This window comes from Streptomyces sp. NPDC013455 (assembly GCF_040632975.1).
Taxonomy (GTDB): domain Bacteria; phylum Actinomycetota; class Actinomycetes; order Streptomycetales; family Streptomycetaceae; genus Streptomyces.
Genome location: NZ_JBEYCX010000018.1, coordinates 1 through 113,492, shown reverse-complemented (window position 1 = coordinate 113,492; position 113,492 = coordinate 1). Strand labels below are relative to the sequence as shown.

At 72.2% G+C, this 113,492-nt stretch carries 102 protein-coding genes, 3 tRNA genes and 1 pseudogene (1 of these 106 running past the window's edge); 54 read left to right on the top strand and 52 right to left on the bottom strand.

Translation table 11 applies throughout. From position 1 onward, the window contains the following. Both ABZ576_RS26120 and ABZ576_RS26115 read left to right on the top strand, forming a co-directional pair. Positions 1 to 1,211 carry the 3' portion of a M18 family aminopeptidase gene (locus ABZ576_RS26120; protein ID WP_360745497.1) on the top strand. 139 nt of this gene lie to the left of the window's left edge, so 1,211 of the gene's 1,350 nt are visible here — the last part of the coding sequence; its start codon lies off the left edge, out of view; the stop codon is at positions 1,209 to 1,211. Between the two features lie 66 nt (positions 1,212 to 1,277). Then, positions 1,278 to 1,529, top strand: a complete 252-nt coding sequence (locus ABZ576_RS26115; protein ID WP_360745495.1) for a DUF6458 family protein — start codon at positions 1,278 to 1,280, stop codon at positions 1,527 to 1,529. On the opposite strand, the gene ABZ576_RS26110 is transcribed toward ABZ576_RS26115, so the two are convergent. From ABZ576_RS26110 to ABZ576_RS26100, 3 genes are all read right to left on the bottom strand, one after another. After that, complete coding sequence (locus ABZ576_RS26110; RefSeq protein WP_360745492.1) at positions 1,517 to 3,376, bottom strand: NHL domain-containing thioredoxin family protein; 1,860 nt, start codon at positions 3,374 to 3,376, stop codon at positions 1,517 to 1,519. The two genes, ABZ576_RS26115 and ABZ576_RS26110, sit on opposite strands and share 13 nt — an antisense overlap. A gap of 56 nt (positions 3,377 to 3,432) precedes the next feature. Continuing rightward, positions 3,433 to 4,284, bottom strand: a complete 852-nt coding sequence (locus ABZ576_RS26105) for a calcium-binding protein (protein ID WP_360745489.1) — start codon at positions 4,282 to 4,284, stop codon at positions 3,433 to 3,435. A 148-nt stretch (positions 4,285 to 4,432) separates the two neighbouring features. Continuing rightward, positions 4,433 to 4,846, bottom strand: coding sequence for a cupin domain-containing protein (locus ABZ576_RS26100; protein WP_360745486.1), 414 nt, complete (start codon positions 4,844 to 4,846; stop codon positions 4,433 to 4,435). A gap of 51 nt (positions 4,847 to 4,897) precedes the next feature. Here ABZ576_RS26100 and ABZ576_RS26095 point away from each other — a divergent pair, with 51 nt between their 5' ends. Further along, entirely contained in the window at positions 4,898 to 5,905 is a 1,008-nt protein-coding gene (locus tag ABZ576_RS26095) for a helix-turn-helix domain-containing protein (protein ID WP_360745483.1), read from the top strand. 31 nt (positions 5,906 to 5,936) lie between these two features. Then, the gene (locus ABZ576_RS26090; RefSeq protein WP_360745480.1) at positions 5,937 to 6,431 is read left to right on the top strand and encodes an LURP-one-related family protein; all 495 of its coding nucleotides are present in this window, start codon (positions 5,937 to 5,939) and stop codon (positions 6,429 to 6,431) included. Between the two features lie 22 nt (positions 6,432 to 6,453). On the opposite strand, the gene ABZ576_RS26085 is transcribed toward ABZ576_RS26090, so the two are convergent. Beyond that, a complete protein-coding gene (locus ABZ576_RS26085; RefSeq protein WP_360745478.1) occupies positions 6,454 to 7,419 on the bottom strand; it encodes a LuxR C-terminal-related transcriptional regulator in 966 nt (321 codons plus the stop codon). Positions 7,420 to 7,640: 221 nt separating this feature from the next. On the opposite strand from ABZ576_RS26085, the gene ABZ576_RS26080 reads away from it, so the two are divergent. The 13 genes from ABZ576_RS26080 (at position 7,641) to ABZ576_RS26020 (ending at position 19,656) form a co-directional block, all read left to right on the top strand. Beyond that, positions 7,641 to 7,814: a hypothetical protein gene (locus ABZ576_RS26080; protein ID WP_360745475.1), complete on the top strand. Its 174-nt coding sequence runs from the start codon at positions 7,641 to 7,643 to the stop codon at positions 7,812 to 7,814. Positions 7,815 to 7,997: 183 nt separating this feature from the next. Further along, positions 7,998 to 8,954, top strand: a complete 957-nt coding sequence (locus ABZ576_RS26075) for a 2-dehydropantoate 2-reductase (protein WP_360745472.1) — start codon at positions 7,998 to 8,000, stop codon at positions 8,952 to 8,954. 98 nt (positions 8,955 to 9,052) lie between these two features. After that, positions 9,053 to 10,081 (top strand): NAD(P)/FAD-dependent oxidoreductase, encoded by a 1,029-nt coding sequence (locus ABZ576_RS26070; protein WP_360745664.1) that lies wholly within the window; start codon positions 9,053 to 9,055, stop codon positions 10,079 to 10,081. Between the two features lie 4 nt (positions 10,082 to 10,085). After that, on the top strand, positions 10,086 to 10,382 hold the full coding sequence (locus tag ABZ576_RS26065; protein ID WP_360745469.1) for a 2Fe-2S iron-sulfur cluster-binding protein: 297 nt from the start codon (positions 10,086 to 10,088) through the stop codon (positions 10,380 to 10,382). A gap of 54 nt (positions 10,383 to 10,436) precedes the next feature. After that, complete coding sequence (locus ABZ576_RS26060) at positions 10,437 to 11,207, top strand: hypothetical protein (RefSeq protein ID WP_360745466.1); 771 nt, start codon at positions 10,437 to 10,439, stop codon at positions 11,205 to 11,207. A 119-nt stretch (positions 11,208 to 11,326) separates the two neighbouring features. Further along, a complete protein-coding gene (locus ABZ576_RS26055) occupies positions 11,327 to 12,682 on the top strand; it encodes an ATP-grasp domain-containing protein (protein ID WP_360745463.1) in 1,356 nt (451 codons plus the stop codon). Positions 12,683 to 12,739: 57 nt separating this feature from the next. After that, the gene (locus ABZ576_RS26050) at positions 12,740 to 14,080 is read left to right on the top strand and encodes a biotin carboxylase (protein ID WP_360745460.1); all 1,341 of its coding nucleotides are present in this window, start codon (positions 12,740 to 12,742) and stop codon (positions 14,078 to 14,080) included. Further along, a complete protein-coding gene (locus tag ABZ576_RS26045; RefSeq protein WP_360745457.1) occupies positions 14,080 to 15,369 on the top strand; it encodes an ATP-grasp domain-containing protein in 1,290 nt (429 codons plus the stop codon). Before ABZ576_RS26050 ends, ABZ576_RS26045 begins: the two co-directional genes overlap by 1 nt. Then, on the top strand, positions 15,366 to 16,457 hold the full coding sequence (locus tag ABZ576_RS26040; protein ID WP_360745454.1) for an LLM class flavin-dependent oxidoreductase: 1,092 nt from the start codon (positions 15,366 to 15,368) through the stop codon (positions 16,455 to 16,457). The genes ABZ576_RS26045 and ABZ576_RS26040 overlap by 4 nt, the downstream gene beginning before the upstream one ends. Further along, on the top strand, positions 16,454 to 18,064 hold the full coding sequence (locus tag ABZ576_RS26035) for an MFS transporter (protein ID WP_360745451.1): 1,611 nt from the start codon (positions 16,454 to 16,456) through the stop codon (positions 18,062 to 18,064). The genes ABZ576_RS26040 and ABZ576_RS26035 overlap by 4 nt, the downstream gene beginning before the upstream one ends. After that, a complete protein-coding gene (locus ABZ576_RS26030; protein WP_360745448.1) occupies positions 18,042 to 18,731 on the top strand; it encodes a flavin reductase family protein in 690 nt (229 codons plus the stop codon). The genes ABZ576_RS26035 and ABZ576_RS26030 overlap by 23 nt, the downstream gene beginning before the upstream one ends. Next, complete coding sequence (locus tag ABZ576_RS26025) at positions 18,728 to 19,024, top strand: hypothetical protein (protein WP_360745445.1); 297 nt, start codon at positions 18,728 to 18,730, stop codon at positions 19,022 to 19,024. Before ABZ576_RS26030 ends, ABZ576_RS26025 begins: the two co-directional genes overlap by 4 nt. Continuing rightward, positions 19,021 to 19,656, top strand: coding sequence for a hypothetical protein (locus tag ABZ576_RS26020; RefSeq protein WP_360745442.1), 636 nt, complete (start codon positions 19,021 to 19,023; stop codon positions 19,654 to 19,656). Before ABZ576_RS26025 ends, ABZ576_RS26020 begins: the two co-directional genes overlap by 4 nt. 225 nt (positions 19,657 to 19,881) lie before the next feature. On the opposite strand, the gene ABZ576_RS26015 is transcribed toward ABZ576_RS26020, so the two are convergent. After that, positions 19,882 to 20,700 carry a carbon-nitrogen family hydrolase gene (locus tag ABZ576_RS26015; protein ID WP_360745439.1) on the bottom strand — a complete coding sequence of 273 codons (819 nt, stop codon included), beginning with the start codon at positions 20,698 to 20,700 and terminating at the stop codon, positions 19,882 to 19,884. A 182-nt stretch (positions 20,701 to 20,882) separates the two neighbouring features. Here ABZ576_RS26015 and ABZ576_RS26010 point away from each other — a divergent pair, with 182 nt between their 5' ends. Together ABZ576_RS26010 and ABZ576_RS26005 are read left to right on the top strand one after the other, a co-directional pair. Next, positions 20,883 to 21,707, top strand: a complete 825-nt coding sequence (locus tag ABZ576_RS26010) for a maleylpyruvate isomerase family mycothiol-dependent enzyme (RefSeq protein ID WP_360745436.1) — start codon at positions 20,883 to 20,885, stop codon at positions 21,705 to 21,707. 120 nt (positions 21,708 to 21,827) lie between these two features. Further along, the gene (locus ABZ576_RS26005) at positions 21,828 to 22,598 is read left to right on the top strand and encodes a class I SAM-dependent methyltransferase (protein ID WP_360745661.1); all 771 of its coding nucleotides are present in this window, start codon (positions 21,828 to 21,830) and stop codon (positions 22,596 to 22,598) included. Positions 22,599 to 22,683: 85 nt separating this feature from the next. On the opposite strand, the gene ABZ576_RS26000 is transcribed toward ABZ576_RS26005, so the two are convergent. Both ABZ576_RS26000 and ABZ576_RS25995 read right to left on the bottom strand, forming a co-directional pair. After that, positions 22,684 to 23,928 (bottom strand): MFS transporter, encoded by a 1,245-nt coding sequence (locus tag ABZ576_RS26000; protein WP_360745658.1) that lies wholly within the window; start codon positions 23,926 to 23,928, stop codon positions 22,684 to 22,686. Positions 23,929 to 24,017: 89 nt separating this feature from the next. Further along, positions 24,018 to 24,692: a GntR family transcriptional regulator gene (locus tag ABZ576_RS25995; protein WP_360745434.1), complete on the bottom strand. Its 675-nt coding sequence runs from the start codon at positions 24,690 to 24,692 to the stop codon at positions 24,018 to 24,020. Positions 24,693 to 24,882: 190 nt separating this feature from the next. Between ABZ576_RS25995 and ABZ576_RS25990 the strand changes: the two genes are divergently transcribed. Then, a complete protein-coding gene (locus ABZ576_RS25990) occupies positions 24,883 to 25,788 on the top strand; it encodes a D-alanyl-D-alanine carboxypeptidase (RefSeq protein WP_360745431.1) in 906 nt (301 codons plus the stop codon). 177 nt (positions 25,789 to 25,965) lie between these two features. Then, positions 25,966 to 26,985 carry a Bro-N domain-containing protein gene (locus tag ABZ576_RS25985; RefSeq protein WP_360745428.1) on the top strand — a complete coding sequence of 340 codons (1,020 nt, stop codon included), beginning with the start codon at positions 25,966 to 25,968 and terminating at the stop codon, positions 26,983 to 26,985. 91 nt (positions 26,986 to 27,076) lie between these two features. Here the strand turns inward: ABZ576_RS25985 and ABZ576_RS25980 are convergent, their stop codons facing one another. From ABZ576_RS25980 to pdhA (ABZ576_RS25970), 3 genes are read right to left on the bottom strand one after another with little or no spacing between them, the layout of a single operon-like run. After that, positions 27,077 to 28,477, bottom strand: a complete 1,401-nt coding sequence (locus tag ABZ576_RS25980; protein WP_360745425.1) for a dihydrolipoamide acetyltransferase family protein — start codon at positions 28,475 to 28,477, stop codon at positions 27,077 to 27,079. 10 nt (positions 28,478 to 28,487) lie between these two features. Then, a complete protein-coding gene (locus ABZ576_RS25975; RefSeq protein WP_360745422.1) occupies positions 28,488 to 29,465 on the bottom strand; it encodes an alpha-ketoacid dehydrogenase subunit beta in 978 nt (325 codons plus the stop codon). Between the two features lies 1 nt (position 29,466). Then, positions 29,467 to 30,699, bottom strand: coding sequence for a pyruvate dehydrogenase (acetyl-transferring) E1 component subunit alpha (gene pdhA, locus ABZ576_RS25970; RefSeq protein WP_360745419.1), 1,233 nt, complete (start codon positions 30,697 to 30,699; stop codon positions 29,467 to 29,469). Positions 30,700 to 31,389: 690 nt separating this feature from the next. On the opposite strand from pdhA (ABZ576_RS25970), the gene ABZ576_RS25965 reads away from it, so the two are divergent. Next, a complete protein-coding gene (locus ABZ576_RS25965) occupies positions 31,390 to 32,406 on the top strand; it encodes a phosphotransferase (RefSeq protein ID WP_360745416.1) in 1,017 nt (338 codons plus the stop codon). A 129-nt stretch (positions 32,407 to 32,535) separates the two neighbouring features. On the opposite strand, the gene ABZ576_RS25960 is transcribed toward ABZ576_RS25965, so the two are convergent. Beyond that, the gene (locus ABZ576_RS25960; protein WP_360745413.1) at positions 32,536 to 34,170 is read right to left on the bottom strand and encodes a protein kinase; all 1,635 of its coding nucleotides are present in this window, start codon (positions 34,168 to 34,170) and stop codon (positions 32,536 to 32,538) included. A 341-nt stretch (positions 34,171 to 34,511) separates the two neighbouring features. On the opposite strand from ABZ576_RS25960, the gene ABZ576_RS25955 reads away from it, so the two are divergent. Continuing rightward, on the top strand, positions 34,512 to 36,167 hold the full coding sequence (locus ABZ576_RS25955) for a protein kinase (protein WP_360745410.1): 1,656 nt from the start codon (positions 34,512 to 34,514) through the stop codon (positions 36,165 to 36,167). 68 nt (positions 36,168 to 36,235) lie between these two features. On the opposite strand, the gene ABZ576_RS25950 is transcribed toward ABZ576_RS25955, so the two are convergent. Continuing rightward, complete coding sequence (locus ABZ576_RS25950; protein ID WP_360745655.1) at positions 36,236 to 36,781, bottom strand: bacterial proteasome activator family protein; 546 nt, start codon at positions 36,779 to 36,781, stop codon at positions 36,236 to 36,238. Between the two features lie 174 nt (positions 36,782 to 36,955). Between ABZ576_RS25950 and ABZ576_RS25945 the strand changes: the two genes are divergently transcribed. After that, positions 36,956 to 37,720, top strand: coding sequence for a hypothetical protein (locus ABZ576_RS25945; RefSeq protein ID WP_360745407.1), 765 nt, complete (start codon positions 36,956 to 36,958; stop codon positions 37,718 to 37,720). Between the two features lie 16 nt (positions 37,721 to 37,736). Here the strand turns inward: ABZ576_RS25945 and ABZ576_RS25940 are convergent, their stop codons facing one another. The 6 genes from ABZ576_RS25940 to pdhA (ABZ576_RS25915) form a co-directional block, all read right to left on the bottom strand. Further along, a complete protein-coding gene (locus ABZ576_RS25940) occupies positions 37,737 to 38,717 on the bottom strand; it encodes an NAD(P)H-quinone oxidoreductase (protein ID WP_360745404.1) in 981 nt (326 codons plus the stop codon). A gap of 241 nt (positions 38,718 to 38,958) precedes the next feature. Then, positions 38,959 to 40,362 carry a molybdopterin molybdotransferase MoeA gene (locus tag ABZ576_RS25935; protein ID WP_360745401.1) on the bottom strand — a complete coding sequence of 468 codons (1,404 nt, stop codon included), beginning with the start codon at positions 40,360 to 40,362 and terminating at the stop codon, positions 38,959 to 38,961. Continuing rightward, entirely contained in the window at positions 40,359 to 41,264 is a 906-nt protein-coding gene (locus tag ABZ576_RS25930) for an NTP transferase domain-containing protein (RefSeq protein WP_360745398.1), read from the bottom strand. The genes ABZ576_RS25935 and ABZ576_RS25930 overlap by 4 nt, the downstream gene beginning before the upstream one ends. Positions 41,265 to 41,412: 148 nt before the next feature. Continuing rightward, positions 41,413 to 42,846, bottom strand: a complete 1,434-nt coding sequence (locus ABZ576_RS25925; protein WP_360745395.1) for a dihydrolipoamide acetyltransferase family protein — start codon at positions 42,844 to 42,846, stop codon at positions 41,413 to 41,415. Then, positions 42,846 to 43,850, bottom strand: coding sequence for an alpha-ketoacid dehydrogenase subunit beta (locus ABZ576_RS25920; RefSeq protein ID WP_360745393.1), 1,005 nt, complete (start codon positions 43,848 to 43,850; stop codon positions 42,846 to 42,848). The genes ABZ576_RS25925 and ABZ576_RS25920 overlap by 1 nt, the downstream gene beginning before the upstream one ends. Then, entirely contained in the window at positions 43,847 to 45,019 is a 1,173-nt protein-coding gene (gene pdhA, locus ABZ576_RS25915; protein ID WP_360745390.1) for a pyruvate dehydrogenase (acetyl-transferring) E1 component subunit alpha, read from the bottom strand. Before pdhA (ABZ576_RS25915) ends, ABZ576_RS25920 begins: the two co-directional genes overlap by 4 nt. Before the next feature lie 190 nt (positions 45,020 to 45,209). On the opposite strand from pdhA (ABZ576_RS25915), the gene ABZ576_RS25910 reads away from it, so the two are divergent. Then, the gene (locus ABZ576_RS25910; protein ID WP_360745652.1) at positions 45,210 to 45,692 is read left to right on the top strand and encodes an Lrp/AsnC family transcriptional regulator; all 483 of its coding nucleotides are present in this window, start codon (positions 45,210 to 45,212) and stop codon (positions 45,690 to 45,692) included. Positions 45,693 to 45,694: 2 nt separating this feature from the next. Here ABZ576_RS25910 and ABZ576_RS25905 read toward each other — a convergent pair whose 3' ends face one another. Continuing rightward, a complete protein-coding gene (locus tag ABZ576_RS25905) occupies positions 45,695 to 46,282 on the bottom strand; it encodes a TetR/AcrR family transcriptional regulator (protein WP_360745387.1) in 588 nt (195 codons plus the stop codon). Continuing rightward, positions 46,279 to 47,793: a 3-hydroxyacyl-CoA dehydrogenase gene (locus ABZ576_RS25900; protein WP_360745384.1), complete on the bottom strand. Its 1,515-nt coding sequence runs from the start codon at positions 47,791 to 47,793 to the stop codon at positions 46,279 to 46,281. The genes ABZ576_RS25905 and ABZ576_RS25900 overlap by 4 nt, the downstream gene beginning before the upstream one ends. Before the next feature lie 160 nt (positions 47,794 to 47,953). Here ABZ576_RS25900 and paaN point away from each other — a divergent pair, with 160 nt between their 5' ends. Next, positions 47,954 to 49,645: a phenylacetic acid degradation protein PaaN gene (gene paaN / locus ABZ576_RS25895; RefSeq protein ID WP_360745382.1), complete on the top strand. Its 1,692-nt coding sequence runs from the start codon at positions 47,954 to 47,956 to the stop codon at positions 49,643 to 49,645. Between the two features lie 183 nt (positions 49,646 to 49,828). On the opposite strand, the gene ABZ576_RS25890 is transcribed toward paaN, so the two are convergent. From ABZ576_RS25890 to ABZ576_RS25880, 3 genes are read right to left on the bottom strand one after another with little or no spacing between them, the layout of a single operon-like run. Then, positions 49,829 to 50,587: a TrmH family RNA methyltransferase gene (locus tag ABZ576_RS25890; RefSeq protein ID WP_360745379.1), complete on the bottom strand. Its 759-nt coding sequence runs from the start codon at positions 50,585 to 50,587 to the stop codon at positions 49,829 to 49,831. Further along, positions 50,584 to 51,795 carry an HTTM domain-containing protein gene (locus ABZ576_RS25885; protein ID WP_360745376.1) on the bottom strand — a complete coding sequence of 404 codons (1,212 nt, stop codon included), beginning with the start codon at positions 51,793 to 51,795 and terminating at the stop codon, positions 50,584 to 50,586. Before ABZ576_RS25885 ends, ABZ576_RS25890 begins: the two co-directional genes overlap by 4 nt. Beyond that, entirely contained in the window at positions 51,792 to 52,544 is a 753-nt protein-coding gene (locus ABZ576_RS25880) for a DUF5819 family protein (protein ID WP_360745373.1), read from the bottom strand. The genes ABZ576_RS25885 and ABZ576_RS25880 overlap by 4 nt, the downstream gene beginning before the upstream one ends. 534 nt (positions 52,545 to 53,078) lie before the next feature. Between ABZ576_RS25880 and paaA the strand changes: the two genes are divergently transcribed. From paaA to ABZ576_RS25855, 5 genes are read left to right on the top strand one after another with little or no spacing between them, the layout of a single operon-like run. Continuing rightward, a complete protein-coding gene (gene paaA / locus ABZ576_RS25875; protein WP_360745370.1) occupies positions 53,079 to 54,095 on the top strand; it encodes a 1,2-phenylacetyl-CoA epoxidase subunit PaaA in 1,017 nt (338 codons plus the stop codon). Next, entirely contained in the window at positions 54,092 to 54,379 is a 288-nt protein-coding gene (gene paaB, locus ABZ576_RS25870; protein WP_184967739.1) for a 1,2-phenylacetyl-CoA epoxidase subunit PaaB, read from the top strand. The genes paaA and paaB overlap by 4 nt, the downstream gene beginning before the upstream one ends. Beyond that, the gene (gene paaC / locus ABZ576_RS25865) at positions 54,376 to 55,107 is read left to right on the top strand and encodes a 1,2-phenylacetyl-CoA epoxidase subunit PaaC (RefSeq protein ID WP_360745367.1); all 732 of its coding nucleotides are present in this window, start codon (positions 54,376 to 54,378) and stop codon (positions 55,105 to 55,107) included. The genes paaB and paaC overlap by 4 nt, the downstream gene beginning before the upstream one ends. Next, positions 55,101 to 55,628 (top strand): 1,2-phenylacetyl-CoA epoxidase subunit PaaD, encoded by a 528-nt coding sequence (paaD, locus tag ABZ576_RS25860; protein ID WP_360745364.1) that lies wholly within the window; start codon positions 55,101 to 55,103, stop codon positions 55,626 to 55,628. The genes paaC and paaD overlap by 7 nt, the downstream gene beginning before the upstream one ends. Beyond that, on the top strand, positions 55,628 to 56,692 hold the full coding sequence (locus ABZ576_RS25855) for a 2Fe-2S iron-sulfur cluster-binding protein (protein WP_360745361.1): 1,065 nt from the start codon (positions 55,628 to 55,630) through the stop codon (positions 56,690 to 56,692). The genes paaD and ABZ576_RS25855 overlap by 1 nt, the downstream gene beginning before the upstream one ends. Before the next feature lie 34 nt (positions 56,693 to 56,726). Here the strand turns inward: ABZ576_RS25855 and ABZ576_RS25850 are convergent, their stop codons facing one another. From ABZ576_RS25850 to ABZ576_RS25835, 4 genes are all read right to left on the bottom strand, one after another. Then, positions 56,727 to 57,056 carry a rhodanese-like domain-containing protein gene (locus tag ABZ576_RS25850; protein WP_360745649.1) on the bottom strand — a complete coding sequence of 110 codons (330 nt, stop codon included), beginning with the start codon at positions 57,054 to 57,056 and terminating at the stop codon, positions 56,727 to 56,729. A gap of 58 nt (positions 57,057 to 57,114) precedes the next feature. Further along, positions 57,115 to 57,924 carry a hypothetical protein gene (locus ABZ576_RS25845; protein ID WP_360745358.1) on the bottom strand — a complete coding sequence of 270 codons (810 nt, stop codon included), beginning with the start codon at positions 57,922 to 57,924 and terminating at the stop codon, positions 57,115 to 57,117. A gap of 213 nt (positions 57,925 to 58,137) precedes the next feature. Continuing rightward, positions 58,138 to 59,565: a DUF2252 domain-containing protein gene (locus tag ABZ576_RS25840; RefSeq protein ID WP_360745355.1), complete on the bottom strand. Its 1,428-nt coding sequence runs from the start codon at positions 59,563 to 59,565 to the stop codon at positions 58,138 to 58,140. A gap of 268 nt (positions 59,566 to 59,833) precedes the next feature. Then, a tRNA-Leu gene (locus ABZ576_RS25835) sits at positions 59,834 to 59,917 on the bottom strand. 441 nt (positions 59,918 to 60,358) lie between these two features. Here ABZ576_RS25835 and ABZ576_RS25830 point away from each other — a divergent pair. The 6 genes from ABZ576_RS25830 to pknB all read left to right on the top strand — a co-directional run bounded on the left by ABZ576_RS25830 (position 60,359) and on the right by pknB (position 68,657). Then, the gene (locus ABZ576_RS25830) at positions 60,359 to 61,213 is read left to right on the top strand and encodes a DUF3662 and FHA domain-containing protein (protein WP_360745352.1); all 855 of its coding nucleotides are present in this window, start codon (positions 60,359 to 60,361) and stop codon (positions 61,211 to 61,213) included. Between the two features lie 10 nt (positions 61,214 to 61,223). Beyond that, positions 61,224 to 61,751 (top strand): FHA domain-containing protein, encoded by a 528-nt coding sequence (locus ABZ576_RS25825; RefSeq protein WP_360745349.1) that lies wholly within the window; start codon positions 61,224 to 61,226, stop codon positions 61,749 to 61,751. Between the two features lie 140 nt (positions 61,752 to 61,891). Further along, on the top strand, positions 61,892 to 63,481 hold the full coding sequence (locus tag ABZ576_RS25820; RefSeq protein ID WP_360745647.1) for a Stp1/IreP family PP2C-type Ser/Thr phosphatase: 1,590 nt from the start codon (positions 61,892 to 61,894) through the stop codon (positions 63,479 to 63,481). 27 nt (positions 63,482 to 63,508) lie between these two features. Beyond that, a complete protein-coding gene (locus ABZ576_RS25815) occupies positions 63,509 to 64,960 on the top strand; it encodes an FtsW/RodA/SpoVE family cell cycle protein (protein ID WP_360745346.1) in 1,452 nt (483 codons plus the stop codon). Beyond that, entirely contained in the window at positions 64,957 to 66,441 is a 1,485-nt protein-coding gene (locus ABZ576_RS25810) for a penicillin-binding protein 2 (RefSeq protein ID WP_360745343.1), read from the top strand. The genes ABZ576_RS25815 and ABZ576_RS25810 overlap by 4 nt, the downstream gene beginning before the upstream one ends. 194 nt (positions 66,442 to 66,635) lie before the next feature. After that, entirely contained in the window at positions 66,636 to 68,657 is a 2,022-nt protein-coding gene (gene pknB / locus ABZ576_RS25805; protein ID WP_360745340.1) for a Stk1 family PASTA domain-containing Ser/Thr kinase, read from the top strand. 111 nt (positions 68,658 to 68,768) lie between these two features. On the opposite strand, the gene ABZ576_RS25800 is transcribed toward pknB, so the two are convergent. The 5 genes from ABZ576_RS25800 to ABZ576_RS25780 all read right to left on the bottom strand — a co-directional run bounded on the left by ABZ576_RS25800 (position 68,769) and on the right by ABZ576_RS25780 (position 72,434). Further along, positions 68,769 to 69,518 carry a class E sortase gene (locus ABZ576_RS25800; protein WP_360745337.1) on the bottom strand — a complete coding sequence of 250 codons (750 nt, stop codon included), beginning with the start codon at positions 69,516 to 69,518 and terminating at the stop codon, positions 68,769 to 68,771. Positions 69,519 to 69,545: 27 nt separating this feature from the next. Next, positions 69,546 to 70,664 (bottom strand): class E sortase, encoded by a 1,119-nt coding sequence (locus tag ABZ576_RS25795; RefSeq protein ID WP_360745334.1) that lies wholly within the window; start codon positions 70,662 to 70,664, stop codon positions 69,546 to 69,548. Beyond that, positions 70,661 to 71,299, bottom strand: coding sequence for an aminodeoxychorismate/anthranilate synthase component II (locus ABZ576_RS25790; RefSeq protein ID WP_360745331.1), 639 nt, complete (start codon positions 71,297 to 71,299; stop codon positions 70,661 to 70,663). Before ABZ576_RS25790 ends, ABZ576_RS25795 begins: the two co-directional genes overlap by 4 nt. Next, positions 71,296 to 71,457, bottom strand: a complete 162-nt coding sequence (locus tag ABZ576_RS25785; protein WP_360745328.1) for a hypothetical protein — start codon at positions 71,455 to 71,457, stop codon at positions 71,296 to 71,298. The genes ABZ576_RS25790 and ABZ576_RS25785 overlap by 4 nt, the downstream gene beginning before the upstream one ends. 185 nt (positions 71,458 to 71,642) lie before the next feature. After that, positions 71,643 to 72,434, bottom strand: coding sequence for a DUF881 domain-containing protein (locus ABZ576_RS25780; RefSeq protein ID WP_360745325.1), 792 nt, complete (start codon positions 72,432 to 72,434; stop codon positions 71,643 to 71,645). Between the two features lie 152 nt (positions 72,435 to 72,586). On the opposite strand from ABZ576_RS25780, the gene crgA reads away from it, so the two are divergent. Next, positions 72,587 to 72,841 carry a cell division protein CrgA gene (gene crgA / locus ABZ576_RS25775; RefSeq protein ID WP_360745322.1) on the top strand — a complete coding sequence of 85 codons (255 nt, stop codon included), beginning with the start codon at positions 72,587 to 72,589 and terminating at the stop codon, positions 72,839 to 72,841. A 258-nt stretch (positions 72,842 to 73,099) separates the two neighbouring features. On the opposite strand, the gene ABZ576_RS25770 is transcribed toward crgA, so the two are convergent. Then, positions 73,100 to 73,984, bottom strand: coding sequence for a rhomboid family intramembrane serine protease (locus tag ABZ576_RS25770; RefSeq protein WP_360745319.1), 885 nt, complete (start codon positions 73,982 to 73,984; stop codon positions 73,100 to 73,102). A gap of 167 nt (positions 73,985 to 74,151) precedes the next feature. After that, positions 74,152 to 74,682, bottom strand: a complete 531-nt coding sequence (locus ABZ576_RS25765) for a peptidylprolyl isomerase (RefSeq protein WP_360745316.1) — start codon at positions 74,680 to 74,682, stop codon at positions 74,152 to 74,154. 278 nt (positions 74,683 to 74,960) lie between these two features. Between ABZ576_RS25765 and ABZ576_RS25760 the strand changes: the two genes are divergently transcribed. Then, positions 74,961 to 75,662 carry a DUF5324 family protein gene (locus ABZ576_RS25760; protein WP_360745313.1) on the top strand — a complete coding sequence of 234 codons (702 nt, stop codon included), beginning with the start codon at positions 74,961 to 74,963 and terminating at the stop codon, positions 75,660 to 75,662. 297 nt (positions 75,663 to 75,959) lie between these two features. Here ABZ576_RS25760 and ABZ576_RS25755 read toward each other — a convergent pair whose 3' ends face one another. The 5 genes from ABZ576_RS25755 to ABZ576_RS25735 all read right to left on the bottom strand — a co-directional run bounded on the left by ABZ576_RS25755 (position 75,960) and on the right by ABZ576_RS25735 (position 79,849). Further along, the gene (locus tag ABZ576_RS25755) at positions 75,960 to 76,712 is read right to left on the bottom strand and encodes an ABC transporter permease (protein ID WP_360745644.1); all 753 of its coding nucleotides are present in this window, start codon (positions 76,710 to 76,712) and stop codon (positions 75,960 to 75,962) included. 95 nt (positions 76,713 to 76,807) lie between these two features. Then, positions 76,808 to 77,809 carry an ATP-binding cassette domain-containing protein gene (locus tag ABZ576_RS25750; protein WP_360745310.1) on the bottom strand — a complete coding sequence of 334 codons (1,002 nt, stop codon included), beginning with the start codon at positions 77,807 to 77,809 and terminating at the stop codon, positions 76,808 to 76,810. 123 nt (positions 77,810 to 77,932) lie between these two features. Beyond that, positions 77,933 to 78,781, bottom strand: coding sequence for a DUF4097 family beta strand repeat-containing protein (locus tag ABZ576_RS25745; RefSeq protein ID WP_360745307.1), 849 nt, complete (start codon positions 78,779 to 78,781; stop codon positions 77,933 to 77,935). A 168-nt stretch (positions 78,782 to 78,949) separates the two neighbouring features. After that, positions 78,950 to 79,465 carry a hypothetical protein gene (locus tag ABZ576_RS25740; protein ID WP_360745304.1) on the bottom strand — a complete coding sequence of 172 codons (516 nt, stop codon included), beginning with the start codon at positions 79,463 to 79,465 and terminating at the stop codon, positions 78,950 to 78,952. Positions 79,466 to 79,776: 311 nt separating this feature from the next. After that, positions 79,777 to 79,849: transfer RNA gene (locus tag ABZ576_RS25735), tRNA-Ala, on the bottom strand. Between the two features lie 182 nt (positions 79,850 to 80,031). Between ABZ576_RS25735 and ABZ576_RS25730 the strand changes: the two genes are divergently transcribed. Continuing rightward, positions 80,032 to 80,580 carry a DNA-binding protein gene (locus ABZ576_RS25730; protein ID WP_360745301.1) on the top strand — a complete coding sequence of 183 codons (549 nt, stop codon included), beginning with the start codon at positions 80,032 to 80,034 and terminating at the stop codon, positions 80,578 to 80,580. A 291-nt stretch (positions 80,581 to 80,871) separates the two neighbouring features. Continuing rightward, complete coding sequence (locus ABZ576_RS25725; RefSeq protein WP_360745298.1) at positions 80,872 to 82,473, top strand: serine/threonine-protein kinase; 1,602 nt, start codon at positions 80,872 to 80,874, stop codon at positions 82,471 to 82,473. Here the strand turns inward: ABZ576_RS25725 and ABZ576_RS25720 are convergent. Together ABZ576_RS25720 and ABZ576_RS25715 are read right to left on the bottom strand one after the other, a co-directional pair. After that, positions 82,437 to 83,837, bottom strand: a complete 1,401-nt coding sequence (locus ABZ576_RS25720) for a hypothetical protein (protein WP_360745294.1) — start codon at positions 83,835 to 83,837, stop codon at positions 82,437 to 82,439. The genes ABZ576_RS25725 and ABZ576_RS25720 overlap by 37 nt on opposite strands. A 446-nt stretch (positions 83,838 to 84,283) precedes the next feature. Next, positions 84,284 to 84,412, bottom strand: a complete 129-nt coding sequence (locus ABZ576_RS25715; protein ID WP_003999697.1) for a DLW-39 family protein — start codon at positions 84,410 to 84,412, stop codon at positions 84,284 to 84,286. 348 nt (positions 84,413 to 84,760) lie between these two features. On the opposite strand from ABZ576_RS25715, the gene ABZ576_RS25710 reads away from it, so the two are divergent. Beyond that, entirely contained in the window at positions 84,761 to 85,096 is a 336-nt protein-coding gene (locus tag ABZ576_RS25710; RefSeq protein WP_360745291.1) for a DUF6344 domain-containing protein, read from the top strand. A gap of 178 nt (positions 85,097 to 85,274) precedes the next feature. Further along, complete coding sequence (locus tag ABZ576_RS25705) at positions 85,275 to 86,075, top strand: glycosyltransferase (protein ID WP_360745288.1); 801 nt, start codon at positions 85,275 to 85,277, stop codon at positions 86,073 to 86,075. Here ABZ576_RS25705 and ABZ576_RS25700 read toward each other — a convergent pair. Further along, positions 86,065 to 86,265 (bottom strand): ferredoxin, encoded by a 201-nt coding sequence (locus ABZ576_RS25700; protein ID WP_360745285.1) that lies wholly within the window; start codon positions 86,263 to 86,265, stop codon positions 86,065 to 86,067. The genes ABZ576_RS25705 and ABZ576_RS25700 overlap by 11 nt on opposite strands. 448 nt (positions 86,266 to 86,713) lie before the next feature. On the opposite strand from ABZ576_RS25700, the gene ABZ576_RS25695 reads away from it, so the two are divergent. The 3 genes from ABZ576_RS25695 to ABZ576_RS25685 all read left to right on the top strand — a co-directional run bounded on the left by ABZ576_RS25695 (position 86,714) and on the right by ABZ576_RS25685 (position 93,374). After that, on the top strand, positions 86,714 to 91,021 hold the full coding sequence (locus ABZ576_RS25695) for a hypothetical protein (RefSeq protein WP_360745282.1): 4,308 nt from the start codon (positions 86,714 to 86,716) through the stop codon (positions 91,019 to 91,021). Positions 91,022 to 91,567: 546 nt separating this feature from the next. Beyond that, entirely contained in the window at positions 91,568 to 92,026 is a 459-nt protein-coding gene (locus ABZ576_RS25690) for a PPOX class F420-dependent oxidoreductase (protein ID WP_030786425.1), read from the top strand. A 622-nt stretch (positions 92,027 to 92,648) separates the two neighbouring features. Beyond that, entirely contained in the window at positions 92,649 to 93,374 is a 726-nt protein-coding gene (locus ABZ576_RS25685) for a hypothetical protein (protein ID WP_360745279.1), read from the top strand. 221 nt (positions 93,375 to 93,595) lie between these two features. Here ABZ576_RS25685 and ABZ576_RS25680 read toward each other — a convergent pair. The 9 genes from ABZ576_RS25680 to dnaA form a co-directional block, all read right to left on the bottom strand. Next, positions 93,596 to 93,672: transfer RNA gene (locus ABZ576_RS25680), tRNA-Ile, on the bottom strand. A 112-nt stretch (positions 93,673 to 93,784) separates the two neighbouring features. Next, the gene (locus ABZ576_RS25675; protein ID WP_360745277.1) at positions 93,785 to 94,519 is read right to left on the bottom strand and encodes a DUF3566 domain-containing protein; all 735 of its coding nucleotides are present in this window, start codon (positions 94,517 to 94,519) and stop codon (positions 93,785 to 93,787) included. An 18-nt stretch (positions 94,520 to 94,537) separates the two neighbouring features. Next, positions 94,538 to 97,132: a DNA gyrase subunit A gene (gyrA, locus tag ABZ576_RS25670; protein ID WP_360745274.1), complete on the bottom strand. Its 2,595-nt coding sequence runs from the start codon at positions 97,130 to 97,132 to the stop codon at positions 94,538 to 94,540. Between the two features lie 42 nt (positions 97,133 to 97,174). Then, a complete protein-coding gene (gyrB, locus tag ABZ576_RS25665) occupies positions 97,175 to 99,256 on the bottom strand; it encodes a DNA topoisomerase (ATP-hydrolyzing) subunit B (RefSeq protein ID WP_360745271.1) in 2,082 nt (693 codons plus the stop codon). Between the two features lie 589 nt (positions 99,257 to 99,845). Then, positions 99,846 to 100,523, bottom strand: coding sequence for a DciA family protein (locus ABZ576_RS25660; RefSeq protein WP_360745268.1), 678 nt, complete (start codon positions 100,521 to 100,523; stop codon positions 99,846 to 99,848). Next, complete coding sequence (gene recF, locus ABZ576_RS25655) at positions 100,520 to 101,641, bottom strand: DNA replication/repair protein RecF (protein WP_360745265.1); 1,122 nt, start codon at positions 101,639 to 101,641, stop codon at positions 100,520 to 100,522. The genes ABZ576_RS25660 and recF overlap by 4 nt, the downstream gene beginning before the upstream one ends. A 47-nt stretch (positions 101,642 to 101,688) precedes the next feature. Beyond that, on the bottom strand, positions 101,689 to 102,564 hold the full coding sequence (gene gnd / locus ABZ576_RS25650; protein ID WP_360745262.1) for a phosphogluconate dehydrogenase (NAD(+)-dependent, decarboxylating): 876 nt from the start codon (positions 102,562 to 102,564) through the stop codon (positions 101,689 to 101,691). Positions 102,565 to 102,755: 191 nt separating this feature from the next. Further along, entirely contained in the window at positions 102,756 to 103,886 is a 1,131-nt protein-coding gene (dnaN, locus tag ABZ576_RS25645; RefSeq protein WP_103779723.1) for a DNA polymerase III subunit beta, read from the bottom strand. 1,154 nt (positions 103,887 to 105,040) lie between these two features. Then, positions 105,041 to 106,945: a chromosomal replication initiator protein DnaA gene (gene dnaA, locus ABZ576_RS25640; protein WP_360745259.1), complete on the bottom strand. Its 1,905-nt coding sequence runs from the start codon at positions 106,943 to 106,945 to the stop codon at positions 105,041 to 105,043. Positions 106,946 to 107,318: 373 nt separating this feature from the next. On the opposite strand from dnaA, the gene rpmH reads away from it, so the two are divergent. From rpmH to ABZ576_RS25600, 8 genes are all read left to right on the top strand, one after another. Next, positions 107,319 to 107,456, top strand: coding sequence for a 50S ribosomal protein L34 (gene rpmH / locus ABZ576_RS25635; RefSeq protein WP_003956500.1), 138 nt, complete (start codon positions 107,319 to 107,321; stop codon positions 107,454 to 107,456). Positions 107,457 to 107,477: 21 nt separating this feature from the next. Then, entirely contained in the window at positions 107,478 to 107,849 is a 372-nt protein-coding gene (gene rnpA / locus ABZ576_RS25630; protein WP_360745256.1) for a ribonuclease P protein component, read from the top strand. Beyond that, on the top strand, positions 107,846 to 108,211 hold the full coding sequence (gene yidD / locus ABZ576_RS25625; protein WP_360745253.1) for a membrane protein insertion efficiency factor YidD: 366 nt from the start codon (positions 107,846 to 107,848) through the stop codon (positions 108,209 to 108,211). Before rnpA ends, yidD begins: the two co-directional genes overlap by 4 nt. 3 nt (positions 108,212 to 108,214) lie before the next feature. Next, positions 108,215 to 109,489 (top strand): membrane protein insertase YidC, encoded by a 1,275-nt coding sequence (yidC, locus tag ABZ576_RS25620; RefSeq protein WP_360745250.1) that lies wholly within the window; start codon positions 108,215 to 108,217, stop codon positions 109,487 to 109,489. A gap of 15 nt (positions 109,490 to 109,504) precedes the next feature. Further along, complete coding sequence (locus ABZ576_RS25615) at positions 109,505 to 110,017, top strand: R3H domain-containing nucleic acid-binding protein (RefSeq protein ID WP_360745247.1); 513 nt, start codon at positions 109,505 to 109,507, stop codon at positions 110,015 to 110,017. A gap of 117 nt (positions 110,018 to 110,134) precedes the next feature. After that, a complete protein-coding gene (gene rsmG, locus ABZ576_RS25610; protein ID WP_360745244.1) occupies positions 110,135 to 110,851 on the top strand; it encodes a 16S rRNA (guanine(527)-N(7))-methyltransferase RsmG in 717 nt (238 codons plus the stop codon). Positions 110,852 to 111,174: 323 nt separating this feature from the next. Continuing rightward, positions 111,175 to 112,248, top strand: a complete 1,074-nt coding sequence (locus ABZ576_RS25605; RefSeq protein ID WP_360745641.1) for a ParA family protein — start codon at positions 111,175 to 111,177, stop codon at positions 112,246 to 112,248. Then, complete coding sequence (locus ABZ576_RS25600) at positions 112,245 to 113,345, top strand: ParB/RepB/Spo0J family partition protein (RefSeq protein WP_360745241.1); 1,101 nt, start codon at positions 112,245 to 112,247, stop codon at positions 113,343 to 113,345. The genes ABZ576_RS25605 and ABZ576_RS25600 overlap by 4 nt, the downstream gene beginning before the upstream one ends. Before the next feature lie 62 nt (positions 113,346 to 113,407). Here ABZ576_RS25600 and ABZ576_RS25595 read toward each other — a convergent pair. After that, positions 113,408 to 113,492, bottom strand: a pseudogene (locus ABZ576_RS25595) (glycosyltransferase family A protein); the annotation flags it as partial.

The window sequence follows — 113,492 nt, the reverse complement described above, 5'->3', positions numbered from 1 at the left end:
CGAACGCCGCCGAACGGCTGGAGAAGGCGGGCTTCCGGCAGGTCGCCGAGACGGACGCCTGGGACGGCACCAGCGGCGGCCGGTACGTCCTGCGCGGCGGCGCGATCGTGGCCTGGTACGTCCCCGAGGGCGCCGAACCGCACACCCCCTTCCACATCATCGGCGCCCACACCGACTCCCCCAACCTGCGGGTCAAGCCGCGCCCGGACACCGGGGCGCACGGCTGGCGCCAGGTCGCCGTGGAGATCTACGGCGGCCCGCTGCTGAACTCCTGGCTCGACCGCGACCTGGGCCTGGCCGGCCGGCTGACCCTGCGCGACGGCTCATCGGTCCTGGTCGACGTGGACCGGCCGCTGCTGCGGGTGCCGCAGCTCGCCATCCACCTGGACCGCACGGTCTCCAGCGACGGACTCAAGCTCGACAAGCAGCGGCACCTCCAGCCGGTGTGGGGCCTCGACGACGCGGTGCGCGAGGGCGACCTCATCTCCTTCCTGGAGGAGGAGGCCGGGCTCACCGCCGGCTCGGTGGCCGGCTGGGACCTGATGACCCACCCCGTGGAGCCGCCGGCCTACCTGGGCCGGGACCGGGAACTGGTCGCCGGCCCGCGCATGGACAACCTGCTGTCGGTGCACGCCGGTGTGGCCGCGCTCGCCGCCGTCGCCGGCTCCGGTGCCGGCCTCACCCGCATTCCCGTACTGGCCGCCTTCGACCACGAGGAGAACGGCTCCCAGTCCGACACCGGCGCGGACGGCCCGCTGCTCGGATCCGTCCTGGAGCGCTCGGTGTTCGCGCGCGGCGGCTCCTTCGAGGACCGGGCCCGCGCCTTCGCCGGCACGGTCTGCCTGTCCTCCGACACGGGCCACGCCGTGCACCCCAACTACGCGGAGCGGCACGACCCCACCCACCACCCGCGGGTCAACGGCGGGCCGATCCTCAAGGTCAACGTCAACAACCGCTACGCCACCGACGGTTCGGGCCGCGCGGTGTTCGCGGCGGCCTGTGAGCGGGCGAACGTCCCCTTCCAGACCTTCGTCTCCAACAACTCCATGCCGTGCGGCACCACCATCGGTCCGATCACCGCGGCCCGGCACGGCATCCGCACGGTGGACATCGGCGTCGCGATCCTCTCCATGCACAGCGTCCGCGAACTGTGCGGCGCCGACGACCCGTTCCTGCTCGCGAACGCCCTGACGGCCTTCCTGGAGGGCTAGTCGGGACCTCGCCGGGTACCCGGACGACACCGGAGATTCCGGAACCGGAAGGGAAGGCGAGGTCTCATGGGGCTCGGCGGATGCATCATCCTCATCGCCGTAGGGGCCATCCTGACGTTCGCGACCGACTGGAACATGGAGGGCGTCAACCTCACCGTCGTCGGGCTGATCCTGATGGCCGTGGGCCTGATCGGCGTCGCCACGTTCAGCGGGATCGCCCGCCGCCGCCGGGTGGTGGTACCCCCGACGCCGGTCGTCGAGGAGGAACCGCATCACCACCACCACCGCGGCGAGTACACCGACGGCTACGGCGTCTGAGCAGGCCCCTCCCGCTCGTCCGTCCCGGTCAGGACGAGCGGCAGGCGGCCCGCCCCGCCCCGGCCCAGGCGGACCGGCACGCTCCACTCCCGCCGGTGCACATGGCAGGCGGGGTGCGTCCGGCCGTTCGCGGCCGACCGGCCGTCGGACGCGGTGGCGTCACAGCTCACGGCCACGGCGGAGACGTACAGGACGCCTTCCGGGACCGCCGGGTTCAACTCCAGCTCCCGGGTGAGGCCCGCGTCCGCTCCCGCGCCCCGGAGCAGCAGCCCGGCCGGCGTGGAGGAGACCGACAGACGGCTGGCCGGTCCCGCCCCCGTGTCCGGCTCCTGCCCCGCGGGGACCTGGAAGAGCACCTCCAGCCGGACCCGGCCGGGTGCCACCTCGGTGACGGCACCCCGCGTGCCGTGGCCGGTCACCGCCCGCACCTCCTGCGGCAGCCGCAGCCGGGTGAGCCGGTGCCGCGCCGACTCCACCACCACGATGTCCTCGCCGGCGAGAACGGCGGCGCCGGGCTCGCGCAGACCGGTGGCGAGCGTGCCGACCTCGTCGGTGACCGGGTCGTAGCGGCGCAGGGCGTGGTTGTAGGTGTCGGCGACCGCCACCGAGCCGTCCGGCAGGGCGGTGACGCCCAGGGGATGCTGCAGCAGGGCCTGCCCGGCGGCTCCGTCCCGGTGCCCGAAGTCGAACAGACCCGTGCCCACGGCCGTGCGCACCTGCCCGTCGAGGTCCACCCAGCGCAGGGCGGAGGTCTCGGCATCGGCGACCCACAGCCGGCCGGCGGTGGCCGCGAGCCCCGAGGGCTGGGCGAACAGCGCCTCGGCGGCGGGTCCGTCCACCAGGCCCTCTTCGGTCGTACCGGCCGCCACGGCGACGGTCCGCGCGGCGGGGTCGTACGTCCACAGCTGGTGGACGCCCGCCATGGCGATCCACACCGCGCCGCCGAAGACCGCCACGTCCCACGGGGAGGAGAGGTCCACCTCGCGGGCCGGGCCGCGGGTGGCCGATCCGCGCCGCCACTGCCTCCCGGTACCGGCCAGGGTGGTCACCTCGCCGGTGGCGGGGTCCAGGCGGCGCAGGGCGTGGTTGACGGTGTCGGCGACCACCACCGCGCCGTCGTCGAGGAGCGCGAGCCCCCGCGGCTCGCGGAAGGACGCCTTGCCCGGGGCGCCGTCGGCGAACCCGGGCGCACCGGAGCCGAACCGCCGCAGGACCGTCTCGGCGTCCTCGGCCAGCTCCACCAGCTGGTGCCGCGTGGTGTCGCTGACCAGGAAGTGTCCCGACGGCAGCAGCGCCGCCCCGCCCGGGAAGCGGAGGGTCGTCGGCTCGGGCTCCGGCGGCACATGGGGGCCGTCGCCGCGCCGCAGGGTGCCCTTCGCCCGGTGCTCGGCCTCCAGCTCCGTCACCAGCCGCTCGATGGCCGGCACGTGCCCCTCGCCCGAGTGCTGGGCGACGACGTACCCCTCGGGGTCGACGACGACGAGCGTGGGCCACGCGCGCACCGCGTACTGCTTCCAGGTGGACAGCCCGGGGTCGTCCAGGACCGGATGCCGTACGCCGTGGCGCTCCACGGCGTCCACGACCGCCCGGTGCTCGGCCTCGTGCGTGAACTTCGGCGAGTGCACTCCGATCACCACGAGCGTGTCCCGGTGCCCCTCCTCCAGCTGACGCAGCTCGTCCAGGACGTGCAGGCAGTTGATGCAGCAGGAGGTCCAGAAGTCGAGGAGCACGAAGCGCCCGCGGAGGTCGGCGAGCCTCAGCTCCCGGCCGCCGGTGTTGATCCACCCGCCCTCGCCGGTCAGCTCGGGGGCGCGGACGCGGGCGCGCCGGCGTGCGGAGTCGGTCATGGCTCCCAGGGTGCCACCGGACGCCGGCGGCGGGCCCGGGAGTGTGGACCGGGCCCTCAGTCCTGGTGGAGCCTGTCCCGGCCGGGCCCGCCGGAGAGGGTGTCGCGGCCCGGACCGCCGTACAGCCTGTCGGCGCCGCTGTTGCCGTAGAGCCGGTCGGCGCCGCCACCGCCGTACAGGGTGTCGGCGCCCTTGCCGCCGTACAGGGTGTCGGCGCCGGTGCCGCCGTGGATCGTGTCGTCGCCGTCGTCACCGGCGAGGTCCTGGCCGGACGCGCCGCCGCGCAGCACGTCGTTCCCCTTGCCGCCGCTGGCGATGACCAGGTCGCCGTCGGCGTGGATCGTGTCGTCGCCGTCGCCGCCGAAGGCCAGCCCGGCCTCGCCGACCGTGAGGGTGTCCCTGCCCGCGCCGCCCGAGACGTCGCTGCCGTCGAGACGGCCGGTGTCGGTGAGCCTGTCGTCGCCGCTGCCGAGGGATATCCGGGCGAAGTAGTACACCTGGTCGGTGTGGTTGGCGTAGGACACGGTGTCGGCGCGGTCGCCGAGGTCCATCGTCAGGGCGGCGTACGGGTCCTGGCTCTCCTCGGCGGTGACCGTGCAGGAGACCTTGGTGCGGTCGGTGCCGTCCGGGTGGCCGCAGCCGCGGCCCGCGGTGATCGTCACGGTGTCGTCGATCACGTAGGTGATGCCGGTCCGGTCGGCGGTGAGGGACGCGGTGACCCTCGCCTTGTTGGTCTGGCCGGGGGCGGCCGTGTAGGCGAGCTGCCAGCCGTACCGGTTGACCTCGGCGGTGGCCGCGGGACCGGCCGCTTCGGCGCTGCCGGCCAGGGCGGTCGGCACGGCCAGGGCGGTCGCGCCGAGGGCCAGGGCGAGTGCGCGTACGGACCGGCGGCGGGGGCGAGCGGACATGGTGGACCTCCGGGTGAACGGGCGGGCGGGTGCGCGGGTGCGCGCTCCGTTCGACTCGGGGGCGGGCCGGTTGGTTGGCCGGTCCGGGCGCGGCCGCGCCGAGTTCACCCGCCGGACACCGGGGGTGCGGGTGGTGTCCCGCGGCCGGTCACGCGAGCGGGTGGCCGGTCGTCGCGTCCACGTGGGCGGGGACGGTCTCGTGCCGGTCGCCGACGGTCGGCGTGCCGGTGGGCTCGAAGAGCAGGATCTCGGTCGGCACGGGCGCGTACGGCTTGTGCTCGGTGCCGCGCGGGACGGTGAACACCGAGCCCCGGGGCAGCACCACCGTGCGCTCACCGGCCGGTTCGCGCAGGCCGATGTGGAGTTCGCCCTCGAGGACGAGGAAGAACTCGTCGGTGTGGTCGTGCGTGTGCCACAGGTGCTCGCCCTCCACCTTGGCCACGCGTACGTCGTAGTCGTTCACGGTGGTGACGATGCGGGGGCTCCACCGCGCGGTGAAGGAGGCGAGGGCCCGGTCGAGGGAGACGGGCTGGGTGCGTGCCGTGTACCGGAGGCTTTCCATGCGTTCATCGTGCGGTGGCCCGTCCGGGCGCACGAGTGCTAGAAATCGCGTATGCCGCAAGGATCCTCTCACCGCGTGGTGCTGGTGGTGGACGACAACTCCAACCCCTTCGAGATGAGCTGCGCCATCGAGATCTTCGGGCTCGCGCGGCCGGAGCTGGGGCGGGAACTGTACGACTTCCGGCTGTGCGCGGCCGAGCCGGAGACCCGGATGCGGGACGGCTTCTTCACGCTCACCGGGGTCGCCGGGCTCGCGGCGGCCGAGTCGGCCGACACGCTGATCGTGCCGAACCGGCCCGACACCGAGGTGCCCCGCTCGGAGCGGGTCCTCCAGGCGATCCGCCGGGCGCACGCGCGCGGCGCCCGGCTCGTGGGGTTCTGCTCGGGCGCGTTCACCCTCGCGGAGGCCGGGCTGCTGGACGGGCGCCGGGCGGCCTGCCACTGGATGTGGGCGGACGACTTCCGGGCCCGCTTCCCGCGGGTGCGCCTGGAGCGGGACGTGCTCTTCGTGGACGACGGCGACATCCTGACCGCCTCCGGCAGCGCCTCCGCGCTCGACCTGGGCCTGCACCTCGTACGCCGGGACCACGGCGTGGAGGTCGCCAACCACGTCTCCCGGCGGCTGGTCTTCGCCGCGCACCGGGACGGCGGGCAACGGCAGTTCGTCAGGCGGCCGGTGCCCGAGGTGCCCGACGCGTCGCTCGGGCCGCTGCTGGCCTGGGCCCTGGAGCGGCTGGGCGAGCCGCTGTCCGTCGCGGACCTCGCCGCCCGCGCGGCCGTGTCCCCGGCCACCCTGCACCGCCGCTTCCGCGACCAGCTGGGCACGACACCGCTGGCCTGGCTCACCGGGGAGCGGGTGGCGCTGGCGTGCCGGCTGATCGAGCGGGGCGAGGAGCGGCTGGACGTCGTGGCGGCGCGCAGCGGCCTGGGCACGGCGGCCAATCTGCGGGCCCGGCTGCGGCGCGAGACGGGGCTGAGCCCGTCGGCGTACCGCAAGCGCTTCGGCGGGGGGCCCGCGTCCCTCACCCGTCCTGCCCCGCCCTCCGGGGCGGCGCCGTGACGATCGGCCGGGGCCGGGGAAGCGTGACCGTATGAGATTCCTCGTACGCGACCGGATCCTCGGCATCGGTGACGACTGGTGGATCGAGGACGAGCATGGCCGGAAAGTGTTCCTCGTCGACGGCAAGGCGATGCGGCTGCGGGACACCTTCGAGCTGAAGGACGCCCAGGGGCGGGTCCTGGTCGACATCCACCAGAAGATGCTCGCCCTGCGGGACACCATGGTGATCGAACGGGACGGCGAGGCCCTGGCCAGGATCAAGCGCAAGCGGCTGTCGCTGCTGCGCAACCACTACCGGGTCTCACTGGTGGACGGCACCGAACTCGACGTCAGCGGCAAGATCCTGGACCGGGAGTTCGCGGTCGAGTACGACGGCGAGCTCCTCGCGGTGGTGTCCCGCCGCTGGCTGACCCTCCGTGACACCTACGGGGTGGACGTCGTACGGGAGGACGCCGACCCGGCGCTGCTGATCGCGGTGGCGGTCTGTGTCATCCACCTGGCCGAGAAGGAGGGGGAGGAGGACTGACCTCCCCCTCCGGTGCCACGGGTCAGTCGTCCAGCCAGCCGACCCGGCGGGCGTAGCTGCCCGCCTGGAAGCGGCTGTGCGCACCCAGTTCGGTGAGCAGTTCGGAGACGTGCCGCCGGTAGGTGGTCGTCGACATGGACAGCTTGCGGGCCGCCATCTCGTCCTTCATGCCGGCCTCCAGCATGCGCAGCACGGCCTGGCGCACCTCGTCCCGCGGTGCCGCGGGAGGTTCGGCGTCGGCGGCGGAGAACGGCCGGGCCCCGACCCACATGCTCTCCCAGGAGCGGTAGAGGTACCGGACCAGCGAGGGGTCGCGGACCACGAGCGCGCCCTGGCCGTCGGTCTGTTCGGGGTCGGCGATGACGGCCGTGCCGGCGTCGAAGAAGATGATCCGGTCCGGTATGTGGTCCACCGTGCGGAAGGCGACACCGGTGTCGCTCATCTCGGCGAGGTGCTGGCGCATGTAGGGGTGGGACAGCACCGAATGCGGGTAGAGCGTACGGAGCAGGATGCCCCGGCCTGCCGCCTCGGCGGTGCGCCGGCGGCCCTCCTCTATGACGGTCTGTGAGGGGAGCAGCGGATGCGCGGCGGCGATCTCCACACGGGCGGTGGAGGAGAGACGTTCCAGCACGGTGCGGATGGCGTCCAGGCCGGTCAGCCGCTCGACCGTGGCGCGCAGGAAGTGGCTCTGCCAGGCGTCCTCGAAGACCGGGCGCATGGTCATCACGTGGCTGCTGATCCGGTCGGCTCTGCGCTGGAGGCGCCGGATGCGGGCCTCCAGCGGCCCGTTGAGGTGGGTGACGGCGACATCGGGGCTGTTGGCGGTGTAGGCCGGGTGCCCGGCCGTGTCCTCGTCCCTGGCCGGCTGCCGGTCGTGCAGCAGGTGGAGGTCGAGCAGATCGCGCACGGCCGATTCGATGTCGCGGTAGGGCAGGTCAAGCTCCATCGCGGCGAGAACCGGGTTCAGTACGCCGTTCTCCAGTGCCATGCGGTAGAGGCACTCATGCAGCTTTTGTAGCGTCGGAATTCGTGGTTCCTCGTCCATTTTGCCCCCGTTTCGCAAACTTTGACCTATCTTGCCGCTGAGAAGAACTCGTCTGGCACTTCTCACCAGGGGATTGCGCTGGTGTTCACCGAGGCCGAACCGGCAGGATCCTGCACAGGGAACGGGGAAATCCCCCGAACCCGCACTGCAGGGGGGACACACTCATGAGCGACAAGCGCATTTTCGGCACATTTTTCGTCACGTTGGCCTTCTTCGGAATTCTCGGTGGCACCGCTGCCGCGGCCGCGTCCGGTCAACCCGCGCCGACCGGCCACAACCGTGCCGACGAGCCCGCCCCGACGTGGTCCGCCAGCACGGACGACATCATCTGGCACTGACCCCGGACAAACAGCCGAATTATAGCCCACGCGCTGTCGAACTGTTGTTTACATAATGTCGCAATGTTGCTGCAATAAAGGGCTCCTCCGAGTGAACCGGAGCCGAGCGGACCGCATCGCGAAAACAACGCCGACGTGCGCTGAACCCCTCGAAAACTTGCGGCCTGGGGCAGGAAAAGAATCGTGAAAGCAGCGGTAGTAGGCGCGGGCGGACTGGGCGGGTACTTCGGGAGCCGGCTCGTCGCCGCGGGGCACGACGTACGTTTCGTCGCACGCGGCGCCCATCTGGAGGCGCTCCGGAAGGACGGGCTCACGGTCCGGGATCCCGACGGCACCGTTTCGGTCACCCCGGTCGACGCCACCGGCGACACCCGGGAGGCAGGCCCCTGTGACCTGGTCCTGCTGGCGGTGAAGACCTGGCAGCTCGGACCGGCGATCGAGGCCCTGCCGCCTCTCCTGGGACCGGACACCGCGGTCGTCACCCTCCAGAACGGCGTCGAGGCCCCCGAGCAGGTGGCCGGGGCCGTCGGCCGGGCGGCCGTACTGCCCGGCGTCGCCAAGGTCATCGCCCAGCTCGACGGGCCCGGCCGGATCCGGCACGTCGGCGGCGCCGGCTCGCTCGTCGTCGGCGAGTGGGACGGCACCGGGACCGAGCGGGTGCGGCGGCTGCGCGCGGCCCTGGAGGACGCGGCCGTGCCCAGCCCGGCCGTCACCGACATCTGGGCCGAACTCTGGGCGAAGTTCCTGTTCGTGGTGCCCTTCGGCAGCCTCGGCGCCGCCGCGGACGGCGGCTTCGGCGAGCTGCGCTCCCGGGCCGGGACCCGCCGGCTGCTGGCCGACGCCATGCGCGAGGTCGAGCGGCTGGCGCACGCCGCCGGCGTGGCCCTGCCCGCCGACATCGTCGACACGACGCTGGACTTCGTCGACCGGCAGCCCGCCGCCGGCACCTCCTCGCTCCAGCGGGACCTGCTCGCGGGCACGCCCTCCGAACTCGACGCCTGGACCGGCTCGGTGGTCCGCCTCGGCGCCCGGCACGGCGTGCCCACGCCGATCCACTCACTGCTGTACGAGGTCCTCGGCGTGCGCGAGGACCGGGCGGCCGCGGGCGCCGCCCGCCCGGCCACCGGGACGGGCCGGTGACCGGGCCCGCCGGCCCGGACGCCGCGGGCACCGCCGGCGCGCACGGCGCGGGAGAGGACGTGAAGACCCCTGTGGACACCTTCGGGAACACCGCCGCGGTGACCGGCACGAACGCCGGCGACCCCGACGGCTACGTCGACATCGCCGTCGTCGGCGCCGGCCCCTCCGGGCTGTACGCCGCCTACTACGCCGGCTTCCGCGGACTGAGCTGTGCCGTCGTGGACGCCCTGGACGAGCCCGGGGGCCAGGTGGCCGCCCTCTACCCCGAGAAGCCGATCCACGACGTCGCCGGGCTCCCCGGCGTCAAGGGCCGCGAGCTGGTGGCCGCCCTGGTCGCGCAGGCCGAACCCTTCGGCCCGCGCTATCTGCTCGGCCACACCGCAACCACCCTGACCCCCCGCGGCACCGGCTGGACCATCGGCACCGACCGGGGGCGGCAGGTGCACGCCGGGGCCGTGGTGATTGCCGCCGGACTCGGCCGGTTCGTCCCGCGCCGGCTGCCCTGCGCGGTGCCCTACGAGGGCCGGGGCGTGGCGTACCACGTGCCCGACCCCGCCGCGCACCGCGACAAGGACGTGGTCGTCGTCGGCGGCGGCGACAGCGCCGTCGACTGGGCGCTGACGCTCGCCCCGCTGGCCCGCACCACCACCCTGGTGCACCGGCGCGGCACCTTCCGGGCGCACGCGCACAGCGTCAAGCAGCTGCTCGACTCACCGGTGCGGGTCCTCACCGACGCCCGGGTGACCGCCTGTCACGGCACCACCCGGCTGGCGGAAGTGGAGATCACCCAGGAGGCGGGCACCCTGCGCCTGCCGGCCCAGGAACTCGTCGCGGCGCTCGGCTTCAGCGCGGCCCTGGGCCCGCTCGCCGACTGGGGGGCGGCGCTGGAGGACGGCCTGTTCCGCGCCGACCCGGCCACCCGGGAGACCAGCCTGCCCGGCGTCTACGCGGTGGGGGACGGCTCCACCCACCCCGGCCGGGTCCCGCTGATCTCGGTCGGCTTCGGCGAGGCGGCCACCGCCGTCAACCACGCCGCCGTCGCCCTGCGCCCCGGCAGCCGGCTCGCCCCGGCGCACTCGACCGACCCCGACGCGGCCGGAGGGGGAACCGCCCGAACCTGGAGTTGACACCGTGGAGTTGAAGAAGCTCACCCTGCTGCCGCAGGGGGTGGAGATCCTGCTGCCCGCGGGTTCCCCGCTCACCGACATCGAATACGAGACGCCCCGCCGCCACATCCCGTTCGGGTGCCGCTCCGGCGCCTGCGGCGCCTGCGTCGTCGAAGTGGTCGAAGGCGCCGCCGGCCTCGGCGAGCCCGACCCCGAGGAACTGGACTTCCTCGAAGACCTCGGCAAGGCCGGGGGCACGTACCGGCTGGCCTGCCAGTGCCGCCTCAAGGACTCCGCGACCATCCGCGTCGCGGCCGACTGAACCACTCGAAGACCTCACCCCACCCGTGACGACCGACCGAAGAGGACTTTTCGCATGTCCAACCGTGTAGTGAACGTCGGCTACCAGAACCGCACCCCGTTCCTGAACGCCGCCGCCTCCGCGCAGCTGCGGGCCGAGATCGACCAGCAGATCGACCAGCAGATCGAGGAGTGGTACGCGACCGTTCCGGCCGCCGCCCACCTGGAGGGCAAGAACGTCGACTCCGCCTACTACAAGCGGAACCTGATCGAGACCGCCTGGCGCATCCGCCTGCTGCGCGTCGCCGAGTCCAAGGCGCTCACCGAGATCGCCAAGCGCAGCCCCGAGGCCGCGCAGGTGTGGGCCAACTACGAGCAGGAGGAGATGCTCCACGACGAGCTCTTCATCGACGACCTCGCCAAGGTCGGCGTCTCCCGCGAGGAGTTCCTCTCGGTGGAGCCGTACCTGTCGACGAAGCTGCTCACCGGCTACTTCTCCTACCTGCTCGACCACGAGGGCCCGCTCGGCGTCGTCGCGTACTCCTACCTCGTGGAGTACGTCAACGTGAAGCTGGAGCCGCGCAAGCTCGTCGCCCTCAAGGACTCCGTCGGCGAGTCCAACATCGGCGGCCAGATCAGCCACTCGCACACCGACATCAACGACGACCACCCGGGCGAGGTCTGGGCGGCGCTGCGCTTCCTGATCCGCGGCGACGACGACATCGCGGCCCTGAAGAAGTACCTCCAGGAGCACCAGCGCCTGCTCGCCCAGTACTTCGAGGAGCTGTACCAGGACACCCTCGCCGGCGGTGAGCACGCCGAGCAGAAGGAAGCCGTCGCGGTCTGACCCCGCCCGGCACGCCCGGTCCCGGAGACCCCGCGCTCCGGGACCGGGCTCCCTTCCTTCCCGGCACTCGGCACCCCCCACGCCTCCCCACGCACCTCCCACGAAAGGACAGCAAGGTGATGCACACGGCCGGCACCGGGCGGACCGGTGACCGCGGTGTCCTGCTCCTCAGCCACGTCGGGTTCTCGTTCATGGAGGACCTGATCGCCGCCCTCGGCGAACGCGGCCTGCGGGCGCACATCCTGACGTCGCTGCCCGAACCCGCCCACCAGCCCGGCCGGCTCCGGGACCTGGCGGACCGGGCGGCCTCGGTGCGCGCCACCGAGAGCCACGAGCTCACCGTCGCGGACGTCGACGCGGCACTGGACGCCCTGCGCGCGGCCGGCACCGAGATCCTGGCCTGCCTCACCGTGTGGGAGGGCTACCGGCACCTCATGGCGCACGCCAACGCCCGGCTCGGCGTGCCCGACCTCGGCGCCGAGCAGGTGCTGGGCCTGCGGGACAAGCTGGCGGTGCGCGAGCGGCTCGCCGGCACCGGGCTGAGCCGCGTCCGCGCGGTGCCGCTCACCGAGGCGACGCTCGCCGAACACCAGGCGCGCCCGGGGCGGTACTTCGTCAAACCGGTACGCGGCATCGCCTCCTACGGCACCTTCCCGCTGACCGCGGACACCACCTGGGAGGAGATCCGGCGGATCACCGAGGAGGCGGGCGGCGACACCGTCTACGCGTCCGCGTTCGGCGCCGGGCCGAGCTTCCTGATCGAGGACTACCTGCCGGGGCGCGAGTTCAGCTTCGAGGTGCTCGTCGCCGACGGGGAGCCGTTCGTCGTCGCCGTACACGAGAAGTGCGAGGTGACCGAGACCTCCGGGGCGGTGCTGGAGAACGCCTGCACCAGCCCGCCGGTGTCGGTCGGGCCCGGGGCGACCGCGGCCGGTCTCGCCTGGGTGTCCGCGCTGCTGGCCGAACTGGGCCTCAACTGGGGCTGCTTCCACATCGAGGCACGGCACGACGGGGACCGCTGGGACCTCATCGAGATCAACCCCCGGGTCGGCGGCAGCCTCATCTCGCCCAGCGTCCGCGAGCTGACCGGGGAGACCGACCTGCTCGGCCTCTGGCTCGACCTGCTGCTGTCCGCCACCGGCACGGCACCGGACCAGCGCGACCGGCTGCGCCGCCTGTCCTACCGGGCCGACGGCACCACGCCCGCCCCCAACGCCACCTTCTTCCGGGTCTTCTTCGCCGAGCCCGGCCTCATCACGGGCATCGGCGTGGCGGACGGGCTGCCCCTGGCGCCGGCCGTCACCCAGATCCTCCTCAAGGAGGGCGAACTGATCGAGGCCCGCGCGCGCGAGGTGTTCCTGGGCCAGCTGCTGTGGGCCTTCCCGGCCGCCGACCGGGACCGGCTGCTCCCGGCGCTGACCGAGGCGTCGGCGACCGCGGTGACGGTGACCTACGCCCAGCACCAGCTCACGTAGCCGACCCGCCGCGCAGCTCAGCGCACCGCTTCCGCGACCGCCAGGAGACCTCCCACCATGCCCACCGCCGCCCCACCCCGCAGGTTCCTGATCATCGACTACAACCTCTCCCGCGTGGACGACGTACGGCACATGGCCGCCTACGCCCGCACCCGGCACGGCGCCCGGACCACCCTCGTCCGCCCCCAGCCGACCGAGACCGACGCGCGCATCTGCGACGAGGTGATCGATCTCGACCCGCTGGACCCGGACTTCGCGGCCGCCGGCGAGAAACTCCTCGGCGCCCGCCGCGCGGAGTTCGCCGCGGGCATCGTCTTCTCCGACAACGCGGTCCACAGCGGGGCGGAACTGCTGCGCCGCCTCGGCCTGCCCGTCGACGCCCCCGACCCGGCGTCCGCCGCGTTCTGCAAGCTGACCTACCGCGGCGCCGAGGCCCGTCACGCGGGCCTGCTCGCCGCCCAGCGGATCATGGTGCCGGACTTCGCCGAGGTCACCTCCGCGCACACGCTGAGGGAGTTCGCGGCCGGCCATCCGGACGGCTTCGTCGTCAAACCCGCCAAGGAGGGCAACAACCGGGGCGTCGTCCTGGTCCGCCCCGGTGACGACCCGGAGGCGGCGTTCGCCGAGGTGCGGCCGTACCTGTCCGGTGGCGCGCTGTGCGAGCAGCTGATCCCCTACGAGCGGGAGTTCTCCCACGACGGCCTCGGCGAGCTCACCTTCCTCACCGAGAAGATGACCGCCCCGGGCCGCTACCCGGTCGAGGTCGCCCAGGTGCTGCCCGCCCGGGTCAGCCCGGCCGGCCGGGCCACCCTGCTGCGCGCCGGCCGGATCGCGAACTGGCTCGTCGGCCAGTGCGACGGCCCCTTCCACAACGAGATCAAGCTGAGCCGGGACGACCGGCACGCCGCCGTGGTCGAGCCCAACCGCCGCCCGGCCGGCATGAAGATCTGGTCCCTGGCCCGCTGGGTGTACGGCGTCGACCTGTACGAGCGCTGGGTGGACACGGCGTTCGGCGCCCCCGCCCCGGCCGCGCTGCCGGAACCGGCCAGGTCCGCGGCCACCGTGATGCTGGGTGTCGCCACCGACCAGGACTTCGCCCCCGGTGACGTGCGTCCGGACGCCGACCCCTTCGCGGACGCGCTGGCCGCCACCCGCGCCCGGCACGGCCTCGCGGACGGCGAGCTGACCGCCGCCGAGTTCGGCTGGGTGTCCGCCGAGCGCCGCACCCTGCACGCCGTCGCCCGGGACAACGCCGACTTCGCCGCCCAGGGGTGCGTCGTCCTGCACACCGACCGCACCGACGTCCGGGACGTCGTCCGCACCCTGCGCGAGCTGTGGCCCGCCGCGCTCGCCGCCGCCGTGCACACCCCCGAAGCCGCACTGCTGGAGGCCTGCTGATGCGCATCCTGATCCTGCACCGAGTGCCGTACCCCAAGATCGAGTACCACCGGGGCATCGACCACGACCGGCACGACGTCACCTACTTCGGCACGGCCGGCGCCCTCGCCACCCTGCCGGACGGACTGCGCTGCGCACGCGTCGAGCGCCCCGGCACCGCCGCCCCGTACGACGAGGCCGTGGCCTGGCTGGACGGGCTCGCCGAGCCGCCGCGCTTCGACCGGATCATCTCCATGTCGGAGTACGAGCTGCTGGACGCGGCCCGGCTGCGCGAGCGGCTCGGGGTCCCGGGCGCCCCGGTCGAGCGGGTCCTGCTCTCCCGCGACAAGGTGCTGATGAAGCAGGCGGTGGAGAAGGCGGGGCTGCGCGTCCCGCGGTTCCTGCCGCTGACGGAGTTCCTGGCCGCGGACGGCAAGGCGGGGTGGACCGGGCCGACGGTGCTGAAGCCGCACCGGGGCGCCTCCAGCGTCGACGTCGTCGTCTTCGGCAGCGCCGAGGAGGCGTACACGTCCGTGTCCGGCCGCCGCTCCGGCGTCGCCGAGCTGGACGGCGAGGCGCAGGCCGAGGCGGCCGGGGACTTCGAGGTCGAGGAGTTCGTCTCCGGCCCGGTGCTGCACTTCGACGGCCTGGTGGAGAACGGCAGGGTGCTCGCCCTGACCGCCAGCGAGTACCTCGGCACCTGCCTGGCGTACGCCCAGGGCCTCCCCATGGGCTCCTTCCAGATCGACCTCGCCGACGGGATCGCCGCCTGGGTGGACGAGGTGCTGCGCGCCGTCCGGATCGAGGAGGGCAGCTTCCACCTGGAGGGGATCCGGGACGACGGCGGCACCGGCGAGCTGGTGTTCCTGGAGGTCGGCAACCGGGTCGGCGGCGCCGACGTGGCCGCCACCTTCGAGCTGCGCACCGGCGTCCACCTGCCCTCCTGGGAGCTGCGCGTGCTGCTCGGCGAGGAGGTCGCCGGACGGCTGCCCGCCGCACCGCCGGACGCCGGGTACTACGGCTGGTTCGTGCACCCCGGTCACCACCTCGCCCCCGGCACCTTCGAGGGCTTCGACGGAGCCGAGCCCTTCCGCACCGACCCGCGGGCCCTGACCTGGCAGGAACTGGCGCCCGGCGCCCCGCTGCCCGGCCATGTCACCTACGGCGCCTACGAGACGCCGCTGGCCGGGATCGCCGCCACCGCCTCGCCCGAGGAGACCCGGGACTTCATGGCCGGCCTCTTCCAGGCCCTGCGGCTGCGCACGTCCGCCCCCCGGGACACGCAGGAAACACAGGGAGTACAGGCATGACCGGGCTGCGCTTCCACTGGGGATCGGCCCTGGACAGCGGTCAGAAGAAGTCCACGGAGAAGTACCGCTCCGACGTCCTCGACCTGGACGGCGCGCTGGACTTCGCCCGGGAGGCGGACGAGCTGGGCGTGGAGTCCCTGCTCATGGCGCAGAGCTGGAGCCTGCCCGACCCGCTGCCGCTGATCGGCGCGATGGTGCGCGAGACCAGCCGCGTCCGGTTCATCCTGGCCTACCGGCCGGGCCTGCTCTCGCCCACCCTCTTCACCCAGATCGTGAACACGGTCTCCTGGATGTCCGAGGGCCGCATCGCCCTCAACCTGGTCGCCGGCATCTCCCCCGTGGAGCAGGCCTACTACGGCGACTTCCTCGCCCACGACGAGCGCTACGCGCGCGCGGGGGAGTTCCTCGACGTCCTGCACCGGCTCTGGGGCGGCAAGGCCCCGCTGACGTACGAGGGCGCCCACTATCGCCTGGAGGACGCCCAGCTGGGCCTCGGCTTCCACGGCGGCGGCCGCCCCGAGATCTACATCAGCGGCGCCTCCGAGGTGGCCCGGCGGACCGCCCTCGACTACGGCGACTGCTGGTTCCGGTACGCCGACACGCCCGCCGCGATCGCCGAGCTGACCGGGCCGTTCCGGGAGGCGGGCCGCGAGGTCGGCCTGCGCATGCAGGTGCTGGCCCGCCCCACCCGCGAAGAGGCCCTGGCCGACCTCGCCGAGGTGATGCGCGACACCGACGATGACCACCGGGCGTTCGTCGCCGAGTTCGTGGCCGCCGCCGACTCGCAGGCGGTGCGCACCTCCTTCCGCCTCGCCGAACAGTCCGCGCACGGCTGGCTGTCCCCCATGATCTACACGGGCGCGGTCGCCTACCGCGGCGGTCCGGCGCTGTGCCTGGTCGGCTCCTACGCCGAGGTCGCCGACCACCTGATGGAGTACAGGGCGGCCGGCGTCAGCCAGTTCATCTTCTCGGGCTGGCCGGCCCGGGACGAGATGCGGCGGTTCTTCACCGGTGTGCTGCCGCTGGTCCGGCAGCGCGAGGCGGCCCTCGGCGGCACGCCGGCGGGCAGCGGGGCGGAGGTTCGGTGACCGGGTACCGCGGACGCCGGTTCCTGTTCGGCACGGGTGTGCTGGCCGGCCTGCTGGCCGAGCAGCTCGTGCTGTTCGCCGTACCGCTGCTCATCTACCAGGAGACCGGCAAGGTCTCCACCCTCGGCACGTCCTTCGCGCTGGAGTGGCTGCCCGCCCTGATGGCCTACCCGTTCGCCGGCCTGCTGGCCGACCGGGACGGCGGCACCCGGCTCTTCTCCCGCGCCAACACCGCCCGCAGCGTGGTCCTGGTGTGCACCCTCGTCCTGTGCGTGGCCATGCCCTCGTGGACCGTCGGGCTGCTCATGGCCAACGGGGCGCTGCTCGCCACGGTGATGCCGGCCGTGCGCATGTCGGTGGAGAAGGTGGTGCCGCAGCTCGCGCAGGGCGACGACCTGCCGCGCACCCAGGCGCTGTTCCAGAACATGGAGCTGCTCGCCACCGCGCTCGGCCCCGGTCTCGCGGTGGTCGCGGCCACCGCGCTCGGCAAGCTGTGGCTGCTCGCCCTGGCCGCCGCCCTGTTCGCGACCGGTGCGGCCTGCTGGCTCGGGCTGCCCCGGCTGAAGCCGGCCGCCTCCGGCGGCACCGACGTCCGGGCGATCTTCGGCGACCTCGGGCTCGGCTTCCGGCTGCTGGTCACGAACCGGCCGGTGGTGCTGCTGGCCGGGCTCAACTTCATCATCAACCTGGCCTTCGCGACCATGCTCAGCGCGAACGCCGCCGTGGTCACCGGCGAACTGGACGCGCCGGAGTCGGGCTTCGCCCTGCTGAACACCCTGGTGGGGATCGCCGGCATGGCCAACCTGGCGCTCACCCCGCGCCTGGTGCGCCGGTTCGGCCTCTCCCCGCTGGGCGCGGCCGGCTACGCCACGCAGTGCGTCGCCCTGCTCGTGCTGGGTTTCGCGTCGTCGTTCGCCGTCTACGCCGCCGCGTTCGTCGTGGGCATGGTCGGCGTGGCGTACTTCAACGTCTACAACCGCACGGAGCGCGTGAAGATCATCCCGGGCGAGCACCTGGGCAAGGTGATGGGGCCGTTCTTCCTGCTCGGACTCAGCTCCTACCCCATCGGCGGCCTGCTCACCGGCACCCTCGGCCCGGTGATCGGCCCGCAGCGGCTGGTGGCGGCGCTGGCGGTGCTGCTCGCGGCGGTGGGCGTGATCGCCGTACCCCTGACGATCCGCAGCTTCCGCCGGGCACTGGCGGAGAAGGAACGGGCGGAGGCCACGGCGTCCACGGCGGCCACGGCGGCCGAAGCGGCTGCGGCGGCCGACCCGGCCGCGGCGGCTCCGGTGGCTTCGGCGGCTCCCGCCGCTCCCGTCGCCTCGGCTGCTCCGGTGACCGAGGCGGCCCCGGCGGCCTCCGTCCCCGCCGACGACGGTCCGCCCGGGGGCGCCACGGTCTCCGAGGCGCCCACCGCGTCCGGAGCGCCCACCGCTCCCGAGGCTGTCGCGGAATCCCGGGATCCCCAGGAGCCCGGGGAATCCCGGCACTCGCACGACTCCCACGACTCCCCGGATCGTAAGGAGAACTCACGTGACCGCGCTCCTCGACAGCACGCTCCCGTCCCCACAGGAGGGACCACCGGTGGAGGCGAAGACCTTCCGTGAGGCGATGTCGCTGCTCGCCGCCCCGCTGTCCGTCATCACGACCCGGGACGCGGCGGGCCGCCCCTGGGGCTTCACCGCCAGCTCGGTGACCTCGGCCTCGCTGCGGCCCCCGCTGCTCCTGGTCGGCCTGTCCGACACGTCCAGCTGTCACGACGCGTTCTCCGCGGCCCGCGAGTTCGTCGTCAACCTGCTCGGCGAGGAACACACCGACATCGCGCGGACCTTCGCGACCAGCGGCGTGGACCGGTTCGCCGCGCACGCGTTCGAGAACTGGCCCGGCACCGCGCTGCCCCGGCTGCCCGGCGCGCACGCCGCGCTGCGCTGCCGGCTCGCGGACCGCATCCCGGTCGGTGACCACCAGCTGCTGGTCGGCCTGCTGACCGGCCTGCACACCGGCCGACCCGGCCGGCCGCTGCTGTGGCACGCCCGGGACTACCGCACGACCACACCGGTCCCGCCCGCAGCGGTCCCGCCCGCAGCGGTCCCATCCGCGCCGGTCCTGGCCGAGCAGGGCGGATCGCAGCCGGCCGGTGCCACTCCGGCCGGCTGCGATCCGGCCGACTGCGATCCGGCCGCATCCACTCCGGCCGCACCGCATCGCGCCGCACCCACTCCGGCCGGGTCCGCGCAGGCGGGGCCGGCCGCCACCGCAGGAGGTTCCCGATGACCGCCCTTCCCGAGGCCACCGCGGAGCCGGAGGCACCGGACGCGCCCCCGGCGCCCGCGATGATCCCGGGGGTGGTCGACGGCACGGTCACCACCTCCACCGACGCGGAGGGCAACGTCTCCTTCCACATCGCGGTCGGTGACACCCCCGGCGGCGCGTACGTGGAGTTCATCCTCACCGGCGAGCACGCCGGCCGGCTGGGCTCGGCGCTGCTCGGCGCGACGGGCCGGCCCGACGTCCTCGTGCCCTGCTCGGTCGGCATCCGTCCGGCATCCGGCCACGGAGCGAGATGACCCACGCGACCCTCACCGGCGAGGTGCACGTGTGGTACGGGCGGGTGGGGGCGACCGGGGTGCTGGAGGACCTCACGCTGCTGTCCCGGGAGGAGAAACTGCGGTGCGCGCGGATCGCCGACCCGCTCCGGCGCCGCCGTGTCATCGGACTCCACGCCGACGCCCGCAGGATCCTGTCCCGGTACGTGCCGATCGCACCGGAGCACCTCCACCTGGTGTGGGACACGGACGGCAACCGCAGCGCCCGGCTGCTCGGCTGCTCGGAACGGGCCCGGTGTCCGGCCGGTGCCGTCGTCCCCTGCCTCGCGGAACCGCTCATCGTGGCGACGGCACTGTGCGCCCACCGCTGGGCGATCGCGTCGGCCACCCACGGCCCCCTCGCCCTGGCCATGGCGGCGCCGCCGCCCCCCGGTCCCCTGCCCCGCGTTCCGCGCCCCGCCGACTCCGAGATCCCGGACCGGCTCCGTGACCGGGTACGGCTGGAGGCCGCCGTCCGCGCCTCCGGCCATCCGCTCCCGGTGGGCCCCGCCGCCGCGGTGTACGACCTCCCGTCGCACGGCACCGCGCTCACCGCACTGGCCTGCGCCCACGACACACCGGTCGCCGCGGTCCGCTGCCACGAAGTGCCCTGACCGGGCCCGACCGGGACCGCGCACCGGTCTCCGACCGGGTGCGGTGCCGCCGTCAGGCCCGGTTCGGCCGCCAGGTACGGCACCGCGCTCAGGCCCGGTGCCGCCGTCGGATCCCGTGCGGCCGTCAGGTCCGGTGCTGCCGTCAGGCCGGGTGCGGCCGTCAGGTGCGGTGCTGCCGTCAGGCCCCGTGCCGCCGTCGGGTCCGGTGGCCGGGGCCGGCCCCCGTCACCGGCCCGGCGCCGGGCGGCCCAGCACCCGGTCCTTCAGTACGGGGAACTGCTCCCGGACCGCGGCCACCCTGGCCGGGTCGAACTCGACCGTGAGGACCTCCTCGCCGGGGCCGGCCTCGGCGAGCACCTCGCCCCACGGGTCCACCACGATCGAGTGGCCGGCCTGCGGAACTCCGGCGTGCGTGCCGGACGTTCCGCACGCGAGCACGAACGCCTGGTTCTCCACCGCCCGCGCCTGGGCCAGCAGCGTCCAGTGCCCGCGTCGCCGCTCGGGCCAGCCCGCCGGGAGGACCAGCACCTCGGCTCCGGCGTCGACGAGTCCGCGGAAGAGTTCGGGGAAACGGAGGTCGTAGCAGGTGGCCAAGCCCAGCGTGGTCCCGGGCAGCCGGGCCGTCACCAGCTCGCGGCCCGCGCCCATCAGCACGGCCTCGCCCTTGTCGAAGCCGAAGCGGTGGATCTTGCGGTAGGCCGCGGCCAGTTCACCGGAGGGGGAGAAGAGGAGCGAGGTGTTGTAGAGGGGGCCGTCCCCCGTGGCGGAGCCGCTGCCGGATTCCGCCCGCTCGGGGATGGAGCCGGCGTGCAGCCACACCCCCGCGTCGCCGGCCGCCTTGGCCATCGTCTCGTACGTCGGCCCTTCCAGCGGCTCGGCCTCCCGGCCGAACTCCTGGTAGGCGAAGGCGCCGGTCGTCCACAGTTCGGGCAGTACGACGAGGTCGGCACCGCTCTGTTCCCGCACCAGCGCCGCGACGCGCCGGCGCCGGGAGTCGACCGATTCGCCCTCGTCCACAGCGATCTGGATCAGCGAGGCGCGCACACTACCACCGTCCTGGCATTCGAGTCGTCCACACGGGCCTACGATCGTCACACGAAAGCACTGCCGGGGTGCCTTTCAGCAGCGTAACTTAGCGTCTCAAGACACCCGCCGCAGTGCAGCGCCGCCCGCCGGGAACGCCGCCAGAACCTGCCCGTGTACCGACCGCCGAGGGGTCCCGTTCCGTGAGTCTGCATCCCACCCTCCAGCCCTACGCCGACGCCTGGACGCACTCCATCGACGCGATATCCGAGATGGCGCAGTCGCTCGTCGAGGGCGAGTGGAACCGGCGGACCCCCTGCCCGGGCTGGTCGGTGCGGGACATCGTGTCCCATGTCATCGGCCTGGACTGCGAGATGCTCGGCGACCCGCGCCCCATCCACTCCCTGCCGCGCGACCTGTTCCACGTCGCCACCGAGCACCAGCGCTACATGGAGATGCAGGTCGACGTCCGCCGCCACCACACGGCGCCGGAGATGACGGCCGAACTGGAGTACACCGTCATCCGCCGCAACCGCCAGCTGCGCAACGAGTCCCGCGACCCCGGCACCCTGGTGCGCGGCCCGCTGGGCACGGAGGTCACCCTGGAACAGGCCTACCGGATGCGGGCGTTCGACGTGTGGGTGCACGAGCAGGACCTGCGCACGGCCCTCGGCCGCCCCGGCAACCTGGACTCGCCGGGCGCGTACGTCACCCGGGACGTCCTCCTCGGCGCGCTGCCCAAGGTCGTCGCCCGTGACGCGAACGCCCCGCGCAGCTCGGCGGTCGTGTTCGACGTGCACGGCCCGGTGGAGTTCCTGCGCACGGTCCGCGTCGACATCCAGGGCCGCGGCACCCTGGAGAGCACCCCCGCCCTCGGCCCCGCCGCCACCCTCAGCCTGGACTGGGAGACCTACGTCCGCCTGGCCTGCGGCCGGGTCGCCCCCGAGGCGGTGGCGGACCGGGTCAAGACGGAGGGCGACCAGGACCTGGCGGCGGCGATCCTGCGCAACTTCGCGGTGACGCCGTGACCGGGCGCCCCGCTCGCCCCCCTCGCCGGTAAGTCCGCCTCCCGCCGGTTCCTCCCCGCCCGCCCACGGAAATCGGCATGCCCCGGGCCGCCGTCGGCGGTTACCGTCCCTGGCATGACCATGGAATCCACGTCGGCCGCGGCGCCGCCCCGGCTCAGCAGGCTCACTTTCCACGGGCCTCTCTCCCAGGACCGGGCTGCGGCCCTGGTCCGGCGGCTCGCCGGGGAACGGCCCGGAACCGTGCTGGACATCGGCTGCGGCTGGGGCGAGCTGCTGCTCCGGGTGCTCGAGGCCGTACCGGAAGCGCGCGGAGTCGGCGTCGACGTGAACGAGGAGGACCTGGCCCGGGGACGCCGCAACGCCGAGGCGCGCGGGCTCGCGGACCGCGTGGACTTCGTGGCGGAGTCGGCCCTCGGCACCCGGCGCGGGCCCGCCGACCTGGTGCTGTGTCTGGGTGCCAGCCAGGCGCTGAGCGCGGCCGAGCAGCCCGCCGCGGAGGCGCTGCGCGTGCTGCGCCGGCTGGTGAGCGACGGCGGCCGGGTGGTGCTGGGCGAGGGCTTCTGGGAGAGGACGCCCACGGAGGCCGAGCTGGCGGGCATGTGGCCGGGCGCCTCCGCCGACGACCACTGCGACCTGGGCACCCTGCTCGATCTCGCCGTGGCGGCGGGTTTCCGGCCGGAATGGACGGAGACCGCGAGCCTCGCGGAGTGGGAGGAGTTCGAGTCGGCGTACCAGGCGGACAAGGAGGTCTGGCTGGCCCGGAACCCCGACCACCCACTGGCCGCCGAGACCCGGACCGCCCTGGACCGCCACCGCCGCCAGTGGATGTCCTACCGCGGCATCCTGGGCATGGCCTACCTCACCCTGGCCCCGGTGACCGCACCCCGCTGACACCCCCACGGGTTGTCCGGCCCCCGGGTCGTCCGGCCCCTCAGCCGACGGAAACGGGGGCGCGTGGGTGGGCCGACTCACGCGCTCACGCAGCGGGCACGTGCACCGTCTCCACCCGGCTGGCCACCAACCGCTCCCGCTCCCGCCGCGCCGCCCGCCCCCGCAACCGCAGGATCTGGCCCACCCCGAACGCCTGGAGCACGAACACGGCGCTGAACGCCACGACGTAGTCGTCCCCGGTCGCGTCCAGCAGCACGCCGATCGCGAAGAGCGTCGTCATGGAGGCGACGAAGCCGCCCATGTTGGTGATGCCGGAGGCCGTCCCCTGGCGCTCGGGCGGGTTGGCCGGCCGGGCGAAGTCGAAGCCGATCATCGAGGCCGGCCCGCACGCGCCGAGCACCGCGCACAGCACCACCAGCAGCCACATCGGCGCGTGCCGCCCGGGGTAGGCCAGCGTCGCCGCCCACAGCAGCGCGGTCGCGCCGACCGTGCCCAGCGCCAGCGGCAGCCGGGCCGCGTGGTGGCGGGCGATGACCTGGCCGTAGACCAGGCCGATCACCATGTTGGACAGCACGACCAGGGTGAGCAGCTCGCCGGCCGTGGCACGGCTGAGCCCCTGCGCCTGGACGAGGAACGGCAGGCCCCACAGCAGCAGGAACACCATCGCCGGGAACTGGGTGGTGAAGTGCACCCACAGGCCGAGCCGGGTGCCCGGCTCCCGCCAGGACGCGGCGATCTGCCGGCGGACGTAGGCCGCGCCCTGGTGCGGGGACGGCTCCGGTTCCTGCCCCTCGGGATGGTCCCTGAGGAACAGCAGGGTCAGGACGAGGACGACCGCGCCCGCCAGGGCGCTGCCCGCGAACGCCGGGGTCCAGCCGAGGCCGTGCAGCAGCCGGGACAGGACGAGGGTGGAGACCAGGTTGCCCGCCATGCCGACCAGGCCGGCGAGCTGCGCTATCAGCGGCCCGCGCCGGGCCGGGAACCAGCGGGTGCCGAGCCGCAGCACGCTGATGAAGGTCATCGCGTCACCGCAGCCCAGCAGCGCACGGGAGGCGAGCGCGGTGCCGTAGGAGGGGGAGAAGGCGAAGCCCAGCTGCCCGGCGGTGAAGAGGACCGCCCCGATGCTCAGCACCCTCTTGGTGCCGAGGCGGTCCACCAGCAGGCCGACGGGTATCTGCATGCCCGCGTAGACCAGCAGCTGGAGGATGGAGAACGTCGAGAGGGCGGAGGCGCCCACGTGGAAGCGGTCGGCCGCGTCGAGACCGGCGACCCCCAGCGACGTACGGAAGATGACGGCGACGAAGTAGACGGCCACACCGATGGACCACACGGCGGCGGCCCGGCGTCCGCCGGGGGCGCCCCGGGGTTCTTCGGGTTCCGGGGGAGGGTCACCCGGAAGGGTGGTGTCGCGCTCGCCGCTCACCGGACCTCACCCCGCGCGAGGTGCGAGAACCAGCTCACATGGCGGTGCACGACCTCGACGGCCGCCTCCGCGTCCCCGGCACGCAGCGCGTCCAGGATCTCCTCGTGTTCGACGAGCGTCTTGGCGATCCGGTCGGGGTGCGAGTGCATGATGGCGACGCCCATCCGCAGTTGGCGGTCGCGCAGCTGGTCGTAGAGCCGGGAGAGGATCTCGTTGCCCCCGCTGCGCACGATCTCGGCGTGGAAGCAGCGGTCGGTGACCGCCGCGGCGGCCAGGTCACCGGCCGCGGCCTGCGCCTTCTGCCGTTCCAGCAGCTCGGCCAGCCGCTCCAGCAGACCGGGCGGGGCGGGTACCGCCTTGCGGGCCGCGTGCTCCTCGACCAGCAGCCGGGTCTCCACCACGTCGGCGATCTCCTGCGCGGAGACGGGCAGCACCAGGGCGCCCTTCTTCGGGTAGAGCCGGATCAGGCCCTCGGCCTCCAGCCGGAGCAGGGCCTCCCGGACGGGCGTGCGCGAGACCCCGACGGCCTCGGCCAGCTCGCCCTCGGTGAGCAGGGTGCCGCCCTCGTAACGGCGGTCGAGCACACCCTGCTTGACGTGGGCGTACACGCGGTCGGCGGCGGGCGGCGGCTTGAGGGACTGGGGGGCGGACTGCTCGACGGCCGTGTTCATGCCGACAGGATAGATACAACACGTACGCATGGACAGGACCGTCCGCCATGCGGACGTGGCGCAACCTCCTCGCAGCGACCGCACAACCTTCTGTGCTACTTACGTGTCACACATGTACGGCCCCCCTCCCCCATGCCACCTCAACTGGGCCGTACTCCAGGGGCATTCAAGACATCCGAGGTACATCACGTTGATTACCGGCATTACGGGCACCCGCCTCCGCAAAGCCGCCGCCGTCGCCGTCACCTCCGGCGCGCTGGTCGCGACCGGTGCCCTCACCGCAGCGCCCGCGCAGGCCGTCACCGCGCCCTCGATCGTGGCCAAGGGCGGGTATGTGATGAACAACGCCAGCGGCTCGACGCTGTACACGAAGGCCGCCGACACCAGGCGGTCCACCGGTTCCACCACGAAGATCATGACCGCCAAGGTCGTGCTCGCCCAGTCGAACCTCAACCTGGACGCCAAGGTCACGATCCAGAAGGCGTACAGCGACTACATCGTCGACAACAACTACGCGTCGAACGCCGGGCTCATCGTCGGCGACAAGGTCACCGTCCGTCAGCTGCTGTACGGGCTGATGCTGCCGTCCGGCTGTGACGCGGCGTACGCGCTCGCCGACAAGTTCGGCTCGGGTTCGACCCGGGCGGCGCGCGTGAAGTCGTTCATCGGCAAGATGAACACCACGGCGAAGAACCTCGGCCTGAAGAACACGCACTTCGACTCGTTCGACGGCATCGGCCACGGCGCCAACTACTCCACGCCTCGCGACCTGACGAAGCTCGCCAGCAGCGCGCTGAAGAGCTCCACGTTCCGCACGATCGTCAAGACGAAGACCTACACCGCGAAGACGATCACCAAGACGGGCGGCACCCGCACGATGAAGCCGTGGAACAACACCAACGGGCTTCTCAGCAGCTACAGCGGCACCATCGGTGTGAAGACCGGTTCCGGTCCGGAGGCCAAGTACTGCCTGGTCTTCGCCGCGACCCGGAACGGCAGGACGGTCGTCGGCACCGTCCTCGCCTCCTCCTCCATCGCCCAGCGCGAGACGGACGCGAAGAAGCTCCTCAACTACGGGTTCGCCAAGCTCGGCTGACCCCCACCACCGCAACACGGGCCCGTCGCGCACCGCGACGGGCCCGCCTTCTATACAGACAACACCCGTGCCATCGAGGGCCTGTTGGCGGCTTTTCCCCCGCAATCGTGAATATCCCTGTTGCAGTTGGCATATTCGAATTGCCCCGCTCTACGTTCCGGAGCGGAGGTGGTTCACATGAACGAACCCAAGAAGAAGTCGGACTCCGCCGCCCGGCGCGAGGCGATCGACATCAGCGACTTCGTGTACGCGGCGACCGGAGCCCGCGTTCGCCGACTGACGATGCCGGACGGGAGCCACTGGTTCCCGGCGGTGGACGTCTGCAAGGAGCTGGGGCACAGCAACCCGCAAAAGGCGCTTGCCGACCATGTGCCGGTGGAGCACCGAGAGTGTCTCGAGACCCTAACTGGAGGTTACGGTCTCAGCGTTCCCGCAGGTAGGGGATGGCGCCGAGACCTGAACATCATCTCTCTGCAAGGTCTCATCCTGCTCGTCAACGCCTGCACCAAGCCGGCCTGCATGCCCTTCAAGCAATGGGCCGCCGAGGTGATCGAGACGGTCCAGAGGGATGGTTCCTACACCCTCCAGGAAGCCGAGGTGCAGCCCGCCGAACCGGGCGCGCCCATCGCGTACGCCATGCCCGAGCAGGTCGCGGAAGCCATCGTCCGGCTCGAGGCGCACAACCTCCAGCTCGACGAGCAGATGGCCGGCGGACAGCGCCAATCGATCGAGCTGCAGAAGGAGATGCTGGCCGTCCAGACGGAGACGCTGGCGGTACAGAGGGAGACACTGGCGGTCCAGAAGGAATCACTGGCGCTGCAGAAGGCCACGCTCGCCGTGCACCAGGCCATGGTCCGGGCCCTGGAGCGCATCGGGGACCGACTCGACGCGCTCGTCCTCGAACGCCGGACGCCCAGCGGCCCCTTCGGCGCGCCGCCCACCACGGAGACCGTTCTGGCCGACTGGCGGCAGCGCTTGTCCGTGACGGCGGACGTGTGGACGGTGGCCGTCGTCATCGCCCCGATCCTGGTCGAGAGGGGCGAGCTGCGCGAGCCGCTGGAATCCGTCGCGGCCCGTACCGGCCTCTCGGTGCACCGTGTCAACGAATGCCTCCGCCTGCTGCGCAAGCACGCCTGTATCCGTTCGCGTGGCGGTGCGGAGGACGGGGCGCCGGTGTACGTGCTCGGCCAGGCCTAGGCGGAGCAACCGGTCCCGGAAGCGGTGGGGCGGTCGCAAGACGAAGTTGCGGCCGCCCCAGCCTGTTCCCGACGTTACCGTGTCGGGGCCGTCACGCCCAGGTGATCAGCCTCTTCGGCTGTTCCAGTATCGCCGCCACGTCCGCCAGGACCTTGGAGCCCAGCTCGCCGTCGACCAGGCGGTGGTCGAAGCTCAATGCGAGCGTGGTGACCTGACGCGGCTTCACCTTGCCCTTGTGCACCCACGGCTGGAGCTTGATCGCGCCGACCGCGAGGATCGCGGACTCCCCGGGGTTGAGGATCGGCGTACCGGTGTCCACGCCGAAGACGCCGACGTTGGTGATGGTCACCGTGCCGCCCTGCATCGCCGACGGCGAGGTCTTGCCCTCGCGGGCCGTCGACACCAGGTCAGCGAGCGCCTCGGCCAGCTCCGGGAGCGTCTTGGCGTGGGCGTCCTTGATGTTCGGAACGATCAGCCCCCGGGGAGTGGCGGCCGCGATGCCCAGGTTGACGTAGTGCTTGAGCACGATCTCCTGGGCGGCCTCGTCCCAGGACGCGTTGATCCCCGGGTTGCGCCTGATGGCGACCAGCAGGGCCTTGGCGATCAGCAGCAGCGGGTTCACCCGCAGCCCCTGCATCTCCTTGTCCTGCTTCAGCTCCTCGACGAGTTTCATCGTGCGGGTCACGTCCACCGTCACGAACTCGGTGACGTGCGGTGCCGTGAAGGCCGAGCCGACCATCGCCTGCGCGGTCGCCTTGCGGACGCCCTTGACCGGCACCCGGGTCTCGCGCGCGGTGTCGTACGACGCCGCCGGCGCCGGGGCCACGGGGGCGGCCGGGGCCGGGGCCGCCGGCTCGGCCGCCTGGGGCGTGGCCGCCGCGTGGACGTCCTCGCGGGTGATGATCCCGTCCGGGCCGGAGGGGATCACCGCGGCCAGGTCGACGCCCAGGTCCTTGGCGAGCTTGCGCACCGGCGGCTTGGCCAGCGGGCGCGGCTTGCCGGCGGCCACGCCGTGGCCGTTCAGCTCGGTCTGGATCGCCTGGGCCGGTGCCGGGACGCTCACCTCGGGGCCCTTGCGCGGGCGGCGGCGGGTCGAGGACGTGGCCACGCCGTAGCCGACGAGGACCGGCTGGCGGCCCTCGGGCTTCGGCTCCTCCTTCGCCGGCGCCGGCTGCGCGGACTGTGCGGGCTGGGCCGCGGGCTGCTCGGCGGGGGCCTGCGGCGCGGCGGCGCCGGCAAGGGCCACCGCGATGATGGGCGTGCCCACGTCCACCGTGGTGCCCTCGGCGAAGTGCAGGGACTGCACCACACCGTCGTAGGGGATGGGGAGCTCCACCGCCGCCTTGGCGGTCTCCACCTCGCAGACCACCTGGCCGTCGGTGACCGTGTCACCCGGCTTGACGTACCACTTGAGGATCTCCGCCTCGGTGAGTCCCTCGCCCACGTCGGGCATCTTGAACTCGCGTACGGACTCTTCCGTCATCGTCGTCACGGCCCTCTCCTCAGTACGCCAGCGAGCGGTCGACGGCGTCGAGCACGCGGTCCAGGTCCGGCAGGTACGCCTCTTCCAGGCGCGCCGGCGGGTACGGGGCGTGGTAGCCGCCGACCCGCAGGACCGGTGCCTCCAGGTGGTAGAAGCAGCGCTCGGTGATGCGGGCGGAGATCTCCGCGCCGGAGCCGAAGAAGACCGGCGCCTCGTGCACCACGACCAGGCGGCGGGTCTTCTCCACCGAGGCCTGGATCGAGTCGAAGTCCAGCGGGGACACCGTGCGCAGGTCCAGGACCTCCAGGGACTTGCCCTCTTCGGCGGCGGCGGTCGCGGCCTCCAGGCAGAGCTTCACCATCGGGCCGTAGGCGGCCAGGGTGAGGTCGGTGCCCTCGCGGACGACCTGGGCCCTGTGCAGCGGGGCCGGGATGGCCTCGAAGTCGACCTCGGCCTTGTCCCAGTAGCGCCGCTTGGGCTCGAAGTAGATCACCGGGTCGTCGCTCTGGATGGCCTGCTGCATCATCCAGTACGCGTCGGAGGCGTTGGACGGGCTGACGATCTTCAGGCCGGCCACGTGCGCGAAGAGCGCCTCGGGGGACTCGGAGTGGTGCTCGACCGCGCCGATGCCGCCGCCGTAGGGGATACGGACGACGACCGGCAGCTTGACCTTGCCCAGCGAGCGGGCGTGCATCTTGGCGAGCTGGGTGACGATCTGGTCGTAGGCCGGGAACACGAAGCCGTCGAACTGGATCTCCACCACCGGGCGGTAGCCGCGCAGGGCCAGGCCGATCGCGGTGCCGACGATGCCGGACTCGGCGAGCGGGGTGTCGAAGACCCGGCTCTCGCCGAAGTCCTTCTGGAGCCCGTCCGTCACCCGGAAGACGCCGCCGAGCCGGCCGACGTCCTCACCCATGATGAGTACCTTCGGGTCGGCGTCGAGGGCGCGACGCAGCGACTCGTTGATGGCCTTGGCCATCGCCATCTTCTCTGCCATGTCAGTGACCCCCTTCCGCGTCCGCGAACGACGCCTGGTAGGCGGCGAACTGGGCGCGCTCCTCGTCGACGAGCGCGTGCCCGTCCGCGTACACGTTCTCGAAGATGGCGAAATGGTCCGGGTCGGGCATGGCGCGGACCGCTTCGCGCACTCGTCTGCCCAACGCCTCGGACTCGGACTCGAGTTCCGCGAAGAATCCCTCGTCCGCGTGGTTTGAGACCTCCAGGTGCCGGCGCAGGCGCAGGATCGGGTCCTTCGCCTCCCAGGCCAGCCGCTCCTCCTCGCCCCGGTAGCGGGTGGGGTCGTCGGAGGTGGTGTGGGCGCCCATGCGGTAGGTGAAGGCCTCGACCAGGGTCGGGCCCTCTCCGTTGCGGGCCCGCTCCAGCGCCCACCTGGTGACCGCGAGGCAGGCCAGTACGTCGTTGCCGTCGACGCGGACGCCGGGGAAGCCGAAGCCGGCGGAGCGCTGGTAGAGCGGCACGCGGCTCTGCCGCTCGGTCGGCTCGGAGATCGCCCACTGGTTGTTCTGGCAGAAGAACACCACCGGGGCGTTGTGGACCGCGGAGAAGGTGAACGCCTCGGCGACGTCGCCCTGGCTGGAGGCGCCGTCGCCGAAGTAGGCGATGACCGCCGAGTCCCCGCCGTCCCGGGCCACGCCCATGGCGTAGCCGGTGGCGTGCAGCGTCTGGGAGCCGATGACGATCGTGTAGAGGTGGAAGTTGTTGCTGTTCGGGTCCCAGCCGCCGTTGTTCACGCCGCGGAACATGCCGAGCAGGTTGGTGGGGTCGACGCCGCGGCACCAGGCGACGCCGTGCTCGCGGTAGGTCGGGAAGACGTAGTCGTCGTCGCGCAGGGCCCGGCCCGAGCCGATCTGGGCGGCCTCCTGGCCCAGCAGGGAGGCCCACAGACCCAGTTCGCCCTGGCGCTGGAGCGCGGTGGCCTCGGCGTCGAAGCGGCGGGTGAGCACCATGTCGCGGTACAGGCCGCGCAGCTCTTCGGGGGTGATGCCGGCGACGTGGGCGTCGTACTCGGCGTTCTTGACCCGCTTGCCCTCCGGCGTCAGCAGCTGCACGAGTCCGGGCTCGGTGTTCTTCCTGCGGGTGCTGCGGGTGGTGCGCTTGGTGCCGGTGGCCCCGGTCGTGTCGCCGGCCGTGCCGGCCTTGCTGCCGGTGGTGCCGGCCTTGCCTGCGGCGTTGCGCCGCGGTTTGCGCGCGGCACTGCTCTCCACGCTCACGTGTGCTCCTCCGTCGTTCCGGCCCCCGGGGTTGCCGGTAGGCCAGTGCGGCTCACCTGTTTCGACCACCGGGCACGGGGTGGGTGCCACTCGGCCGGGTACAGGCGTGACAGGTGCCCCGGCGAGCGCCCTGCAACCATTACGTTACCCAGTGCTCCACATTTCTGTGAAACCCCGTTTGACCTGCGATTTTGCTTGGATTTCCAAGTAAATCGAAGAGACGGGAAAGCGTGCTGGTCACAGCCTTGTGGCCGTCCGGAGCAGTCGCACGTTATCCCGCCCACCCAGGTCTCGGGAAGAGTAAGTGTGTGAGACTGGCTCCGTCCGCGTAGAGGGAGAAATCCGGGTATTTCTTCTGGACGGCCACGAGGCCGGCCGCCGCGGCGCCCACGAGGCGCCGTCCGTCGCGCCGGGCACCGGACCGGGCGGCGAGGACCGGCCGATCGCCGGATCACCGAACGGCGGTATCCCGCCAAAAAGATGATCAAGAATTCCGCCGTCCGCCCGCGCGCGGAACTCGGTATCCGGCGGTGTTCCCCGGCGGGGGCATATGTCGCCCGCATACAAGCGGAAAAGCCCGCGGCGTGACCGAATGCGACCGTCGGCGACTGCCTGTGACAACCCCCAGCTCACAGGGGCTGCGCGTGCCCTAACATCTGGCGCGTGCCGCGCTCATGTGTACCACCCGTCGTGCCCCATGCGCCCCCTCTGGGCGCCCTGCTCCGCCTGTACGCCGCGGGTACCGCCCTCACCTGTGAGCCGGTCGACCAGGGCCTGCTGAACCGCGGCTACCGGCTGTGCACCACGCGCGGCCGCTACTTCCTCAAACACCACTTCGACCCCGACACCGCCGACCCGGCCGCCATCGAACGCCGGCACCGCGCCACCCAGCGGCTGGCCGACCTCGGTGTGCCGGTCGCCCTGCCGCTCGCCCACCGCGAGGGCCGCACGGTCGCCGTCGTGGGGGGCCACGCCTACGCCCTGCACCCCTGGATCGACGGCAGGCACCGCCACGGCGGCCAGCTCACCCGTGGGGAGAGCGCCCGCCTGGGAGCCCTCCTGGGCGCCGTACACGCCTGCCTGGAGCGGGTGATGCCGCCCAAGGGGCGCACGCGCCCGGCGACCAGCCCGCACCCCGTGGAGAGCGCCGACCCGGCCGACACCTTCGCGCTCATCGACGACCTGCTCGCCCACGTGCGCCGGCACCGCCCCGCCGACGCCTTCGACGAGCTCGCCCGGCACCGGCTGCTGGAGCGCCGGGCGCTGCTGGAGCAGCACGCGGACCGGCGCCCGCCGCGCGGCGGCTCGGTGGGCTGGGTGCACGGCGACTTCCACCCGTTCAACCTGCTCTACAAGGACGACGCCCCGGCCGCGATCGTGGACTGGGACCGGCTCGGCGTGCAGCCGCGCGCGGAGGAGGCCGTACGCGCCGCCGCGATCTTCTTCGTACGGCCCGGCGGCACCCTGGACCTGCCGAAGGTGCGCGCCTACGCGCGCGCGTACCGGCGCGCGGCCGGCGCCACTCCCTCGGAGCTGGCGGCGGCCGTGCACCGGGTGTGGTGGGAGCGGCTGAACGACTTCTGGATGCTGCGCTGGCACTACGAGCGCGGCGACACGCGCGCGGACCGCCAGTTCCCGGCCGCGTCCGCGCTCGCGGTGTGGTGGACGCGCGAGTACGACGCGGTGTGCGACGCGTTCGTGCGCTGAACGCCCGGCGTCACCCCAGGCCGACGCCGGTCCCGCTCACGCTGAACGTGCACCTCCGGCCGACGCCGGTCCCGGTCACGCCGGACCGGCGTCGCGCGGCGACGCCGTCCCGGTCGCCGTGGGCGTGCTTCAACCGGTGGTCTCGCCGGTGCTGCCGTCCGTCGTGGTCCCGCCCTCGGTGGTGCCGCCGTCCGTGGTCCCGACGGTGGTGCCGCCGTCCGTGGTCCCGCCGTCGGTCGTGCCGCCGTCCGTGGTGCCGCCGGTGTCCGTGCCGCCGTCCGTGGTGCCGCCGTCCGTGGGCTGCGACTGCGAGGGCTCCGGGTCGGACGGCTCACCGCTCGGGCTGGAACTGGCCGACTGCGGCTGGCTGTACGACGGCGTGGTCGCCGGCGGCCAGCCGGAGCCGGTACCCGTGTCCGAACCGGTGTCGGTCGAGGTGTCGGTGGGCGCGCCGGTGTTCTCCTCGGACGGGCTCGCGGAGGGCGACTTGTCCTTCGTGCTCTTGGAGTGCGTGCTGGTCGGCTTGGTGTCGGTGCCGTTGCCGCCGTCGCCGCCCGCGCTCTTGAGCGCCAGCGCCACGCCCGCCGCGATCGCGATGACCGCGAGGACGGCGAGGACCAACAGCTTGCCGCGGCCGCTGCCCTTGTTGCCGCGGCCCTCGAAGCCGCCGTCGTCGCCGTAGCCCGTGGGCAGGATCGGCTGCGGGATCTGCGCGGTGCCGCCCTCGTGGGGATGCGGCATGACGGTCGTCCCGGCGAAGCCGCTCGCCGGGGTGTGCCGGCCCTCGTGCGCCTCCACCGGTCCGGTGTTCCAGGTGCCGGTGTGGCCGCCCTGGTCGTAGAGCATCTGGAGGCCGTACTGGACCAGACCGCGCATCTCCTCGGCCGTCTGGAACCGGTCGTCGGGCTCCTTGGCCAGGGAGCGCATGACCAGGCCGTCCAGCTCCGGCGGGCAGCCCTCGGAGACCTCCGAGGGCGGCGTCGGGATGTCCTGCACGTGCTGGTAGACCACCGACAGCGGCGTCTCGCCGGTGAAGGGGGGCCGCAGCGCGAGGAGTTCGTACAGCAGGCAGCCGGTCGCGTACAGGTCGGAGCGGTGGTCGACGGCCTTGCCGAGCGCCTGCTCCGGGGAGAGGTACTGCGGGGTGCCCATGACCATGCCGGTCTGCGTCATCGTCGTCGAGGCGCCGTGCAGGGCGCGGGCGATGCCGAAGTCCATCACCTTGACCGCACCGCTGTGGGTGATGATGACATTCGCCGGCTTGATGTCACGGTGCACGATGCCGTGCTGGTGCGAGTAGGCGAGCGCCTCCAGCACGCCGGAGACGATGATCAGGGCCTGCTCGGGCCCCGGCGCCTCGGCGTTCATCAGCAGGTCGCGGATGGTCCGGCCCTCGACCAGCTCCATGACGATGTACGGCACGGCCTGGCCGCCCACCTGGTCCTCGCCGGAGTCGTACACGGCGACGATCGCGTGGTGGTTGAGGCCGGCGACGGACTGGGCCTCACGGGTGAACCGGGCCTTGGAGGTCGGGTCCTCGGCCAGGTCGGCGCGGAGCAGCTTGACCGCGACGGTACGGCCCAGGCGGACGTCCTCGGCGGCGAACACCTCGGCCATGCCGCCGCGGCCCAGCCGGTGCGTCAGCCGGTACCGGCCGTCGCCGACGAGCCCGCCGTTCCCCCACATCTCCGGCGCGTCCGACATGCCGCCGCCGCCAGTCGCCTCGGGGTCGGACGGGCCCTGAGAGCGCTGCGTCTGTGCCATCAGTCCTCGCCGTCGTTTCTGCCCGCGGTGCGCGCGGTGTTGTTACGGTCTCCGTCGGCCACGCTACAGCCTCCGTGGGGGCCACCGGTTCGGAACGGACCGGGACCGACCCGAGACGGACCGGCCATGAAACCTTTAGCACGCGCTGTCGTGCAAATTCTGTGTGCCGGGCGTACGCCCCCTGTAACGCTTGCGCGACGCTTCTTGCGCGTACGGTCACGGAACGGGCACCGAGCTTGACGTGTCAGTGCCCTGGGGCAGACTTGGCCGGGAATGACACATTCGATCAAGGCCAGTTCGCTGGATGACGGCGCCGGACGGCCAGTGGGGGACGCGGAGAGATGAGCCAGGACGGCGCACACGGCCGGTATGCGGGGCAGGCGCTGGCCGGGGGCCGCTACCAGCTGCGCGACTTGCTGGGCGAGGGCGGCATGGCCTCGGTGCACCTGGCGTACGACGCCGTGCTGGACCGCCAGGTCGCCATCAAGACGCTGCACACCGAACTCGGCCGGGAGCAGGCCTTCCGGGAGCGCTTCCGCCGCGAGGCGCAGTCCGTGGCCAAGCTCACGCACACCAACATCGTCTCCGTCTTCGACACCGGTGAGGACGACCTGGGCGGCATGGCGATGCCCTACATCGTCATGGAGTACGTCGAGGGACGGCCGCTGGGCTCGGTGCTGGAGGAGGACATCCGGCAGTACGGCGCGATGCCCGCCGACAAGGCGCTGAAGGTCACCGCCGACGTGCTCGCCGCCCTGGAGATCAGCCACGAGATGGGGCTGGTCCACCGCGACATCAAGCCGGGCAACGTGATGGTGACCAAGCGCGGCGTGGTCAAGGTCATGGACTTCGGCATCGCCCGCGCCATGCAGTCCGGCGTCACCTCGATGACGCAGACCGGCATGGTGGTCGGCACCCCCCAGTACCTCTCGCCCGAGCAGGCCCTCGGCCGCGGCGTGGACGCCCGCTCCGACCTGTACTCGGTCGGCATCATGCTGTTCCAGCTGGTCACCGGGCGGCTGCCGTTCGACGCCGACTCGCCGCTGGCGATCGCGTACGCGCATGTGCAGGAGGAGCCGGTGGCGCCCTCCTCGGTCAACCGCTCACTGCCGCCCGCGGTGGACGCGCTGGTCGCCCGCGCGCTGAAGAAGAACCCGAACGAGCGCTTCCCGACCGCCGAGGCCATGCGCGCGGAGTGCCTGCGGGTCGCGGCCTCCTTCCAGGCGGCCCCGCCGAGCATCGTGCCGAACGCCGGGCCGGTGCAGAGCGGCTCGGGTGTCGGCTCGTCGGTGTTCCCGCCGGTCGACGGGGCGGCCCCGGCGCCGCACGGGCAGGTGCAGACGCCGTACCAGCCCCAGCCGACCCCGGCCCCGACCCCGCCGCCCAACCCGTACGGCACCCCGACGCCGGCCCCGTCCTACGGCTACCCGCAGCAGGGCGGCTACCAGACCCCTCCGGTGGGCTACGGCCCGCAGAACGCCGCCGCGACCCCGCCGCCGTACACCATCGCGCCGCAGTCCGCCGGCCGGCCCGCGGTCGGCGGCCCGAAGAAGAAGCGGCCGGTGGTCATCGCCTCGGTCGCGGTGGCGGCCGTCGTGGTCACCGGTGTGATCGTCGCGCTGACGCTGAAGAGCGCCGACGAGGACATCAAGGGCGCGAGCGGCGGATCGAGCGCCTCCGCGTCCGCGTCCCACCGGGCGGGCTACCGCGGCCCGGACACCACCCGGCGCATCGACAAGGACAAGTGCACCGAACCGCAGGAGTCCTACACCGACCCGGACAAGATCGAGCTCCCCGACTTCCGCTACAAGGACATCGGCTCCGTGAAGGAGTGCCTCCAGGCCGCGGGCTGGAAGTGGAACATCAAGTTCGAGGACGACAACACCTGGGGCGACGGGACCGTGCTGAACCAGTTCCCCGCGCAGGGCACCGATGTCGACCCGGACGACCTCGGCGAGATCGAGCTGAGCGTGTCGACGGGCAATCCGCCGCAGTGACCCGCACGGAGACGTGAGAAGGGGCCCGGCGGTCGTCCGCCGGGCCCCTTTGTCCGCGAGTGGCCGGGTTAGAGGTACGGTCCGCCCGAGCGCCCGCCCGTGCGGGGGTCGTCGCCGAACTCGTGGCCGGAGACGCCCGGCGGAAGCGCGCGGCGCATCTGTTCCAGCTGGGCCCGCGCGGCCATCTGCTGGGCGAACAGCGTCGTCTGGATCCCGTGGAAGAGGCCCTCCAGCCAGCCCACCAACTGCGCCTGGGCGATGCGCAGTTCCGCGTCGCTCGGGGTCCCTTCGTCGGTGAACGGCAGGGACAGCCGCTCCAGTTCCTCGACCAGTTCCGGAGCCAGGCCGTCCTCCAGCTCCTTCACCGAGCTGGCGTGGATCTCCTTCAGCCGGACCCGGCTGGCCTCGTCGAGAGGGGCCGCGCGCACCTCCTCCAGAAGCTGCTTGATCATGCTGCCGATCCGCATGACCTTGGCCGGCTGTTCCACCTGCTCAGTCACCGGGGTCTCGCGGGAATCCTCGTCCCCGCCTCCGCCGCCGAGCGCCATCCCGTCCTGGCCCACGACAAGGATCTGGGGATTCTCCGGCGACCGTTCGTTCCTCGGCATCTCCATGCCGTCATTCTCTCGCACGCCACCACCTCATCACCGTGGTGCCCCCTCGTGGGGCTGATCCACCGTTTAGACCTGTCGGCGCAATCCGGAATGCCCCATCAGTCGGCCAATGTGAGGCTTGTTCCCGTCCGTTATCCATCGGTCCTGGCACCTGGGCTCCGGGAGGTCACCGACGTGACTCCACGCCTACCACTCACGCTCCGCTGCGTCGGGCTGCTGCTCGCCCTCGCCGCGGCCCTGTCGGCGTACGGCACCGCCGTCGCGTACGGCGGCACGCCCGCCCCCGCGGCGGAGCCGGACCCCGCCCGGCCGCCCGCCACGGGGCAGCGGGGGCCCACCCCGGACCCGGCTGCGGACGACGCGTACGCGCGGCCGGGCCCCCCGGGCCTGCCGCGCCCGGGCGAGGGCCCGTCCACCCCCGCCGGCGCACCCGACCGGGACTCGCCCACCGGCGCACCGGACCGGGACTCACCCGCCGCCACGCCGTACCGGGACTCGCCCGCCGCCGTGCCCATGCCCTCCGACTCGGCCTCGGCATCGGTCCACCCCTATCGCCGGCTCGCCTCCGTCGAGCCGTCCCGGGCGGGCAGCCGGGCCGGTGAGGGCCGGATGCGGCCCGGCCGGCCGGACGCGGCCGAGGCCGAGGCGGACGGCGACGAGGACCCGGCCTCCGCCACCGCGGCCATGCATCCGGACGAGCCCGGTGAGCCCGACGAGCCGGAGACCGCGGAGACGCCCAGGGCGCCCCTGCCGCCCGCGGAGGCCGGCCTCGTCCCCACCAGCGACCCGCCGCGGCCCGACGACGGGCAGGCCGCCCGGCAGCAGAGCGAGGGCCCCACCGAACCGGTCCTGCGGATCCTCCCGCTGGGCAGCGGACTCGTCCTCATAGGCATGGGCCTCGGACTGGGACTCCTGGGCCTGAGACTCCGCAAGGACTGACCGGACCGCTCCTCCGCTACGGCGCCACCAGCAGCACCTTGCCGATGTGGCCGCTCGCCTCCACCAGCCGGTGGGCCTCGGCGGCCTCCGGCATCGGCACCTCGCGGTCCACCACCGGCCGGACCCCGCCGGCAACGAGCAGGGGCCACACGTGCTCGCGCACGGCGGCGACGATGGCCGCCTTCTCGTCCAGCGGACGGGCCCGCAGCGAGGTCGCGCTGATGGCGGCCCGCTTGGCGAGCAGCGCGCCGATGTTCAGCTCGCCCTTCGCCCCGCCCTGCATGCCGATGATCGCGAGACGCCCGTTGACGGCGAGCGCCTGGACGTTGCGGTCCAGGTACTTGGCGCCCATGTTGTCGAGGATGACGTCGGCGCCCGCGCCGTCCGTGGCCTGCCGGAGCTCGGCGACGAAGTCCTGCTCGCGGTAGTTGATCAGCACGTCCGCGCCCAGTCCGGCGCAGTACTCCAGCTTCTCCTTCGTGCCGGCGGTCACCGCCACCCGGGCACCGACGGCCTTGGCGAGCTGGATCGCCATGGTGCCGATGCCGCTGGAGCCGCCGTGCACCAGCAGCGTCTCGCCGGGCCGCAGGTGGGCGACCATGAACACGTTGGACCAGACCGTGCAGACCACCTCGGGCAGCGCCGCCGCCCGGGTGAGGTCGACGCCCTCGGGCACCGGCAGCAGCTGTCCGGCCGGTACGGCGACCTTCTCGGCGTAGCCGCCGCCCGAGAGCAGCGCGCACACCTGGTCGCCGACGGCCCAGCCGGAGACACCCGGGCCGATCGCGGCGATCCGGCCGGAGCACTCCAGGCCGGGGTAGGGGGAGGCGCCGGGCGGCGGGTCGTAGAAGCCCTGCCGCTGCAGGATGTCGGCACGGTTGACGGCGCTGGCCACCACCTCGACCAGCACCTCGCCCTCGCCGGGCACCGGGTCGGGGACCTCGTCCCACACCAGCGCCTCGGGACCACCAGGTTCGGGAATCGTGATCGCATGCATACGGGTGACGCTACTCCTCACCCGACCCGTCACCCGGGTGGCAGGGGCCGGGTGTCCGGGGTGACCCGGGTGCCGGGGGTGGCGCCCACCGACCGGCGTGATGCCGCCACGGCCAGCCGCTCGACGACCTGGCGGATCGGGCGCTCCACCACTTCTCTCGGAAGTTTCACCTGATGGGTCACCAGGTGTTCGCCCGCCTGGCGGTCATGGCGTCCTGGCCCGGCCGTTTCAGCCGGCCGTTTCACGTGAAACACACCCCGATCCCGGCGGCCGCCCACGGCAGGTCCAGCAGCTCCGTCTCCTCGCCCTGCCGGGCTCCGCCCGGTGGTACGACGGCCAGCGCGTCGGCGGCCGCGACGCCGCGGAGCATGGCCGGGCCGTTGTAGCGCACCGGCACGGCACGGTCCCCGCGCAGCACCACGGGGATGAGCCGGGTGTCGTGCGGATGCCCCTGCACCGCCTCCCTGAGCGGCAGCGTGTACGGCTCCGGGGCGGGGTGGGCGGCGAGGGTCCGCAGCAGCGGTTCGGCGAGCGTGAGCAGGCCGGAGACGGCCGCGAGGGGGTTGCCCGGCAGACCGACGAGATGCCGGCCGTCCTGGAGGCGGGCCAGCAGCATGGGGTGGCCGGGGCGCACCGCGACGCCGTCGACGAGGAGTTCGGCGCCGGCGCGCGCCAGGACCGGGTGGACGTGGTCGACGGGTCCGGCCGCGGTGCCGCCGGTGGTGACGATCAGCTCGGCGTCGGACCCGGTGACGGCCCGGTGCAGGGCCTCGGCGTCGTCGCCGATCCGGCGCACGGCGGTGACGTCGGCACCGAGCGCGCGCAGCCACGGCGGCAGCATGGGGCCGAGCGCGTCCCGGATGAGCCCGTCGTGCGGAAGCCCCTCGGTCAGCAACTCGTCGCCGAGGACGAGGACTTCCGCACGGGGGCGGGGGACGACGGTGACCGTGTCGTACCCGGCCGCGGCGGCGAGGCCCAGGACCGCGGGCGTGACCAGGGTGCCGACGGGCAGCAACTGGTCTCCGCTGCGGCACTCCTGGCCGCGGGGGCGGATGTCCTGGCCGTGGAGCATCTCGCGGGTGGTGTGCAGCCGGCCCTGGGCGTCGACCCGGCCGTGCTCGGTCCGCAGGACGGCGGTGGTGTCGGCGGGGACGCGGGCGCCGGTGGCGATACGGACCGCCGCGCCGTCGGTGAGCGGTGCCGGCTGCGCGTGCCCGGCGAGCACCCCCTCCTCCCGCACCTCCCAGGGGCCCGGCCCGGCGACCGCCCAGCCGTCCATCGCGGAGGTGTCGAAGGAGGGCAGGTCGGTGAGCGCGTCGAGGGGAGCGGCCAGGACCAGGCCGAGCGCGTCGCCGAGCGGCAGGGAGACGGGGGCCCGGCGGCCGCCGGGCGCGCCTGCCGGGCTCTTCGGACCGTGGGAGCGAGCGGCGCGGGCGGCGATCTCGCGGGCGCGCGGCCAGGGGGTGGCGCTGTGCCGTTCGGGGCGGCGCTCGCCGGGCGGGTGCGGGGCCCGGGCGGGCACCTGGTCCGCGCCGTCGTCGTCGGCCCCCCTGTGGGCTTCCCTCACCAGCGCCAGGGCCTCCTCGACATCGAGGTCGTCGGTGTCCCCGGCGGGCGCCTCGGCCCGGGAGCCGGGGGCGGTCATCCGGCGTCCGGGGCGCTCGGGCCCCCGCCGCTCTCGTCCGTGCCGCCGTTCTCCTCCGCCCAGCGCAACGCCAGGGCGGTGGCCTTGCGGGTGGCCTCGGCGACGGCCTCGGGGCCGCCCTCGCCGCGCGCCGCCGCGTAGCCGACGAGGAAGGTGGTCAGCGGTGCGGCGGGACGGGCCACGCCGTGCGCGGCGTCCCGGGCCAGGTCGAGCAGGGCGCCGGTGTCGACGTCCAGGTCGAGGCCCAGCTCTTCCTTGACTGCGGAGATCCATTCATCCAACACGTGCCCATGCTCCCTGATGCGTGCCCTGGCGTCGGCGATGTCGTCCCAGGTGTCGCAGTCGAAGGACGCGAGCGGGTCCGGGACTCGGGTGAGGCGGAGGGCGCCGGTCAGCCGGCGCAGGGGCAGCCCGGTCAGGCCCTCGTGCGCGGTGCGCAGGGCGGCCAGTTCGCGGCGCAGGGCCGCGGAGCGGTAGGCGGCCACGAGCGGCTGGTCGCGACCGCCGCGGTCGCTGAGCAACGCGCCGTCGGCACCGGTGTCCTGAAGACTCCTCAGCAGGCGCCCGAGGGTGTCCGGCCGGAGGAAGGGCAGGTCGGCGGAGAGGACGACGGTGTGCTCGGCCGTGGTCAGCCGCAGACCGGCCTCCAGTGCGGCGACCGGCCCGCCGCCGGGCGGCTCCTCGCGCGCCCAGCGCACCGGCCGGGCGGTGGGCCGGGGCGCGGCCACGACGACGGTCGTCCGGGCGTCCGCGCAGGCCGCGAGCACCCGGTCGAGCAGCGCGCGGCCGCCGACCCGGACGCCGGGCTTGTCGGCACCGCCGAGCCGCCGCGCGGCACCGCCGGCCAGCACGACGGCGTCGTACGGCGCGGGCGTGTCGTGCGCGGCGGCGGTAGAGGTCACCCCCCGAGTATGTCCCGTCGGCCCGCCGCCGGGACCGGACGTACGTCACACCCCGCCCGCTCGCCCCACGGGCGCGGGGTCCCACCGGGTGCGCGGCTCGGGGGGCGCCGGGCTCCCACCGGGTCCGCGGCTCGGGGGCGCCGGGCTGTCACAGGGTGCGCAGCAGCACCGCCGGCTGTTCGACGCAGTCGGCGACATACCGCAGGAAGCCGCCCGCGGTACCGCCGTCGCACACCCGGTGGTCGAAGGTGAGCGAGAGCTGGACGACCTGGCGGACCGCCAGCTCGCCCTCGTGCACCCACGGCTTGGGGATGATCCGGCCGACGCCGAGCATGGCCGCCTCGGGATGGTTGACGATCGGGGTGGACCCGTCGACACCGAAGACGCCGTAGTTGTTCAACGTGAAGGTGCCGCCGGTGAGCTCCCCGGGGGTGAGCGTCCCCGCGCGGGCGGCCTCGGTGAGCCGGGCGAACTCGGCGGTCAGCGATTCGGCGTCGCGCGCGTGTGCGTCCCGGACGACCGGCACGACCAGTCCGCGTTCGGTCTGGGCGGCGAACCCCAGGTGGACGTGGTCGAGCCGGACCACCTCACGGGCCTCGGTGTCGACGTAGGAGTTCAGCTCGGGGAACCGGGCGAGTGCCGCCGTGCAGACCCGGGCGAGCAGCGCGAGCAGGGAGATCTTCGGACCTCCGGCCGCGTTCATCGCGGTCCGCGCGCGCATGAGTTCGGTCGCGTCCGCGTCGACCCAGCAGGTCGCGTCCGGGATCTCCCGGCGGCTGCGGGACAGCTTGTCGGCGACGGCACCGCGCACGCCCTTCAGCGGGATCCGGACCCCGCCCTCGGCGCGGGGGGCGGCGGGCGTCCGTACGGCCGGTTCCGCGGCCGGGCGGGCCGGTGCGGCCTGCGCCCGCAGGGCGGCCTCGACGTCCGCGCGCAGGATGAGTCCGTCCGGACCGGTGCCGGCCAGCCGCCGCAGTTCCACGCCGTTGTCCCGGGCGAGCTTGCGCACGAGGGGGGAGATCACGGGGACCGGCCCCTCGGCGGCCACGGAGCCGGGCGCGGGCGCCTGCGCGGGCGCCGGTGCCTGCGCGGGCGCCGGTGCCTGCGCGGGCGCGTGCGTGGCGGCGCGGGCCGGGGCGGGCGCCGGAGCCTCGGCGGCCTTCCCGTCGCGGGCGGCAGCGGCCGGCACGGCCTGTCCGCCGGCGGCGGCCTCGCGCCGGGCGCCCTGCCCGTCCACGGTGGCCGTACCCGCCCGCACCCGGCGGCGGCGAGCGGCCGGGGCCTGGGTGCCGTAGCCCACCAGGACGTTGCCGGAGCCCTCCGGCTCCGCCGCCGCCCCGCCCACGGCGACCGTCAGCAGCGGGGACCCGACCGGCAGTTCGGCGCCCTCCTCCCCGAAGCGGGCGGTGACCACGCCGCCGTAGGGGCAGGGCACCTCGACCATCGCCTTGGCCGTCTCCACCTCGACCACCGGCTGGTCGACGGAGACCACGTCACCGACCTGGACCAGCCAGCGGACGATCTCCGCCTCGGTGAGCCCCTCGCCGAGGTCGGGCAGCTTGAACTCCAGCACCTGAGCCATCAGCCCTCGGCCTCCCACTGCAAGCGGGCCACGGCGTCCAGGATGCGGTCGACGCCGGGCAGGTGGTGCCGCTCCAGCATGGGCGGCGGGTACGGGATGTCGAACCCGGCCACGCGCAGCACCGGCGCCTCCAGGTGGTGGAAGCAGCGCTCGGTGATCCGGGCCGCGATCTCGCCGCCCGGTCCGCCGAAGCCGCTGGACTCGTGGACGACGATCGCCCGGCCGGTGCGCCGGACGGCCGCGCAGACCGTCTCGTCGTCGAACGGCACCAGGGAGCGCAGGTCGAGGACCTCCAGGTCCCAGCCCTCGGCCCGGGCGGCCTCGGCGGCCTCCAGGCAGACCGGCAGCGAGGGGCCGTAGGTGAGGAGCGTGGCGGTGCGGCCGGGCCGGCGCACCACGGCGCGCCCGATGGGCTCGACCTCCGCCGGCTCCTCCGGGTTCCAGGTGTCCTTCGACCAGTACAGCCGCTTGGGCTCCAGGAAGACGACCGGGTCGTCGGAGGCGATGGCCTGGCGCAGCAGCCCGTAGGCGTCGGCGACGGTGGCCGGGGTGACGACGTGGAGGCCCGGGGTCGCCATGTAGTAGGCCTCGGAGGAGTCGCTGTGGTGCTCGACGCCGCCGATGCCGCCGCCGTAGGGGACCCGGACCGTGATGGGCAGGGCCATCTTGCCGCGGGTGCGGTTGCGCATCCGGGAGACATGGCTGATCAGCTGCTCGAACGCCGGGTAGGCGAAGGCGTCGAACTGCATCTCCACCACGGGCCGCAGGCCGTACATCGCCATGCCGACGGCGGCGCCGAGGATGCCGGCCTCGGCGAGCGGGGTGTCGGTGCAGCGGTCCTCGCCGAACTCCTTGGCAAGTCCGTCGGTGACGCGGAAGACCCCGCCGAGGGTGCCGACGTCCTCGCCCATGACGTGCACGGTCGGGTCGGCGGTCATGGCGTCGCGCATCGCGCGCGTGAGGGCCTGCGCCATGGTGGCGGGCTTGACGGCGACGGTGGTCATCGGGCGCCGCCTTCCCGCGCGGCGGACCCGCCCTGCGTGCCCTGCTGTTCCTGCTCGGCCTCCAGTTCGGCCCGCAGCAGCGCGCGCTGCTCGCGCAGCTGCGCGGTGGTCTCGGCGTAGACGTGGTCGAAGAGGTCCATGGGGTTCAGCTCGGGGTCCCGGTTCATGCGTTCCCGCAGGTCGGCGGCCATCGTCTCGGCGTCCTGCCGGACGGCCTCGATACCGGCCTCGTCCAGCAGTCCGCGGGTGGTCAGCTCGCGCTCCAGCAGCTGGACCGGGTCGTGGGCGCGCCAGGCCGCGACCTCCTCGTCGTCGCGGTACCGCGTGGCGTCGTCGGCGTTGGTGTGGGCGTCGATGCGGTACGTCACCGCCTCGACCAGGGTCGGGCCGCCGCCGGCCCGCGCGTGCCGTACGGCGTCGGCGAGCACCTCGTGCACCGCCACGGCGTCGTTGCCGTCGACCAGCCGGCCCGGCATGCCGTACCCGACGGCCTTGTGGGCCAGGGAGGGCGCGGCGGTCTGCTTGGCGAGCGGGACGGAGATGGCGAAGCCGTTGTTCTGCACCAGGAAGACGACCGGTGCCTGCCAGACGGCGGCGAAGTTCAGCGCCTCGTGGAAGTCGCCCTCGCTGGTGCCGCCGTCACCGACCATGGCGAGCGCGACCACGTCGTCGCCCTTGAGGCGGGCGGCGTGCGCGAGGCCGACGGCGTGCGGCAGCTGGGTGGCCAGCGGGGTGCTGAGCGGGGCCACCCGGTGGGTGTAGGGGTCGTAGCCGCTGTGCCAGTCGCCGCGCAGCAGGGTGAGCACCTCGGCGGGGTCCACACCTCGGGCGACGACGGCGAGGGTGTCGCGGTAGCTGGGGAAGAGCCAGTCGCGCTCCTCCAGGGCCAGGGCGGCGGCGATCTCGCAGGCCTCCTGGCCGGTGGTGGACGGGTAGACGGCGAGCCGGCCCTGCTTGGTGAGCGCGGTGGCCTGCGTGTTGTAGCGGCGGCCGCGCACCAGCTCCGCGTACAGCCGGCGCAGCAGGTCCGGGTCGGCCTTGCCGGCCGCCTCGGTCCCCAGGACGCGGTAGGGCTCGGCGTCGGGCAGCAGCGGCGCGGGGTCCATACGGGGCTGCCAGGCGGGCGGCGGCGATGGCCGGTACGCGCCCCGCTGCTCCAGAACCGTCATGACGGCACCTCCTCGTGGGAGCGGCTACGGGAGGCGTGTCGGCTGTGACCCGCCTCACCAACCGATTGTTCGGTCGTCGGCACATTTTGGCTACAGGCCCCACCAGGCTGTGGACAAACGGTTCTCCACAACCTGGAATGAACGCAGGACGTCCACGGCGATGAAGCGGGGGGACATGGGACCTGAACAAATGGCCGACGGGCCGCAGGCCGGGGCCGTGCTGCCGCCGCGCCCGCTGGACGCCATCGATCAGGACATCCTGAAGATCCTCCAGGCGGACGGCCGCGCCTCGATACGGTCCGTCGCCGAGCGCGTCCACGTCTCGCGCGCCAACGCCTACGCGCGTATCAACCGGCTCGTCGAGGACGGGGTGATCCGGGGTTTCAGCGCACGCGTGGACCACGAGCGGGCGGGCCACAGCACATCGGCGTACATCACGCTGAAGATCGTCCAGAACACCTGGCGCACGGTCCGCGAGCAGCTCAGACAGCTGCCCGGCGCCTCCCACATCGCCCTGGTGGGCGGCGACTTCGACGTACTGCTGCTGGTGCACACGCCCGACAACAGGGCACTGCGCGAGCTGGTGCTGACCCGGCTCCAGGCGATCCCCGAGGTGCTCAGCACCCGGACGCTGCTGGTGTTCGAGGAGGAGGACCTGGAGCCGGACGGCTGAGGTCAGCCCTGGCGCAGCCCGGAGAAGACCAGCTGGGCGACGGCCTCGGCCACCTCGCGGTCGCTCGCCCCGCGCGCGTCCGGCCGGTACCACTCCACGATGGAGTTGATCATCCCGAAGACCAGGCGGGTGGCGAGGCGGACCTCCACGTCACCGCGCACGTCCCCGTCGGCCGCCGCCGCCTTCAGCAGCTCGGCGACCCGGTGGTCGAAGTCGCGCCGCCGCTCCAGCGCCCACCGCTCGGTGGCGGTGTTGCCGCGCACCCGCAGCAGCAGCGTCACGTAGGGCAGCTCGGCTATCAGCACTTCGACCATGCGGCGCACCACGTGCTCCAGCCGGTCGACGGGCCGCCCCGCGCGCGCGTGCTCCTCCTCCAGGATGGCGAACAGGCCGTCCAGGGCGCGGCTGACGGCCCGGCGCAGCAGCTCCTCCTTGCCGCTGACGTGGTGGTAGATCGACGACTTGGAGATGCCGGCCGCCTTGGACAGGTGCTCCATGGAGGTGCCGTCGTAGCCGCGCTCGTTGAAGACCCGCACCGCCACGGTGAGCAGCGTCTCGGGGGTGTAGGTGTCGCGCCTGGGCGTGGTCATGGGGTGCCCTCCCGCTTGTCGGTGGCGTAGGCGTGGCGGTACAGCGCGAGGGAGGGCGCGTAGCGTCCGGAGGGGTCGCGCTCGTGCATCTCGTCCAGGACGTCGAAGGCGAACTCGCGGCCGAGCCTGCGGTCCCACTCGAAGGGGCCGAGCGGGTAGTTCACACCGAGGCGCATCGCGGTGTCGACGTCCTCCTCGGTCGCCACGCCCTTGGCGACCGCGTCGTGGGCGAGGTCCACGATCCGGGCGACCGTACGGGCGACGATCATGCCGGGGACGTCCCCGATGACGCTGACCTTCTTGCCGAGCGCCTGGAACAGGCCGGTGGCCTCGGCAACGGTCTGCGGCAGGGTGTCCTGGGCCGCGGCCAGGGCGACGCGGGTGGCCGAGCGGTAGTCCAGGGCGAGGTCGAAGTGCACGACGTCCCGGAACTCAGCCGAGGTCTGGCCGTCGGCGAGGACGAGCTGGCCGCCGCTGGGCAGCACCAGGCGGGTGCCGTTGTCCTCGTCCTCCTCGCGGACCTGGATGCCCGCCTCACGGATCATGGCGAGCAGTTCGGCGGCCGGCCCCAGACCGCCCTCGGCGACGACGTACGCCGGCGGCTGCTCCTTGTCGGCGGTGTGCGGCTCGGGCCGCTCGGCGCCGTCGGCGTAGTCGTACCAGCCGCGTCCGCTCTTGCGGCCGAGCCGGCCGGACTCCACCAGCCGGCGCTGGGCCAGCGAGGGGGTGAAGCGGACGTCCTGGAAGAAGGACTGCCACACCGAGTGGGTGACGGACTCGTTGACGTCCTGGCCGATCAGGTCGGTCAGCTCGAACGCCCCCATCCGGAAGCCGCCGCACTCGCGCAGGACCGCGTCGATGGTGGCGGGGTCGGCGGCCTGGGCCTCGTAGACGGCGAACGCCTCGGCGTAGAACGGCCGGGCGATCCGGTTCACGATGAAGCCGGGGGTGTCGGCGCAGGCCACCGGCGTCTTGCCCCAGGCGCGGGCGGTCTCGTACGCGCGCGTGGCCGACGTGACGTCGGTGGCGAACCCGGAAACCACCTCGACCAGCGGCAGCAGCGGTGCCGGGTTGAAGAAGTGCAGGCCCACGAAGCGGCCGGGGTGGCGCAGGGCGCCGCCGATGGCCGTCACCGACAAGGAGGAGGTGTTGGTGGCGAGCAGACAGTCCTCGGCGACGACCTCCTCCAGTTCGCCGAAGAGCCCCTGCTTGACGTCCAGCCGCTCCAGGACGGCCTCCACGACCAGCCCGCAGTCGGCCAGCTCCGCGATGCTGCCGACGGGCTTCAGGCGGGCGCGGGCCGCGTCCCGGTCGGCGCCGGTGAGCCGCTCCTTGGCCACGAGCCGGTCGAGCCGGGCGCCGATCGCTTCGGCCGCGTCCGCGGCTCGCCCGGGGACCGCGTCGTACAGCCGCACGGGGTGGCCGGCGACGAGCGCGACCTGGGCGATTCCCTGGCCCATGGTGCCGGTGCCGACGACGGCCACGGGGCTGCTGAGGTCGAGTGCTGTCATGTGCGCGATCCTCCCGCACGGGGTTTTCCACAGATGCGGCGGACCCCCTTGAACCGACCGATCGTTCGGTTACTCTAGCTCTGACCGGTCGTCCCCGCCCCTGTTTCCGCCGAGGTCACGAACTCGACGAAGAGTTCTCCAGACGAGGAGTTGGTCCCGCATGGCCGCCGAACTGACCGTCCACGAGCTGATCGAGAAGCACCGGCCCACGCTCGACCAGGCCCTGGAAGCGATCCGTACCCGGGCGTACTGGTCCCCGCACCCCGAGCACCCGAAGGCCTACGGCGAGAACGGCAGCCTGGACGCGGCGGCCGGCAAGGCCGCCTTCGACGCCCTGCTGGGTACCCGCCTCGACCTCGGCCAGCCCGGCACGGACGACTGGGTGGGCGGCGAGGTCTCGCCGTACGGCATCGAGCTGGGCGTGACCTACCCGCACGCGGACACCGACGTGCTGCTCGCGGCCATGCGGACCGGCCAGGGGGCCTGGCGGGACGCGGGTCCGGAGGTCCGGGCGGTGGTCTGCGTGGAGATCCTCAAGCGGATCAGCGACCGGACGCACGAGTTCGCGCACGCGGTCATGCACACCAGCGGCCAGGCGTTCATGATGGCGTTCCAGGCGGGCGGCCCGCACGCCCAGGACCGCGGCCTGGAGGCGGTGGCGTACGCGTACGCGGAGCAGGTCCGCACGCCCGGTACGGCGGAGTGGACCAAGCCGCAGGGCAAGCGGGACCCGCTCGCCCTCACCAAGCGGTTCACGCCGGTCCCGCGCGGCATCGGCCTGGTCATCGGCTGCAACACCTTCCCGACCTGGAACGGCTACCCGGGCCTGTTCGCCTCGCTGGCCACCGGCAACGCGGTCCTGGTCAAGCCGCACCCGCGTGCGGTGCTGCCGCTCGCGCTGACCGTCCAGGTCGCCCGGGACGTGCTGGCGGAGGCCGGCTTCGACCCGAACCTGGTCGCGCTGGCCGCCGAGCGCCCCGGCGAGGGCATCGCCAAGACCCTCGCCACCCGTCCGGAGATCAGGATCATCGACTACACCGGGTCGACGGCCTTCGGTGACTGGCTGGAGGCCAACGCCCGCCAGGCGCAGGTCTACACGGAGAAGGCCGGCGTCAACACGGTGATCGTGCACTCCACGGACGACTACCAGGGCATGCTGGCCAACCTGGCGTTCTCGCTGTCCCTGTACAGCGGCCAGATGTGCACCACCCCGCAGAACCTGCTGATCCCTCGGGACGGCATCTCCACCGACCAGGGCCCCAAGAGCTTCGACGAGGTCACCGCCGACCTCGCCCGCGCGGTCGACGGCCTGCTCGGCGACGACGCGCGCGCGAACGCCCTGCTGGGCGCGATCGTCAACCCGGACGTCAAGGCCCGCCTGGAGGCAGCGGCCGGCCTCGGCGAGGTCGCCCTCGCCTCCCGGGAGGTCACCAACGAGGAGTTCCCGGGCGCGGTGGTGCGCACCCCCGTCATCGTCAAGCTGGACGGCGCCAAGCCGGACGACGAGGCGGCCTACATGAGCGAGTGCTTCGGCCCGGTCTCCTTCGCCGTCGCGGTCGACTCGGTGACGGACGCCGTGGAGCTTCTGCGCCGCACGGTCCGGGAGAAGGGCGTGATGACGGTCGGCGCGTACACCACGGACGCCGCGACCGAGCGGGCCGTCGAGGAGGTCTGCCTGGAGGAGGCCGCCCAGCTCTCCTTCAACCTGACCGGCGGGGTCTACGTCAACCAGACGGCCGCCTTCTCCGACTTCCACGGCTCGGGCGGCAACCCGGCGGCCAACGCGGCCCTGACCGACGGCGCGTTCGTGGCCAGCCGCTTCCGCGTGGTCGAGGTGCGCCGGGAGGTCTGAGAAAGGTCTGAGAGCGGGAGCCCGCGGGCCGTTGCGTGGGCGCGGGCGTCAGTCACCGGCCGCAGGGACCCCGGCCTCCCGCGCCCGCCACGGGCGCCGTGCGCTACGGACGCCGTGCGCTACGGACGCCGTGCGCTACGGACGCCGTGCGCTACGGACGCCGTGCGCTACGGACGCCGTGCGTTACGGGCGCCGTGCGTGTCCGCCGCCCCCGGCGCTCCAGTGGTACAGGGTCATGGCCACGCTGGTGGCCAGGTTGTAGCTGGAGACCTGGGGGCGCATCGGCAGGCGCAGCAGGTGGTCGGCGCGGGAGCGCAGTTCCGGTGACAGTCCGGTGCGCTCCGAGCCGAAGGCCAGGACGGCGTCGTCGGGCAGCCCGGTGCCGCGGATGTCCTCCCCCTCGGGGTCGAGGGCGAACAGCGGGCCGGCGGGCAGGTCCGCCGTGCCGAGGCGTTCCACGGCGGTGGCGAAGTGCAGGCCCGCACCGCCGCGCACCACCGTGGGATGCCACGGGTCGAGCGTGCCCGTGGTGACCACGCCGGTCACCCCGAACCCGGCGGCCAGCCGGATCACCGCGCCGGCGTTGCCCAGATTGCGCGGGTTGTCCAGGACCACCACGGGGGCGGTGCGGGGGGTGCGGGCGAGCGCCCGCAGATTGGCCTCCCGGGACGGCCGTACGGCGAGGGCGGCCACCCCGGTCGGATGGGGCCGCGCGACGAGGGCGGCGTAGTCCCGCTCGGACACCTCCGTCAGCAGGGCGTCCAGCGTGTCGCGCACGTCCGCGGCCAGCTCCCCGGCGAGGGCCAGGGCGGCCCGCCGGTCGGTGGTGACCGCGACCGGCACCTCCGCCCCGAAGCGCAGCGCGTGCTTCAGGGCGTGGAAGCCGTCGAGCAGCACGGCGTCCGCCGCCCGGGCGCGCCAGCGGCTCAGCGGGTCGGTCATGCGGTGAACCCTACGCGGTCCGGGGCACTGTCCTCGGGGGAGCGCGGCGCCGGCACCGGACGCCCGGCGCCCCGCAGGAGCCGCCCGCGCGCGCGTGCCGCCCACGCGCCGAGCCGGCGCAGGAAGGACGTCGGCAGGAAGACCGCGTCCGCGGTGATCATCGCGAGCGAGAAGAACGGCAGGCCGAGGACGACCGCGATCACCGCGTGCTCGAGCATCATCAGCACCAGCAGGACGTTCTTGGCCCGGCGGTTGAGCAGCGTGAACGGGAAGGCGACCTGCACGATCACCGTCCCGTACGCCACGATCATCATGATCGTGCCGCTGGAGGACATCAGGTCGGCGAGTGCGGGCCAGGGCGAGAAGTAGTCCAGGTGGAGCGGGTAGTAGACGGCGGTGCCGTCCTGCCAGCGCGAGCCCTGGATCTTGTACCAGCCCGCCGTCGCGTAGATCAGGCACGCCTCCGCCATGATCACGACGAGCGCACCGTTGTGCAGGACGTTGGCGATGACGTCCAGCAGGATCCGCGGCTCCTGCCAGGCCTCCCGGCGTCCGGCGAGCCACCACAGACCGAGCACCGCCCAGGCCGTCCACAGCAGCGCCGGGATCAGCCAGCCGTTGTCGAACCGCCCGGTCAGCGTCGCGGTGCCGAGCGCCAGGCCGGACACCGCCCACAGCACCGGTCCCACCCGGTCGGCGGGCACCCGCTCCCCCCGCGCGCGTGCCGCCGCGTCCCGTGCCGCGCGCCGGGCGTCGAGGGACCACATCCGGCCGCAGCGCGTGAACACCAGGTAGAAGGCCATCAGGTGCAGGACGTTGTCGCCGCCGTCGCCGATGAACACGCTGCGGTTCTGCAGCGACAGCACGCCCACCATGAACAGCACGGACGCCGTGCGGGTGCGCCAGCCGAGCAGCAGGGCCACGCTGGCGAGGATGGCGAGCGCGTAGCAGAACTCGAACCAGAGCCGGCCGTCGGACCACAGCAGCGCCGTGAAGGCGTGGTTGTCGGCGGTCAGCTGCTTGGCGAGGTTCCAGCCCCACGGACCGGAGGGGCCGTACAGCTCCCGGCGGTGGGGGAACTCGCGCAGCAGGAACAGCAGCCAGGTACCGGCGAAGCCGATGCGGATCACGGCGCTCTGGTACGGCCCGAGAGCCGCCTCGGTGACCCGGGCGATGCCGCGCGACAGTGTCAGGGAGAGGCGGTTCACCGCACACCTCCCGCGGCCTCGTCGGCCGTCACGGACCACCAGGGCAGCAGGCGCTGCACGGGCTTGTCGGACACCCGCTCACGGCTCCACGGTGGCGGCTGCACATTGGTGGTGCTGGAACGGACCTGCACGCGCTGGATCACGCCTTCCCGGCTCGTCGGATCGTCCCGGTACAGCCGCATCACCACGATCCGGCGCAGATACTGCTCGGAGAGGGAGCCGCGCATGCCCACGGGACGGTTGTCGGCGTTGTGCGTGGCCGTGAAGAAGTCCCAGGCCCGGCGCAGCTCGTTCTGCTGGGTGTGGCTGGGCGCCACATTGCCGTCGATGGCGGCGCCGTCCTGCGCCGACAGGTCGGTCCACCCGGTGGTGCGCAGACCGCCGTCGTCCATCCGCACCTCGGCGCGCACCTGGACGGCGATGTTCTGCTGCAGCGGGTTCGGGGCGAACAGCTTCCAGTTCTGCTCGAACTCCGGGTAGACCCACTCCTCGACGGCCTTGCCGTGCTGCTTCGTCACCGTGTTGGCGGGCGCGAGGCTGAGGAACACCATCAGCAGGTGCGCCGAGGCGGCCACGGCGACCACCGCGAGGGCCAGCGCGGCGCCGACCTGGTAGCGCGGGGAGAGCGCCGCGATGCCGGCGCTGGACGCGGGCGGCGGGGGAGCCTCCGGAGGCGGTTCCGGGAGACGCGTCCCGGCCGGCCCGTCGGGAGCCTGCGGGTCCCGCGAGTCCTCGTCGTACGCGTCCATTGCGTTCCGTCCCCCGTCTCGGCCCGTTCTCCGGCCCGGTCGCTCAGCTCGGCCGTTCAGTTCGGTCGTGCACTTCGGTCGTGCACTTCGGCCGTGCACTTCGGTCGTCCAGCCCGGTCGTCCGGTCCGGCCTGCCACCCGGCGGGACCACCCGGTCCTTCCGCCCGGCGGTACGGCCGAGCGGGTCGGCTCGGCGCGCGGTGCCGTGACGGACGCCCCGTGCTGCACGGGCGCCACCTGTCGGCGCCCGCACGGAACGGTACTCAGCCCCGGGCACCGGGCGCAGCCCCGGGTACCGCACGAACACGGTGGTTCTCACCACGCACGGGACCCGCGGTGCCGTCCGGTACGGCGTCCGACGCGCCGCGCCGTGTTCGCCCGCGCCGGTTGTCCACAGGCGGCGCGAGGACTTTTCCACAGCGGTTGACACCCCGCGGCGGCCCGGCACACCATGGATGCGCACGGACCGAACGATCGGTCGGGACCTCCGGCCGGGGCCGTGTTCCTCACCAAGCCCGAGGTCAGGGGGACCGCATGGCCACAGCAGCCGCGCAGCGCACGGCCCGCCCGCAGGCGGACGGCGCGCCGGAGACCGTCGACACGACCGCCCACCAGCGCGCCTTCGACGCGGCCGTGGCCGCCGACGACCGCATCGAACCGCGTGACTGGATGCCCGACGCCTACCGCGCGACCCTGGTCCGGCAGATCGCCCAGCACGCGCACTCCGAGATCATCGGCATGCAGCCGGAGGCCAACTGGATCACCCGCGCGCCGTCCCTGCGCCGCAAGGCGATCCTGATGGCCAAGGTGCAGGACGAGGCCGGCCACGGCCTGTACCTGTACAGCGCGGCCGAGACCCTCGGCACCAGCCGCGACGAGCTGCTCGACAAGCTGCACAGCGGCCGCCAGAAGTACTCCTCGATCTTCAACTACCCCACCCTGACCTGGGCCGACGTCGGCGCGATCGGCTGGCTGGTGGACGGCGCGGCGATCACCAACCAGGTCCCCCTGTGCCGCTGCTCCTACGGCCCGTACGCCCGCGCCATGGTGCGGATCTGCAAGGAGGAGTCCTTCCACCAGCGCCAGGGCTACGAGCTGCTGCTGGCCCTCAGCAAGGGCACCCCCGAGCAGCACGCCATGGCCCAGGACGCGGTGAACCGCTGGTGGTGGCCCTCGCTGATGATGTTCGGCCCGCCCGACGACGAGTCCCAGCACTCCGCGCAGTCGATGGAGTGGAAGATCAAGCGCCACTCCAACGACGAGCTGCGCCAGCGCTTCGTGGACATCTGCGTCCCGCAGGCCGAGTCCCTGGGCCTCACCCTCCCCGACCCGGAGCTGAGGTGGAACGAGGAGCGGGAGCACTACGACTTCGGTCCGATCGACTGGACGGAGTTCTGGGAGGTCCTCAAGGGCAACGGCCCGTGCAACGACCAGCGGATCAACCAGCGCAGGCGCGCCCACGACGAGGGCGCGTGGGTACGGGAAGCGGCCGCGGCCTACGCGGCCAAGCGCACCGGGGACACCGGTGAGACGGGAGCGACGCGAGCATGAGCACCACCGACTGGCCCCTGTGGGAGGTCTTCGTGCGCTCCCGGCGCGGCCTCTCCCACACCCACGCCGGCAGCCTGCACGCGCCCGACGCCGAGCTCGCCCTGCGCAACGCCCGTGACCTATACACCCGGCGCGGCGAGGGCGTCTCGATCTGGGTCGTCCCGGCCGCCGCGATCACCGCGTCCTCGCCGGACGAGAAGGACCCCTTCTTCGAACCCTCCGCCGACAAGCCCTACCGGCACCCGACCTTCTACGAGATCCCGGAAGGGGTGAAGCACCTGTGACCGCCACCGGCCCCGCCACCGTCCCGGTGACCGCCGCGCTCGCCCTCGGCGACGACGCCCTGGTGCTCTCCCACCGCCTGGGCGAGTGGGCCGGGCACGCGCCCGTCCTGGAGGAGGAGGTCGCCCTCGCCAACATCGCCCTGGACCTGCTCGGCCAGGCCCGCGTCCTGCTGTCGCTGGCCGGCGACGAGGACGAGCTGGCCTACCTGCGCGAGGAACGCGCCTTCCGCAACCTCCAGCTGGTCGAGCAGCCGAACGGCGACTTCGCCCACACCATCGCCCGCCAGCTGTACTTCTCCACCTACCAGCAGCTGCTCTACGCCGAACTGGCCGCCGGCGACGGCCCCTTCGCACCCCTCGCCGCAAAGGCCGTGAAGGAGGTCGCCTACCACCGCGACCACGCCGAGCAGTGGACGCTGCGGCTCGGCGACGGCACACAGACCAGCCACGAGCGGATGCAGCGGGCCTGCGACGCGCTGTGGCGGTTCACCGGGGAGATGTTCCAGCCGGTGGAAGGCCTCGACACGGACCGGTCCGCGCTGGAGACCCGTTGGCTCCAGTCCGTCACGGACGTGCTCGGCCGGGCCACCCTCACCCTCCCGGAGGGCCCGCGCACCGGTGCCTGGTCGGCCGGCGCCGGCCGGCAGGGCCTGCACACCGAGCCGTTCGGGCGGATGCTCGCCGAGATGCAGCACCTGCACCGCAGCCACCCGGGGGCGACATGGTGACCGCCACCGCCCTGGAGGCGGAGCTGCTGGAGCTGGCCGGCGCGGTGCCCGACCCCGAACTGCCCGTGCTCACCCTGCGCGAGCTCGGCGTGCTCCGCGCGGTGCACGTCCACGGCACGGACACGGTGGAGGTCGACCTCACGCCCACCTACACCGGCTGCCCGGCCATCGAGGCGATGAGCGGCGACATCGAGCGGGTGCTGCGCGACCACGGCATGCGCGAGGTCACCGTCCGCACGGTGCTCGCCCCCGCCTGGTCGACCGACGACATCACTCCCGAAGGCCGCGAGAAACTGCGGGAGTTCGGCATCGCCCCGCCGCGGGTGCGGCCCGCCGGCGGGCCGGTCCCGCTGGCTCTCGGCCCGACCCGGACGAGCACCCCGGAGGCCGAGCCGGTCCGCTGCCCGCACTGCGGCTGCGCCGACACCGAACTGCTGAGCCGGTTCTCCTCCACCGCGTGCAAGGCGCTGCGCCGCTGCCTGGCCTGCCGGGAACCGTTCGACCACTTCAAGGAGTTGTGATGGCGCGCTTCCACCCGCTCCCGGTGGCCGCGGTCGACCGGCTCACCGACGACTCCGTCGCCCTGACCTTCGCCGTGCCGCCCGCACTGCGCGAGGAGTACCGGCACGCACCCGGCCAGCACCTCGCGCTGCGCCGCCGGGTGGACGGCACGGAGATCCGGCGCACGTACTCGATCTGCTCCCCCGCGCCGCACCCGTCCGGCGAGGGCCCGCGGACCCTGCGGGTGGGCGTGCGACTGGTCGAGGGCGGTGCCTTCTCGGCGTACGCGCTGAAGGAGATCGCCGTCGGTGACGAGCTGGAGGTGATGACCCCGGCCGGCCGCTTCACGCTGGAGCCGTCGCCGGGTCTGTACGCGGCCGTGGTCGGCGGCAGCGGCATCACCCCGGTGCTGTCGATCGTCTCCACGCTGCTCGCCCGGGAGCCCGGGGCGCGTTTCTGCCTGGTACGCAGTGACCGTACGGCGGCCTCGACGATGTTCCTGGAGGAGGTCGCCGACCTGAAGGACCGCTACCCGGAGCGGCTCCAGCTGGTGACCGTGCTCTCCCGCGAGGAGCAGCAGGCGGGCCTGCCGTCGGGCCGGCTCGACCGGGAGCGGCTCGCGGGGCTGCTGCCCGCGCTGCTGCCGGTGCAGGAGGTGGCGGGCTGGTTCCTGTGCGGGCCGTACGGACTGGTGCAGGGCGCCGAGCAGGCGCTGCGCGAGCTGGGCGTGACCCGGGACAAGATCCACCAGGAGATCTTCCACGTGGACGCGGGGTCGGCCCCTGCGTCGGCGGCCGCGGCACCCGCGCACAGCACCATCACCGCGCGGCTCGACGGCCGCGGCGGCACCTGGCCGGTGCGGGAGGGCGAGTCGCTGCTGGAGACGGTGCTGCGCAACCGGCCCGACGCGCCCTACGCCTGCAAGGGCGGGGTGTGCGGGACGTGCCGGGCCTTCCTGGTCGACGGCGAGGTGCGCATGGACCGCAACTTCGCGCTGGAGACGGAGGAGACCGAAGCCGGGTACGTACTGGCCTGCCAGTCGCACCCGCTGACGGAGCGGGTGGAACTGGACTTCGACCGCTGACCGCTGCCCCGGGCCGGAGCGCGGAAGGCCCGGGCTAGAGGACGAAGCCGGGCGTGCCGGCGTCGGTGACGACCGGGCGGCCGGCGGTCTGCCAGTACTGCATGCCGCCGTCGACGTTCACCGCGTCGACGCCCTGCTGGACCAGGTACATGGTGACCTGGGCCGAGCGGCCGCCGGAGCGGCAGATGACGTGGACGCGGCCGTCCTGCGGGGCGGCCTCGGTCAGCTCGCCGTAACGGGCCACGAACTCGCTGATGGGAATGTGCAGGGCTCCCTCGGCGTGGCCCGCCTGCCACTCGTCGTCCTCACGGACGTCCAGCAGGAAGTCGCCGTCCTTGAGGTCCGTGACCTGCACCGTGGGCACACCAGCTCCGTAATTCATGTCCCCGACGCTACCCGAAGCGGAGAGCGGACCGAGCGGCTCAGCCCTGCCCGAGCAGTGCGGCCAGCTGCGCCTCCCGCTGGGCGATGTCGGTGCGCAGCCGGCCGGCGATCTCTTCGAGCAGGCCGTCGGGGTCGTCCGGGGCGAGGCGGAGCATGCCGGCGATCGCGCCCTCCTCCAGTTCCCGGGCGACGAGGGTGAGCAGTTCCTTGCGCTGGGCGAGCCATTCGAGGCGGGCGTACAGCTCCTCGGCGGGGCTCGGGCGGCGCTCGGGCGGCACCGGTCCGGCCGCCCACTCCTCCGCGAGCTCCCTGAGCTGGGGCTCGTCGCCGCGGGCGTAGGCGGCGTTGACGCGGCCGAGGAACTCCTCGCGCCGCTTGCGCTCGTCCTCTTCCTGCGCCAGGTCGGGATGGGCCTTGCGGGCGAGCTCACGGTAGAGCTTGCGGGCCTCCTCGCTCGGCCGCACCCGCTGCGGGGGCCGTACGGCCTGCTCGGTGAGCATGGCGACGGCCTCGGGGAACAGGCCGTCGCCGTCCATCCAGCCGTGCAGCAGTTCCTCGACACCCGGGATCGGCAGCACGCGGGCCCGGGCCTCCGCGGCGCGGCGGATGTCCTCGGGGTCCTGGGTGCGGGCGGCCTTCGCCTCGGCGATCTCGGCGTCCAGCTCCTCGATGCGGGTGTAGAGGGGGCCGAGTCGCTGTTCGTGCAGGCGGGAGAAGTTCTCGACCTCGACGCGGAACGTCTCCACGGCGATCTCGTACTCGATCAACGCCTGCTCGGCGGCCCGTACGGCCTGCTCCAGCCGTTCCTCGGGACGGGGGGCGGTCTGGTCGGCTTCGGGGGTCGTCACCCGGCCAGCGTATCGGCTGCGGGCGGGTCGGGCCGGGGCCCGCGTCACGGGGCCACCACCCGGACGCCGGATGCGGACCCGCCCTGACCGCTCGCGCAGCTCCCCACGCCCCCCGGGAGAGAGCGCCACGCACGCCCGGGGAGCCCTCCGGAACGACCCCGGCGCCCCCCCTCACCACCCCGGCAAGGCCCCCTCATCCACGGGAGACCTCCCTCACACTCCCGTCTCCGCCGCTATCCGGCCCTCCCGGATGCCGCGGAGCAGGTCTGCGTGGTCTGCCTCCGTGCGGTCGGCGTAGGCGGTGGCGAAGGTGGTGATCGCCTCGTCGAGTTCGTCGTTCTTCCCGCAGTAGCCGGCGATCAGGCGCGGGTCGGCGCTGTGGGAGTGGGCGCGGGCCAGGAGCGCGCCGGTCATGCGGGCGTAGTCGTCGAGCTGGTCGGTGGCGAGGGCGGTCGGGTCGACGCTGCCCTTGCGGTTGCGGAACTGGCGCACCTGGTACGGCCGCCCGTCGACGGTGGTCCAGCCGAGCAGGATGTCGCTGACGACCTGCATCCGCCGCTGGCCCAGGACCACCCGTCGGCCCTCGTGCGCGACCGGCGGGGTCGCGAAGCCGGCCGTGGCCAGGTGCGGCAGGAGCGCGGACGGGCGGGCCTCCTTGACCTGGAGGACCAGCGGCTCGCCGCGGTGGTCGAGCAGCAGCACGACGTACGAGCGGGTGCCGACGCTGCCGGTGCCGACCACCCGGAAGGCGACGTCGTGCACGGCGTACCGGGCGAGCAGGGGGCGCCGGTCCTCGCCGAGGGTGTCGACGTACGGTCCGAGGGCGGCGGCGACCGCGGCGGCCTCGGCGTCCGGTATGCGGCGCAGCACCGGCGGGGCGGGCACGAACCGGCGTCCGCCGTCCGCCCCCGCCTCGGTCGACTTCGCCGCGAACCGGCCGCTGGTGTTGGCCCGGGCCTTCTCCGAGACGCGCTGGAGCGTGCCGAGCAGATCGTGGGCGTCGGTGTGGGAGACGAGTTCCTCGTCCGCGATGGCGTTCCACGCCTCGAGTACGGGCAGCCTGGCGAGCAGCCGCATGGTGCGCCGGTAGGCGCCCGCCGCGTCCCGGGCCGCCGCGCGGCAGGTGTCCTCGTCGGCGCCCGCCTCCCGGCCGGCCAGGACGAGGGAGGCGGCGAGCCGCTTCAGGTCCCACTCCCAGGGCCCGTGCACGGTCTCGTCGAAGTCGTTCAGGTCGATGACGAGGCCGCCGCGGGCGTCGCCGTAGAGACCGAAGTTGGCGGCGTGCGCGTCACCGCATATCTGGGTGCCGATCCCGGTCATGGGAGTGCGGGCCAGGTCGTGGGCCATGAGGCCGGCCGAGCCGCGCAGGAAGGCGAAGGGCCCGGCCGCCATCCGGCCCACCCGCAGCGGGGTCAGTGCGGCAATGCGGCCGGCGTTGGACCCGGTCACCGCACTCACCGCGTCGGGACGGTCGGCGTCCAGGTCGAGCGCGCCGTGCGCGGAGCGCGGCACGCTCGCGCGCAGCGCCTTGCCCTCCGCCTTGGGCGAGTCCTGCGGCGGCCACGGGGCGAACCCGTGCACCCGGGGCAGCCGGCGCGCGCCCTCCACCGGGTCCGCCGTCTCCCCACCGCTTCCGTCCACCGCGACCGCCTCCCCGTACTGGCCGCACGCCTCGCACGGGCGCGGGTACGAACATCAACTCGGGGAGACCGTACAACCGGTGACGCACCCGCGTCAGAACCTGTGGAAACCGGCACGGCCACGGACGCTCGACGGCCCGTCACATCAGCGCGGCAGCAGGCCACCCACCGCTGAGAGCTTCCTCACACGGGAGCGAGGCCTCGGCCGGCGGCCTGCGCGCATACGACTACGGGCCCATCGTCTTCACGATGGGCCCGTAGCCTCTGTGTGCGCGAGGGGGGAGTTGAACCCCCACGCCCTTGCGGGCACTGGAACCTGAATCCAGCGCGTCTGCCTATTCCGCCACCCGCGCATTGGGTGTGTCTTCCGTTTCCCGCCCTTTCGGGCCGGCCCCTTCCGACACCCAGAACATTAGCACGCCGTACGGGGTGGATTCACATCCCTTCCCTGGCCACCCGCCCCGCCCCCCGCCGCGCCCCCGCCCCCGCCCGACCCGTGCGGGCGCGGTGACGCACGTATCAGGGAGACACGGTTCACGTATCAACCTCGTACCGGTCCAGGCCGTCTGCACAGGAGGCGGACCGGGTCCACAGCCAGGTGCGGGACACTGGTCTACGCCCGCCTCTACGATCCATGGCAGCAGGACTCGCACCAGGAGTTCGAAGCGCAGCCGCTGGGGGAACCGGCTGATTGGCGGGCGCGTAGATACGATCAGTGAGCAGTACCGGAAGTACCCGGCAAGGCAGCGGCACAGAGCAGGGCAAGACGACGGCAGGGACGGAGGAGGTGCCCCATGGGAGTCCTGAAGAAGTTCGAGCAGCGTCTCGAAGGTCTGGTGAACGGCACCTTCGCCAAGGTCTTCAAGTCCGAGGTCCAGCCCGTGGAGATCGCCGGAGCACTCCAGCGGGAGTGCGACAACAACGCGACCATCTGGAACCGTGACCGGACCGTCGTGCCCAACGACTTCATCGTGGAGCTGAGCGCGCCGGACTACGAGCGCCTCAGCCCGTACTCCGGGCAGCTCGGCGACGAGCTGGCCGGCATGGTGCGCGACTACGCCAAGCAGCAGCGCTACACCTTCATGGGCCCGATCAAGGTCAACCTGGAGAAGGCCGACGACCTGGACACCGGGCTGTACCGGGTGCGCTCGCGCACCCTCGCCTCCTCCAGCAACCAGCAGGCCCCCGGCGCCCCGGCGGCCGGCCGCCCCGGCCAGAGCGCCCCGGGCGGCTACGGCTACCCGCCCGCCGCGCCCGCCGGAGCCCCCCCGATGCCGTCCGCGCCGCCGCCCGGCACCCGCCCCGGCGGCTACGGCTACCCGCAGCCCGCCACCCAGCGGCCCGCGGCCGCCCCGATGAGCGGCGCACGCACCCGCTACTGGATCGAGATCAACGGCACCCGCCACCAGATCTCCCGCCCGACGCTGGTGCTGGGCCGCAGCACCGACGCCGACGTGCGGATCGACGACCCCGGCGTCTCCCGCCGGCACTGCGAGATCCGGACCGGAACGCCCTCGACGATCCAGGATCTCGGCTCCACCAACGGCATCGTGGTGGACGGGCAGCACACCACCCGCGCTACGCTCCGCGACGGCTCGCGGATCGTCGTGGGCAGCACCACCGTTATCTATAGGCAAGCCGAAGGGTGAAGCGGGGGCAATGTCAGAGCTGACCCTCACGGTCATGCGGCTGGGTTTCCTGGCCGTACTGTGGCTGTTCGTGATCGTGGCCGTCCAGGTCATCCGGAGCGACCTGTTCGGTACGCGCGTCACCCAGCGCGGATCCCGTAGGGAAGCGGCCCGGCCGCAGCAGCCGGGCCGGCAGCAGACCCGGCAGCAGGCCGCGCCGCCGCAGCAGCGCAACCAGCAGGGCGGCGGCCGGCGCGGCCGCAACGCCCCCAGCAAGCTGGTCGTGACCGAGGGCACACTGACCGGCACCACCGTCGCGCTCCAGGGCCAGACCATCACCCTGGGCCGGGCGCACGACTCCACCATCGTGCTGGACGACGACTACGCCTCCAGCCGCCATGCCAGGATCTACCCGGACCGCGACGGCCAGTGGATCATCGAGGATCTCGGCTCCACCAACGGCACCTACCTGGACCGGTCCCGGCTGACGACCCCCACACCGATTCCGCTGGGCGCGCCGATCCGCATCGGCAAGACCGCGATCGAGCTGCGGAAGTAGTGCCACGTCATGAATAAGCGCGAGCGGAGCGAGCACGCAGCGGCAGGCCGCCACCCGGTCTCCGGCGCGCTCACGACCGGAGGGTGGGCAGTGTGGCTCGACACGACCGGCTGTACCCGGAGCCGACGGGCGAGGTGGGCATGAGTCTGTCACTGCGCTTTGCCGCCGGATCGCACAAGGGCATGATCCGGGAGGGCAACGAGGACTCCGGTTACGCCGGTCCGCGCCTGCTCGCCATCGCCGACGGCATGGGCGGCCAGGCCGCCGGCGAGGTCGCCTCCTCCGAGGTCATCTCCACCCTGGTCACGCTCGACGACGACGTGCCCGGCTCCGACATCCTCACCTCCCTCGGCCAGGCCGTGCAGCGCGCCAACGACCAGCTGCGCGCCATGGTGGAGGAGGACCCCCAGCTCGAAGGCATGGGCACCACGCTCACCGCACTGCTGTGGACCGGCCAGCGGCTCGGTCTGGTGCACGTCGGCGACTCGCGCGCGTACCTGCTGCGGGACGGTGTCCTCACCCAGATCACCCAGGACCACACCTGGGTGCAGCGTCTGGTGGACGAGGGCCGCATCACCGAGGAAGAGGCCACCACCCACCCGCAGCGCTCCCTGCTGATGCGCGCCCTCGGCAGCGGCGACCACGTCGAACCCGACCTGTCGATCCGCGAGGTCCGGGCCGGCGACCGCTACCTGATCTGCTCCGACGGCCTGTCCGGCGTGGTCTCCCACCAGACGATGGAGGAGACCCTCGCCAGCTACCAGGGCCCGCAGGAGACGGTGCAGGAACTGATCCAGCTCGCGCTGCGCGGCGGCGGCCCCGACAACATCACGGTCATCGTCGCCGACGTGCTCGACCTGGACACCGGCGACACCCTCGCCGGACAGCTGTCCGACCAGCCGGTCGTCGTCGGCGCGGTCGCCGAGAACCAGCACCACCTGCACGACAACGGCATCATGCAGACGCCGGCCGGCCGCGCCTCCCACCTGGGCCGCCAGGGCCAGGGACACGGCGGCGGCGAGTTCGGCCCGCCCGGCTCCGGCGACACCACCGGCTACGACCCGGCCGGCGGCTTCGGCGAGTACGCCGAGGGCGACTTCACCAAGCCGCGCAAGCAGCGCAGATGGCTGAAGACCTCGCTCTACGGCGCCCTCGCCCTGGCCGTGCTCGGCGGCGGGCTGTACGGCGGCTACCGCTGGACGCAGACGCAGTACTTCGTCGGCGTCAAGGACGAGCACGTCGCGCTGTACCGCGGGATCAGCCAGGACCTGGCCTGGGTGTCGCTGTCGAAGGTGGAGAAGGACCACCCCGAGATCGAACTCAAGTACCTGCCGCCGTACCAGCAGAAGCAGGTGAAGGCCACGATCGCGGAGGGCGGCCTCCAGGCGGCCCGGACGAAGGTCCAGGAGCTGGCCGTGCAGGCGTCCGCCTGCCGCAAGCAGGCCGAGCGCCAGGCCGCCGAAGAGGCACGCAAGAACGCCAAGAACGGCCGGGACAAGGCCGAGGGCACCGGCGGCACGGGGAGCACCGGCGGCACCACCGGTACCGCCACGCAGACCGCCTTCACCAAGGCTTCCCCCACCCCGAACCCGTCGGCCTCGAAGACGTCACCGACCAACCCGGCGTCCCCTTCGAAGCCTCCGTCCACGACCCCGTCCGCGACCCCCAGCCCCGGCCCCACTCTCTCGGAGGATGAGCAGAAGGTCGTCTCGCTGTGCGGTAAGCAGTAGGCAAGCGGTGAGAGGCCCCGTCACACGATGAGCAGTACTACGAATTCGCCGACGCACCACACGTCCACCATCGGCGCCATCGGCGCCCCGAGCCGCCGCAACACCGAACTGGCCCTGCTGGTCTTCGCCGTGGCCATCCCGGTGTTCGCCTACGCCAACGTGGGCCTGGCCCTCGACGGCCAGGTCCCCGGCGGCCTGCTGAGCTACGGCCTCGGCCTCGGCCTGCTGGCCGGAGTGGCCCACCTCGCCGTACGGAAGTTCGCGCCGTACGCCGACCCGCTGCTGCTGCCGCTGGCCACCCTGCTCAACGGGCTCGGGCTGGTGTGCATCTGGCGGCTGGACCAGTCCAAGCTGCTCCAGTCGCTGCCGAACTTCGTCACGGCCGCGCCCCGCCAGCTGCTGTACACGGCGCTGGGCATCGCCCTGTTCGTCGTGGTGCTGATCTTCCTGAAGGACCACCGCGTCCTCCAGCGCTACACCTACATCTCGATGTTCTGCGCCCTGGTGCTGCTCATCCTGCCGCTGGTGCCGGGCCTCGGGGCGAACATCTACGGCGCGAAGATCTGGATCCGCATCCCCGGCCTGGGCTCCCTCCAGCCCGGCGAGTTCGCCAAGATCGTCCTCGCGGTCTTCTTCGCCGGCTACCTGATGGTCAAGCGGGACGCCCTGGCCCTCGCCAGCCGCCGCTTCATGGGCCTGTACCTGCCGCGCGGCCGCGACCTCGGCCCCATCCTGGTCGTCTGGGCGATCTCGATCCTCATCCTGGTCTTCGAGACCGACCTCGGCACCTCGCTGCTGTTCTTCGGAATGTTCGTCATCATGCTGTACGTCGCCACCGAGCGGACCAGCTGGATCGTCTTCGGTCTGCTGATGTCCGCGGCCGGCGCCGTCGGCGTGGCGAGCTTCGAACCCCACATCCAGACCCGTGTACAGGCCTGGCTCGACCCGATGCGGGAGTACCAGCTCAGCCGCAGCGGGGCCAACGACGGCATCCTCCACTCCGAGCAGGCCATGCAGGCCCTGTGGGCCTTCGGCTCCGGCGGCACCCTCGGTTCCGGCTGGGGGCAGGGCCACTCCGACCTGATCCGGTTCGCCGCCAACTCCGACTTCATCCTCGCCACCTTCGGCGAGGAACTCGGCCTGGCCGGCATCATGGCGATCCTGCTGATCTACGGCCTGATCGTGGAACGCGGCGTGCGCACCGCCCTCGCCGCCCGCGACCCCTTCGGCAAACTGCTCGCCATCGGCCTGTCCGGCGCCTTCGCCCTCCAGGTCTTCGTGGTGGCCGGCGGCGTCATGGGCCTCATCCCCCTCACCGGTATGACCATGCCCTTCATGGCGTACGGCGGCTCCTCCGTGCTGGCCAACTGGGCGCTGATCGGCATCCTCATCCGCATCAGCGACACCGCGCGCCGCCCGGCGCCCGCCCCCGCCAGCAACCCCGACGCCGAGATGACCCAGGTGGTCCGCCCGTCATGAACAAGCCCCTGCGCCGGATCGCGATCTTCTGCGGCCTCCTCGTGCTGACCCTGCTCCTGCGGGACAACTACCTCCAGTACGTGAAGGCCGACAGCCTCAAGGACGATCCGAACAACCGCCGCGTCACCATCGCCCGCTACGCCACCCCGCGCGGCGACATCATCGTCGACGGCGATCCCATCACCGGGTCCGCCGAGTCGAGCAAGACCGGCCTGAACGACCTGAAGTACAAGCGCACCTACAAGAACGGCCCCATGTGGGCGCCGGTCACCGGCTACGCCTCGCAGGCCTTCGGTGCCACCCAGCTGGAGTCGATCGAGGACGGCATCCTCACCGGCAACGACGACCGGCTCTTCTTCCGCAAGACGCTCGACATGATCACCGGCAAGGAGCAGCAGGGCGGCAACGTCGTCACCACGCTCAACGCCGCCGCGCAGAAGGCCGCCTTCGACGGCCTGCGCAGGCAGGGCGGCAAGGGCGCCGTCGTCGCCCTGGAGCCGTCCACCGGCAAGATACTGGCGCTGGCCTCCTACCCGTCGTACGACCCCTCGTCCTTCGCCGGCAACAGCAACGACGACGCGGCGGCCTGGAAGAAGCTCCAGAAGAAGTACAACCCCAACGACCCGATGCTGAACCGGGCGCTGCGCGAGACCTACCCGCCGGGCTCCACCTTCAAGGTGGTCACGGCCGCGGCCGCGCTGGAGAACGGCAAGTACACCTCCGCCGACCAGAAGACCGACACACCGCTGCCGTGGACCATGCCCGGCACCACGACCGAGCTGAAGAACGAGGGCAACATCCCGTGCAAGGACGCGACCATGCGGGTCGCGCTCCAGTACTCCTGCAACACCGTCTTCGGCAAGATCGGTGCGGACCTCGGCAACGACAAGATGCTCGCCATGGCGAAGAAGTTCGGCTTCGACTCCGAGCAGTTCACGCCGGTCCGCGCCAACGCCTCGGTGTTCTCCGACAACATGAACCCCTCGCAGACGGCGCTGTCCTCCATCGGCCAGTACAACACCGCCGCCACCCCGCTCCAGATGGCCATGGTCGCCTCCGCCGTCGCCAACGACGGCAAGCTGATGAAGCCGTACATGGTCGACTCGCTGCAGTCCTCCAACCTGGACCCGGTCGCCAAGACCGAGCCGGAGGAGATGAGCCGGCCGCTGTCGCCGCAGAACGCGCAGATCCTGCAGGACATGATGCAGACGGTGGTCGAGAAGGGCACCGGCAAGAACGCGCAGATCAGCGGCGTCCGGGTCGGCGGCAAGACCGGTACCGCTCAGCACGGCGTCGAGAACAGCGAGAACCCCTACGCCTGGTTCATCTCCTACGCCAAGCTCGGGGACGGCAGCTCGCCGGTCGCCGTCGCCGTGGTGATCGAGGACGAGGGCGCCAACCGTGACGACATCTCCGGTGGCGGCCTGGCCGCACCGATCGCGAAGAACGTCATGGAGGCGGTCATCGACTCCGAGAAGTGACCTCACCGATCACCCGAAGTGACGCCGCTCACATCACTTTCACATCGCCGCACGTTGCGATACCGGTCCTGTATCGGGTTACGGGCTTGGCCAGGTCACACGGAGCGAGCCGGGTACGGTAGGCCCGGACGGCAGCGCCTCCGGCCGCGCACAGGGGCGCGGCCGAGACCGACGGAGAGGGCTGGTAGGTAGCTATGGAAGAGCCGCGTCGCCTCGGCGGCCGGTACGAGCTGGGCCAGGTGCTCGGCCGCGGTGGCATGGCGGAGGTCTACCTCGCGCATGACTCCCGCCTCGGCCGCACCGTGGCGGTGAAGACGCTGCGCGCGGACCTCGCGCGCGACCCGTCCTTCCAGGCCCGGTTCCGCCGGGAGGCCCAGTCGGCCGCCTCGCTCAACCATCCCGCGATCGTCGCGGTCTACGACACGGGCGAGGACTACATCGACGGGGTCTCCATCCCGTACATCGTGATGGAGTACGTCGACGGTTCCACCCTCCGTGAGCTGCTGCACTCCGGCCGCAAACTGCTGCCCGAGCGCGCGATGGAGATGACCATCGGCATCCTCCAGGGCCTGGAGTACGCACACCGCAACGGCATCGTCCACCGCGACATCAAGCCGGCCAACGTCATGCTGACCCGCAACGGCCAGGTCAAGGTGATGGACTTCGGCATCGCCCGGGCCATGGGCGACGCCGGCATGACCATGACCCAGACGGCAGCCGTGATCGGCACGGCCCAGTACCTGTCGCCCGAGCAGGCCAAGGGCGAACAGGTCGACGCCCGCTCGGACCTCTACTCGACCGGCTGCCTGCTGTACGAGCTGCTGACGGTGCGGCCCCCCTTCGTGGGCGACTCACCGGTGGCCGTGGCCTACCAGCACGTCCGCGAGGAACCCCAGCCCCCGTCGGTCTTCGACCCCGAGATCACGCCCGAGATGGACGCGATCGTCCTGAAGGCGCTGGTCAAGGACCCGAACTACCGCTACCAGTCGGCCGACGAGATGCGCGCCGACATCGAGGCGTGCCTGGACGGCCAGCCGGTCGCGGCCACGGCCGCGATGGGCGCGGTGGGCTACGGCGGCTACCCCGACGACCAGCCGACGACCGCCATGCGCCAGGAGTCGGCCGCGGGGGCCACCGCCATGCTCCCGCCCATGAACGCCGACGACGGCGGCTACGGCTACGACGACCGGCCGGACCGCCGCCGCCAGCAGAAGAAGTCCAACACCTCCACGATCCTGCTGGTGGTGGCGGGCCTGCTGGTCCTGGTCGGCGCGATCCTGATCGGCAAGTGGGCGTTCAGCGGCGACGGCGCGGGCGAGGGCCAGGTGACCGTGCCGGCGTTCGTGGGCAACTCCCAGAAGCGGGCCGAGAAGATGGCCGACAACGTCGACCTGAAGCTCTCGATCACCAAGAAGGAGTGCGAGAACCAGGTCACGGGCAACGTCTGCCGCCAGGACCCGCAACAGGGCAGCAAGGTCGACAAGGGCACCACGGTCAACCTCGTCGTCTCCACGGGGGCGCCGAAGGTGGCGGTGCCCAGTGTCCTCGGCCAGAGCTTCACCGACGCCAAGGCGACCCTGGAGGGCGACAAGTACCAGTTCAACGTCGAGAAGGAAGAGAAGATCTCGACGGAGGAACCCGGCACGGTACTGGAGCAGGACCCGAGCCTCGGCAAGGAGGTCGAGAAGGGCACCACGATCACCCTCACGGTCGCCAAGGCCGAGCAGAAGATCACGGTCCCCGACGTCACCGGCAAGAGCTGTGACGAGGCCAAGGCCGAACTCCAGGCCAAGGGTCTGGCGCCGACGTGCAACGACACCCCGGTGACCGACCCCGGCCAGAACGGCAAGGTCCAGAGCACCAACCCGGCGGCGGGCCAGCAGGTCTCCAAGAACACGCCGGTCGCGATCAACGTCGGCAAGGCGCAGGAACAGCAGAAGACCCAGGTCCCGGACGTCCGCGGCCGCACGGTCGCCGTGGCCCGGCAGATCCTGAACGCGGCGGGCTTCACGAACATCCAGTTCGCGCAGGGCAGCGACAGCAGCGACACCGCGATCGTCGCCGCCCAGGACCCGAAGCAGAACGACCAGGTGGACGACCCGGCCGGCACCACCATCACCCTGACGACCGTCGGCTTCGGCAACGGCGGCAACGGCAACGACGGCGGGAACGGCAACGACGGCGGCCCCGACTTCTTCGGTGGCACCAGCGGCTGACACCCGCCGACGGATACGCGTGGGCCCCGGCCGGACCATCCGGCCGGGGCCCACGTGTGCCGGCCCGGACCCGGGCGGCTGCATTGGGGCCGCCGCAGGAGGCCGGTCAGCTCACCGCAGTTCCTCCGGGGGCGTCCGCTCGCCGTCCACCTTCTCCACGCGGACCAGCTCGCCCCACACCACGTAGCGGTAGCGGCTCGTGTACACCGGTGTGCACGTCGTCAGGGTGATGTAGCGGCCCGGCTTCTTCCTGCCGGACTCTTCCGGGACCGGCGCCAAGACCTCGACGTTGTACTTCGAGGTTTCCGGCAGCACCGAGTACACCTTGTAGACGTACCAGTCGTCCCGCGTCTCGAAGACGATCGAGTCGCCCTTCTCCAGCTTGTCGATGTTGTGGAACTTCGCGCCGTGGCCATCCCGGTGCGCGGCGAGGGAGAAGTTGCCGTCCTTGCCGTCCGTGGGCAGTGCCGCCCGCACCGGCTGGGTGTAGTAGCCGGCCACACCGTCGTTGAGGACGTCCGCGCCCGTGCCCTTCTCGACCAGCACCTCGCCGTTCCCCATCGCCGGCACGTGCAGGAAGCCGATGCCGTCCTGGGTGTCGAGCGCGCCGGGACCGGACTCCCGCTGCTGCGCCCAGTGCTCGCGGACCCTGTCGCCCTCCCGGGCCGCCTTGCGGTCGGCTATCACGTTCGTCCACCACAGCGAGTAGACGACGAACAGGCCGAGCACGACACCCGCCGTGATGAGGAGTTCCCCGAAGACACTGACCGCCAGCGCGACCCGGCCCGGGCGCCGCGGCGCCGCCGGCTCCGGCTCGGGCGGGTCCGTGGTCTCTTCGGTCTCGTCGGCGGTCGCTGCCACAGTTCCCTTGCCCTTACTCGATGAGCCCTACTCGATGAGCGCGTCCGGCTTGCCCTTGCTGCGCGGCCGTTCCTGCACCATCTTGCCCCAGACGATCAACCGGTACTTGCTGGTGAACTCCGGCGTACAGGTGGTGAGGGTGATGTAGCGGCCCGGCTCGGTGAAGCCGGAGCCCGGCGGTACCGGGTCCAGCACACTGGTGTTGGACGGCGGTGTCACCGGAAGCATCGAGGTCACCTTGTACACGAAATACGTGTCCTGCGTCTCGACCACGACCGCGTCACCGGGCGTGAGCCGGTTGATGTACCGGAACGGCTCCCCGTGCGTGTTGCGGTGCGCCGCCAGACCGAAGTTCCCCGTCCTCGCCTGCGGCATCGCCGTCTTCAGCGGGGCCTCGCCGTAGTGCCCGACCATGCCCTTGTCGAGCACCCGCTTGTTGCTGATGCCCTCCGCGATGGGCGCCACCACGTCCAGCTTGGGGATGTGCAGGATGGCGAAGCCCTGACCCGGCTCGAACACGCCCGGACTGCGCTTCCCGCTGGCCCAGTCGTCCTGGAGCTGGTGCGTCTCGCTGCCGGCCTGCGCGTGCGCGCGGACGTTGGTCCACCACAGCTGGTAGGTGACGAACAGCAGCATCAGCACACCCGTGGTGATGAACACCTCGCCGATGGCCCGGCTCGCCAGCGTCGCCGGACTCGGCTTGCGCAGCCGGGCCTGGCGCCGGGCCTCCACCCGGGTCAGCGGCCGCTGCGGATCCCGCTCCGCCGGAGCCGCAACCGTCGTCGCCCGGGCAGCGCCGCGCCGACGCCCGCCACGCCGCTTGGCGGCCTTCCTGCGGGCCGCGCGGCCGCCGGGCGTGCCTCCTCCGGCTGCGGCGTCCGACGACGCCGCAGAGGACCGTGTGGCACCACGGAGGGATCCGGATCCCGCGACGTCCGCGATCCGCAGCGCCATCGTCTCCTCGTCGGCGGCGGCCGGCGGCACCGTCGGCTCCGCGGCGGCGCCCCGCCCCGTCCCCTCGACCACCCGGGGCAACGGGGCCGTCGGCGGATCCTGCCGGCGCGCCCCGTGCGACCGCGCACCGCCGGAGGACTCGTACGGCCCCCCGCCGTACACGTCCTCGCGCTCGGGGCGCAGCGCGGTCACGCCGTGGCCCTGCCCACCACCGGGGCGAGCCCCGCCGACCTCGCCACGGCACCGCGGTCGCCGCACTCCTCCAGCCAGTTGGCCAGCATCAGGTGACCGTGCTCGGTCAGCACCGACTCGGGATGGAACTGCACGCCCTCCACGGGCAGTTCCCGGTGGCGCAGACCCATGATGATCCCGTCCCGCGTCCGGGCCGTCACCTCCAGCTCCGCCGGCACGGTCGCGGGCTCGGCCGCCAGCGAGTGGTAGCGCGTCGCCGTGAACGGCGACGGCAGACCCGCGAAGACGCCCCTGCCCTCGTGCTCGACCAGGGAGGTCTTGCCGTGCAGCAGCTCCGGCGCCCGGTCGACCACACCGCCGTACGCCACCTGCATCGACTGCATGCCGAGGCACACGCCGAAGACCGGCACGCCGGTCGACGCGCAGTGCCGGACCATGTCCACGCACACCCCGGCCTCCTCGGGCGTGCCGGGGCCCGGCGAGAGCAGCACGCCGTCGAAGCCGTCCTGGGCGTGCGCCGTCGACACCTCGTCGTTGCGCAGCACCTCGCACTCGGCGCCCAGCTGGTACAGGTACTGGACGAGGTTGAAGACGAAGCTGTCGTAGTTGTCGACGACGAGAATCCGCGCACTCACTGGTTGTCCACCGTCACATCGTTGAAGGGCAGCAGCGGCTCGGCCCACGGGAAGACGTACTGGAAGAGGACGTAGACCACGGCCAGGACCAGAGCGAGCGAGACGAGTGCCTTCACCCACGCGTTGCCCGGCAGATGCCGCCAGATCCAGCCGTACATGCCGTCCCTTCCGTAACCCCTACGGCACCAGACCCACGCCGTACGTCACCAGACTAACGGCGCAGGGCCCTCCGTTCGCCTGCCTCCACAAGCTGTGCGGAATCGAGGGGCGACCGGACCACCGGACGTGTGTACCCGGAGGTACGGGGGACGGAACCGATCGCCTCAACGGCGGTCGGCACGGCCTACTCCACGGGCTTGGCGTAGTGCAGGTCCACGGTGCCGGAGTAACCGGGGAGCGTGACCGTCCCGTCGTCGGTGACTCTCCAGCCGAGGCCGTAGACGTTCACGTAGACCATGTAGGTCTGGATGGCCTTGCTCTCCGCGAGCGCCCGCTTCAGCCGCTCCGGCTCCCCGACGGCCGTGATCTTGTACGGCGGTGAGTACACCCGGCCCTGCAGGATGAGCGTGTTGCCGACGCAGCGCACCGCGCTGGTGGAGATCAGCCGCTGGTCCATCACCTTGATGCCCCGGGCGCCGCCCTGCCACAGCGCGTTCACCACGGCCTGCAGGTCCTGCTGGTGGATGACCAGGTAGTCGGGCTGCGGCTCGGGGTAGCCGGGGAGCTTGGCGGTGGCGTTCGGCGGGGCGTCGTCCAGGGTGACGGTGATCGCCTCGCCCGTCAGCTTCCGCGTGCCCGCGTTCTTCTCCAGCCGGCCCAGCCGCTCGTCCTCGGCCCTGGTGCTGCCGTCGTCGCTCTCGGCGAGCGACTCGACGCTGTCGCGCAGGGTGGCGTTGGACTCGTCCAGTTCCTTGTTCTTGCGGCTGCGCTGCTGGATGAGGTCGGACAGCTTCAGCAGCGAGCCGTCCTGACGGATGTCGGTGCCCTTGGCCGTGTCGAAGCTGGTGAAGAAGATCAGCCCGGCGAGGGCGAAGACGGCCGCCGTGAGCACCCGCACCGGCCGGAAACGCGGTCGCGGGCGGACGGGGCCGGAACCCGTTGATCCCGTCCCGGGGGAGTCGGCAGAATTGCTCAACGTACCCTTATCTCCTTCAGCGCCACGGAAGCACTACGCTAACGGACGCCCGGGGGAGCACACAGAGTCGTCATCTTGGCCCCTTGTACGCTGCCCCGAGCCCGACCCAGTTACCTGCGCGGCCACGCAGCGCATCGACAGGAGAGACCCTCGTGCCGAAGTCACGTATCCGCAAGAAGGCCGACTTCACGCCGCCTCCGGCGAAGCAGGCGCAGGCCATCAAGCTCACCAACCGCGCCTGGGTCGCGCCGGTCATGCTGGCCATGTTCCTCATCGGCCTGGCCTGGATCGTCGTTTTCTACGTGACCGACGGTTCCCTGCCGGTCGACAGCCTGGACAACTGGAACATCGTGGTCGGCTTCGGCTTCATCGCCGCCGGTTTCGGTGTCTCCACGCAGTGGAAGTGAGCCGGACCGGCCGACCGGCCACAGCTCTGCCCACGGCTATCCACTGAGTTATCCACAGCCTTTTTCCACATGGGGAAAAGAAAGACGATCTGTGGATAACTCATCGGGTGTTGACGCCGGTGTGACTGGTCCCGCATCCCTCAGACACCCGTTCGCCCCCTGTCCCACCTGCGGAAACACATCCGAGCGACAGGGGGCACAGCTGTGCCCGCACAGCGCGCACAGGATCCGCCACAGGCTGTGGACAACGGTTCGGAATCAGGTGAGCTGAGCGGTCCTGACCAGCACGAGCGCCACCGACAGGGCCAGGACGACGGCACAGGTGCCGTACTGCACCAGCGCCCGCTTCTCGCGCGGCGCGTGGACCATCGCGTACCCGGTGACGACACCGGCGACGAGACCGCCGATGTGCGCCTGCCACGAGATGCTGCCCCAGCCGAAGGTGATGATCAGGTTGATCACCAGCAGCGCGATGACCGGCCGCATGTCGTAGTTGAGCCGGCGCATCAGCACGGCGGTGGCACCGAACAGGCCGAAGATCGCGCCCGAGGCGCCCAGCGAGGGGGTCGCCGGGGCGGTGAGCAGGTAGGTCAGCGCGCCGCCGGCCAGTCCGGAGACGAGGTAGACGGCCAGGTAGCGGGTGCGTCCGAGGGCCGCTTCGAGGGGGCCGCCGATCCACCACAGGCTGAGCATGTTGAAGGCGATGTGCCAGTACTCCTGGTGCGCGAACATCGACGTCACGAAGCGGTACCACTCGCCGTCGGCGACGCCGGAGGTCGGTGCGAACGGCTTGGGCGGCCAGGCGCCGTAGAGCACCACGTGTTCCAGGAGCGAGCGGTCGGCCTGGATCGCGACGAACACCGCCAGGTTGATCCCGATGAGGATCTTGGTGAGCAGGCGGGGGTCGGCCGCGACCGTGCCGCCGGCGAGCGTGCGGGGCCGGGACGCCCCGGGGGCGTGTCCGGTGCCGGAGCCGTCGCGGACGCAGTCGGGGCACTGGAAGCCGACCGAGGCACTGACCATGCACTCCGGGCAGATGGGCCGGTCGCAGCGGGTGCAGCGCACGCCGGTCTCGCGGTCCGGGTGCCGGTAGCACACGGGCACGCTCCGGGCGTCCTGCGCGCTCCCTGCGGCCTGGTCCATCAGGGCTCCCCTTGCTGGTGTCGTGGTCGGTCGGTGGCTGTCCGTCCGCGCAGCCGTGCTGCTCCGCGGGTGTGGTGCCGCTCGCTCATCTTTACGGACGAGGGGGGCGTTTGGTTCCCTTCCCGGGTCCGTGGTGCCGGTTCTCCCCGGCCGCGCGGCGCCGGGTCTCAGCTCTCGCGTACGTCGACGACCACCGTCTTGAGGACGATGTCCTCCAGTGGGCGGTCGTTGCGTCCGGTGGGCACGCGTGCGATGGCGTCGACGACCTTCCGTCCCGCCGGGCCGGTGACCTCGCCGAAGATGGTGCGCTTGCCGTTCAGCCAGGTGCTCGGGGTGACGGTGATGAAGAACTGCGAGCCGTTGGTGCCCGGTCCGGCGTTCGCCATGGCCAGCACGTAGGGGGTGCCGAAGGTGAGGTCGGGGTGGATCTCGTCCTCGAAGCCGTAGCCGGGGCCGCCGATGCCGTTCCCGAGCGGGTCGCCGCCCTGGATCATGAAGCCCTCCATGACGGAGTGGAAGACCGTGCCGTCGTAGAGCGGGGTTCTGCTTCTGCGGCCGGTGCCGGGGTGGGTCCACTCGCGTTCGCCGCGGGCGAGCTCGATGAAGTTTCTGACCGTGACGGGGGCGTGCAGCGGGAAGAGCCGGACCTCGATGTCGCCGAGGGTGGTCTTGAAGGTGGCATACAGCTGCTCGGCCACGGTCTGCCTTCCGTTTTCGTGTCGTCCGCCGCGACGCTTCGATCCTTGCACGGACCCGGCCCGGCGTCGTCGGGCGGTCGTGGCGTGCGGTGGTGGGGCGGCGCGCGCCGGTGATTCGTGGCAGTGTCGACGACGGGCCCTTTTTGCCCTGAATAATGCTGGATGGGGTGATCGGCACCCGGATGCCCGTCCGCGCATGCCGCATGGCTCGTCGGCAGGCATGATCCGTAAAAGGGTGGAAAGTCGAAATACCGTACGCCACCGAGGAGGAGGAACCCGTGACCCGCATCGACAGCGTGCGCGCCGCGACCGGCTCGGCGAAGGACAGCGTGCTGCACGCCGCGGAAGTGGTGGCGCCTTACGCCGACACGGCCAAGGAGCGTGCCGCGTACTACGCGCAGGAGGCACGCGTACGGCTGGCGCCCGTGGTGTCGCAGGCCGCGGAGCAGGCCCGCGTGCAGTACGACGCCCGGCTCGCCCCACGGCTGGAACAGGCCCGCGCGCATGTGCCGCCGAAGGTGGACCTGGCCGCGCAGGAGGCTGCCGTCCGTACCCGTAAGGCCGCCCGGCAGGCCGCCGAGTATTCGCGTCCGAGGATCGAGCATGCCGTTGCCGCGGCGGCTCCGGTGCGTGAGGAGGCTGCCGCGCGGGGCGCGGCCGCTCTGGCCGCGCTGCGGGGGCAGGTCTCGGCGCAGCAGATCCAGAAGCTGGCCCGGCGCAATGAGCGGCGGTGCCGGGCGGGCCGTGCCGTCAAGGCGCTCGGGCTGCTGACCGTCGTGGCGGGCGGCGCCTTCGCGGCCTGGAAGTGGTGGGACAAGCAGGCCAACCCGGACTGGCTGGTGGAGCCGCCCGCGGCGACGGAGGTGCCGGACGCACCGCGGATCACCGCGGTGGACGGCACGGGTGCTTCGGGGCTGGATCCCGAGGTGCAGGCGAAGCAGGCCGAGGAGGACGCGGCGGACCGCGACGATCAGGCGTAGGCCGGCCGTGTACCCCTCGTCGGGCCCTCTCCCGCCCCGTTCCTCGGGCGGGAGGGGGCCCGTCACCGTGAATGCGCCGCGAGGTGCGCCGTGCACGCCATTGCGGTGGCACAGCTGATAGACCTGGCCGCGGGGGCAACTGAGTAGTGTGGATGCGGAGCAACGGCATTACGGCCGCTTCGACCCGGCCTTCACCTGAGCCGCCGCACACGGCCGGGCGGCGTACGCCGGCGCGGTGCCGGAGTACGCCGCCCTCGGTGGTGCCCGGCACGGGAAGCGGCCCGCGCCGTCGGCCCCCTACTCGGAGCCTGCGTCGAACTTCGCGGTCGACCAGAAGTAGCCGAGCACCGCGAGTCCCAGGCACCAGGCGACGGCCAGCCACCCGTTGTGGCCGATGCCGGTGCCGAGCAGCAGCCCGCGCAGCGTCTCGATGGCCGGGGTGAACGGCTGGTACTCGGCGACCGGCCGGAACCAGCCCGGCATGGCGTCGATCGGCACGAAGGCGCTGGACAGCAGTGGCAGGACCATCAGCGGCAGGGCGCTGTTGCTGGCCGCCTCGGCGTTCGGGCTGGACAGGCCCATCCCGACGGCGATCCAGGTGAGCGCCAGGGCGACGAGCGTCAGCAGCCCCACCGCCAGGATCCACTCCAGCGCGGTGGCGTCCGTGGCCCGGAAGCCGATGGCCACCGCGACGGCCCCGACGAGGACCACGCTCATCACGCACTGCAGCACGCTGCCGACGACGTGCCCGATGAGCACCGACCCGCGGTGGATCGCCATCGTGCGGAAGCGGGCGATGATGCCCTCGGTCATGTCGGTGGCGACGGACACCGCGCTGCCGATCGTGGTGCCGCCGATGGTCAGCATCAGGATGCCCGGGACGAGATAGGCGAGGTAGTCGCTCCGGTCCGCCCCGCCGCCCCCGATGCCGGCGCTCATCACGTCGCCGAAGATGTAGACGAAGAGCAGCAACAGCATGACCGGTGTGAGCAGCAGGTTCAGCGTCAGCGACGGGTAGCGCCGCACGTGCAGCAGGTTGCGCCGCAGCATCGTGGCGGAGTCGCGCACGGCGAGCGGGATCCGCGTGGGGCGGGCGGGAGCCGGGAGGCCGGGGCGGGCGGGGGCGAGGGGGGCCGGGCGGGCGCTCATCGGGTGGTCTCCTTGCGCTGGTCGGGGACGCCGGCACCGTCGGTCAGGGCGAAGAAGACGTCGTCGAGGTCGGGGGTGTGCACGGTCAGCTCGTCGGCCTCGATGCCGACCGAGTCCAGCCAGTCCAGGACGGAGCGCAACTCGCGCTGGCTGCCGTCGCTGGGGATGTGCAGCGTGAGGGCGGCGTCGTCCCGGGTGGCCTCGCGCAGCGCGGAGGCGGCGCTCCGGTAGGCGGCCGGGTCGGTGAAGCGGAGCCGGATGTGCCCGCCGGGGACGAGCCGCTTCAGCTCCTCGGCGGTGCCCTCGGCGGCGATCCTGCCGTCGTTGAGCACGGCGATGCGGTCGGCCAGTTCGTCGGCCTCCTCCAGGTACTGCGTGGTGAGGAAGACGGTGACGCCGTCCGTGACGAGCTCGCGGATGATCTGCCACATGCTGTGCCGCGAGCGCGGGTCGAGGCCGGTGGTCGGCTCGTCCAGGAAGATGATCCGCGGGCTGCCGACCAGCGTCATCGCGATGTCGAGGCGGCGCTTCATACCGCCGGAATAGGTCGAGGCCGGCTTCGTCGCGGCCGCGGTGAGGTCGAACCGCTCCAGCAGGTCGGCGGTGACCCGGCGTCCCTCCCGCTTGGAGAGGTGGTGCAGGTCCGCCATGAGGAGCATGTTCTCCTCGCCGGTGATCAGCCCGTCGACGGCGGAGAACTGCCCGGTGACACCGATCGCGGCCCGTACGGCCTGCGGGTCGGCGGCGAGGTCGTGGCCCGCGACCCGGACCTGCCCGCCGTCGGCGCCGATGAGCGTGGACAGGATCTTCACGACGGTGGTCTTGCCCGCGCCGTTGGGTCCGAGCAGCGCGAACACGGAACCGGCCGGGATCCGCAGATCGATGCCGTCGAGCACGGTCTTGTCGCCGTACGACTTGCGCAGACCGGTGGCGGAGACGGCGACGGGCGACTGCCCACCGACCGTCTCGGTGGACGTGGACATGACAGACTTGGCCATGGGGCCCTCCGTTCGGAGGCTGGAATGGGTGGGGGCGGCGCCCGGCGGCGCTCAGGGCCTGATCCGGCCGGACGACGGCGAGGTCCGTGTCTCCGGGCCCGCGATCCGGCCCGGCGAGCCGCCTCAGACCTTGGCGCGGCGGATGTCGATGTTGCCGAAGCGGGTGCGGGCGCGGACCTTGACGGTGTCCTCGGTCTCCTCCGGGGCGCCGGACGCGGCGAGCGCGTTGCGCACCTGGCCGGACTCGGAACTGACGTCGAGCCAGGCGGCCGTGCCCGCCCGGACGCCGATGTCGATGGCGCCGTAGTGGGTCTCCAACTGGACGGTCCCGCGCGCCACCTCGGCCACCCGCAGGGTGCCGTGGGCGGTGGTGGCGGTGACCGAGTCCTCGGCGCGCCGGATCTCGATGTCGCCGTTGGCGCCGCTCACCCGCAGCTCACCGGTGGCCGCGCCGACGGTCGTGGTGCCGTGCGAGTTCTTCAGGACGGCGGGGCCGTCGACGAGGCCGACGCGCACACTGCCGGAGCTGGTGGTGATCTCGGCCATGCCCTCGACCCGGTCCACGGTGATCGAGCCGTGCGAGGCGGTCAGTTGGAGGGGACCGGTCGTGTCGAAGCGGACATCACCGGCCGAGGTCTTCACGCGGACCTCGCCGAGCCGGCCCTCGCCGAGCACCTGGGCCCAGGAGCCCGTGACGTCGACCCGTGAACCGGCGGGCAGTTCGACCGTGATGTCGACGGTCCCGGTGCGGCCGAGCCCGAACAGGTGGGGCTTGGGCGTCGTGACGTTCAGTACGCCGCTCACGTACGTGACCTCGGTCTGCTCGGCCGCCCGCACGTCGAGGTCCTTCTTCGGGTCGCGGGGCCGCACCTCGACGACGGTGTCGTGGCGGTCGCCCGCGGTGAACTGGATGGAGCCGGCCTCCACGCGCGCCGTGGCCGAGATCGCTTCGGGGGTGTCGAAAGAAGGCATGACTGTCCCGTCCTCTTGGGTCTACATGGCGTCCCCGCTGGTGGGACGTGGTGGGTGAAGTGGTGGGGGTGGCAGTGGTGCGGGGTGCAGCGGTGCAGTGGTGCGGGGTGCGGGGTTTCAGTGCGCGGGGTGCAGTGGTGCGGGGTGCGGGTGCGGGTGTGGGCGCGGTCAGCGCACCCAGCCCGTGAAGCTCTGCCCGACGCTCTGGCTCTTCTCCGCCGTACGCGGCCGGGTGCCGCCCTCGACCGCGGCCGACACGGCCCGCACCAGCCACGCGTTGACCGACAGGCCCTCGCGGCTCGCGGCCTCCTCGGCACGGGTCTTGAGGTGGGCCGGCAGCCGCAGGTTGACGCGGGCGGTGCCGCCCTCGTCGCCCTCGACGGGGGCCGGTGCCCTGAGCGGCTCGGCGGGCGCCGCGGGCTCCGCCCGGCCGCCGCCACCGGACGGCGGCGTCACCACGAAATCGGGGTCGAGTCCGCGCAGCCGCACATCGACCGAACCGGGGGCGAGTTCACGGGTGATCTCGTCCATCGCGGCGGAGAGCACGTTGAGCATCGTCAGCCGGGTCGCCGACTCCAGCGGAGCGGTGAGCCTCTCGGCCAGCTCACGGGCGTCTTCGCCGCCGGCCTCGGCGGCCACCGCGAGTTCACGGCGGAGGGTGTCGATGTACGGGGTGAGGTCCATGACGCCATCATGGCACCACAATGGCACCAACGCAACCCACTGTGGCGCCGGCTGCATGGCACGGCACCGGCGTCACCGCGTTGACCTGCGAAAATGGGAGAGGCGGAGCGCTGGAACCGGTGGCGCGACACCTTGTGGCACACCCAGCACGGGGCCGGATGGCACCTGATGGCACCACCTGACGCCACACAGTGCCACCATGTGCCATCTGGTGCCATCACACGCCACCCGCGCCGCCACCCGGCATCACGCGGGCATGCGAAAAGCCCCTTCGACCGACGTTCACGCAGGTCAAAGGGGCTCTCGGAATGTGGAGCCTAGGGGAGTCGAACCCCTGACATCCGCCATGCAAAGACGGCGCTCTACCAACTGAGCTAAGGCCCCGGGAAGGAAGGACCGGCCGGAGGATGTGGGCTCCGGCTGGTGCCGCAGACCAGAGTACCGGGTCACCCCCCGTATCCCGCAAAAAGATTGGGGGTCCCCGCGGATGACCACGCTCCGTAAGATGCTCGACGTGGTTCGCTACAGCGAACCGCGGTATTCAGGGGAAGCGATGGGGAGACGCAATGGACGCCGCACAGCAGGAAGCCACCGCCAGAGCGCGGGAGCTCCAGCGGAACTGGTACGGAGAGCCGTTGGGGGCGCTGTTCCGTAAGCTCATCGACGATCTCGGGCTGAACCAGGCGCGCCTCGCCGCCGTGCTGGGGCTCTCCGCCCCGATGCTCTCGCAGCTGATGAGCGGCCAGCGCGCCAAGATCGGCAACCCCGCGGTGGTCCAGCGGGTGCAGCTGCTGCAGGAGCTGGCGTCCCAGGTCGCCGACGGCAGCGTCAGCGCCGCCGAGGCGACGGAGCGCATGGACGAGATCAAGAAGTCGCAGGGGGGTTCCGTGCTGAGCAACACCACGCAGACCACGAACAGTTCGGGTGCGCCCACGGTCAAGCGCGTGGTCCGCGAGATCCAGTCGCTGCTCCGCTCGGTGGCCGCCGCCGGGGACATCATCGACGCCGCGGACGCCCTCGCCCCGAGCCACCCCGAACTGGCCGAGTTCCTCCGGGTGTACGGCGCCGGCCGCACCTCGGACGCCGTCGCGCACTACCAGTCCCACCAGAACTGACCCACCGGACCGGTCCACCGGAGGGGTCCGGGCGGACCGGAGCGCCGGGGGGCGCACGGGGTGCGGTGGCGCGGGAGCGCCGGGGGGCGCACGGGACGCGGGAGCGCCGGGGGGCGCACGGGGTGCGCGACGGCGTCCGAGGTGCGGTGGCGCGACGGCGTCCGCGGTGCGGTGGCGCGGGAGCGCCGGGGTGCGGGCGCGTATCGCTCTTCTCCTGGGTAGGGAAGGGGAGCGGGGGGCACACGGGGGCGCGGGGACTTCGTCGGGCTAGGGGGAGGAGCGGCGGCTGCCATGGGTGAGGTCTTCGCCGGCCGGTACGAGCTGGCCGACCCGATCGGACGCGGCGGGGTGGGCGCCGTGTGGCGCGCCTGGGACCACCGCCGACGGCGTTACGTGGCCGCCAAGGTCCTCCAGCAGCGCGACGCCCACTCCCTGCTCCGCTTCGTGCGCGAGCAGGGCCTGCGCATCGACCACCCGCACGTCCTCGCTCCGGCCAGCTGGGCCGCCGACGACGACAAGGTGCTCTTCACCATGGACCTGGTCGCCGGCGGCTCCCTGGTGCACCTCGTCGGGGACTACGGCCCGCTCCCGCCGGCGTTCGTGTGCACGCTGCTCGACCAGCTGCTGTCCGGGCTCGCCGCCGTCCACGCGGAGGACGTCGTCCACCGCGACATCAAGCCCGCCAACGTGCTGCTGGAAGCCACCGGCACCGGCCGGCCGCGGCTCAGGCTGTCCGACTTCGGCATCGCCATGCGGCTCGGTGAACCCCGGCTGACGGAGACCAACCTCGTGGTGGGCACCCCGGGTTACCTCGCCCCCGAGCAGATGATGGGCGCCGAACCCGACTTCCCGGCCGACCTGTTCGCCGTCGGACTGGTCGCCCTGTACCTCCTGGAGGGTGCCAAGCCCGACGCCAAGGCTCTCGTGCAGTACTTCCTCGAACACGGAACACCCGGTCCGCCCAAGGGCGTTCCGGAACCGCTCTGGCAGGTCGTCGCCACGCTGCTCCAGCCCGATCCCGTGCACCGTTTCCGTACCGCCACGGGGGCGCGCAAGGCACTCGCCGCCGCCGCGGAACTCCTCCCCGAACCCGGCCCCGACGACGAGCTCATCGAGATCTTCGACCAACTCGGGCCGCTGCCGCCCGGCTTCGGCCCCGACGGGCCCCTGCGGCGGGCATCAGGCGTCGCCATGGAACTGCCGTCCGGCGGCGGCTCGCCGACGGCCCCGGACGGCGGGCCGGAGGCCGAGCCGCGGGCGGAGCCCCGACCGGAACCACAACCGGAACCGCGCGCGGACGACCGTGCCGACGGGAGCGCGGACACCGGCACGGAGACCGGCACGGACACCGGTCCGGCCAGACCCCCGGGCCCGCGTCCCGGCCCGCCCACCCACACCGGCTCCCTGTCGGACACCGGAAGCTTCCGGCTGCCGCCTCCCCAGCACCCCCCGGCCCCCGGCTCGACGCCCGCCTCGACGCCCCTCCCGCTCCCGTACCCGCCCCGCACCGAACCGCCGGCAGCACCGCCGGCACACCCGTCGGTCCCGCCGTCGGACCCGCCGTGGAGCCCCCTCCCCACCCCGCTGCCGACACCCCTCGCGTCCCCGCCGCCCACCCCGCTGTCGGGGCCGCTCCCCGCCCCGCTCCCCACTCCGTTTCCGGCACCGCCGCCGGACCCGCACCCACCCGCCGACACCACCACCGCCGCGTACACCACCCGTGATCCACGGGTGCCACCGCCCGCCCCGGACCGTCCCGCGCCGTCCGGGCCGGCGCGGGGGCGGCGGCGGGCCCGCCGCCGCCCCGGTCCCCCGGCCAGGGCCGTGGTCCCGATCCTGCTGCTGGCACTCGCCTGCTACGCGGTGGGTTTCTGGGCGCTGGCCCGGGTCTGAGCGCGCCGGGCCGCCACCGTCCACCCGCCGAGGAGCAGCAGCAGCGCGGTCCCGCCGCCGATCCCGCCGACGGCCAGGACCCGCATCAGCCGGTGGTCCACACCCCCGGTGGCACCGGTCGGCACGGCCTCGCGGTCCTGCTCGGTGACGGTGAAGACGTCGGCCGGGACGGGCCGGCCGGCGTACTCGGGTCCCGCGTGCGCCCGTCCGTCCACCCGGATCCGCAGGGTCACCTCGAACGGTCCCCGCCCGAAGGTGTCGGCCAGCCGTGCGCTGAGGTGCAGGACGAGGTAGTAGTCGCCGGCGAAGCGGACGGTGGTCACCCCGGTGGGAACGGCGTACCGGTTGGCGTACTCCACGGGCGGGAGCGGGGCGAGAGCGGCGGACTTCGCGGTACCGGTGTAGCCGAGCGCGAGGTCCCCGACATGGCCGCGGACCGGGTTGTGGACGGAGAGGTCCAGGGCCCCGCCGACATAGCCGTGGCCCGGGGCGCCGCTCAGCCCGGCGGTGGCGTGCAGCCGCCGGCCCCACTCCAGCGGCACCTTGTAGAAGCGGGTCTCGCCGGGGACGAGCCCGGTCCGCCACACCCCTTGGCCCAGGGGGCGCGCCGTGGCGAAACCGGTGCCTCCGCGGCGGTCGCGGGCGGTTCCGGCGAGGGGCTCCGGCGTGGCGGAGCCCGGGGCGGGCGGCGCGGTGGTGGCACCGGCCCGCGCAAGGCCGGGCTCCGTGGCGGGTGCGATCTCCAGGTCCCACGGCCTGTCCTGCGCCGCCGCGCCGGAGCCCTGCTCGTCGAGACGCTCCACGAGCAGGTGGTAGGTGCCCCCGCCCTGGCACAGCGCCTTGCCGGCCTCGCGCTGGCCGACGGCCGTGACCGGGCGGGGGCTGAGCCCGGCGCCGAAGCGGGCGGAGGCGTAGGCGCAGGAGGTGCCGTGCGCGTCCCGCAGCGAGACCCGGATGCCGTCGGTGGAGGTGACGGTGGCGTCCGCCGGCGGTACGGCGGTGACGGGGACGTACGCCGTGTCCTTCGCCGCGAGGCGCAGGCGGTAGTAGAGCCTGCCGTCGCGGGGGAGGGAGCTGCGGTAGGTCCGCCCGGGCTCCAGCAGCGCGGCGTCCGCGGCCGCCCCGGCACCCTCGACGGTCCGGGCACCGGGAGCGAAGGCGTACGCGCCGGGCCGCCCGCCCTCGGCCGGCGGGTCACCGGCACGGAGAACACCGGCGGCGACGGGGGCGGCGGCACGCGGAACACCGGCGGCGACGGGGGCGGCGGCACGCGGAACACCGGCGGGCGCGAGCGGGGCCGCAGTCGCGCGCGGGGCGGCGCCCGGCAGGGCCAGCGCGGCGCAGAGTGCCAGCAGCGCGCTCACGGCGCACCGCGCGGCGCCGGCCCGCCACCACGCGCCCGGCGCGGCACCCCCGCGCTCGCGCCACACTTCCACCGCCGTACAGCCGCGCACGCGCCACACTTCCACCGCCGCACGCCCACGCACGCGCCGCCCACGCACGCGCCGCACACCCACCGCCGTACCCCCGCGCACGCGCCACCCCCAGTCGTCGCCGCCCCACCGGGCCCGCCGCGCTGCCTCGGACCGGCACGCCGCGGACCGTGCCCCATCCTGCCCCGGCCGGCCCTGCGCCATCCGGGCAACGCGTACGCCCGTCCGAAACGCCCGGCAACATCCGGCGACCGCCCCGCCCAGCTACCTCACCCCTCGGGCCCGCGCAACACGAGGCGCCCGCCAAAGGCCCCCGGACAACGCAAAACCCCGACCGCGCAGGCGGCCGGGGTCGGTTCAGTTCGGGGTATCGGGACTCACGAACCCGTGGGCACGGAGTCAGTCGCCTCCGTCCACAGATCCTGCTCGGCGCGATCCGCCTGGATCTGGCGGTACACGAGGAGCCCGCCGATGGCGGCCAGTGCGACCAGGAGCAGCTTCTTCACCGCGCGACCTCGTCTTTCCTTGACGTAGGGGACCTCTGGCGCCCGACTATACACACCGACCGATATCGATCGGTGACCTGCGTGGCGGCCCAACTCCCGCCCCCGACAGCGCAATAGGCCAGGTCGGACGGCATGGGGACCGGAGGGTGACCGCGCCCGCACGGACGGTGACTTTGTTCCGTCTTCGCTCACCCTCGGCCGGATTCGGGCGTTTTTCGCCGCCTTGCACCCATTCGAGTGGTGTTCATCTGAACATCCACGCGCCACGGGCGTCGGTCCACCACTTCGCGATCCTCATACACATCATGAGGAAAGTACGCAAATCGCCCAACCCGAAAGTGAGGGGCCATGGCCCGGAACAAGGTCATGAAGCTGTGGACCGCCATCGTCACCGCCTTCCTCGCGCTGTGCACGGCGCTCGGACTCGTCACCGCCACCTCCGCGACCGCCGCCGCGGCCGGACCCCGGACCGAGAGTCCCCGCACCGCACAGCGCACGGCCCCGACGGTCCCGGCGCCCCATCACTGGGCCTGGTCCCACGCCAGGGCCCTGCCCCCCACGATGAAGCAGCGGATCCGGGCCGAGGCCCACGGCAAGTCCCCCAGCTGCCGCCACCGTTCCCTGCCGGAGACGCAGGCGGAGACCACGGAATCCGAGCACCCCTCCGACTCGCTCGACTGCTGATCCTCCCCCACCGCAGTACCGCAACGTCTCGACACCACGGCGACTTGCGTACGCACCAGTCGACACGGAAAGACCCCCGGCCGGGCTCGGCCGGGGGTCTCGCGCATTCGGGGGCCGGCCGGTACGCCATGCTGGCAGCGAGCAACAGGCCCCGCCCGGAAAGGTGGTGAGTGCTGCCGTGAGCCGGCGCGTCACCGTTGTCACCGCTGTCCACGGCCCGTCCGCCCGCTACCTGCCGCAGGCGTACGCGTCCCTGCGCGCGCAGGTGCTGCCCGCCGGCTGGGAGTGGGACTGGGTCGTCCAGGAGGACGGCACCACGGACCGGGTCCGCCCGTACGTCCCGGACGACGCGCGCGTGACCTTCCGCCAGGGCCGGCCCGGCGGGCCCGGGGTCGCCCGCACCATCGCGCTGGCGCGCGCCGGGGGCACGTACGTCAAGGTGCTCGACGCCGACGACCAGCTCACGCCGGGCGCGCTCGCCCGCGACCTGGCCGTGCTGGAGGCGGACCCCACGGTCGGGTGGACGACGTGCCGGGTCCTGGACCTGCTGCCCGACGGCTCCACGGCCTCTTTCCCCGGCGACCCCGACGAGGGCCCGGTCGAGCGCGGCACCGTCCTCGCCCGGTGGAAGCGCAACGACTTCCTCGCCCCGGTCCATCCGGCCACCCTCTGCGTACGGCGGAACCTGCTCCTCGCCCTGGGCGGCTGGATGGCGCTGCCCGCCTCGGAGGACACCGGCCTGCTGCTGGCGCTGAGCGCGGTGAGCCGTGGCTGGTTCACGGCGCGGGCCGGGCTGCTGTACCGCAAGTGGGAAGGACAGGTCACGGGTCAGGCGGCCCATGTCGACCCCGCCGAACGCCAGGCGCGCATGACGATCGCGGAGGCCCGGGCCCGCGCGCTCGCCGACTCCGGCTGGACCTGGCCCCCGGCCCCGACGACCCCGGCGGCCCCTCCGGTACCGGAGAGTCCTATTCCGTAAGGGTGATCGCCTGCGAGGGGCACTTCTCGGCGGCCTCCCGCAGCGCCTCCCCGCCCGGCGGGCCGTCGGCCGCCCCGGTCCCGCCGGGCCGTACCACGCCGTACCCGTCCTCGAAGGCGAACACGGCCGGCACCCGGTACACGCACTCGGCCGAGCCGTAGCACAGGGAGCGGTCGACGGAGACCTTCATGCGTCCTCCAGCCGTAGGCGGTGGTCCCAGGACGTCACTGCCCGCCGCGCCCCCCGCCGAACCGGCCCGCCCGGCACCGGTCCCTCCCCTCGTGGGGACCGGTGCCGAGCGGTGCGGGCCGTCGACCCGTGCCATGTCGGCGTGGCGACACGGGTCGAAGACCAGGGGTCGGTCCCGGTGGCTCGCGGACTCACCCGACGGGGGCGGCACGCGCGGGCCGACTTTGACCGAGAACGTTCGGCGTCGAAAGCTGTCTGTCCGGGGCATGGGCCGGTGGCCTGTCCGGACGGTACGTAACGGATCCGCTACCGGGTTCGGATCCTGCCATCTGCGGCCGCCGACGAGGAGGTTCCGGGATCCGCCTTCCTCCTTCTCCGCAGGTCAGCCGTATAGGGTGAGTTTTCCGGTCCGGACGTCCACACGCGGGGGAACAGTAAGGGGTGGGACCTTGAGTTCCGACTCAGGGGCACGCACAGCCTTCGCCGAGCGTCTCGCGCTGCTGTACAAGGAGGCCGGAAACCCTCCCCTCAAGAGCGTCGCCGAGGCGGTCGTACGGCTCCAGCGGGTCGACGAGCGCGGCCGGCCCGTCCGGGTGTCCGCGCAGCGGATCAGCGACTGGCGCCGGGCCAGGAACGTGCCGGCCCAGTTCGCCGCCCTCGCCGCGGTCCTCCAGATCCTGATCCCCGAGGCGCGGCGGCTGCGCCCCACCCCGGTCTCCACCGGTCTGTACGACCTCGCCCACTGGCAGCGGCTGTGGGAACTGGCCCTGGCCGGCCCGGCCGGCGACCGTCCCGCGCCGCCCGCCGAGGAGAACCGGCGGCCGCCGGCCCAGGCCCCGCCCGTCGCCGGGGGCGTGTGCCCGTACCGGGGGCTCGCCCCGTACCGGCGCGAGGACGCCCGGTGGTTCTTCGGCCGGGAGCGGAGCACGAACGCCCTCGTCGCCCAGTTGCGCGCCGCCGAACGCTCGGGCGGCCTGGTCATGCTCGTCGGCGCCTCGGGAGCGGGGAAGTCGTCCCTGCTCAACGCCGGCCTGGTGCCCGCGATCCGCGGCGGCGCCCTGGACACCGGCCCCGCCGGCCCGGCAGCCGACGAAACGGCCTCGCCCGTCCCCCATGCCCCCCATGCCCCCCACGCCCCCCACGCCCTTCAGAACCCTCCGCCCCAGCAATCCGTCCAAGCCCCGCACGCGCCCCAGAGTCACCACGGCCCGCAGGGCTCGCCGGGCTCCACGGCCTCCCGGGTGCCCTCGGGGAGCCAGTCCCCCCAGCGCCCCACGGCACCGCCGGACCAGCACCCCCGGTCCCCGGCCGAGGACCCCGGCCCCGACGGCTCCGGCTCCGACGGCTCCGGCCCCGGCCCCGTCCTCCAGTTCGTGCCCGGTGCCGATCCGCTGGGCGAGCTGGTCCGGCGGATCCCGCAGCTCGCCATCGCCGCCGCCGACGCCCGCCGGGCCGAGGGGGCCGCCGCGCAGAACCGGGCGCTGCCGGGCGGCGACGCCCCCCACCTGGCCCGCGCCGCGCGCGAGGCGGTCGCGGCCTGGGCCGACCGCCCGGCGCAGGGGCGGACCCGGCCGGTCATCATCGTGGACCAGTTCGAGGAGGCGTTCACGCTCTGCGCCGACGAGGCGGACCGGCGTACCTTCATCCAGCTCCTGCACGCCGCCTGCACCCCGCCCGCCGGCTCCACCGAGCCCGCGCCCGTCCGCGTCGTGCTCGGCATACGGGCCGACTTCTACGAGCAGTGCCTCGGCTACCCGGAACTGGCCGACGCGCTCCAGCACCGCCACATGGTGCTCGGCCCGCTGACCAGCACCGAACTGCGCGAGGCGGTGACCGGACCGGCCAAGGCGGTGGGTCTCGAACTGGAACCGGGGCTCGCCGAGCTGATCGTGCGCGAGGTGAGCGCCGACGGCCCGCGCGGCGCGCACGACGCGGGCGTGCTCCCGCTGCTCTCGCACGCCCTGCTGGCCACCTGGCAGCGCCGCAAGGCCGGCCGGCTCACACTGGCCGGGTACCGCGCGGCCGGCGGCATCCAGGGCGCGGTGGCGGCGACCGCCGAGCGTGCCTGGTCCGGCCTGGACCCGGCGGCCCGGACCGCCGCCCGGCTGCTCCTGCTGCGACTGGTGCGGCTGGGCGAGGACACCCAGGCCACGCGCCGGCGCGGCACCCGGCGGCAGCTGGCGGAGGAGTCGGCGGACCCCGGCAAGACGGAGGAGTCGCTGGAAGCCCTGGTACGAGCCCGGCTGGTGACGCTGGACGCGGACACCGTGGAGATCACCCACGAGGCGCTGCTGCACGCCTGGCCGCGGCTGCGGCACTGGATCGACGAGGGCCGGGGCGACCACCTGCTGCGCCAGCGGCTGGAGGAGGACGGCCGGGCCTGGGAGGACTCCGGCCGGGACAGCTCACTGCTGTACCGGGGGTCCCGGCTGGAGCAGGCCCGCGCCTGGGCCCGGTCCGCCGGGGACACCTACCTGACCCGCAGCGCGGTGGAGTTCCTGGCCGCCTCGGTACGGCTGCGCAAGCGCACGGTGTGGCTGAGCCGGGCCGCGGTGGCGGCGCTGGTGGTGCTGGCCGTCCTGGCCGCCGGTTCCGCGGTGATCGCCTTCAAACAGCGCGACGACGCCGTCTTCGAGCAGGTGCTCGCCGAGGCCGACCGGGTCCAGCACACGGACCCGTCCCTGGCCGCGCAGCTCGACCTGGTCGCCCACCAGCTGCGCCCGGGCGACGAGGGCACGTACAGCAGGCTGCTGTCCATCGTGAACGCGCCGCTGGCCACCCCGCTCAACGGCCACACCGGCGCCGTGTACCTGACCTCCTTCAGCCCCGACGGCAGGACACTGGCCACGGCCAGCTACGACCGCACGGTCCGGCTGTGGGACGTCACCGACCCGCACCGCCCGGCCCCGCTGGGCAAGCCCCTGACCGGCCACGGCAGCTGGGTGAGCAGCGCGGTCTTCAGCCCGCACGGGCACACCCTGGCCAGCGCGGGCGACGACGGCACGGTCCGGCTGTGGGACGTCGCCGACCCCGCGCACCCGGCCTCCCTCGGCGCCCCCCTGACCGGCCACCGCGGCACGATCTACCTGGTCGCGTTCAGCCCGGACGGACGCACGCTGGCCACGGCCGGCGAGGACCGCACCGTGCGGCTGTGGGACGTGGCCGACCCGCGCCGGCCCACCGCGCTGGGCACGCTGCGCGGGCACACCGCCGCGGTGCGCTCCGTGGCGTTCGGCCCGGACGGCCGGACGCTCGCGACGGGCGGCGACGACGACACGGTCCGGCTGTGGAACGTCGCCGACCCGCGCCGGCCCGGGCCGGCCCGCACCGTGCTGCGCGGGCACACGGGTCTGGTGCACTCGGTGGCCTTCAGTCCCGACGGGCACACCCTGGCCAGCGGCAGCGCGGACGACACCGTGCGGCTGTGGAACGTGACGGACCCCGGCCGCGCGGCGCCGCTCGGCTCGCCGCTGACCGGGCACACCGGACCGGTCTGGTCGGTGGCGTTCAGCCCGGACGGCGGCCGGCTGGCCGCCGCGAGCGCCGACAGCACGGCGAGCCTGTGGAACGTCACCGACCCGGCGAACCCGTCCCAGGTCGGCGAGCCGCTCGCGGGCAGCAGCGGCGAGATGTACGCCCTGGGGTTCAGCCCGGACGGCCGTACCCTCGCCACCGGCAGCGGGGACGCCAAGGCGCGCCTGTGGGCGGTGCCGACCTCGGACATGGTCGGGCGCGGCGGAGCGTTCCGCCCGGACGGCCGGGTACTGGCCACGGCGGCCCGCGACGGCAGGCTGCGGATGTGGAACGTGACCCGCCCCGGCCGGCCCGTCCCGCTGGGCAGGCCGTTCATGCGCGCCGACGGGGGCCAGCGCTCCCTGGTGTTCTCCGCCGACGGCCACACGCTCGCCGTCCTCACCGGCGACCGGGCGGTGTACCTGTGGAACGTCACCGACCCCGCCCACCCCGTCCCGGCGGGCCCGCCGCTGCACCTGAAGACCCGCTTCATGGGCCCCGACGCCCTGGCCTACAGCCCGGACGGACACACCCTGGCCACGGCCTACGACGACCGCACCGTCCAGCTGTGGAACGTCACCGACCCCGCCCACGCCGTCCCCCTCGGCAGGCCACTGACCGGCCACCGGGGATTCGTCAACACCCTCGCCTTCAGCCCGGACGGCCACACGCTGGCCAGCGGCAGCGCGGACAGCACGATCCGGCTGTGGAACGTCGCCGACCCGGCCGAGCCGGCCCCGCTGGGCGGCCCGCTCACCGAGCACTCCGGTCCGGTCAACGCGCTCGCCTGGAGCCCCGACGGGCGCACCCTGGCCAGCGGCAGCGACGACGACACCGTCCGGCTGTGGAACGTCGGCGACCCGGCCGGGGCGAGCCCGCTGGGCGACCCGCTGACCGGCCACACCGAGGCGGTCACCTCGCTGACGTTCAGCTCCGCCGGCCAGACGCTGGCCAGCGGCGGCAACGACAACACGGTCCGGCTGTGGAACGTCACCGACCCCGGCTCGGCGACCGCGATCGGCCAGTCGATGAGCCCCAACGCCAAGACGGGCAACTTCCTCTCCTTCAGCCCCAACAGCCATGTCCTCGGCGTCTCCAGCGGCGCGGACACACTGCGCCTGTGGAGCCTGGACGCCGACGCGGCGATCAAGCACATCTGCGCCGTCACCCGGGGCGTGCTGACCCCGCAGCGGTGGCAGGAGTACCTGCCCCGCCTCTCCTACGACCCCCCGTGCGGTCGATGATCGGCCAACCTGCCTGATTACCCCCGGACTTGGCCCCACGGAACCGACAACCTTGTTACCCTTGGCCATGGCCCGATCGCTGGTGCATCCCCCGTCGCCAGCGGTCGGGTCTTTCGCGCTCCCAGGACGAGCGGCGAGAGCGGGGACCGTACGGGATCCGGCGGATCCGGCACCGCGCGGCCGCCGAAGAAGAACGCCACCACCAGCGCGACCAGGCACCCCGAACGCCAAAGACCCCCAACCGAGATCGGTCGGGGGTCTTCTAGCTGGTGGGGCTAACAGGATTTGAACCTGTGGCCTCATCCTTATCAGGTCGATCACGGGGCCCCTGGAACGTCGGCCAACGCGTCCCCGCCTCGACTGGCGGTCCGTCGACGTTCGGCGGTGTCCGCCGCTGTCCGTCCCTGTTGGTGTCAGGTACTGGTGTCACCGAAGAGAGACACTCTTGACGCACCCAACACAGCGCACTAGGACGCGTTGTGAAAGTGGGGGTTGGGCTCACAACGTCCATGAAATCGTGGAGCGGCCACGGACGTTCATCACGTCATGACTCAAAGACCAGCACCTCGCCCACTGTCCGACGAAGCCCTCTCCAACCTGCTTGGCAAGCAGCAGTTCGGCACGCTCGCCACCGTCAAGCGCAGTGGCCACCCCCACCTGACCACCATGGTGTACAGCTGGGACTCCGAGGCCCGCATCGTGCGGTTCTCGACGACGGCCGACCGCATCAAGGTCGGGCACCTGCGACGCGACCCGCGTGCGGCACTACACGTGCAGGGCGGCGACGTGTGGTCGTTCGCCGTCGCCGAAGGTGAGGCCGAGGTCTCCGAGATCACGACGGTTCCTGGCGATGCGGTCGGTCGGGAACTGCTCGGAATGATCCCGCAGGCCGCGAAGCCGGAGGATGAAGATGCGTTTCTGGAGCATCTTGTTGCTGAGCGCCGAGTGGTCATCCGGTTGAAGGTGGACCGTCTGTACGGAACAGCGCTCGACATCAACGGTTAGGACGTATCGCGTCCGTGCTGGTCATAGCCACTCGTTGATGGCTGCGGCCAGCACGGTCGCGTGATTGCGGACGGCGAGTCTGTCGTACCTCGTGGCACCGGTGAGATGGACCGTGCGGCCGTCTAGCTGCCCACTTCCTCAACCGACACCCTCCCCAGCTCCCATCCCGTCCGCCGCCGCCCCACACGCATGTGGAGCGGGCGTGGTCCATGGCGTCCAGGTGGAGCGCGCCACTGTACGAACGACCTGGACGCCATGGGCCGCGTCTGCTCCGCTTCGCCTGGGTCGACGGTGGACGGGAGCTCCCCACGCACGCCACTACGGACCCGCACCTGCGAACGGCGCGCCCCTCCATCCCGGTGCCGGCCGATCCCCCGCCGGAGGCATCGTCTTGAACGTGCCGCGCTATGCGGTGATCGACTCATGGCCACCCGGCCCTATCCACATGTGGGCGCGCGTCGGCGGCGGCAGCGCCGAGCGGGCCGAAGGCAGGAGCGCGGGCGCAGCCAGAGCCGGGAAGCGCGCCCGGCGGAGCGGAGCGCAGCCGGGGCTTCGGCTGCCGGCGCATCCCGAGCGACGCCGTTCGCTCCTTCATCCGCCAGCAGATGGGGGAGGCCGCCTGATGGCCAGGAGGCGGCCCAACGGCGGCGGCACGATCTCCGAGCGGGCGGACGGCCGCTACATGGGACGCGCGTACGTCACCGACACCGACGGCAATCGCGTCCGCAATACCGTCTACGGCGCCACCTGGGACGAAGCGAACGAAAAGCTCGGCAAGCTCCAGGACCAGGAGCGTCACGGAGTCCCAGTTCCGTCACGCGCCTGGTCGGTCGGCGAATGGCTGGACTGCTGGATCGAGCACATCGTGCGGCCGAATCGGGAGGACAACACCTACGACAAGTACGAGTCCAAGGTTCGTCTCTACATTCGTCCACACCTGGGAAAGAAGCCGCTCGCTCGCCTGTCGGCCGCACAGGTGCGAGCCTTCATGGCCACGCTGACCCGGCAGGAGATTCCCGCGCCCACTCGGTTCGAGGTGCTTCGTACGCTCCGGAACGCCCTGAACCGTGCGATCAAGGAAGAGATCCTGACCCGGAACGTCGCGCTGCTGGTCGACATGCCCAAGGTCAGTAAGGACAAGGGCACCGCATGGAACGCCCGGGAGGCGATCGCCTTCCTCCGTTCGGCCCGCGCTCACCGCTTCTACGCGGCCTGGGTCCTGGTGCTCGTGCTGGGTCTTCGCCGGAGTGATCTGCTGGGCCTGCGCTGGCAGGACATCGAAGTTCTGCGCCCGGGCCCTGGAGGAGCGCCGAGAGCTTCAGGAGCTGGAGCGGAAGATCGCCGGTGATCACTGGCACCAGGAACCGGACCAGGACAGGCGATCCTGCGGCACAGCCAGATCAGCATGACCATGGACGTCTACACCCCCGTGGCCGGCGACAGTGGGCGGGAAGCCGTCGCGATGCTCGCCGAACTGCTGGAGGACCCGCTCATCGGCTGACCGCCGCTGTTGGTGTCAAGCATGGGTGTCAAAAGACCCCCGGCCCATTGGACCGGGGGTCTTCTCGCTGGTGGGGCTAACAGGATTTGAACCTGTGGCCTCATCCTTATCAGGGATGCGCTCTAACCAACTGAGCTATAGCCCCGCCGCGCTTTGCGGTGTGTGTCCCGCGCGCTGACTCCTGAAGATTAGCGCACGACCGCGCCAGTCCCAAAATCGGTTGTCGGGGTGCTGTCAGGAACGCCCTGGCAGGCGGGTCACTCGTCCTCCGCCAGGGTCAGCTCGATGCCGCCCACGAAGCCCGCGGAGAGGTTGTAGATGAACGCGCCGAGCGTCGCGAGCGCCGTGGCGAGGACGACGTCGATGACCGCGATGATCGTCGTGAACATCAGGACGTGGGGGAGGGACAGGAACGCCTGGAGGTCGAAGCCGTTGGCCTCGTTCGAGCCGGTCGCCTCCGAGATCGTGCCGCCGACCGTCGAGAACACGCCCATCGCGTCCATGACCATCCACAGCACCGCCGAGGCGACGACCGTGCAGATGCCCAGCGCGATGGAGAGCAGGAAGCTGACCTTCATCACCGACCACGGGTCGGCCTTCGCCACCCGCAGCCGCGCCTTGCGGGTGCGCGGCGCCGTCCGCGCGCCGGTCCGCGGCTTGCGCACCGCGCCGGCGGGCGCCTGCGCCGGATAGGCCTGCGGCGGGTGGTACGGGCCGGCGGGCTCCTCCGCGCGCCGTTCGCCGGGCAGCGGCGACGCCTGCCGGGCCTCACCGGCCGCGGCCGGGCCTCGGGTGTCCGTCACGGTTCCCCCCTGGGATCCAGAGGCACGGGAAGAGTCCGTCTCGGACACCTTCACCGGCTTCAGGTTGGTCGTGTGCGGGTCGGTCGTACCGCCCGCACCCGCCCCGGTCGCGGCGGAGCCACGGCCGCCGCCGTCCGTGTCCGTACCCGTGGAGGTACCGGCCGACCCGGCGCCCGTGGCTCCGCTCACGATGACTCACTCCTCGTGCTACTCGGCCGAGGGTGCCTCACCCTCGTCCGTGCCGGTGGTCGCGGCACCCTCGACGGCCTCGTCCACGGCCACGTCGCCGTCGACTTCCTCCGCCTCGCGCCCCGCCTCGGCGTTACGTGCGATACCGACCACGGCATCGCGCTTGCCCAGGTTGATCAGTTGGACGCCCATGGTGTCACGGCCCGTCTCCCTGACCTCGTTGACTCGCGTACGAATCACACCGCCGGAGAGGGTGATCGCGAGGATCTCGTCGTTCTCCTCGACGATCAGCGCGCCGACGAGCGACCCGCGGTCCTCCACGATCTTGGCGGCCTTGATGCCGAGGCCGCCGCGGCCCTGGACGCGGTACTCGTCGACGGCGGTCCGCTTCGCGTACCCACCGTCCGTGGCAGTGAACACGAACGTACCGGGTCGAACGACATTCATCGAGAGAAGCTCGTCGCCCTCCCGGAAACTCATCCCCTTGACGCCGGAGGTGGCGCGGCCCATCGGGCGAAGGGAGTCGTCCGAGGCGGTGAACCGGATCGACTGCGCCTTCCTGCTGACCAGCAGCAGGTCGTCGTCGGCCGAGACCAGCTCCGCGCCGATCAGCTCGTCGTCGCCGCCGTCCTCCCGCTCCCGCAGGTTGATCGCGATGACACCACCGGAGCGCGGCGAATCGTAGTCCTTCAGAGGCGTCTTCTTGACCAGACCGGACTTGGTGGCGAGCACCAGGTAGGGCGCCGCCTCGTAGTCGCGGATCGCGAGGATCTCGGCGATCGCCTCGTCCGGCTGGAAGGCGAGCAGGTTCGCCACGTGCTGGCCGCGCGCCTCCCGGCCGGCCTCGGGCAGCTCGTACGCCTTCGCCCGGTACACCCGGCCCTTGTTCGTGAAGAACAGCAGCCAGTGGTGCGTGGTGGAGACGAAGAAGTGGTCGACGATGTCGTCTTCCTTCAGCTTCGTACCGCGCACGCCCTTGCCGCCGCGCTTCTGCGCCCGGTAGTCGTCCGTCTTCGTCCGCTTGACGTAACCGCCGCGCGTGACGGTGACGACGATGTCCTCCTCGGCGATCAGGTCCTCGATGGACATGTCGCCCTCGTACGGGATCAGCTTGGTCTGCCGGTCGTCGCCGTACTTCTCGACGATCGCGGCCAGCTCCTCGCTGACGATCCCGCGCTGGCGGACCGGCGAGGCGAGGATCTGGTTGTACTCGTTGATCTTCGCCTGGAGTTCGTCGTGCTCCTGGACGATCTTCTGCCGCTCCAGGGCCGCCAGGCGCCGCAGCTGCATCTCCAGGATCGCGTTGGCCTGGATCTCGTCGATCTCCAGCAGGTCCATCAGGCCCGTGCGCGCGACGTCGACGGTGTCACTGCGCCGGATCAGCGCGATGACCTCGTCGATGGCGTCCAGGGCCTTCAGCAGGCCGCGCAGGATGTGCGCCCGCTCCTCGGCCTTGCGCAGCCGGAACCGGGTCCGGCGGACGATGACCTCGATCTGGTGCGTCACCCAGTGGCGGATGAACGCGTCCAGGGAGAGGGTGCGCGGCACGCCGTCGACCAGCGCCAGCATGTTCGCGCCGAAGTTCGTCTGCAGGTCGGTGTGCTTGTAGAGGTTGTTCAGCACGACCTTGGCGACCGCGTCCCGCTTCAGGACGATCACCAGGCGCTGCCCCGTACGGGACGACGTCTCGTCGCGGACGTCCGCGATGCCGCCGATCTTGCCGTCCTTCACCAGGTCGGCGATCTTCTGCGCCAGGTTGTCCGGGTTGACCTGGTACGGCAGCTCGGTGACCACCAGGCACTGGCGGCCCTGGATCTCCTCGACCTCGACCACCGCGCGCATGGTGATGGAGCCGCGGCCGGTGCGGTACGCCTCCTCGATGCCCTTGCGGCCGACGACGAGCGCGCCGGTCGGGAAGTCGGGGCCCTTGATGCGCTCCATGAGCGCGTCGAGCAGCTCCTCGTGCGAGACGTCCGGGTTCTCCAGGTACCACTGGGCACCGGCCGCGACCTCGCGCAGGTTGTGCGGCGGGATGTTGGTGGCCATGCCGACCGCGATACCGGCCGAGCCGTTGATCAGCAGGTTCGGGAAGCGGGCCGGCAGGACGGTCGGCTCCTGGGAGCGGCCGTCGTAGTTGTCCGTGAAGTCGACGGTCTCCTCGTCGATGTCCCGGACCATCTCCATCGACAGCGGCGCCATCTTGCACTCGGTGTAGCGCATGGCCGCCGCCGGGTCGTTGCCCGGGGAGCCGAAGTTGCCGTTGGAGTCGACCAGCGGCATCCGCATCGACCACGGCTGGGCGAGGCGCACCAGGGCGTCGTAGATCGAGGAGTCGCCGTGCGGGTGGTAGTTGCCCATGACGTCGCCGACGACACGGGCGCACTTGTAGAAGCCGCGCTCGGGGCGGTAACCGCCGTCGTACATCGCGTACAGCACGCGGCGGTGGACGGGCTTGAGACCGTCACGGACGTCGGGCAGCGCACGCGAGACGATGACGGACATCGCGTAGTCGAGGTACGAACGCTGCATCTCCGTCTCGAGCCCGACGGGCTCGACACGCATCGCGAGTTCGCCGCCCTCTTCCGGGGTGACGGGAGTGTTCTCGTCGGCCATTGCTGGTGAAGATCCTTCCTGGTGCGGTCAGCTGAGACCGACTCAGATGTCGAGGAAGCGGACGTCCTTGGCGTTGCGCTGGATGAACTGGCGCCGGGCCTCGACGTCCTCGCCCATCAGGACCGAGAACAGGTCGTCGGCCTGGGCGGCGTCGTCCAGGGTGACCTGGCCGAGGACCCGGTGCTCCTGGTCCATGGTGGTCACGCGCAGCTCCTCGGCGTTCATCTCGCCGAGACCCTTGAAGCGCTGGATCGAGTCCTCGCGGACGCGCTTGCCGCGCTGGCGGCCCATCTCGATCAGGGCGTCGCGCTCACGGTCCGAGTAGGCGTACTCGACGTCGTCCCGGCCCCACTTGATCTTGTACAGCGGGGGACGGGACAGGTACACGTGCCCGGCCTCGACCAGCGGCCGCATGAAGCGGAACAGGAAGGTCAGCAGCAGGGTGCTGATGTGCTGGCCGTCGACGTCGGCGTCCGCCATCAGGATGATCTTGTGGTAGCGGAGCTTCTCGATGTCGAAGTCCTCGTGCACACCCGTGCCGAAGGCCGAGATCAGCGCCTGGATCTCCTGGTTCTGCAGGATCTTGTCGATCCGGGCCTTCTCGACGTTGAGGATCTTGCCGCGGATCGGGAGGATCGCCTGGTACTGCGGGTTCCGGCCGGACTTGGCGGAACCGCCGGCGGAGTCGCCCTCGACGATGAAGATCTCGCACTTGACCGGGTCGTTGGACTGGCAGTCGGCCAGCTTGCCCGGCAGCGACGCGGTCTCCAGCAGGCCCTTGCGCCGCGTCAGGTCGCGCGCCTTGCGGGCCGCCACGCGCGCGGTGGCCGCCTGGATGCCCTTGCGGACGATGTCCGCGGCCTCGACCGGATTGCGGTCCAGCCAGTCGTTGAGGTGCTCGTAGACCGCCTTCTGCACGAAGGTCTTGGCCTCCGTGTTGCCCAGCTTGGTCTTCGTCTGGCCCTCGAACTGCGGCTCGCTCAGCTTGACCGAGATGATCGCGGTCAGACCCTCACGGATGTCGTCACCGGTGAGGTTGTCGTCCTTCTCGCGCAGCAGCTTCTTGTCGCGCGCGTACTTGTTGATCAGGCTGGTGAGGGCCGCGCGGAAGCCCTCCTCGTGGGTACCGCCCTCGTGGGTGTGGATGATGTTCGCGAAGGAGTACACGCCCTCGCTGTAGCCGCTGTTCCACTGCATGGCGACCTCGAGGGACAGGCTCTTGTCCCTGTCCTCGGCCTCCAGCGAGACGACCGTGGGGTGCACCGCGTCTCCCTTGCGGGAGTTGAGGTACTTCACGAAGTCGACGATGCCGCCCTCGTAGTGGTACGTGACGGTCTTGACCTCGGCCTTCTCGTCGGCGCCCGCCTCGTCCGCGCCGGCCACCGCCTTCGCCGACTCGCGCTCGTCGGTGAGCCGGATGGTCAGGCCCTTGTTCAGGAACGCCATCTCCTGGAAACGCCGGGACAGCGTCTCGAAGGAGTATTCGGTGGTCTCGAAGATCTCCGGGTCGGCCCAGAAGGTCACCGACGTGCCGGTCTCCTCGATGGCCTCGTGCTTGGCCAGCGGGGCCGTCGGCACACCCATCTTGTAGTCCTGCGTCCACCGGTGACCGTCCGTCCTGACCTCGACGGCGACCTTCGTGGACAGCGCGTTCACGACGGAGACACCCACACCGTGCAGACCACCGGAGACGGCGTACCCGCCGCCGCCGAACTTGCCGCCCGCGTGCAGCACGGTCAGCACGACCTCGACGGCCGGCTTGCCCTCGGAGGGCACGATGCCCACCGGGATGCCGCGGCCGTTGTCGACGACGCGCACGCCGCCGTCGGCGAGGATCGTCACGTCGATGGTGTCCGCGTACCCGGCCAGCGCCTCGTCGACCGAGTTGTCGACGACCTCGTACACCAGGTGGTGCAGACCGCGCTCGCCCGTGGAGCCGATGTACATGCCGGGCCGCTTGCGGACCGCGTCCAGCCCTTCGAGCACGGTGATGGCGCTGGCGTCGTAGGACGCGGAGGCCGCGGCGGACTCCGTGGCCTCGGCGTTCACGCCGGCGTCGGTGGACGGGATGTTCTCGTTGGGGTTGCCGGAATCGGCCACGAAGCGCCCTTTCTGGCACAGCACGAGCCGGGCTCGTCGGCAGGTTGCCGGAGCGGCTGCGGCATGTTGCGTTGGTAAGCCTTGATCAGCGTTGCTCAGCTTTTCCCGGGCGGTCCCCACGTTGGGGCGGGATTGGCTTCCAGTCTACCGGTAGCACTGACATCGATGGGGGTTTGCGGGTGCCTGAGCCCCCATGTGCCGCCCTCAACCGGTCTCGGCCGGGTCCCGATATACGGATGGGGGCTCCAAGCGGCTCACAGCGGCACTCAGCCCTTCGAGCCGTCAACCCTTGGCTACCGGGGGGTCAGAAGCCGGTACGGCGGCGACCGGGAGGTGATCCACACCTGTGTACGCAGCTGGGACGGCACCCCGGCGCAAGCCGATGACGTGAGGTACGTCACCTCCGCGTCAGCCCTCGGTCGGACGCCGTTCCGACCGCCGTCGAAGGCTCTTCGGGCACGCTGAGGCGTGCTGCGGCACGCGGCGGAACCGGGCCGGGCGCGGCACGCCTGCGGCGCACGATCGGGACCGGGACGGCGCGCGGCGGGACCGGGTCGGCGCGGCACGCCTGCGGCGCACAATCGGGACCGGGACGGCGCGCGGCGGGACCGGGTCAGCCGTAGGTGTCGCCGGGGCCGGTGCTGCCCGGGGCGCGCAGCGGTCCGTAGCGGCGGGCCGGGCCGCCGGGGTTGAGGACCTTGATCATCCGCACGGTGCCGTGCCCGAGGTCCTCGTTGAGCCGCGCCACCAGCGTGGGGGCGAGGACGCGCAGCTGGGTCGCCCAGGCCGTCGAGTCGCAGCTCACCGTCAGCACCCGCTCGTCCTCGTCGTACCGCTGCGGCACGCAGTGCTTGGCCAGGTCCTCGCCGACGATCTGCGGCCAGCGGCCCATCACCCCGCCCACGGCGGCGGGCGTCTCCCAGCCGCGCTCGTTGATCAGCCGGTTGATCGCCGAGCCGAGCGCCATCGGGTCGCGGCCGTCCGCGCGGGCGCCGGAGCGCAGGCCGCCGCCCCGCCGCGCCTGCTTCTTCAGCCGTGCCGCGTCCCCACGCGCGCGTGCCTGCTCCTTCGCGGCGCGCAGCGCCACGCGCGCGAGGTCGACGCCGGAGGGTTCCTGCCGCCTCCCGGCGCCCTGGTCACCGACGCCCTCGTTCCGGACGTCCCTGTTCCCGACGCCCTGGTTGCGGAGGTCCTGGTTCCCGGCGCCCTTGCTCCGGGCGTCCCCGCTGCCGGCTTCCCTGCTGCGGACGTCCTTGTTCCAGGCGTTCGGGCCGAATCCCTCGGTGTTCATACGCGCTCCACCGTCCCGTCGGCCACCGCGTACCGGGCACCGGCCAGCACCGCGGGTACGTCGTCGTCCACGGCGGCGGTCACCAGCACCTGCTCACCCGGCGCCACCAGCTCCGCCAGCCGCTCCCGGCGGCGGGCGTCCAGCTCGGCGAAGACGTCGTCGAGGATCAGCACCGGCTCGTTGCCCTCGGCACGCAGCAGGTCGTAGGAGGCGAGCCGCAGGGCGAGCGCGCAGGACCAGGACTCGCCGTGCGAGGCGTAGCCCTTGGCGGGCAGCTGGCCGAGCCTGAGGACGACGTCGTCCCGGTGCGGGCCCACCAGGGTCACGCCCCGCTCGATCTCCTGCTTGCGCACCTCCGTCAGGGCCGCCAGCAGCTGGTGGTGGAGGTCCTCGCGTGTGTGCGCCTCGCCGGGCGCGGACGGCCGGTACTCCAGTGCGACCGGACCACCGCCGGGGGCCAGCTGCTCGTACGCCTTGTCGGCGAGCGGCCGCAGGGCGGCGAGCAGGTCCATCCGCTGGGCGAGCAGCTCCGCGCCCGCCCGCGCGAGGTGCTGGTCCCACACGTCGAGGGTGGACAGGTCCATGGAGCGCCCGCCGTGCCTGCGGGCCAGGGCCGCCGACTTCAGCAGGGTGTTCCGCTGCTTGAGAACGCGCTCGTAGTCGGAGCGCACGCCCGCCATCCGCGGGGAGCGCGCCGTGATCAGCTCGTCGAGGAACCGACGCCGCTCGCCGGGGTCCCCCTTGACGAGGGCGAGATCCTCGGGCGCGAACAGCACGGTCCGTACGATCCCCAGCACGTCCCGGGGCCTGACCTGCGAGGACCGGTTGATGCGGGCACGGTTGGCCCTGCCCGGGTTCAGCTCCAGCTCGATCAGCTGCTGCCGGTCGCCCTGGCGGACCTGCGCCCGGACGATCGCCCGCTCGGCGCCCATGCGGACCAGCGGGGCGTCGGAGGCGACCCGGTGGCTGCCGAGCGTCGCCAGATAGCCGACCGCCTCCACCAGGTTGGTCTTGCCCTGGCCGTTCGGGCCGACGAAGGCGGTGACGCCCGGGTCGAGTGGGACCTCGGCCCGGGCGTACGAGCGGAAGTCGGCGAGCGAAAGATGCGTGACGTGCATGGTCGTTCGCCGACTCCCTGTTGCTCTCCGGCCCGCTGCCGCGCGGCCTACTTCTTCTCTACGGCGTGACCGCCGAACTGGTTGCGCAGCGCGGCGATCATCTTCATCTGCGGCGAGTCCTCCTGGCGGGAGGCGAACCGCGCGAACAGCGACGCGGTGATCGCCGGCAGCGGCACCGCGTTGTCGATCGCGGCCTCCACGGTCCAGCGTCCCTCACCGGAGTCCTGGGCGTAACCGCGCAGGTCGTCCAGGTGCTCGTCCTCGTCGAGGGCGTTGACCGCGAGGTCCAGCAGCCAGGAGCGGATGACCGTGCCCTCCTGCCAGGAGCGGAAGACCTCGCGGACGTTCTCCACGGAGTCGACCTTCTCCAGCAGCTCCCAGCCCTCGGCGTAGGCCTGCATCATGGCGTACTCGATGCCGTTGTGGACCATCTTCGCGAAGTGGCCCGCGCCGACCTTGCCGGCGTGCACCGAGCCGAAGTCGCCCTCCGGCTTCAGCGCGTCGAAGACCGGCTGCACCTTGGCGACGTTCTCGGCGTCGCCGCCGTACATCAGCGCGTACCCGTTCTCCAGCCCCCAGACGCCGCCGGAGACACCGCAGTCGACGAAGCCTATGCCCTTGGCGGCCAGCTCCTCGGCGTGCTTCTCGTCGTCCGTCCAGCGGGAGTTGCCGCCGTCCACGACCACGTCGCCGGGCTCCAGCAGCTCGGCGAGCCGGTCGATGGTGGACTGGGTGGGCTCGCCGGCGGGGACCATCACCCAGACCACGCGCGGGCCGCTGAGCTTGCCCACGAGCTCTTCCAGGCTGTGGACATCCGCGAGGTCCGCGTTGCGGTCGTATCCGATGACGGTGTGGCCCGCGCGGCGGATCCGCTCGCGCATGTTGCCGCCCATCTTGCCGAGGCCGACGAGACCGAGCTCCATCAGTGTGTTCCTTAGGTCGCTGTGTGGCGTGAGAGGCACCTGGGTGCCGAGCCGAGCCTAGCTGTGCCCCTCCGTGCACAGCTGTGGGCTCAGGCGCTCATTCGAACCACCTGACCTGCGGAAACCCACGTCGCCGCCACAGCACCGGGCGCCCGCGCGGAGCCCGGCACCGTCCACACCTGTGGAAAACGTCAGCCGCTGAGCCGGACCGGCATGATCAGGTACTTGTACGCGTCGTCCGCCTCCGCGTCCAGCGCCGGCTTGCCGCTCAGCAGCGCGGGCTTCGTGGACGTGGTGAACGACAGCTGCGCCACCGGCGAGTCGATCGCGCTCAGACCGTCCAGCAGGAAGGTCGGGTTGAACGCGATCGAGATGTCGTCGCCCTCAAGCTGCGCGTCGACCCTTTCCACAGCCTGTGCGTCGTCGCTGGACCCGGCCTCCAGGATCAGCACGCCCTGCTCGAAGCTCAGCCGCACCGGCGTGTTCCGCTCGGCGACCAGGGCCACACGCTTGACGGCCTCCACGAAGGGGGCGGTCTCGATCACGGCGACGGAGTTGAACTCGGTCGGGAACAGCGTCCGGTACTTCGGCAGGTCGCCCTCGAGCAGCCGCGTGGTCGTCCGCCGTCCCGCGCCCTCGAAACCGATCAGGCCCTCACCGGCACCCGAGCCGGACAGCGCCAGCGTGACGCTGTCGCCGGCACCCAGCGACTTCGCGGTGTCCAGCAGCGTCTTGGCGGGCACCAGGGCGACCGCGGAGGCGTCCGGGTTCTCCGGTTTCCACAGGAACTCGCGGACCGCGAAGCGGTAGCGGTCGGTGGAGGCCAGGGTGACCGTGTCGCCCTCGATCTCGATGCGCACACCGGTGAGCACCGGGAGGGTGTCGTCACGGCCGGCCGCGATGGCCACCTGGGAGACGGCGGCGGCGAAGACCTCACCGGGGACGGTGCCGGTCGCGTTCGGCATCTGCGGCAGTGCCGGGTACTCCTCCACGGGCAGGGTGTGGAGGGTGAACCGCGAGGAGCCGCAGACCACGGTCGCCCGTACACCGTCTGTGGAAATCTCCACCGGCCGGTTGGGCAGGGCACGCGAGATGTCGGCGAGCAGACGGCCCGAGACGAGGACGGTGCCCTCCTCCTCGACCTCCGCCTCGACGCTCACCCGCGCGGAGACCTCGTAGTCGAAGCTCGACAGGCTCAGCTGGCCGTCCTCGGCCTTCAGCAGCAGGCCGGCGAGGACAGGCGCCGGCGGACGGGCCGGGAGGCTGCGTGCCGCCCAGGCCACTGCCTCCGCGAGTACGTCGCGTTCCACCCGGATCTTCACCGTAAGCCGCCTCCTGCTGTTGCTACTGAGTCCTCCGACTCGGTGTCACCGCCCACTGCGACGGGAAGGACACCGGGGACCAGTCTGACGCACCGCACTGACAGTAGGTGCCCGTCGGGGTCAAGTCGGTCCGGGGGCCAGCCGGGCTCGAGACGGCGAGTTGTGCACAGGCCCCGCTTCGAAACGAATGCCGAGCTCTCTCTAGTCGGGAGTAGTAGTAGGGCCTGTGGATACCGTGGATAACCACGTTTGCCCAGCTCAGCGCAGCTTTTTTATCCACTGCCCCTGTGGGTGGAGGCAGTGGACAACCGGGGGTGTCTGTGGAGAACAAGAAGTTCTGCACACACCGCCCACAGGGAGAGGGCAGTTCTCCCCAGCTGTGTCCCCAGGAATACCCAGGTTTCCCACACCCCAACCCGGCAGCTTCCTGTGACGGCTTTCACTCGACGCGGTGAGCGGGGGCATCGCGTTGCCGAACAGTGGACAGCCATGTGGAGAAGCCCGACTTCGCTGGGGACAACCGGCCCCAGCCTGTGGGGACCCGGTGGAAAACCTTGTCCACAGGCTGGGGAGCGCGAGGTTTTCCACAGTCTGTGGAGATCCTTCGTCCACGATTCCACAGGCCCCTGAGCTGCGCGGAAGCCATGGACCCAGCCTCCCTGTGGACAGGCTTCGGGACAACTCCGCAGTCCCCAGGATGTGGACGGAAGAAAGTCGCCGAATCTGTGGAGGGCGGCCGTAACCCGGCAAGTAATCGAACACGGGATGACCGGGGACGAACGATCCCCAACGCCGCGCGCGAGGCTCGGAGGGGGTGCCGGGGCCCTGAAGCGGTCACCGTGAGTGCCGGACGGCGGCCTTCGGGAGGCTGTGGGTGATCGACGGGAGCGCCCGGCGGAGGGCTCGGGGGGCCTGCCGACGTCGAGAGTGGCAGGCCCGCCGACGTCGAGAGAGGCGGGCCTGCCGACGTCGAGAGAGGCGGGCCTGCCGACGTCGAGAGAGGCGGGCCTGCCGACGTCGAGAGCGGCGGGCGGTGGCTGCCGCGGGGGTCGGGGCGACGCGTCCGGCAAGGCCCCTCCGCACCCGCCGGGAATGCCGGAGGGCGCCCCCGGGATGCGTTCCGGGGGCGCCCTGGGCGTGCTGTGCGGCCGGCCTCAGCCGTTCTTGATGCGGTTGGTCAGCTCGGTGACCTGGTTGTAGATCGAGCGGCGCTCGGCCATCAGCGCGCGGATCTTGCGGTCGGCGTGCATGACGGTCGTGTGGTCCCGGCCGCCGAACTGGGCGCCGATCTTGGGCAGCGACAGGTCGGTCAGCTCACGGCACAGGTACATCGCGATCTGCCGGGCGGTGACCAGCGCGCGCCCGCGCGAGGTTCCGCACAGGTCCTCCACCGTCAGCCCGAAGTAGTCGGCGGTGGCCCCCATGATCGCCGTGGCCGTGATCTCCGGCGCGCTGTCCTCGCCGCCGGGGATCAGGTCCTTCAGGACGATCTCCGTCAGGCCCAGGTCCACCGGCTGCCGGTTGAGCGAGGCGAACGCTGTCACCCGGATCAGCGCGCCCTCCAGCTCACGGATGTTCCGCGAGATCCGGGAGGCGATGAACTCCAGCACCTCCGGCGGCGCGTTCAGCTGCTCCTGGACCGCCTTCTTGCGCAGGATCGCGATCCGCGTCTCCAGCTCGGGCGGCTGGACGTCGGTGATCAGACCCCACTCGAAGCGGTTGCGCAGCCGGTCCTCCAGCGTGACCAGCTGCTTGGGCGGCCGGTCGCTGGAGAGCACGATCTGCTTGTTGGCGTTGTGGAGCGTGTTGAAGGTGTGGAAGAACTCCTCCTGCGTCGACTCCTTGTCCGCGAGGAACTGGATGTCGTCGACGAGCAGGATGTCCATCTCGCGGTAGCGCTTGCGGAAGCTGTCGCCCTTGCCGTCGCGGATGGAGTTGATGAACTCGTTGGTGAACTCCTCCGAGCTGACGTACCGCACGCGCGTGCCCGGGTAGAGGCTGCGCGCGTAGTGCCCGATCGCGTGCAGCAGGTGCGTCTTGCCGAGCCCCGACTCCCCGTAGATGAACAGGGGGTTGTACGCCTTCGCCGGCGCCTCGGCGACCGCCACCGCCGCCGCGTGCGCGAACCGGTTCGAGGCGCCGATGACGAACGTGTCGAACAGGTACTTGGGGTTCAGCCGTGCCGTCGGCTCGCCGGGGCCGCTCGCCTGCGCCGACTGCGCGGCCGGCGAACCGGCCGCACCCGCCGGGGGCCCCTCCGGGCGGCCGGGGCCGCCGCGGTGCGCCGACGGGTCGGGCAGTTCACGGCGGACCGGCTCGCGCTGCTCGTACTCGGCGCGTGCGGAGTCGTAGTCCTGCCGGTCGTAGTCCGCGCGCGGGCCGTCGTACTCGCCGCGCTGCTGGTCGTACGGCGGCCGGTCCGCGCCCTGCGGGCGGTAGTCCTGCGCGGGCGCGCCGTAGGTGTCCCCGCCGGAGCCGTAGCCGTCCTGCGAGGACGGGGAGGCGTACGGGTCGCGCTCGGGGAAGCCGAGCCGCGGCTGCTGCCAGCCGTAGTCGTCCTGCGTGGGGCGCGGCCAGCCGCCGGGCTCGGGGCGCTGGTACTCGGACGGGTAGGCCGGGCGGGCGGTCGGGAGCTGGTCGGCCCGCGGGTCGGTGCCGGGGCGCTGGTCGCCGCCGCGGTGACGGCCGTAGCCCTCGTACGGACCGGAGGGCAGCTCCGGCTCCTCGTAGCGGCGCTCGGGGGCCTGGTGCGCGGGGGGCGCGGCGGGGGCCGGCGGTTCGCCCGCGGAGTCGTCCACGGTGATCGCGATCCGGATGGGGCGGCCGCACTCACGGCTCAGGGTCTCGCTGACGATCGGCGCGAGCCGGCCCTCCAGTACGCCCTTCGCGAACTCGTTCGGTACGGCGAGCAGGGCGGTGTCCGCGACCAGCGCGAGCGGCTGGCAGCGCCGGATCCAGTGCTCGTCCTTCACCTCGACGCCCTGCCCCCGGCCTTCCCCGAGGAGCTGCTCGAGTACTCGTGGCCACACTGCGGCAAGATCGGCAGGTACGTCAGCCACAGGGCACGCTCTCTCACAGGTCCCACGAACGTGTGGTTCGGGGACGGGTCGGGATGAAAATCGGGTCGGGCGGGGATAAGGGAACGAATCGGAGTTCAGCCACGGTAGTCAGCGCGGCGGGTGCGGTTCAAGTTGTTGTCCCCAGCCTGTGGATAGTGTCTCTCGATGGCCCTCGGTTTGACCGGATGGCGCAGTCCCGCGTACCGTAACCAGGTCGAGTTGTCGATGGCTGCTGCCGCCTGCCTCCGATGGGCACAGATCACGTCAGGTGATCGGGAAGCGGTGCACTCGGGCGTGAAGCGAGCTACTCGTGGGCGCACGGTGACAGCCAGGACGGCACCCCGCCACTACCGATTCTTTCTGGAGCCCCCGAGTGAGCAAGCGCACCTTCCAGCCGAACAACCGTCGTCGCGCGAAGACCCACGGCTTCCGGCTGCGTATGCGCACCCGTGCCGGCCGCGCGATTCTCGCGTCCCGCCGTAGCAAGGGTCGCGCCCGCCTGTCCGCCTGATTCCGATCAGGTCATGACGTCGTGCTGCCCACCGAGAACCGGCTGAGGCGGCGCGAGGACTTCGCGACCGCGGTGCGACGAGGTCGTCGGGCAGGTCGTCCGACCCTCGTCGTCCACCTTCGTAGCGGTGCCACGGACCCGCACGCGCCTGGGGAGAGCGCTCCCCCGACGCGTGCGGGTTTCGTCGTGAGCAAGGCCGTGGGTGGCGCGGTCGTGCGCAACAAAGTGAAGCGCAGGCTTCGCCATCTGATGCGTGACCGAGTCGCCCTCTTTCCCCCCGGTAGCCTGGTAGTCGTACGAGCGCTGCCCGGAGCGGGCGACGCCGACCACGCACAGCTGGCCCGAGACCTGGACGCCGCCGTCGAGCGGCTACTGGGAGGGGGCGCGCGATGAAGTACCCGCTGCTGGCTCTGATCAAGCTGTACCAGTGGACGATCAGTCCGCTGCTGGGGCCGGTGTGCAAGTACTACCCGTCGTGCTCCCACTACGGCTTCACGGCCATCGACCGGCACGGTGCGGTCAAGGGAACGGCACTCACCGCCTGGCGCATCCTCCGGTGCAATCCGTGGTCGCTGGGCGGTGTGGACCATGTTCCGCCGCGTAAGCGCCCGCGGTGGCACGAGATGCTGCGCAACACCTGGCGCGCACGCAGGGGCGGGCCCTCCGCCGCCGAACCGGCCACCGAAGCGAAGCTCGAGCCCGAGTCCTCTTCGAGCCCGGCCGCAGAGACTTCGTCCCATGCCCAAGGAGCATGATTAGTGGACACGATTGCCAGCCTCTTCAGCTTCATCACGACACCCGTCTCATGGGTCATCGTCCAGTTCCACACGGTGTACGGCGCCCTCTTCGGCGCTGACTCGGGGTGGGCCTGGGGCCTGTCCATCGTGTCCCTCGTGATCCTGATCCGCATCTGCCTGATCCCGCTCTTCGTGAAGCAGATCAAGGCCACGCGCGCGATGCAGACGCTCCAGCCGGAGATGAAGAAGATCCAGGAGCGCTACAAGAACGACCGGCAGCGCCAGTCGGAAGAGATGATGAAGCTGTACAAGGAGTCGGGTACCAACCCGCTCTCCTCGTGCCTTCCCATCCTGGCGCAGTCCCCGTTCTTCTTCGCCCTGTACCACGTGCTCAACGGCATCGCGTCGGGCAAGCAGATCGGCGTCATCGACGAGGGCCTGCTCGAGAGCGCGCGGAACGCGCACATCTTCGGCGCCCCGCTCGCGGCGAAGTTCTTCAGCAGCGAGGCCCAGGTCACCGCGCTGAACGCCTCGCTGACCGACGTCCGCGTCGTGACCGCGATCATGATCGTGCTGATGTCGGCGTCGCAGTTCTACACGCAGCGCCAGCTGATGACGAAGAACGTCGACACCACGGTGAAGACGCCGTTCATGCAGCAGCAGAAGATGCTGATGTACGTCTTCCCGGTCATGTTCGCCGTCTTCGGTGTGAACTTCCCGGTCGGTGTCCTCGTCTACTGGCTGACCACCAACGTGTGGACCATGGGCCAGCAGATGTACGTCATCCACAACAACCCGACCCCGGGTTCCAAGGCGCAGGCCGCCTACCTGGAGCGCCTGACCAAGCACGTCACGCAGCACGGCAAGGTCCGCCGGCGCAGCGAGAAGGTCATCGTCAAGGCGATCGTGGCCAAGGGCCGCGATCGCAACGAGTACGAGCGCAAGTTCATCAACGCGCTGAACAAGGCCGGTCTCGCCGCCGAGGCCGACGGCACCGTGGTGAAGAGCGCGGTGCAGGCCGCGACGCAGACCGAGGACGGTGCGGCCCCCGGTACCGTCGCTGCCGCCGCCGGCCGGCGCCAGCAGCCCAAGCGTCAGAGCAAGGCCCAGCGTCAGTCCGGCGGGCCCAAGGCGGCGGGTGACTCCCTGTCGCTGGAGAAGTCCGATGATCCGCAGGACGCCAAGCCCGCCGCTGCCAAGCAGGCCGAGAAGCCCGGCTCCGGCACCCGTAGCAAGGCCCAGTCCGGCCAGCGCAAGGGTGGCCCGCAGCGGCCCAAGTCCCCGTCCAAGAAGTAAGAAGGAGCCCATCCCGTGACGGAAGGCACCACCTCCGCCGCTGCCGAGGGTGCAGACACCCTCACCCGCCTTGAGCAGGAGGGTGAGATCGCGGCGGACTACCTGGAGGGTCTGCTGGACATCGCCGACCTTGACGGCGATATCGACATGGACGTCGAGGCCGACCGGGCCTCCGTGTCGATCATCAGCGACACCGGAAGCCGCGACCTGCAGAAGCTGGTCGGCCGGGACGGCGAGGTGCTGGAGGCGCTTCAGGAGCTGACGCGCCTGGCGGTGCACCGGGAGACCGGCGACCGCAGCCGACTGATGCTGGACATCGCGGGGTACCGGGCCCAGAAGCGGGCCGAGCTGTCCGAGCTGGGCGCCAAGGCCGCCGCCGAGGTGAAGAGCACGGGCGAGCCCGTGAAGCTCAAGCCAATGACTCCGTTCGAGCGCAAGGTCGTGCACGACGCGGTCAAGACGGCGGGGCTGCGCAGCGAGTCCGAGGGCGAGGAGCCGCAGCGGTTCGTCGTCGTACTGCCCGCCTGATCGGCCCCCTCGATCGACCGGCCCCGTCTGACCGCAGACGGGGCCGGATTTTTCTCAGCCTGGTAGGTCTGGTGGCCGGTGCGCGAAGCACCGGCGCTGTACGGAAGGACGGTCCCCGTGACGGAGGCAGCGGAGCTCCCCCCTGCGCCTGAGCAGGCGCGGGAAGTGTTTGGTGATCGCTTCGCCGATGCGGTCCGCTATGCGGAGCTGCTCGCCGAGGCGGGCGTGCAGCGTGGCCTGATCGGCCCGCGGGAGGTGCCGCGCCTGTGGGAGCGGCACCTGCTGAACTGCGCGGTGCTCTCCGAGGCCGTCCCGGAGGGGGTGACGGTCTGCGACGTCGGCTCCGGTGCCGGGCTGCCGGGCATTCCGCTCGCCCTGGTCCGCGACGACCTCAACATCACCCTCCTGGAGCCCCTGCTGCGGCGCACCAACTTCCTCACCGAGGTCGTCGAGCTGCTGGGCCTGGATCACGTCACCGTCGTGCGCGGTCGTGCCGAGGAAGTCATGGGCAAGCTGCCGCCGGTCCACGTGGTGACGGCCCGGGCCGTGGCCCCGCTCGACCGCCTGGCTACCTGGGGCATCCCCCTGCTTCGCCCGTACGGCGAGATGCTCGCGCTCAAGGGCGACACCGCCGAGGAGGAGCTGAAGGCCGCAGCCGTCGCCCTCAGCAAGCTGGGCGCGGTCGAGACGTCCATCCTGCATGTGGGTGAGGGCGTGGTGGACCCGCTGTCCACCGTGGTGCGGGTCGAGGTCGGCGAGAGCCCGGGCGGTGTGCGGTTCGCCGCGAAGCGGGCCAAGGCAGCCCGGACCGGTCGCGCCCGCCGTCGCCGGTGAGGTGGGGTACGGGCGTCGCTGATCCGTCCTGACGACGAGACGTACTCCACACAAGCTGCCAAACCTACGCAAGCCGGAGTGTCGCCGAGGCCCGGTCGCAGACGCTGTGCATCGTGTTTCACGTGAAACGTCGCTCACTGCTGCACGGCATCATCAGTCGTGGCCGCGCTGCGGCCGAACCGCGCGACCGGAAGCCTCTCGGTTCCCTCGGAGAGGACCCCGTTTCCCCGGCAAATCCGTCCCTCTCCAGGGGCACGGAGTTGTCCACAGAGGTGGATTTCTCCACAGAACACCAGGCCTCACTGGTTCACGACCCCGAAGACATGGGAGGCTCTGTTCATTGCGAGCCTGAAGTCGAGGAGAGTGAATCCTTGCGGTCCGACGCCAACATCGCGGGACCGATGACCGATCCGGTCCCCGGTCCCCGAACCGAGTCGACGGGGGCGGATGTTTCACGTGAAACACCGCCTCCGATGGACGACACTCCCATCGGTCGTGCGGCCCAACTGGCGGTGGAGGCTCTCGGCCGTGCCGGCGAAGGTCTGCCGCGACCGGAGCAGACCCGCTTCATCGTCGTCGCCAACCAGAAGGGTGGCGTGGGCAAGACGACGACGACCGTCAACCTTGCCGCGTCCCTGGCTCTGCACGGCAGCCGTGTCCTGGTGATCGACCTCGACCCGCAGGGCAACGCGTCCACGGCGCTCGGGATCGACCACCACGCCGAAGTGCCGTCCATCTACGACGTATTGGTGGAAAGCAGGCCACTCGCCGAAGTCGTCCAGCCCGTCCCTGATGTCGAGGGCCTCTTCTGCGCCCCCGCCACCATCGATCTCGCCGGTGCGGAGATCGAGCTGGTGTCGCTGGTGGCCCGGGAAAGCAGGCTCCAGCGCGCCATCCAGGCGTACGAACAGCCGCTGGACTACATCCTCATCGACTGCCCGCCCTCGCTCGGCCTGCTGACGGTCAACGCAATGGTGGCGGGTCAGGAAGTCCTCATCCCGATCCAGTGCGAGTACTACGCGCTGGAGGGACTGGGCCAGCTCCTTCGCAACGTCGACCTGGTGCGGGGGCACCTCAACCCCGCCCTGCACGTGTCGACCATCCTGCTCACCATGTACGACGGCCGGACGCGTCTCGCTTCCCAGGTCGCCGAAGAGGTGCGCAACCACTTCGGCGACGAGGTCCTGCGGACGAGCATTCCCCGCTCCGTCCGTATCTCCGAGGCGCCGAGTTACGGGCAGACGGTGCTGACTTACGATCCAGGATCGAGCGGCGCCCTCTCGTATCTTGAGGCGGCCCGAGAAATCGCGCTGAGGGGCATCGGTGTCAGCTACGACGCGAGCCATGCCCACATCGGCGCTCAGAACAACCCGAACATGGTGGAGGGGATCCAGTGAGCGAGCGACGGAGGGGTCTGGGCCGTGGTCTTGGCGCACTGATCCCCGCTGCCCCGACCGAGAAGACTCCGACTCCGGCGGCGATGGGTGGCGGAGCGTCCACTTCTCCCGCGGCCGTCCCGGTGCTGACGACCGACCGCGGGGTGGCCGCGGCCAAGGTGGCCGCGCTGCCACCCGTTGCGCAGGACGTCGATGCCGCTCCGGTGAGCCCGGCCGCCGAGGCGCCGGCGCCTCCGCTGGGTGCGCACTTCGCGGAGATCCCGCTCGACGCCATCACGCCGAACCCGCGTCAGCCGCGTGAGATCTTCGACGAGGACGCCCTCCAGGAGCTGGTCACCTCCATCAAGGAGGTCGGTCTCCTCCAGCCCGTGGTGGTGCGGCAGCTGGGCCCCGCCCGCTACGAGCTGATCATGGGCGAGCGCCGCTGGCGCGCCTGCCGCGAGGCCGGTCTGGAGGCCATCCCGGCCATCGTCCGGGCCACGGAGGACGAGAAGCTCCTCCTGGACGCCCTGCTGGAGAACCTGCACCGTGCACAGCTGAACCCGATCGAAGAGGCCGCTGCCTACGACCAGCTGCTGAAGGACTTCAACTGCACGCACGACCAGTTGGCCGACCGGATCGGGCGGTCGCGTCCGCAGGTCTCCAACACCTTGCGCCTGCTGAAGCTGTCTCCGACCGTCCAGAAGCGGGTTGCCGCCGGGGTGCTCTCGGCCGGCCACGCCCGGGCGCTGCTGGCCGTGGAGGACTCGGAGGAGCAGGACCGGCTGGCCCACCGCATCGTGGCCGAGGGACTGTCGGTGCGGTCCGTGGAAGAGATCGTGACGCTGATGGGCTCGCGGCCCCAGAAGGCCTCACGCGCCCGTGGCCCCCGCGCCGGTTCCGTGCCCTCCCCCGCGCTGAGCGAGCTGGCCACACGTCTCTCGGACCGTTTCGAGACCCGGGTGAAGGTCGAGCTGGGCCAGAAGAAGGGCAAGATCACCGTCGAGTTCGCCTCCGCGGACGATCTGGAACGCATCCTCAGCACGCTCGCCCCGGGCGAGAAGCTGGCTCTCCAGAAGAGCCTCCAGGAGGGTGACGGCGAGGAGACGGACGACTGATCCTCGGGCTGCGCCTCCCGATGGTGTGATGGAGCGGGCCGTGTTCCGGTGTACCGGAACATCACCGCACCCGGCGGCAGCACGTCGTCGCTGTCCAGGAACATCACGTACGGCGCCCTGGCCGCGTCGATCCCGGTGTTGCGCGGG

What these genes read in the sequence shown, in the direction of transcription:
- ABZ576_RS26115 (WP_360745495.1), top strand. Translation starts at nt 1,278, where the DNA reads ATGGGGCTCGGCGGATGCATCATCCTCATCGCCGTAGGGGCCATCCTG.
- ABZ576_RS26110 (WP_360745492.1), bottom strand. Translation starts at nt 3,376, where the DNA reads ATGACCGACTCCGCACGCCGGCGCGCCCGCGTCCGCGCCCCCGAGCTG.
- ABZ576_RS26105 (WP_360745489.1), bottom strand. Translation starts at nt 4,284, where the DNA reads ATGTCCGCTCGCCCCCGCCGCCGGTCCGTACGCGCACTCGCCCTGGCC.
- ABZ576_RS26100 (WP_360745486.1), bottom strand. Translation starts at nt 4,846, where the DNA reads ATGGAAAGCCTCCGGTACACGGCACGCACCCAGCCCGTCTCCCTCGAC.
- ABZ576_RS26095 (WP_360745483.1), top strand. Translation starts at nt 4,898, where the DNA reads ATGCCGCAAGGATCCTCTCACCGCGTGGTGCTGGTGGTGGACGACAAC.
- ABZ576_RS26090 (WP_360745480.1), top strand. Translation starts at nt 5,937, where the DNA reads ATGAGATTCCTCGTACGCGACCGGATCCTCGGCATCGGTGACGACTGG.
- ABZ576_RS26085 (WP_360745478.1), bottom strand. Translation starts at nt 7,419, where the DNA reads ATGGCACTGGAGAACGGCGTACTGAACCCGGTTCTCGCCGCGATGGAG.
- ABZ576_RS26080 (WP_360745475.1), top strand. Translation starts at nt 7,641, where the DNA reads ATGAGCGACAAGCGCATTTTCGGCACATTTTTCGTCACGTTGGCCTTC.
- ABZ576_RS26060 (WP_360745466.1), top strand. Translation starts at nt 10,437, where the DNA reads ATGTCCAACCGTGTAGTGAACGTCGGCTACCAGAACCGCACCCCGTTC.
- ABZ576_RS26055 (WP_360745463.1), top strand. Translation starts at nt 11,327, where the DNA reads ATGCACACGGCCGGCACCGGGCGGACCGGTGACCGCGGTGTCCTGCTC.
- ABZ576_RS26050 (WP_360745460.1), top strand. Translation starts at nt 12,740, where the DNA reads ATGCCCACCGCCGCCCCACCCCGCAGGTTCCTGATCATCGACTACAAC.
- ABZ576_RS26045 (WP_360745457.1), top strand. Translation starts at nt 14,080, where the DNA reads ATGCGCATCCTGATCCTGCACCGAGTGCCGTACCCCAAGATCGAGTAC.
- ABZ576_RS26040 (WP_360745454.1), top strand. Translation starts at nt 15,366, where the DNA reads ATGACCGGGCTGCGCTTCCACTGGGGATCGGCCCTGGACAGCGGTCAG.
- ABZ576_RS26025 (WP_360745445.1), top strand. Translation starts at nt 18,728, where the DNA reads ATGACCGCCCTTCCCGAGGCCACCGCGGAGCCGGAGGCACCGGACGCG.
- ABZ576_RS26020 (WP_360745442.1), top strand. Translation starts at nt 19,021, where the DNA reads ATGACCCACGCGACCCTCACCGGCGAGGTGCACGTGTGGTACGGGCGG.
- ABZ576_RS26005 (WP_360745661.1), top strand. Translation starts at nt 21,828, where the DNA reads ATGGAATCCACGTCGGCCGCGGCGCCGCCCCGGCTCAGCAGGCTCACT.
- ABZ576_RS25995 (WP_360745434.1), bottom strand. Translation starts at nt 24,692, where the DNA reads ATGAACACGGCCGTCGAGCAGTCCGCCCCCCAGTCCCTCAAGCCGCCG.
- ABZ576_RS25985 (WP_360745428.1), top strand. Translation starts at nt 25,966, where the DNA reads ATGAACGAACCCAAGAAGAAGTCGGACTCCGCCGCCCGGCGCGAGGCG.
- ABZ576_RS25975 (WP_360745422.1), bottom strand. Translation starts at nt 29,465, where the DNA reads ATGGCAGAGAAGATGGCGATGGCCAAGGCCATCAACGAGTCGCTGCGT.
- ABZ576_RS25960 (WP_360745413.1), bottom strand. Translation starts at nt 34,170, where the DNA reads ATGGCACAGACGCAGCGCTCTCAGGGCCCGTCCGACCCCGAGGCGACT.
- ABZ576_RS25955 (WP_360745410.1), top strand. Translation starts at nt 34,512, where the DNA reads ATGAGCCAGGACGGCGCACACGGCCGGTATGCGGGGCAGGCGCTGGCC.
- ABZ576_RS25950 (WP_360745655.1), bottom strand. Translation starts at nt 36,781, where the DNA reads ATGGAGATGCCGAGGAACGAACGGTCGCCGGAGAATCCCCAGATCCTT.
- ABZ576_RS25940 (WP_360745404.1), bottom strand. Translation starts at nt 38,717, where the DNA reads ATGCATGCGATCACGATTCCCGAACCTGGTGGTCCCGAGGCGCTGGTG.
- ABZ576_RS25935 (WP_360745401.1), bottom strand. Translation starts at nt 40,362, where the DNA reads ATGACCGCCCCCGGCTCCCGGGCCGAGGCGCCCGCCGGGGACACCGAC.
- ABZ576_RS25925 (WP_360745395.1), bottom strand. Translation starts at nt 42,846, where the DNA reads ATGGCTCAGGTGCTGGAGTTCAAGCTGCCCGACCTCGGCGAGGGGCTC.
- ABZ576_RS25920 (WP_360745393.1), bottom strand. Translation starts at nt 43,850, where the DNA reads ATGACCACCGTCGCCGTCAAGCCCGCCACCATGGCGCAGGCCCTCACG.
- pdhA (WP_360745390.1), bottom strand. Translation starts at nt 45,019, where the DNA reads ATGACGGTTCTGGAGCAGCGGGGCGCGTACCGGCCATCGCCGCCGCCC.
- ABZ576_RS25910 (WP_360745652.1), top strand. Translation starts at nt 45,210, where the DNA reads ATGGCCGACGGGCCGCAGGCCGGGGCCGTGCTGCCGCCGCGCCCGCTG.
- ABZ576_RS25905 (WP_360745387.1), bottom strand. Translation starts at nt 46,282, where the DNA reads ATGACCACGCCCAGGCGCGACACCTACACCCCCGAGACGCTGCTCACC.
- ABZ576_RS25900 (WP_360745384.1), bottom strand. Translation starts at nt 47,793, where the DNA reads ATGACAGCACTCGACCTCAGCAGCCCCGTGGCCGTCGTCGGCACCGGC.
- paaN (WP_360745382.1), top strand. Translation starts at nt 47,954, where the DNA reads ATGGCCGCCGAACTGACCGTCCACGAGCTGATCGAGAAGCACCGGCCC.
- ABZ576_RS25890 (WP_360745379.1), bottom strand. Translation starts at nt 50,587, where the DNA reads ATGACCGACCCGCTGAGCCGCTGGCGCGCCCGGGCGGCGGACGCCGTG.
- ABZ576_RS25880 (WP_360745373.1), bottom strand. Translation starts at nt 52,544, where the DNA reads ATGGACGCGTACGACGAGGACTCGCGGGACCCGCAGGCTCCCGACGGG.
- paaA (WP_360745370.1), top strand. Translation starts at nt 53,079, where the DNA reads ATGGCCACAGCAGCCGCGCAGCGCACGGCCCGCCCGCAGGCGGACGGC.
- paaB (WP_184967739.1), top strand. Translation starts at nt 54,092, where the DNA reads ATGAGCACCACCGACTGGCCCCTGTGGGAGGTCTTCGTGCGCTCCCGG.
- paaD (WP_360745364.1), top strand. Translation starts at nt 55,101, where the DNA reads ATGGTGACCGCCACCGCCCTGGAGGCGGAGCTGCTGGAGCTGGCCGGC.
- ABZ576_RS25855 (WP_360745361.1), top strand. Translation starts at nt 55,628, where the DNA reads ATGGCGCGCTTCCACCCGCTCCCGGTGGCCGCGGTCGACCGGCTCACC.
- ABZ576_RS25830 (WP_360745352.1), top strand. Translation starts at nt 60,359, where the DNA reads ATGGGAGTCCTGAAGAAGTTCGAGCAGCGTCTCGAAGGTCTGGTGAAC.
- ABZ576_RS25825 (WP_360745349.1), top strand. Translation starts at nt 61,224, where the DNA reads ATGTCAGAGCTGACCCTCACGGTCATGCGGCTGGGTTTCCTGGCCGTA.
- ABZ576_RS25820 (WP_360745647.1), top strand. Translation starts at nt 61,892, where the DNA reads ATGAGTCTGTCACTGCGCTTTGCCGCCGGATCGCACAAGGGCATGATC.
- ABZ576_RS25815 (WP_360745346.1), top strand. Translation starts at nt 63,509, where the DNA reads ATGAGCAGTACTACGAATTCGCCGACGCACCACACGTCCACCATCGGC.
- ABZ576_RS25810 (WP_360745343.1), top strand. Translation starts at nt 64,957, where the DNA reads ATGAACAAGCCCCTGCGCCGGATCGCGATCTTCTGCGGCCTCCTCGTG.
- pknB (WP_360745340.1), top strand. Translation starts at nt 66,636, where the DNA reads ATGGAAGAGCCGCGTCGCCTCGGCGGCCGGTACGAGCTGGGCCAGGTG.
- ABZ576_RS25785 (WP_360745328.1), bottom strand. Translation starts at nt 71,457, where the DNA reads ATGTACGGCTGGATCTGGCGGCATCTGCCGGGCAACGCGTGGGTGAAG.
- ABZ576_RS25770 (WP_360745319.1), bottom strand. Translation starts at nt 73,984, where the DNA reads ATGGACCAGGCCGCAGGGAGCGCGCAGGACGCCCGGAGCGTGCCCGTG.
- ABZ576_RS25755 (WP_360745644.1), bottom strand. Translation starts at nt 76,712, where the DNA reads ATGCTGCGGCGCAACCTGCTGCACGTGCGGCGCTACCCGTCGCTGACG.
- ABZ576_RS25750 (WP_360745310.1), bottom strand. Translation starts at nt 77,809, where the DNA reads ATGGCCAAGTCTGTCATGTCCACGTCCACCGAGACGGTCGGTGGGCAG.
- ABZ576_RS25745 (WP_360745307.1), bottom strand. Translation starts at nt 78,781, where the DNA reads ATGCCTTCTTTCGACACCCCCGAAGCGATCTCGGCCACGGCGCGCGTG.
- ABZ576_RS25740 (WP_360745304.1), bottom strand. Translation starts at nt 79,465, where the DNA reads ATGGACCTCACCCCGTACATCGACACCCTCCGCCGTGAACTCGCGGTG.
- ABZ576_RS25730 (WP_360745301.1), top strand. Translation starts at nt 80,032, where the DNA reads ATGGACGCCGCACAGCAGGAAGCCACCGCCAGAGCGCGGGAGCTCCAG.
- ABZ576_RS25725 (WP_360745298.1), top strand. Translation starts at nt 80,872, where the DNA reads ATGGGTGAGGTCTTCGCCGGCCGGTACGAGCTGGCCGACCCGATCGGA.
- ABZ576_RS25710 (WP_360745291.1), top strand. Translation starts at nt 84,761, where the DNA reads ATGGCCCGGAACAAGGTCATGAAGCTGTGGACCGCCATCGTCACCGCC.
- ABZ576_RS25700 (WP_360745285.1), bottom strand. Translation starts at nt 86,265, where the DNA reads ATGAAGGTCTCCGTCGACCGCTCCCTGTGCTACGGCTCGGCCGAGTGC.
- ABZ576_RS25690 (WP_030786425.1), top strand. Translation starts at nt 91,568, where the DNA reads ATGACTCAAAGACCAGCACCTCGCCCACTGTCCGACGAAGCCCTCTCC.
- ABZ576_RS25685 (WP_360745279.1), top strand. Translation starts at nt 92,649, where the DNA reads ATGGCCAGGAGGCGGCCCAACGGCGGCGGCACGATCTCCGAGCGGGCG.
- gyrA (WP_360745274.1), bottom strand. Translation starts at nt 97,132, where the DNA reads ATGGCCGACGAGAACACTCCCGTCACCCCGGAAGAGGGCGGCGAACTC.
- ABZ576_RS25660 (WP_360745268.1), bottom strand. Translation starts at nt 100,523, where the DNA reads ATGAACACCGAGGGATTCGGCCCGAACGCCTGGAACAAGGACGTCCGC.
- recF (WP_360745265.1), bottom strand. Translation starts at nt 101,641, where the DNA reads ATGCACGTCACGCATCTTTCGCTCGCCGACTTCCGCTCGTACGCCCGG.
- gnd (WP_360745262.1), bottom strand. Translation starts at nt 102,564, where the DNA reads ATGGAGCTCGGTCTCGTCGGCCTCGGCAAGATGGGCGGCAACATGCGC.
- yidD (WP_360745253.1), top strand. Translation starts at nt 107,846, where the DNA reads ATGAAGTACCCGCTGCTGGCTCTGATCAAGCTGTACCAGTGGACGATC.
- ABZ576_RS25605 (WP_360745641.1), top strand. Translation starts at nt 111,175, where the DNA reads ATGGGAGGCTCTGTTCATTGCGAGCCTGAAGTCGAGGAGAGTGAATCC.